Annotated in this window: 108 protein-coding genes, 2 rRNA genes and 1 pseudogene; 30 read left to right on the top strand and 81 right to left on the bottom strand. The window is 69.9% G+C overall.

Going from position 1 to position 114,355, the window contains the following annotated elements:
- Positions 1-59: 59 nt before the first annotated feature.
- On the bottom strand, positions 60-1,493 hold the full coding sequence (locus KLK06_RS16235; RefSeq protein ID WP_214636309.1) for a PLP-dependent aminotransferase family protein: 1,434 nt from the start codon (positions 1,491-1,493) through the stop codon (positions 60-62).
- Positions 1,494-1,557: 64 nt separating this feature from the next.
- On the opposite strand from KLK06_RS16235, the gene KLK06_RS16230 reads away from it, so the two are divergent.
- Positions 1,558-2,160 carry a YitT family protein gene (locus KLK06_RS16230; protein WP_214636308.1) on the top strand — a complete coding sequence of 201 codons (603 nt, stop codon included), beginning with the start codon at positions 1,558-1,560 and terminating at the stop codon, positions 2,158-2,160.
- Positions 2,161-2,238: 78 nt separating this feature from the next.
- Positions 2,239-4,002 carry a glycoside hydrolase family 15 protein gene (locus KLK06_RS16225; protein WP_214636307.1) on the top strand — a complete coding sequence of 588 codons (1,764 nt, stop codon included), beginning with the start codon at positions 2,239-2,241 and terminating at the stop codon, positions 4,000-4,002.
- An 18-nt stretch (positions 4,003-4,020) separates the two neighbouring features.
- Here KLK06_RS16225 and KLK06_RS16220 read toward each other — a convergent pair whose 3' ends face one another.
- Positions 4,021-4,890: a hypothetical protein gene (locus tag KLK06_RS16220; protein WP_214636306.1), complete on the bottom strand. Its 870-nt coding sequence runs from the start codon at positions 4,888-4,890 to the stop codon at positions 4,021-4,023.
- Positions 4,891-4,933: 43 nt separating this feature from the next.
- Positions 4,934-5,827, bottom strand: a complete 894-nt coding sequence (locus KLK06_RS16215; protein WP_214636305.1) for an LD-carboxypeptidase — start codon at positions 5,825-5,827, stop codon at positions 4,934-4,936.
- A 76-nt stretch (positions 5,828-5,903) separates the two neighbouring features.
- On the opposite strand from KLK06_RS16215, the gene KLK06_RS16210 reads away from it, so the two are divergent.
- Positions 5,904-6,788, top strand: a complete 885-nt coding sequence (locus tag KLK06_RS16210) for a sulfotransferase (protein WP_214636304.1) — start codon at positions 5,904-5,906, stop codon at positions 6,786-6,788.
- Here KLK06_RS16210 and KLK06_RS16205 read toward each other — a convergent pair.
- The 14 genes from KLK06_RS16205 to KLK06_RS16140 form a co-directional block, all read right to left on the bottom strand.
- A complete protein-coding gene (locus tag KLK06_RS16205) occupies positions 6,760-8,646 on the bottom strand; it encodes an ABC transporter ATP-binding protein (protein ID WP_214636303.1) in 1,887 nt (628 codons plus the stop codon). The genes KLK06_RS16210 and KLK06_RS16205 overlap by 29 nt on opposite strands.
- 97 nt (positions 8,647-8,743) lie before the next feature.
- On the bottom strand, positions 8,744-9,565 hold the full coding sequence (locus KLK06_RS16200) for an enoyl-CoA hydratase/isomerase family protein (protein ID WP_214636302.1): 822 nt from the start codon (positions 9,563-9,565) through the stop codon (positions 8,744-8,746).
- 120 nt (positions 9,566-9,685) lie between these two features.
- Positions 9,686-9,901: a helix-turn-helix domain-containing protein gene (locus KLK06_RS16195; protein ID WP_020547488.1), complete on the bottom strand. Its 216-nt coding sequence runs from the start codon at positions 9,899-9,901 to the stop codon at positions 9,686-9,688.
- A gap of 113 nt (positions 9,902-10,014) precedes the next feature.
- Entirely contained in the window at positions 10,015-11,613 is a 1,599-nt protein-coding gene (locus KLK06_RS16190; protein ID WP_214636301.1) for an ABC-F family ATP-binding cassette domain-containing protein, read from the bottom strand.
- A 115-nt stretch (positions 11,614-11,728) separates the two neighbouring features.
- Entirely contained in the window at positions 11,729-14,317 is a 2,589-nt protein-coding gene (locus tag KLK06_RS16185) for a Tat pathway signal sequence domain protein (RefSeq protein WP_214636300.1), read from the bottom strand.
- Entirely contained in the window at positions 14,314-14,934 is a 621-nt protein-coding gene (locus KLK06_RS16180) for a rhamnogalacturonan acetylesterase (protein ID WP_214636299.1), read from the bottom strand. The genes KLK06_RS16185 and KLK06_RS16180 overlap by 4 nt, the downstream gene beginning before the upstream one ends.
- The gene (locus KLK06_RS16175; RefSeq protein WP_214636298.1) at positions 14,931-15,815 is read right to left on the bottom strand and encodes a carbohydrate ABC transporter permease; all 885 of its coding nucleotides are present in this window, start codon (positions 15,813-15,815) and stop codon (positions 14,931-14,933) included. Before KLK06_RS16175 ends, KLK06_RS16180 begins: the two co-directional genes overlap by 4 nt.
- A gap of 11 nt (positions 15,816-15,826) precedes the next feature.
- Complete coding sequence (locus KLK06_RS16170) at positions 15,827-16,798, bottom strand: ABC transporter permease subunit (RefSeq protein WP_308168280.1); 972 nt, start codon at positions 16,796-16,798, stop codon at positions 15,827-15,829.
- Between the two features lie 55 nt (positions 16,799-16,853).
- Complete coding sequence (locus tag KLK06_RS16165; protein ID WP_250905536.1) at positions 16,854-18,404, bottom strand: extracellular solute-binding protein; 1,551 nt, start codon at positions 18,402-18,404, stop codon at positions 16,854-16,856.
- The gene (locus KLK06_RS16160) at positions 18,401-19,030 is read right to left on the bottom strand and encodes a YesL family protein (RefSeq protein ID WP_250905535.1); all 630 of its coding nucleotides are present in this window, start codon (positions 19,028-19,030) and stop codon (positions 18,401-18,403) included. Before KLK06_RS16160 ends, KLK06_RS16165 begins: the two co-directional genes overlap by 4 nt.
- 123 nt (positions 19,031-19,153) lie before the next feature.
- The gene (locus tag KLK06_RS16155) at positions 19,154-19,810 is read right to left on the bottom strand and encodes a DUF1961 family protein (protein WP_214636297.1); all 657 of its coding nucleotides are present in this window, start codon (positions 19,808-19,810) and stop codon (positions 19,154-19,156) included.
- A complete protein-coding gene (locus KLK06_RS16150) occupies positions 19,807-20,880 on the bottom strand; it encodes a LacI family DNA-binding transcriptional regulator (RefSeq protein ID WP_214636296.1) in 1,074 nt (357 codons plus the stop codon). Before KLK06_RS16150 ends, KLK06_RS16155 begins: the two co-directional genes overlap by 4 nt.
- Before the next feature lie 133 nt (positions 20,881-21,013).
- Positions 21,014-21,298 (bottom strand): ATP-binding cassette domain-containing protein, encoded by a 285-nt coding sequence (locus KLK06_RS16145; protein ID WP_214636815.1) that lies wholly within the window; start codon positions 21,296-21,298, stop codon positions 21,014-21,016.
- 25 nt (positions 21,299-21,323) lie between these two features.
- The gene (locus tag KLK06_RS16140) at positions 21,324-21,995 is read right to left on the bottom strand and encodes an acVLRF1 family peptidyl-tRNA hydrolase (protein ID WP_214636295.1); all 672 of its coding nucleotides are present in this window, start codon (positions 21,993-21,995) and stop codon (positions 21,324-21,326) included.
- Positions 21,996-22,121: 126 nt separating this feature from the next.
- Here KLK06_RS16140 and KLK06_RS16135 point away from each other — a divergent pair, with 126 nt between their 5' ends.
- Positions 22,122-22,355: a hypothetical protein gene (locus KLK06_RS16135; RefSeq protein WP_214636294.1), complete on the top strand. Its 234-nt coding sequence runs from the start codon at positions 22,122-22,124 to the stop codon at positions 22,353-22,355.
- Here KLK06_RS16135 and KLK06_RS16130 read toward each other — a convergent pair.
- The 7 genes from KLK06_RS16130 to KLK06_RS16100 all read right to left on the bottom strand — a co-directional run bounded on the left by KLK06_RS16130 (position 22,352) and on the right by KLK06_RS16100 (position 27,592).
- On the bottom strand, positions 22,352-22,957 hold the full coding sequence (locus tag KLK06_RS16130; protein ID WP_214636293.1) for a response regulator transcription factor: 606 nt from the start codon (positions 22,955-22,957) through the stop codon (positions 22,352-22,354). The genes KLK06_RS16135 and KLK06_RS16130 overlap by 4 nt on opposite strands.
- Positions 22,954-24,087, bottom strand: a complete 1,134-nt coding sequence (locus tag KLK06_RS16125; RefSeq protein ID WP_214636292.1) for a sensor histidine kinase — start codon at positions 24,085-24,087, stop codon at positions 22,954-22,956. The genes KLK06_RS16130 and KLK06_RS16125 overlap by 4 nt, the downstream gene beginning before the upstream one ends.
- On the bottom strand, positions 24,084-24,818 hold the full coding sequence (locus KLK06_RS16120; protein WP_214636291.1) for an ABC transporter permease: 735 nt from the start codon (positions 24,816-24,818) through the stop codon (positions 24,084-24,086). The genes KLK06_RS16125 and KLK06_RS16120 overlap by 4 nt, the downstream gene beginning before the upstream one ends.
- Positions 24,818-25,702 (bottom strand): ABC transporter ATP-binding protein, encoded by an 885-nt coding sequence (locus tag KLK06_RS16115; RefSeq protein WP_214636290.1) that lies wholly within the window; start codon positions 25,700-25,702, stop codon positions 24,818-24,820. The genes KLK06_RS16120 and KLK06_RS16115 overlap by 1 nt, the downstream gene beginning before the upstream one ends.
- Positions 25,703-25,771: 69 nt before the next feature.
- Complete coding sequence (locus KLK06_RS16110) at positions 25,772-26,377, bottom strand: carbonic anhydrase (RefSeq protein ID WP_214636289.1); 606 nt, start codon at positions 26,375-26,377, stop codon at positions 25,772-25,774.
- 43 nt (positions 26,378-26,420) lie between these two features.
- Positions 26,421-27,266 carry an ATP phosphoribosyltransferase gene (gene hisG, locus KLK06_RS16105; protein WP_214636288.1) on the bottom strand — a complete coding sequence of 282 codons (846 nt, stop codon included), beginning with the start codon at positions 27,264-27,266 and terminating at the stop codon, positions 26,421-26,423.
- A 62-nt stretch (positions 27,267-27,328) separates the two neighbouring features.
- Positions 27,329-27,592 (bottom strand): phosphoribosyl-ATP diphosphatase, encoded by a 264-nt coding sequence (locus tag KLK06_RS16100; protein WP_214636287.1) that lies wholly within the window; start codon positions 27,590-27,592, stop codon positions 27,329-27,331.
- A 325-nt stretch (positions 27,593-27,917) separates the two neighbouring features.
- On the opposite strand from KLK06_RS16100, the gene KLK06_RS62330 reads away from it, so the two are divergent.
- Both KLK06_RS62330 and KLK06_RS16090 read left to right on the top strand, forming a co-directional pair.
- Positions 27,918-28,943, top strand: coding sequence for a cytochrome P450 (locus KLK06_RS62330; RefSeq protein WP_214636286.1), 1,026 nt, complete (start codon positions 27,918-27,920; stop codon positions 28,941-28,943).
- A gap of 84 nt (positions 28,944-29,027) precedes the next feature.
- The gene (locus KLK06_RS16090; protein WP_214636285.1) at positions 29,028-30,218 is read left to right on the top strand and encodes an MFS transporter; all 1,191 of its coding nucleotides are present in this window, start codon (positions 29,028-29,030) and stop codon (positions 30,216-30,218) included.
- Positions 30,219-30,316: 98 nt separating this feature from the next.
- On the opposite strand, the gene KLK06_RS16085 is transcribed toward KLK06_RS16090, so the two are convergent.
- From KLK06_RS16085 to KLK06_RS16035, 11 genes are all read right to left on the bottom strand, one after another.
- Positions 30,317-32,131, bottom strand: a complete 1,815-nt coding sequence (locus KLK06_RS16085) for a DEAD/DEAH box helicase (protein ID WP_214636284.1) — start codon at positions 32,129-32,131, stop codon at positions 30,317-30,319.
- Positions 32,132-32,446: 315 nt separating this feature from the next.
- Positions 32,447-32,806 carry a metal-sulfur cluster assembly factor gene (locus KLK06_RS16080; RefSeq protein ID WP_214636283.1) on the bottom strand — a complete coding sequence of 120 codons (360 nt, stop codon included), beginning with the start codon at positions 32,804-32,806 and terminating at the stop codon, positions 32,447-32,449.
- Positions 32,803-33,243 carry a Fe-S cluster assembly sulfur transfer protein SufU gene (gene sufU / locus KLK06_RS16075; RefSeq protein ID WP_214636282.1) on the bottom strand — a complete coding sequence of 147 codons (441 nt, stop codon included), beginning with the start codon at positions 33,241-33,243 and terminating at the stop codon, positions 32,803-32,805. The genes KLK06_RS16080 and sufU overlap by 4 nt, the downstream gene beginning before the upstream one ends.
- Before the next feature lie 2 nt (positions 33,244-33,245).
- Positions 33,246-34,508: a cysteine desulfurase gene (locus KLK06_RS16070; RefSeq protein ID WP_284735017.1), complete on the bottom strand. Its 1,263-nt coding sequence runs from the start codon at positions 34,506-34,508 to the stop codon at positions 33,246-33,248.
- Positions 34,505-35,251: a Fe-S cluster assembly ATPase SufC gene (sufC, locus tag KLK06_RS16065; RefSeq protein ID WP_214636281.1), complete on the bottom strand. Its 747-nt coding sequence runs from the start codon at positions 35,249-35,251 to the stop codon at positions 34,505-34,507. The genes KLK06_RS16070 and sufC overlap by 4 nt, the downstream gene beginning before the upstream one ends.
- Positions 35,252-35,256: 5 nt before the next feature.
- Positions 35,257-35,574, bottom strand: coding sequence for a non-heme iron oxygenase ferredoxin subunit (locus KLK06_RS16060; RefSeq protein ID WP_214636280.1), 318 nt, complete (start codon positions 35,572-35,574; stop codon positions 35,257-35,259).
- Positions 35,571-36,695: a Fe-S cluster assembly protein SufD gene (gene sufD / locus KLK06_RS16055; RefSeq protein WP_214636279.1), complete on the bottom strand. Its 1,125-nt coding sequence runs from the start codon at positions 36,693-36,695 to the stop codon at positions 35,571-35,573. Before sufD ends, KLK06_RS16060 begins: the two co-directional genes overlap by 4 nt.
- Positions 36,695-38,107, bottom strand: a complete 1,413-nt coding sequence (gene sufB / locus KLK06_RS16050; protein ID WP_214636278.1) for a Fe-S cluster assembly protein SufB — start codon at positions 38,105-38,107, stop codon at positions 36,695-36,697. The genes sufD and sufB overlap by 1 nt, the downstream gene beginning before the upstream one ends.
- A complete protein-coding gene (locus tag KLK06_RS16045) occupies positions 38,104-38,817 on the bottom strand; it encodes a metalloregulator ArsR/SmtB family transcription factor (RefSeq protein WP_214636277.1) in 714 nt (237 codons plus the stop codon). Before KLK06_RS16045 ends, sufB begins: the two co-directional genes overlap by 4 nt.
- 91 nt (positions 38,818-38,908) lie before the next feature.
- The gene (locus tag KLK06_RS16040; protein WP_214636276.1) at positions 38,909-40,132 is read right to left on the bottom strand and encodes a multidrug effflux MFS transporter; all 1,224 of its coding nucleotides are present in this window, start codon (positions 40,130-40,132) and stop codon (positions 38,909-38,911) included.
- A 92-nt stretch (positions 40,133-40,224) separates the two neighbouring features.
- Positions 40,225-41,001 carry a VOC family protein gene (locus KLK06_RS16035; protein WP_214636275.1) on the bottom strand — a complete coding sequence of 259 codons (777 nt, stop codon included), beginning with the start codon at positions 40,999-41,001 and terminating at the stop codon, positions 40,225-40,227.
- 180 nt (positions 41,002-41,181) lie between these two features.
- On the opposite strand from KLK06_RS16035, the gene KLK06_RS16030 reads away from it, so the two are divergent.
- The 3 genes from KLK06_RS16030 (at position 41,182) to KLK06_RS16020 (ending at position 44,066) form a co-directional block, all read left to right on the top strand.
- A complete protein-coding gene (locus tag KLK06_RS16030; protein ID WP_214636274.1) occupies positions 41,182-42,090 on the top strand; it encodes an ABC transporter ATP-binding protein in 909 nt (302 codons plus the stop codon).
- Positions 42,087-42,854 carry an ABC transporter permease gene (locus KLK06_RS16025; RefSeq protein WP_214636273.1) on the top strand — a complete coding sequence of 256 codons (768 nt, stop codon included), beginning with the start codon at positions 42,087-42,089 and terminating at the stop codon, positions 42,852-42,854. The genes KLK06_RS16030 and KLK06_RS16025 overlap by 4 nt, the downstream gene beginning before the upstream one ends.
- A 300-nt stretch (positions 42,855-43,154) precedes the next feature.
- Positions 43,155-44,066, top strand: a complete 912-nt coding sequence (locus KLK06_RS16020; RefSeq protein ID WP_214636272.1) for a DMT family transporter — start codon at positions 43,155-43,157, stop codon at positions 44,064-44,066.
- 19 nt (positions 44,067-44,085) lie between these two features.
- Here the strand turns inward: KLK06_RS16020 and KLK06_RS16015 are convergent, their stop codons facing one another.
- The 7 genes from KLK06_RS16015 to KLK06_RS15985 all read right to left on the bottom strand — a co-directional run bounded on the left by KLK06_RS16015 (position 44,086) and on the right by KLK06_RS15985 (position 50,520).
- On the bottom strand, positions 44,086-44,757 hold the full coding sequence (locus KLK06_RS16015) for a GntR family transcriptional regulator (RefSeq protein WP_214636271.1): 672 nt from the start codon (positions 44,755-44,757) through the stop codon (positions 44,086-44,088).
- A gap of 60 nt (positions 44,758-44,817) precedes the next feature.
- Positions 44,818-45,756, bottom strand: a complete 939-nt coding sequence (locus tag KLK06_RS16010; protein ID WP_214636270.1) for an ornithine cyclodeaminase family protein — start codon at positions 45,754-45,756, stop codon at positions 44,818-44,820.
- Between the two features lie 76 nt (positions 45,757-45,832).
- Positions 45,833-46,843, bottom strand: coding sequence for a proline racemase family protein (locus KLK06_RS16005; protein ID WP_214636269.1), 1,011 nt, complete (start codon positions 46,841-46,843; stop codon positions 45,833-45,835).
- Positions 46,840-47,733 carry a dihydrodipicolinate synthase family protein gene (locus KLK06_RS16000; RefSeq protein ID WP_214636268.1) on the bottom strand — a complete coding sequence of 298 codons (894 nt, stop codon included), beginning with the start codon at positions 47,731-47,733 and terminating at the stop codon, positions 46,840-46,842. The genes KLK06_RS16005 and KLK06_RS16000 overlap by 4 nt, the downstream gene beginning before the upstream one ends.
- A gap of 17 nt (positions 47,734-47,750) precedes the next feature.
- The gene (locus KLK06_RS15995) at positions 47,751-49,097 is read right to left on the bottom strand and encodes an NAD(P)/FAD-dependent oxidoreductase (RefSeq protein ID WP_214636267.1); all 1,347 of its coding nucleotides are present in this window, start codon (positions 49,095-49,097) and stop codon (positions 47,751-47,753) included.
- Positions 49,094-49,336 (bottom strand): (2Fe-2S)-binding protein, encoded by a 243-nt coding sequence (locus KLK06_RS15990; protein ID WP_214636266.1) that lies wholly within the window; start codon positions 49,334-49,336, stop codon positions 49,094-49,096. The genes KLK06_RS15995 and KLK06_RS15990 overlap by 4 nt, the downstream gene beginning before the upstream one ends.
- A complete protein-coding gene (locus tag KLK06_RS15985; protein WP_214636265.1) occupies positions 49,333-50,520 on the bottom strand; it encodes an FAD-binding oxidoreductase in 1,188 nt (395 codons plus the stop codon). The genes KLK06_RS15990 and KLK06_RS15985 overlap by 4 nt, the downstream gene beginning before the upstream one ends.
- A gap of 97 nt (positions 50,521-50,617) precedes the next feature.
- On the opposite strand from KLK06_RS15985, the gene KLK06_RS15980 reads away from it, so the two are divergent.
- Both KLK06_RS15980 and KLK06_RS15975 read left to right on the top strand, forming a co-directional pair.
- Positions 50,618-51,619 carry a COX15/CtaA family protein gene (locus KLK06_RS15980; RefSeq protein WP_308168278.1) on the top strand — a complete coding sequence of 334 codons (1,002 nt, stop codon included), beginning with the start codon at positions 50,618-50,620 and terminating at the stop codon, positions 51,617-51,619.
- A 53-nt stretch (positions 51,620-51,672) separates the two neighbouring features.
- Positions 51,673-52,377 (top strand): ElyC/SanA/YdcF family protein, encoded by a 705-nt coding sequence (locus tag KLK06_RS15975; protein ID WP_308168277.1) that lies wholly within the window; start codon positions 51,673-51,675, stop codon positions 52,375-52,377.
- On the opposite strand, the gene KLK06_RS15970 is transcribed toward KLK06_RS15975, so the two are convergent.
- Together KLK06_RS15970 and KLK06_RS15965 are read right to left on the bottom strand one after the other, a co-directional pair.
- Positions 52,353-53,546 (bottom strand): PrsW family intramembrane metalloprotease, encoded by a 1,194-nt coding sequence (locus KLK06_RS15970; protein WP_214636264.1) that lies wholly within the window; start codon positions 53,544-53,546, stop codon positions 52,353-52,355. The two genes, KLK06_RS15975 and KLK06_RS15970, sit on opposite strands and share 25 nt — an antisense overlap.
- Before the next feature lie 54 nt (positions 53,547-53,600).
- On the bottom strand, positions 53,601-54,545 hold the full coding sequence (locus tag KLK06_RS15965; protein ID WP_214636262.1) for a heme o synthase: 945 nt from the start codon (positions 54,543-54,545) through the stop codon (positions 53,601-53,603).
- Between the two features lie 332 nt (positions 54,546-54,877).
- Between KLK06_RS15965 and tkt the strand changes: the two genes are divergently transcribed.
- From tkt to pgl, 6 genes are all read left to right on the top strand, one after another.
- Positions 54,878-56,908: a transketolase gene (gene tkt, locus KLK06_RS15960; protein WP_250905534.1), complete on the top strand. Its 2,031-nt coding sequence runs from the start codon at positions 54,878-54,880 to the stop codon at positions 56,906-56,908.
- A gap of 6 nt (positions 56,909-56,914) precedes the next feature.
- The gene (tal, locus tag KLK06_RS15955) at positions 56,915-58,006 is read left to right on the top strand and encodes a transaldolase (RefSeq protein WP_214636260.1); all 1,092 of its coding nucleotides are present in this window, start codon (positions 56,915-56,917) and stop codon (positions 58,004-58,006) included.
- Positions 58,006-59,619, top strand: a complete 1,614-nt coding sequence (locus KLK06_RS15950) for a glucose-6-phosphate isomerase (protein ID WP_214636259.1) — start codon at positions 58,006-58,008, stop codon at positions 59,617-59,619. The genes tal and KLK06_RS15950 overlap by 1 nt, the downstream gene beginning before the upstream one ends.
- A gap of 1 nt (position 59,620) precedes the next feature.
- Positions 59,621-61,246, top strand: a complete 1,626-nt coding sequence (gene zwf / locus KLK06_RS15945; protein WP_250905533.1) for a glucose-6-phosphate dehydrogenase — start codon at positions 59,621-59,623, stop codon at positions 61,244-61,246.
- Entirely contained in the window at positions 61,246-62,160 is a 915-nt protein-coding gene (locus tag KLK06_RS15940; protein ID WP_214636258.1) for a glucose-6-phosphate dehydrogenase assembly protein OpcA, read from the top strand. Before zwf ends, KLK06_RS15940 begins: the two co-directional genes overlap by 1 nt.
- A gap of 82 nt (positions 62,161-62,242) precedes the next feature.
- Positions 62,243-63,016: a 6-phosphogluconolactonase gene (gene pgl / locus KLK06_RS15935; RefSeq protein ID WP_214636257.1), complete on the top strand. Its 774-nt coding sequence runs from the start codon at positions 62,243-62,245 to the stop codon at positions 63,014-63,016.
- A 6-nt stretch (positions 63,017-63,022) separates the two neighbouring features.
- Here the strand turns inward: pgl and add are convergent, their stop codons facing one another.
- The 4 genes from add to KLK06_RS15915 all read right to left on the bottom strand — a co-directional run bounded on the left by add (position 63,023) and on the right by KLK06_RS15915 (position 66,381).
- On the bottom strand, positions 63,023-64,042 hold the full coding sequence (add, locus tag KLK06_RS15930) for an adenosine deaminase (RefSeq protein WP_214636256.1): 1,020 nt from the start codon (positions 64,040-64,042) through the stop codon (positions 63,023-63,025).
- A gap of 83 nt (positions 64,043-64,125) precedes the next feature.
- Positions 64,126-64,698: a TetR/AcrR family transcriptional regulator gene (locus KLK06_RS15925; RefSeq protein WP_214636255.1), complete on the bottom strand. Its 573-nt coding sequence runs from the start codon at positions 64,696-64,698 to the stop codon at positions 64,126-64,128.
- Between the two features lie 11 nt (positions 64,699-64,709).
- Positions 64,710-65,579, bottom strand: a complete 870-nt coding sequence (locus KLK06_RS15920) for an oxidoreductase (RefSeq protein ID WP_214636254.1) — start codon at positions 65,577-65,579, stop codon at positions 64,710-64,712.
- 40 nt (positions 65,580-65,619) lie between these two features.
- Complete coding sequence (locus KLK06_RS15915) at positions 65,620-66,381, bottom strand: hypothetical protein (RefSeq protein WP_214636253.1); 762 nt, start codon at positions 66,379-66,381, stop codon at positions 65,620-65,622.
- 64 nt (positions 66,382-66,445) lie between these two features.
- Here KLK06_RS15915 and KLK06_RS59895 point away from each other — a divergent pair.
- A pseudogene (locus tag KLK06_RS59895) lies at positions 66,446-66,862 on the top strand (Clp protease N-terminal domain-containing protein); the annotation flags it as partial.
- Between the two features lie 216 nt (positions 66,863-67,078).
- Here the strand turns inward: KLK06_RS59895 and KLK06_RS15905 are convergent.
- Positions 67,079-68,101 carry a GNAT family N-acetyltransferase gene (locus KLK06_RS15905; protein ID WP_214636251.1) on the bottom strand — a complete coding sequence of 341 codons (1,023 nt, stop codon included), beginning with the start codon at positions 68,099-68,101 and terminating at the stop codon, positions 67,079-67,081.
- A 96-nt stretch (positions 68,102-68,197) separates the two neighbouring features.
- Here KLK06_RS15905 and KLK06_RS15900 point away from each other — a divergent pair, with 96 nt between their 5' ends.
- The 3 genes from KLK06_RS15900 to KLK06_RS15890 all read left to right on the top strand — a co-directional run bounded on the left by KLK06_RS15900 (position 68,198) and on the right by KLK06_RS15890 (position 71,857).
- A complete protein-coding gene (locus tag KLK06_RS15900) occupies positions 68,198-69,589 on the top strand; it encodes an FAD-binding oxidoreductase (protein WP_214636250.1) in 1,392 nt (463 codons plus the stop codon).
- A gap of 17 nt (positions 69,590-69,606) precedes the next feature.
- Positions 69,607-71,226, top strand: a complete 1,620-nt coding sequence (locus tag KLK06_RS15895) for an amidohydrolase (protein WP_214636249.1) — start codon at positions 69,607-69,609, stop codon at positions 71,224-71,226.
- Between the two features lie 76 nt (positions 71,227-71,302).
- Complete coding sequence (locus tag KLK06_RS15890; RefSeq protein ID WP_214636248.1) at positions 71,303-71,857, top strand: hypothetical protein; 555 nt, start codon at positions 71,303-71,305, stop codon at positions 71,855-71,857.
- Positions 71,858-71,955: 98 nt separating this feature from the next.
- On the opposite strand, the gene KLK06_RS15885 is transcribed toward KLK06_RS15890, so the two are convergent.
- The 5 genes from KLK06_RS15885 to gap all read right to left on the bottom strand — a co-directional run bounded on the left by KLK06_RS15885 (position 71,956) and on the right by gap (position 75,669).
- A complete protein-coding gene (locus KLK06_RS15885; RefSeq protein ID WP_214636247.1) occupies positions 71,956-72,300 on the bottom strand; it encodes an RNA polymerase-binding protein RbpA in 345 nt (114 codons plus the stop codon).
- A gap of 68 nt (positions 72,301-72,368) precedes the next feature.
- On the bottom strand, positions 72,369-72,599 hold the full coding sequence (gene secG, locus KLK06_RS15880; protein ID WP_214636246.1) for a preprotein translocase subunit SecG: 231 nt from the start codon (positions 72,597-72,599) through the stop codon (positions 72,369-72,371).
- Between the two features lie 99 nt (positions 72,600-72,698).
- Positions 72,699-73,481 carry a triose-phosphate isomerase gene (gene tpiA / locus KLK06_RS15875; RefSeq protein ID WP_214636810.1) on the bottom strand — a complete coding sequence of 261 codons (783 nt, stop codon included), beginning with the start codon at positions 73,479-73,481 and terminating at the stop codon, positions 72,699-72,701.
- Positions 73,478-74,665, bottom strand: a complete 1,188-nt coding sequence (gene pgk, locus KLK06_RS15870) for a phosphoglycerate kinase (protein WP_214636245.1) — start codon at positions 74,663-74,665, stop codon at positions 73,478-73,480. Before pgk ends, tpiA begins: the two co-directional genes overlap by 4 nt.
- A complete protein-coding gene (gap, locus tag KLK06_RS15865) occupies positions 74,665-75,669 on the bottom strand; it encodes a type I glyceraldehyde-3-phosphate dehydrogenase (protein ID WP_214636244.1) in 1,005 nt (334 codons plus the stop codon). The genes pgk and gap overlap by 1 nt, the downstream gene beginning before the upstream one ends.
- 186 nt (positions 75,670-75,855) lie before the next feature.
- Between gap and KLK06_RS15860 the strand changes: the two genes are divergently transcribed.
- Positions 75,856-76,467, top strand: coding sequence for a hypothetical protein (locus KLK06_RS15860; RefSeq protein ID WP_214636243.1), 612 nt, complete (start codon positions 75,856-75,858; stop codon positions 76,465-76,467).
- A 329-nt stretch (positions 76,468-76,796) separates the two neighbouring features.
- On the opposite strand, the gene whiA is transcribed toward KLK06_RS15860, so the two are convergent.
- The 8 genes from whiA to uvrA all read right to left on the bottom strand — a co-directional run bounded on the left by whiA (position 76,797) and on the right by uvrA (position 86,498).
- The gene (gene whiA, locus KLK06_RS15855) at positions 76,797-77,777 is read right to left on the bottom strand and encodes a DNA-binding protein WhiA (RefSeq protein ID WP_214636242.1); all 981 of its coding nucleotides are present in this window, start codon (positions 77,775-77,777) and stop codon (positions 76,797-76,799) included.
- A gap of 71 nt (positions 77,778-77,848) precedes the next feature.
- Positions 77,849-78,766, bottom strand: coding sequence for a uridine diphosphate-N-acetylglucosamine-binding protein YvcK (yvcK, locus tag KLK06_RS15850; protein ID WP_214636809.1), 918 nt, complete (start codon positions 78,764-78,766; stop codon positions 77,849-77,851).
- Positions 78,767-78,831: 65 nt separating this feature from the next.
- Positions 78,832-79,698 carry an RNase adapter RapZ gene (gene rapZ, locus KLK06_RS15845; protein WP_214636241.1) on the bottom strand — a complete coding sequence of 289 codons (867 nt, stop codon included), beginning with the start codon at positions 79,696-79,698 and terminating at the stop codon, positions 78,832-78,834.
- Positions 79,699-79,720: 22 nt separating this feature from the next.
- Entirely contained in the window at positions 79,721-81,631 is a 1,911-nt protein-coding gene (gene uvrC, locus KLK06_RS15840; RefSeq protein WP_250905580.1) for an excinuclease ABC subunit UvrC, read from the bottom strand.
- Positions 81,632-81,727: 96 nt separating this feature from the next.
- The gene (locus KLK06_RS15835) at positions 81,728-82,168 is read right to left on the bottom strand and encodes a Rieske (2Fe-2S) protein (protein ID WP_214636239.1); all 441 of its coding nucleotides are present in this window, start codon (positions 82,166-82,168) and stop codon (positions 81,728-81,730) included.
- A 45-nt stretch (positions 82,169-82,213) separates the two neighbouring features.
- Positions 82,214-82,666, bottom strand: coding sequence for a Rieske (2Fe-2S) protein (locus tag KLK06_RS15830; protein ID WP_214636238.1), 453 nt, complete (start codon positions 82,664-82,666; stop codon positions 82,214-82,216).
- Positions 82,667-82,770: 104 nt separating this feature from the next.
- A complete protein-coding gene (locus KLK06_RS15825) occupies positions 82,771-83,199 on the bottom strand; it encodes a Rieske (2Fe-2S) protein (protein ID WP_250905532.1) in 429 nt (142 codons plus the stop codon).
- Positions 83,200-83,657: 458 nt separating this feature from the next.
- Positions 83,658-86,498: an excinuclease ABC subunit UvrA gene (gene uvrA, locus KLK06_RS15820; protein ID WP_214636237.1), complete on the bottom strand. Its 2,841-nt coding sequence runs from the start codon at positions 86,496-86,498 to the stop codon at positions 83,658-83,660.
- A 218-nt stretch (positions 86,499-86,716) separates the two neighbouring features.
- Between uvrA and KLK06_RS15815 the strand changes: the two genes are divergently transcribed.
- Together KLK06_RS15815 and KLK06_RS15810 are read left to right on the top strand one after the other, a co-directional pair.
- Positions 86,717-87,484, top strand: coding sequence for a maleylpyruvate isomerase family mycothiol-dependent enzyme (locus KLK06_RS15815; RefSeq protein WP_214636236.1), 768 nt, complete (start codon positions 86,717-86,719; stop codon positions 87,482-87,484).
- Entirely contained in the window at positions 87,481-88,137 is a 657-nt protein-coding gene (locus KLK06_RS15810) for an MBL fold metallo-hydrolase (protein WP_214636235.1), read from the top strand. Before KLK06_RS15815 ends, KLK06_RS15810 begins: the two co-directional genes overlap by 4 nt.
- Before the next feature lie 18 nt (positions 88,138-88,155).
- Here the strand turns inward: KLK06_RS15810 and KLK06_RS15805 are convergent, their stop codons facing one another.
- The 13 genes from KLK06_RS15805 to KLK06_RS15745 form a co-directional block, all read right to left on the bottom strand.
- Positions 88,156-88,428 carry a hypothetical protein gene (locus tag KLK06_RS15805; protein WP_214636234.1) on the bottom strand — a complete coding sequence of 91 codons (273 nt, stop codon included), beginning with the start codon at positions 88,426-88,428 and terminating at the stop codon, positions 88,156-88,158.
- A 37-nt stretch (positions 88,429-88,465) separates the two neighbouring features.
- Positions 88,466-89,287: a CDP-diacylglycerol--serine O-phosphatidyltransferase gene (gene pssA / locus KLK06_RS15800; protein ID WP_214636233.1), complete on the bottom strand. Its 822-nt coding sequence runs from the start codon at positions 89,285-89,287 to the stop codon at positions 88,466-88,468.
- Positions 89,274-89,915, bottom strand: a complete 642-nt coding sequence (locus tag KLK06_RS15795) for a phosphatidylserine decarboxylase (RefSeq protein WP_214636232.1) — start codon at positions 89,913-89,915, stop codon at positions 89,274-89,276. The genes pssA and KLK06_RS15795 overlap by 14 nt, the downstream gene beginning before the upstream one ends.
- Positions 89,916-90,019: 104 nt before the next feature.
- Complete coding sequence (locus KLK06_RS15790; RefSeq protein ID WP_214636231.1) at positions 90,020-91,000, bottom strand: TerC family protein; 981 nt, start codon at positions 90,998-91,000, stop codon at positions 90,020-90,022.
- Positions 91,001-91,194: 194 nt separating this feature from the next.
- Positions 91,195-92,406 (bottom strand): glycosyltransferase, encoded by a 1,212-nt coding sequence (locus tag KLK06_RS15785; protein ID WP_214636230.1) that lies wholly within the window; start codon positions 92,404-92,406, stop codon positions 91,195-91,197.
- A 9-nt stretch (positions 92,407-92,415) separates the two neighbouring features.
- Complete coding sequence (murJ, locus tag KLK06_RS15780; RefSeq protein WP_214636229.1) at positions 92,416-94,038, bottom strand: murein biosynthesis integral membrane protein MurJ; 1,623 nt, start codon at positions 94,036-94,038, stop codon at positions 92,416-92,418.
- Between the two features lie 80 nt (positions 94,039-94,118).
- The gene (locus KLK06_RS15775; protein WP_214636228.1) at positions 94,119-94,982 is read right to left on the bottom strand and encodes a hypothetical protein; all 864 of its coding nucleotides are present in this window, start codon (positions 94,980-94,982) and stop codon (positions 94,119-94,121) included.
- A 1-nt stretch (position 94,983) separates the two neighbouring features.
- On the bottom strand, positions 94,984-95,958 hold the full coding sequence (locus tag KLK06_RS15770) for a copper transporter (RefSeq protein WP_214636227.1): 975 nt from the start codon (positions 95,956-95,958) through the stop codon (positions 94,984-94,986).
- Positions 95,955-97,151: a putative cytokinetic ring protein SteA gene (steA, locus tag KLK06_RS15765; protein WP_214636226.1), complete on the bottom strand. Its 1,197-nt coding sequence runs from the start codon at positions 97,149-97,151 to the stop codon at positions 95,955-95,957. Before steA ends, KLK06_RS15770 begins: the two co-directional genes overlap by 4 nt.
- A gap of 73 nt (positions 97,152-97,224) precedes the next feature.
- A complete protein-coding gene (gene recN / locus KLK06_RS15760) occupies positions 97,225-98,934 on the bottom strand; it encodes a DNA repair protein RecN (RefSeq protein WP_214636225.1) in 1,710 nt (569 codons plus the stop codon).
- Positions 98,935-98,998: 64 nt separating this feature from the next.
- Positions 98,999-99,898, bottom strand: a complete 900-nt coding sequence (locus tag KLK06_RS15755; RefSeq protein ID WP_214636224.1) for an NAD kinase — start codon at positions 99,896-99,898, stop codon at positions 98,999-99,001.
- Positions 99,895-100,707 (bottom strand): TlyA family RNA methyltransferase, encoded by an 813-nt coding sequence (locus tag KLK06_RS15750; RefSeq protein ID WP_214636223.1) that lies wholly within the window; start codon positions 100,705-100,707, stop codon positions 99,895-99,897. Before KLK06_RS15750 ends, KLK06_RS15755 begins: the two co-directional genes overlap by 4 nt.
- Entirely contained in the window at positions 100,704-100,874 is a 171-nt protein-coding gene (locus KLK06_RS15745) for a hypothetical protein (protein ID WP_214636222.1), read from the bottom strand. The genes KLK06_RS15750 and KLK06_RS15745 overlap by 4 nt, the downstream gene beginning before the upstream one ends.
- 124 nt (positions 100,875-100,998) lie before the next feature.
- Between KLK06_RS15745 and KLK06_RS15740 the strand changes: the two genes are divergently transcribed.
- A complete protein-coding gene (locus tag KLK06_RS15740) occupies positions 100,999-101,346 on the top strand; it encodes an SCP2 sterol-binding domain-containing protein (protein ID WP_214636221.1) in 348 nt (115 codons plus the stop codon).
- Between the two features lie 256 nt (positions 101,347-101,602).
- Here KLK06_RS15740 and KLK06_RS15735 read toward each other — a convergent pair whose 3' ends face one another.
- A complete protein-coding gene (locus KLK06_RS15735) occupies positions 101,603-102,574 on the bottom strand; it encodes an HAD-IIA family hydrolase (RefSeq protein ID WP_308168276.1) in 972 nt (323 codons plus the stop codon).
- A 636-nt stretch (positions 102,575-103,210) separates the two neighbouring features.
- On the opposite strand from KLK06_RS15735, the gene KLK06_RS15730 reads away from it, so the two are divergent.
- Positions 103,211-103,801, top strand: coding sequence for a plasmid pRiA4b ORF-3 family protein (locus tag KLK06_RS15730; protein WP_214636219.1), 591 nt, complete (start codon positions 103,211-103,213; stop codon positions 103,799-103,801).
- 687 nt (positions 103,802-104,488) lie between these two features.
- On the opposite strand, the gene KLK06_RS15725 is transcribed toward KLK06_RS15730, so the two are convergent.
- A complete protein-coding gene (locus KLK06_RS15725; RefSeq protein WP_214636218.1) occupies positions 104,489-104,911 on the bottom strand; it encodes a M48 family metallopeptidase in 423 nt (140 codons plus the stop codon).
- A gap of 121 nt (positions 104,912-105,032) precedes the next feature.
- On the opposite strand from KLK06_RS15725, the gene KLK06_RS59890 reads away from it, so the two are divergent.
- Entirely contained in the window at positions 105,033-107,132 is a 2,100-nt protein-coding gene (locus tag KLK06_RS59890; protein WP_250905528.1) for a DUF1015 family protein, read from the top strand.
- 452 nt (positions 107,133-107,584) lie between these two features.
- On the opposite strand, the gene KLK06_RS15705 is transcribed toward KLK06_RS59890, so the two are convergent.
- The gene (locus tag KLK06_RS15705) at positions 107,585-108,130 is read right to left on the bottom strand and encodes a single-stranded DNA-binding protein (protein ID WP_214636217.1); all 546 of its coding nucleotides are present in this window, start codon (positions 108,128-108,130) and stop codon (positions 107,585-107,587) included.
- A gap of 108 nt (positions 108,131-108,238) precedes the next feature.
- On the opposite strand from KLK06_RS15705, the gene KLK06_RS15700 reads away from it, so the two are divergent.
- Entirely contained in the window at positions 108,239-109,165 is a 927-nt protein-coding gene (locus KLK06_RS15700; RefSeq protein ID WP_214636216.1) for an MBL fold metallo-hydrolase, read from the top strand.
- A 103-nt stretch (positions 109,166-109,268) separates the two neighbouring features.
- On the opposite strand, the gene KLK06_RS15695 is transcribed toward KLK06_RS15700, so the two are convergent.
- Positions 109,269-110,534, bottom strand: a complete 1,266-nt coding sequence (locus KLK06_RS15695) for a hypothetical protein (protein WP_214636215.1) — start codon at positions 110,532-110,534, stop codon at positions 109,269-109,271.
- Here KLK06_RS15695 and KLK06_RS15690 point away from each other — a divergent pair.
- The gene (locus KLK06_RS15690; RefSeq protein ID WP_214636214.1) at positions 110,484-112,619 is read left to right on the top strand and encodes a hypothetical protein; all 2,136 of its coding nucleotides are present in this window, start codon (positions 110,484-110,486) and stop codon (positions 112,617-112,619) included. The two genes, KLK06_RS15695 and KLK06_RS15690, sit on opposite strands and share 51 nt — an antisense overlap.
- Positions 112,620-112,789: 170 nt before the next feature.
- Complete coding sequence (locus KLK06_RS15685) at positions 112,790-113,527, top strand: cyclopropane-fatty-acyl-phospholipid synthase family protein (protein WP_214636213.1); 738 nt, start codon at positions 112,790-112,792, stop codon at positions 113,525-113,527.
- Between the two features lie 450 nt (positions 113,528-113,977).
- On the opposite strand, the gene rrf is transcribed toward KLK06_RS15685, so the two are convergent.
- Together rrf and KLK06_RS15675 are read right to left on the bottom strand one after the other, a co-directional pair.
- A 5S ribosomal RNA gene (gene rrf, locus KLK06_RS15680) occupies positions 113,978-114,094 on the bottom strand.
- 141 nt (positions 114,095-114,235) lie between these two features.
- A 23S ribosomal RNA gene (locus KLK06_RS15675) occupies positions 114,236-114,355 on the bottom strand; the annotation flags it as partial.

The following is a 114,355-nucleotide window of genomic DNA, read 5'->3' as shown; positions in this document are numbered from 1 at the left end:
GACCATCGGCGTCAGCGAGCCGGGCCGGTCAGACCATCGGCATGAGCGAGCCGGGCCGGTCAGACCATCGGCATGAGCGAGTCGGGCAGCCGCGGCCTGGCGCCGACGGGCCCGTGCTCGTGGGCCGCCGCGATGCGGGTGACGGCGTCGGTGAGCACCTGGGGCGGCTGCGTGTACGGCAGGCGCAGATAGCCCTCCAGCGTGCCCTCCAGCCCGAACCAGGGCCCTGGCGCGAGCCGTACCCCATGATGGGCCGCGGCGTCGGCCAGGGCGACGGACGAGCCGCCGTCGAGCCGCACCCACAGCGTGCCGCCGCCCTTCGGCACGGTGAAGCTCCACCCGGGCAGCCGTTCGCGGAGCCCGGCGACGAGCGTGTCGCGAGAGGCCCGCAGCGTACGGCGGCGCTCGGCCCTGGTCTGCTCCATCCTGTCGAACAGCCGCGCCACCACGAGCTGCTCCAGGACCGGGCTGGCGATGTCCACAGCCCCGCGGTGCACGGCCAGGCGGCGGGCCAGCGCGGCCGTGGTGCGCACCCAGCCGATGCGCAGCCCGCCCCACCACAGCTTGGAGGCCGAGCCGATGCTGATCATCCTGCTGTCGGTGTCGAAGGCGGCCATGGGCGCCGTCCGTGGCACCTCGTCCAGGGCCAGCTCCGACCAGGTCTCGTCGATGACCAGCATGGTGTCCGTACGCCTGGCGGCCCCGGCGATCGCGGCCCTGGTGGCGTCGTCCATGAGCGCGCCGGTCGGGTTCTGGAAGTCGGGCATCAGGTAGGCCAGCCGGGCCGCGGACTGGCGCATGGCGCAGGAGACCAGGTCGGCCTGCCAGCCCTCGTGCGAGATGCCGACGGGCACCATCCGGGCGCCGCGCTGGCGGGCCACGTCCATGGCGTGCGGGTAGGTGGGCGACTCGACGAGCACCGGGTCGCCCGCGCCGACGAGCAGGCCGAGCACGAGCTGGATCGCGTGCTGGGAACCGGTGGCGACGAGGATCTGCTCCGGCCTGGTGGCCAGCCCGCGGCCGGTGTAGTGGGCGGCGATCCGCTCCCTGAGCGCGAGCAGGCCCATCGGGTCGTAGCCGTGGCCCATGCCGTACCTGGGCAGGTCCGCCACGGCCTCGGTCATGGCCTCGGCCAGCGCCGACGGCGCGGGCGGGGCGGCGCAGTGCAGCGGGATGAGGCCGTCGCCGTCGACGGACAGCCACGGGTTCTCCGCCGACATGGCCGGGTCCGGCAGCACGGTCCAGCTTCCCGAGCCCTGCCTGCTCTCCAGGTAACCCCGCTCGCGCAGCAGGTCGTAGGCGGCGGTTACCGTGGTGCGGCTGACCGCCAGCGTCTGGGCCAGGTCTCGCTCGGCGGGCAGGCGCACCCGTACCGGCAGGCGGCCGTCCATGATGAGCGCGCGCACGGCGTCGGCGAGCGCGCGGTAGTACGGCCTGGCGCCCGCCGGGATGTCCACCAGCCTGGCCACCTGCGTCGCCGACAAAAACCTCATAAAGGCCACTTTCCGGGATTGGCCCTGGTTTGGCAAGCAGTGGCCCTGCCACTCTGAGACCACTATGAGCGAAGCATCCGTCCCACGCCCGAACACCCTGCCCATCCGCCTCCTGCGCCTCTACGGTGGCCTGGCGTTGTACGGGACGGGCATCGGCTTCCAGATCGACTCCGGGCTTGGCAACGCCCCATGGAACGCCCTCCACCAGGGCCTGGCCATGCGGACGGGCCTGTCGATCGGGACGGTCATCATCATGGTCGGCGCGCTGGTGATGCTGCTGTGGATCCCGCTGAAGGAGAAGCCCGGACTCGGCACGATCAGCAACGTCGTCTTCGTGGGCCTGTTCGCCGACGCCGCCGTCTACCTGCTGCCCACCGCCACGTACTGGGCGGCGAGCTGGCTGTACCTGGTGCTCAGCGTGGTGTCGATCGCGCTGGCCACCGTCCTGTACATCGGCGCGGGGCTGGGCGCGGGACCGCGTGACGGCATCATGACCGGCCTGACCCAGCTCGGCCTGTCGCTCCGGCTCAGCCGCCTGCTCATCGAGATCACGGTGCTGGCCCTCGGCTGGCTGCTCGGCGGCACGGTCGGCATCGCGACCCTGGTCTACGCCCTGGCCATCGGCCCGGTGACCCAGCTGTTCGCCCGCCGGTTCCCCCTGACGTGATCTCGCGGCCGCGCCCGCTCACGACGCGACGTGCGCGCAGCGGCCGCGAGATCGCCTTCCCGCCGGTAGCGTCGGTACATGCGGATCGAGGATTACGCGCTCATCGGCGACATGCAGTCAGCGGCCCTGGTCGGCAGAGACGGTTCCATCGACTGGCTCTGCCTGCCCAGGTTCGACTCCCCCTCCTGTTTCACGGCGCTGCTCGGCAGCGAGCGCAACGGCCACTGGTGGCTCGGCCCCACCGGCAGGCGGGCCGCCACGCGGCGGCGCTACCGGCCCGACACGCTGATCCTGGAGAGCGAGTGGGACACCCCGACGGGCACGGTCCGCGTGATCGACTTCATGCCACCGCGTGACCGCAACCCCGACGTGGTCCGCATCGTCGAGGGCGTCTCCGGCACGGTCGAGATGTCCACGCAGCTCAGGGTCCGCTTCGACTACGGCAGGATCGTGCCGTGGGTGCGCCGCACCAACGGCCACCTGCAGGCGATCGGCGGCCCGGACTCGATCTGGCTGCACTCCCCCGTCCCGCTCAAGGGCGGCGACTACGCGCACCGCGCCACCTTCACCGTCAAGGAGGGCGAACGGCTGCCGTTCGTGTTCACCTGGCACCCGTCGCACCAGCCGATGCCGCCGCGGATCCACGCCGAGACCCAGCTCGCCGAGACCGAGGCGATGTGGGCCGAATGGGTGGCCAAATGCACCTATGAAGGCCCGTACCGCGAGGCCGTCGTCCGCTCGCTGATCACGCTCAAGGGCCTCATCTACGACCCCACCGGCGGCATCGTGGCCGCCCCCACCACCTCCATCCCCGAGGACCTGGGCGGCGTGCGCAACTGGGACTACCGCTACTGCTGGCTGCGCGACGCGACGATGACGCTCGACGCGCTGATCAACTCCGGCTATCTGGACGAGGCCGCCGCCTGGCGGTCGTGGCTGCTGCGCGCGATCGCCGGCCGCCCGCAGGACCTGCAGATCATGTACGGCGTCGCGGGCGAGCGCCGGCTGCCGGAGATGCAGCTCGACTGGCTCGACGGCTACGAGGACTCCCGGCCGGTCAGGATCGGCAACCAGGCCGTCAAGCAGCTCCAGCTCGACGTCTACGGCGAGGTGATGAGCTGTCTGTTCGTCTCCAGGACCTCCGGCCTGGCCGCCGACGACCGCGCGTGGGCGATCCAGCGCCAGTTGCTGGACTACGTGGCCGAGCACTGGGACGAGCCCGACGAGGGGCTGTGGGAGGTACGCGGCCCGCGCCGGCACTTCACCCACTCCAAGATGATGTGCTGGGTGGCGCTCGACCGGGCCGTCCAGTACGTGGAGCGCTTCGGCAGGACCGGTCCCGTCGACCGGTGGCGGGAGCTGCGCGACGCCGTCCACGCCGAGATCTGCGAGAAGGGCTTCGACGCCAGGCGCAACACCTTCACCCAGTCCTACGGCTCGCCGGACGTCGACGCCGCGCTGCTGCTCATGCCCCTCGTGGGGTTCCTGCCGGTCGACGACCCGCGCGTGGCCGGCACGGTGGCGGCCATCGAGAAGGAGCTGCTGTCCGACGGTTTCGTGCTGCGCTACCCGGTGGCCGAGGACAACGACGTCGACGGGCTGCCCGGCGGCGAGGGCGCGTTCCTGGCGTGCAGCTTCTGGCTGGTCGAGGTGATGGCCATGCAGGGGCGCAAGGAGGAGGCCAAGCAGTTGTTCGAGCGGTTGCTGGCGCTGCGCAACGACGTGGGCCTGCTGGCCGAGGAGTACGACCCGCGATACGCCCGGATGGTGGGAAATTTCCCCCAGGCGTTCAGCCACGTCCCCCTCGTACACGCCGCCCGCGCGCTCTCCCAGCCCGGCTGAGCCCTACCGGCCCGGCCGTCAGACGGCGAGCCGGGCCAGCACCTTGGCGAACTCCGGCGGCGGCGCCACCACCAGGCGGGCCAGGCCGTCCTGCAGGACGATGTCCGCCCTGATGAGCGTCAGCCGTCCCTCGTGCCACCAGTAGACCTGCGGGCTGAGCCCGTCGGTGCGTACGGCGTGCACGCGCAGGCGCTCCAGCGCCCGCACCACGCCGATCCCGTCGACCGGGTGCACGATCAGTGTGTACGGGTCCGGAAGCACCACGAGCACCCCGTCGGCGGGTATCGGCAGGTAGTCGCCGAGCCAGCGCAGGTGGGTGGCCGCGGCCGGGGTGCGGCCGGTCAGGCGCCACACCGGCGTGCCCGACAGCTCGATGGCCTCGAGTTCCAGCCGCTCGTCCTGCCCGACGTTCGTGATGGCCAGCTCTAGCGCCCGGCCCGACGGGACGGGCCAGCAGCCGGCCTCCTCGGGGCGTACCGGCCTGGAGCCCACCGTGAGCAGCTCGACCAGGTCGCCGTTGAGATGGCGGCCCACCACCCTGGTCAGGTCGGCGACCTCGTCGACCGCCTCGACGCGGGTCCGCAGCAGCGGCTTGACCTGGTCGAGGTCGCAGACGTCGAGCAGTTCGTCGGCCGCCGCGACCGCGTTCGCTAGGTGCTCGGAGACCAGCATGGGCCAGTCGTCCCTGGGCCGGCGGCCCACCTCGCGGCGCAACCCGGTGAGCCTGACCAGGATCTCCCTGTCGCCCCTCAGCGTCAGCGACGCGCCGTCGGCGGCGAAGACGCCGGTGTACCCTAGGGACTCGGCGACGAGCCCGAGCAGCGAGTCGAGATCGATGTCCTCGATCGACCGCCGAGAGGGCTCCCGGTCACGCTTGAACAAGTTCACGCGCCGCGTCCCCTCTGTCCGTTTCATCCCAATGCGTGTATTCCTACCTTGCCTGCTCCTCGTTGCGGAACAGACCAGCCAGCGAGCACGATTCGGTATCGATAGCCCCAAGAGCCCCAAGCCACACACTCATCTGTGGTGTGCCGTGACCCACCGGCAACCCCGCCAGGACAGGCACTCCGAGCGGCAGCAGCCGGTCTTTAAGGACGGGGTAGGGATCTCCGCAGTCCACCCAAGAACCGAGGGCGATCCCCCGCACGCCGTTGAAGGCGCCCGCCTGAACTAACTGGGTGAGCATCCGATCGATCCGGTACGGCTCCTCACCGATGTCCTCCAGCAGCACGATCTTGCCGGCGAACGACGGGTGGTAGCGCGTGCCGCACATGGAGGCGAGCAGCGACAGATTACCGCCCACCAGCACACCCTCGGCCCGGCCGGGAGCCAGCACGCGGTCGCCGACGACCGGCGGCGCCTGGCGGGCCAGGGCGGCCCGCAGGTGCTCCCAGGTACGCGGCTCGGGCCGCTTCTCGTCGGCGATCACGTCGCAGGCCGGCATCGGACCGTGCAGCGTGGGCACGCCCAGCTCCAGCGCGAACGCGTGGTGCAGCGCGGTGATGTCGCTGGACCCGATGAGCGTCTTGGGTCCCGCCGCGCGCATGGCGGCCCAGTCGAGCAGGCCGAGCAGCCTGGCCGCGCCGTAGCCGCCCCTGGCGCAGAACACCGTGGAGACGGCCGGATCGCACCAGGCGGCCTGCAGGTCCGCGGCGCGCGAGGCGTCGGCTCCGGCGAGGTAGGGCAGCTCCTGGCGGCCGAGCACGTGCTCGCCGACCACGACCTTCAGCCCGAGCCCCTCCAGGCGCTCGACCCCCCGTCTGAGCAGGATGGCGTTCGGCGGGCCCGACGGCGAGACGATGGCGACGGTGTCACCCTGCCGCATCGATCAACTCCTTGACGAGGACCGACGCCGACGTTGGCTTTTTCACCCGCCAAACGGTGTCACACTTACCTCTCGTATGCGACTTCCGCCCCACATCCTCGTGGTCAACGGCATCAAGGTCCGCAGGCCGGTCTTCCTGCTCGGTGCTCCGCACTCCGGCGCGGACCTGCTCGCCCGCGCCCTGAAACGCTCCCCCGGCTTCCACGTGACGATGGGCCGGGCGTCCGTCGCGCACGTGGTCTACGCCTTCGCCCGCAAGCCGTCGATCGGCCAGACGTCGGGGGCCGTACGCGTGCTGCGTGACGCGCTCGCCGAGTCGTGGCAGGTGCTGCCCCGATCGTGCGGCCAGTGCTCCGAGCCGTGCAGGGAGGCCGGCGGCGTCACGGGCATGGGCCCGTGCGTGGCGACGAGCGAGGTGACCAGGTTCGGCGACGGCAGTCCCGACCTGATCTACAGCGCTCCCGTGCTGCTCCAGGCCTTCCCCGACGCCCGGTTCGTGCAGCTCATCCGCGACGGCCGCGACGTGGTCGCCGACATGCTCGACGATCCGGCCTGCCTGGCCTGGTTCAAGCCGGTGATGCTGTCGGAGGAGACCGAGTTCCCCAATCCCTTCCTCGGCGTCAACCGCGACGAGCACCGCGACCGGTGGAAGGGCATGCCGGCCGCGGGCAAGAGCGCCCTGCGCTGGCGCAGCGCCGTACGGCTCAGCGCCACGCTGCGCAAGGAACTGCCTACTGGCCAGCTGCTCACGCTGCGCTACGAGGACCTCGTGCAGAAGCCGGCGGAGCCGGTGGCGGCGCTGACGGAGTTCTTGGAGACGCGCGTCTCCAAGATCGGCTTGTACGGCCCGCGGGTCTCCGAGGTCGGCTCCTGGCGCACCCGCCTGCGGCCCGGCGACCTCACGCTGGTGGAGAAGGTCGCCAGGCAGGAGCTCACGCGGCTGGGCTATTTGAAGAGCTGAACTGGGTGCGGTAGAGCTCGGCGTAGAGCCCGCCGCGCGCCAGCAGCTCCTCGTGGCCGCCCCGCTCGGCGATGCGGCCGTCCTGCACGACGAGGATCTCGTCGGCCTCCCTGATCGTCGACAGGCGGTGCGCGATCACCAGCGAGGTGCGGCCGGCCAGCGCGGTCTTCAGCGCCTGCTGCACGGCCGCCTCCGACTCCGAGTCGAGATGGGCGGTGGCCTCGTCGAGCACCACCACGCGCGGCGCCTTCAGCAGCAGCCTGGCCAGCGCCAGCCGCTGCTTCTCGCCGCCGGACAGCCGGTAGCCGCGGTCGCCCACGACGGTGTCCAGCCCGTCGGGCAGCCCCTCGATGAGGTCGCCTATCTGCGCGGCCCTGAGAGCGTCCCAGATCTCCTCGTCACTCGCCTCTGGCCTGGCGTAACGGAGGTTGGCCCCGATCGTGTCATGGAAGAGATGAGCGTCCTGCATGACCACGCCCACGGTGTCGCGCAGCGAGGCGAGCGTGGCGTCGCGCACGTCGAGCCCGTTGATCCGGACCGCGCCCTCGTTGACGTCGTAGAGCCGGGAGACCAGCGAGGTGATCGTGGTCTTGCCCGCCCCCGAGGGGCCGACCAGGGCGATGAGCCGGCCGGGGCCGGCCGTGAACGACACGCCGCGCAGCACCGGCTGGGACGGGCCCGTGTCCTGCCTGGCCACCGACTCCAGCGAGGCCAGCGACACCTCCTCGGCCGCCGGGTAGCGGAAGTGGACGCCGTCGAACTCGATCGTCACCGGCCCGTCCGGCAGCGGCTTCGCGCCGGGCTTCTGCGACACCATGGGCTTGAGGTCGAGGATCTCGAAGACCCGGTCGAAGCTGACGAGCGCGGTCATCACGTCCACCTGCACGTTGGACAGCGAGGTGAGGGGGCCGTACAACCGCATCAGCAGCGCGGCCAGGGCCACCAGCGTGCCCAGCTCGAAGGCGCCGCCGACGGCCAGCACGCCGCCGATGCCGTAGACCAGCGCGGTGGCCAGCGCCGCGACCAGGCCGAGCGCCACCCGGAACACCGTGCCGTACATCCCGACCGTCACGCCCACGTCGCGCACCCGGGCGGCGCGGGAGCTGTAGACGGCGGCGTCGTCCTCGGGCCGGCCGTACAGCTTGGCCACCATCGCGCCCGCCACGTTGAAGCGCTCGGTGGTGACCGAGCTCATCTCGGCGTCGAGCTGCATCTGCTCGCGGGTCAGCGTGGACATGCGCCGCCCGACCCACTTGGCGGGCACGATGAAGATCGGCAGCAGCACCAGCGCGACCAGCGTCACCTGCCATGACAGCACCAGCATCGCGCCCAGCACCAGGATCAGGCTGATCACGTTGCTGACGACCGACGACAGCGTGCTGGTCACGGCGCGCTGGGCGCCGATCACGTCGCTGTTGAGCCGGCTGACCAGCGCGCCGGTCTGCGCGCGCATGAAGAACGCGACCGGCATGCGCTGCACGTGGTCGAACACCTGCGTGCGCAGGTCGTAGATCAGCCCTTCGCCGATGCGCGCGGAGAACCAGCGCTGCACGAGCGTCAGACCCGCGTCGACCAGCGCGAGCGCGGCGATCGCCACGGCCAGGCCGACCACGACGCCGCTCCGCCTGGGCAGGATGCCGTCATCGATGATCGCCTTCATCAGCAGCGGGTTGGCGATCACGATGACCGCGCCCGCTATCACCAGCAGCAGGAACGCGGTGATCTGCCCGGTATACGGCCGTGCGTAGCGCGCGATGCGCCGGACCGTGCCGGGTGTGAGCCGCTGCTCGGTCACGGAGCCGTCGCGCCGCAGCGACGCCCACACCTGGGGGCCGAAGCCCCCTCCCATCATCGCCATTCGGGGGTCCTCCTCCCCCGGCTCAGCGTTCGGGAAGGCCGTGCGATTCCCGGGTCAGCTCAGCGCGTAAAACCCCACCACCCAGGGCGGAAGCGGCTCAGCCGAACAGCGCTTTGAGGCGCTGTGCCTGCTCGGCCCCTTCCGCGGCGCTCTGCTCCTCCAGGGTGCGCGCCTGCGCCCCCTGGAGGAGTCGCTTGGTCGCCGCCGCCGCGTCCCGGTTGGTCGACAGCAGCTCCGCGATCTTGTCTTGTACGGCCCCCGCCAGGTCGCCCGGTGCGACCACACGTTCGGCGAGGCCGATGCGCATGGCCTCGTCGGCCTCGACGGTCCTGGCGGTCAGGCAGATGTCGATCGCCTTGGCCAGGCCCACCAGCTCGACCAGTGGCTTGGTGCCGGTCAGATCGGGCACCAGCCCCATTGCGGGCTCTTTCATGCAGAACTTAACGTCGTCGGCCACGATGCGCAGGTCGCAGGCGAGCGCGAGCTGGAATCCCGCGCCGATCGCGTGTCCCTGTACGGCCGCGATGGAGACGATCTCTGGTCGGCGAAGCCAAAGGAATCCCTGTTGGAATGTCCTAATGCGCTGCTCGAACGCTGTGGTGTCGAGTCGTGCCGCCGCGCTGAACGAGCCCTGTCCGGGCACTCCCTCAGGCGTGAACATCTGCAGGTCGATGCCTGCCGAGAAGGACGGTCCCTCACCTTTCACGACGACGATGCGCACCTGCTCAGGCAGGTTGCCCCCGATGTCAGCCAGTGCCGCCCAGGTCGCGAACGTCTGTGCGTTGCGCTTACTGGGCCGATCCAGCGCGATCGTCGCGATCTCACCGTCCACCTCGAACCGGAGTCCGATCTCCGCCAGCCGTTCGGCAGAGACTTCCTCCGTGTACCCCCCGCGCTGTGGCGCCTTCGCTTCCGCCATCGCCCGCTCCCTCCTTCGCCTTAGCCGTCGCGCCCGAGCCTATAGAATATGATTCTGGCTCGGGCGCGACGGCGGCTGACTTGGGACGAGCGGCTGCGGTCGCACGTACCGAGGCGGCCGTCAGCGCTTGGACTTGCCTCGGGTCGCTCCCCCGCGCCCGCGCAGAGTCACACCGGACTCGCTCAGGATGCGGTGGATGAACCCGTATGACCGACCGGTCGAAGCGGCCAGGGCGCGGATGCTCTCGCCCGCGGCGTAGCGCTTCTTAAGATCGCCGGCCAGTTTTTCACGATCGGCCCCGGTGACCCGGGTGCCCTTCTTCAGTGTCTCGGCCACGAGTACCTCCTGTAGTGCCGGACTTCCGCAGCGTTACTCCGCCATGATCAGTCATTTCAGCGGGATCGGCTACCTACTCCACGGGAAAAGATCCGTACCCACCCAAATTAAGATCAGGCAAGTGCCACAAGATCGGAAAATTCTTCGCTCCATGCGTCTTCAGTTCCGTCTGGTAGCAAGATCACCCTATCCGGTGACAGGGCGTCAACGGCACCCTCGTCATGGGTAACCAGGACGATTGCTCCTGAATACGACCTCAGAGCGTTCAGAACTTGCTCGCGGCTGACTGGATCTAGGTTGTTCGTGGGCTCATCGAGCAGAAGTACGTTCGCACTCGAGAGGACCAGCATGGCCAGTGCCAGCCGGGTCTTCTCGCCGCCGGACAGCACACCCGCCGGCTTGTCGGCGTCGTCGCCGGAGAACAGGAAGGAGCCGAGCACCTTGCGCAACTCGGTGTCGGTGAACTCGCCACCGGCCGAGCGCATGTTCTCCAGGAGGGTCCTGTCGGCCTCGAGAGTCTCGTGCTCCTGGGCGTAATAGCCGACCTTGAGGCCGTGGCCGGGCCTGATCTCGCCGCTGTCGGGTTGTTCGACCCCGCCCAGGATCCTCAGCAACGTGGTCTTGCCCGCGCCGTTGAGTCCGAGGATCACGACTCGGTGACCTCGGTCGATGGCCACGTCGATGTCGGTGAAGACCTCCAGCGAGCCGTACGTCTTGGACAGGCCCGCACCCGTCAGGGGCGTGCGCCCGCAGGGCAGCGGGTCGGGGAAGCGCAGCTTGGCGACCTTGTCGCTCTGGCGCTCCTCCTCCGTGCCGGCCAGCAGCCGGTGCGCGCGGCGCATCATGTCCTGGGCGGCCTTGGCCTTGGTGGCCTTGGCCCGCATCTTGTCGGCCTGCGAGAGCAGCGCGCCCGCCTGCTTCTCGGCGTTGGCCCGCTCGCGCTTCCTGCGCTTCTCGTCGGTCTCGCGCTGAGCCAGATAGGCTTTCCAGCCGACGTTGTAGTGGTCGATCACACTGCGGTTGGCGTCCAGGTGCAGCACCTTGTTGACCGTCGCTTCAAGAAGGCCCACGTCGTGACTGATGATCACCAAGCCGCCCTGATGCGATCGCAAAAAATCACGAAGCCACCCGATTGAGTCCGCATCTAGGTGGTTTGTCGGCTCGTCGAGAAGGAGAGTTTCCGCTCCGCTGAAAAGAATGCGTGCCAATTCCACACGCCTTCGCTGGCCGCCTGAAAGCGTTTTCAGTGGCTGTCCGAGCACCCGGTCGGGCAGGCCGAGACTGGAGGCGATGGAGGCGGCCTCGGACTCGGCCGCGTAGCCGCCGAGCACGTGCATCTGGTCTTCGAGCCTGCCGTACTGCCGGACGGCCTTGTCGCGGGTGCGCACGTCGGCGGAGGACATGCCGACCTCGGCCTCGCGCAGCTTGCGCAGCACCTCGTCGAGCCCTCTCGCCGACAGGATGCGGTCGCGGGCGAGCACCTGCAGGTCGCCGGTGCGCGGGTCCTGCGGCAGGTAGCCGACGCTGCCGCTGGTGGTGACGGTGCCGGCGGCGGGCATCCCCTCGCCGGCCAGCACCTTGGTCAGCGTGGTCTTGCCCGCGCCGTTGCGGCCGACGAGGCCGATCTTGTCGCCGGGATTGACCCGGAAGGAGGCGTTCTCTATGAGCAGGCGCGCACCCGCGCGCAGCTCGATGTCACTGGCGATGATCATGATTGACGGAACACTCCCGAGCTAGGGGTAAGAAGAGTTGGGCGTGGCGACGCCGGTCAATCGGGAGTGTGCATACAGATCAGTGTAGGGCCCCCGCCGGGAGCCCCACCTCTGCTTAATCCGTCGGCAGGTGGTCGCCGATCAGCGCCAGGTTCTGGATCGCGGCCAGGCCGTACTGGGCGGCGTCGTTGGTGGAGACGAACGGCGCCTCCAGCACGTGCGCCAGGACGTGCGGCTCCTCGACGCGGGTTAGACGCCAGTCCGGCTCGCGCTGCAAGGGGTTGCGGTTGAGCTGGTCGCCCTCGTCGAGGAAGAACTTGCGCCAGGCCAGAGCGGCCAGCCCGGCGTCGCCCGAGCGGACGGCGGCGTACGCGGTGAGGCGGCTGTGCGCCTGCACCAGCGAGATGCCGCTCAGCGGGTGGCCCACCTCGGCGGCCTGCTGCTCGGCGGGGGCGAGGTAGAGCCGGCAGTAGTCCAGCCAGGCCCGCTCGAACCCGGGCACGTCCAGGCCGAGCGAGATGAGCTCGGAACACATCTCGGGCAGCCCGAAGACCGACGACAGGTGGGAGACGGAGATCTGGTCGCGGGAGGTGTCGAACCGGCCCGTGGCCAGGTCCAGGCGGGCCTCGCCGGTCAGAAACCCCCGTGGCAGCGCGCCGATGCTGGCCATCGTGCCCAGCAGCCGGTCCTTGGCGTGCTCGTCGCCGTGGCGCTCCCACCGGGTGAGCCAGGCCGCCACGAGCGAACCCCAGTCGGTGCCGAGCCCGACCGCCAGGGCGGACGGGTCGGGGGTGTAGACGTCCTCGCGCACCTTGCGCGTGGGGTCGATCGCGAGGAACGTCTCCTCGGGCCTGGCCAGCTCGTCGAGCAGGTCGCCGGTGCGCTCGTCGGCGGTCAGGTAGTAGAAGAAGCGCCGGTAGGCGGCGTTGGAGATGCGCAGCTGCTTGGCGCTGCATCCCCAGTGCTGCACGTTGTGCCTGGTGCCCAGGCCCTTCCAGCGGCCGAGATGATAGACGTCGACCTCGCCGGTGTGACGGGTCATGGCCTCGGCGAAGCGGAAGACGTCGGCCCGTCCCGTGCGCAGATACTGGTACCAGAGCCACAGGTCGGGCGAGAGCTCGGAGTTGTCCCACGCGTAGCCGCCGACGTCGTAGCGCCAGGTGTGCCGGTCGGCGTCGTAGGTGTGCATCACGTCGCCGTAGTCCCAGAACCCGTACCACCTGCGCTGCTCCCGCTCGCGCCGGTAGAAGTCGAACAGCAGGTCCAGCCGATCCTCGATCGCGGCATGGGCGGGCGTGGCGCGGTCGGGCAGCGCCCAGTCGCCGAACACGCCCGCCTCGCGGACGCGTTCCGGGGCGGCGGTCAGCAGCGCCGGCTCGTTCATCGCGGCCGCGTGCCCGGCCAGGGCCGCCGACGACGGCGTCGCGTCGTGGACGCGCAGCGTGAGTTCGTGGGTACGGGCGATGCCGTGGGCGTCGCCGAAGCCCGGCTCGTAGTCCTCGTAGGTGATCTCCAGGCCCTCCAGCTGCTCGGCGAAGGTGTCCTGGCCCATGCCGTCGTGGTAGAAGCGCAGGTCCATGGCGGGCGCGGAGGGCGACCAGAGCCAGACGGTCGCGGTGGCCAGGCCGGTGGCGGCGCCCCTGATGTCGAGCCGGGTCGGGTGCAGCCGCCAGAAGTCGCGCAGGCCGAAGCCGAGGCCGCCGCTCGCGCCGCCGAGGTAGCCGTACCCGGCCGAGCGGGTGCCCGACGGGACGGTCACCCAGGCGTGGCCGTCGGCGGTGCGTTTGCGCAGGGTGAAGCCGTCGGCCGAGGTCTGGTCGAGGGTGTGGTCGTTCCACGCGGGGATGAGGTGCAGGCGGTTCGCCACCTCGGGGTTGCCGATCGGGCCGCACGGCCGGCCTTCGACCTGGGCCCGCCGTACGGCCTCGCCCGGGTCGCGGCGCAGCCCGGTCAGGCCGCGTACGGCCTCGGTGAGGAAGCCGTCCTGTCCGGCCAGCCGCACGTGGCGGTCGTGGAGCTCGTCGCGCATGACCACGTCGGCGCGCAGGCCGAGCCCGGCCAGGAAGTCCCGCTCCGGGTCGCCGTCCCAGACGAACGTGTGCATGACGCGCACGTCCTCGGCGCCCGCGTAGAAGTACAGGCGGACGGTGAACGGCAGCCGGCCGCCGTGATCGCCCGTCAGCCGGATCACGGCCCGGACGGGGCCGTCCTGCTCGACGGTGACCTCGCGGACGATCCCCGTGGCCTGCTCGCGGGTGACGGTGCCGGCGTCGTCCGGGGTGGGGCCGTCCTGGTGGAGGCTGATCAGGCGGACGTCCCTGGCGATCTCGCGGGAGCCGTGGGAGACGGAGCGCGCCAGCGTGTCCCCCGTCTCCTCGATCGTCCAGGTGACGGGGCCCGTGCTCACCCGCAGCGCACCGTCCTCGTGGACGACGGTGACGGGCCGCTCCGGCACGGCGGCCGGTCGCTCCTTCGTGAGCTCGTACGACGCGGCGGGTTCGCGCTGCGGCCCGATCGCGTGCGCCGACCACTTGACCGACCCGTCCGGCCAGGTGGCCGTCACCCAGCTCTGCACCGGCACCCCACGGCCCTCGGGATCGGTGAGCGCGAACGGCGCCGTCCGCTCGACGGCGCCCCTCGGCCACGGCACTCCCCAGGTCACGCCCTGCTCCTTGGGGTGGTCCAGCCAGTTCAGCGTCGTCAAAAGATCTCCTTGAGTCGCTCGGCGACCATCACCGCCACCTCGTCGGCGCCGCGGAAGCAGAAGTGGGTGTCGTCGGCCACGCCGTCGGGATAGAGCGGGTGCTCGCCGGGCGCGAAATGGGTGAACAGGGCCTTGGAGCCCTCGGGTCCGAGCCGCTCGTACAGCTCGGTGGTCGCGACGGTCAGGTCGATCAGCGGCAGGCCCTCGGCCGCCGCCAGCTCGCGCACCTGGCCGGGACAGCCGCCATGGGTCGGCACCAGCCGGTCGCCGTCGAACCTGCGCCGCTGCACCGGCGTGCACAACACCGGCAGCGCGCCCGCCCGCCGCGCCTCCTCGGCGAAGAGGCGGAGATTCTCCCGGTACGGCAGGCCGGGTTCCTTCTGGTCGTTGTGCCCGAACTGGATCACCACGACGTCGCCGGGGGTGACCTCCAGCAGCAGCGCCGCCCACAGCCCCTCGGCCCGGTGGCTCGCGGTGGTGGCGCCGCCCTTGGCGAAGTTGCGCACCGGGCCGCCGGTGTGGGCCGCGAGCTGCGCGCCCCACCCCGACATGGGCGCCTCGGCCGCCGGGCAGGAGGCGACGGTCGAGTCACCCGCCAGCAGGACCGTACGGGTCACTCCTTGACCGACCCGAGCAGCACACCCTTGGAGAAGTGCTTCTGCAGGAACGGGTAGAACAGCAGGATCGGCAGCGTCGCGATGACGACCACCGCGAACTTCAGTCCCTGGGTGGGGAAGAACACCGACTCCAGCATGGCCATCGCGTTCTGGGCGTCGGGGCTGGTCAGCTGCCTGACGAGCACCTGGAGCGTCCACTTCTTGGAGTCGTCGATGTACAGCAGCGGCGACATGTAGTCGTTCCAGATGCCCACCGCGTAGAACAGCGAGAACGTCGCGATGATCGGCTTCGAGAGCGGCAGCACGATCTTGAAGAAGACGCCCATCTCGTTGCAGCCGTCGATGCGCGCCGCCTCCTCCAGCGCCTGCGGCAGCTCCTGGAAGAAGCTCTTCACGATGATCAGATAGAAGGGGTTGATCGCCAGCGGCAGGATCAGCGCCCAGTAGCTGTCGAGCATCCCCAGGTCCCGCACCACCAGATAGGTGGGGATCATGCCGCCGGTGAAGACGAGCGTGAAGATGACCAGGTTGAGGACCAGCGTCCGTCCCGGCAGGTACCGCTTGGCCAGCGGGTAGGCCATCGTGAACGTCAGCAGCACCTGCACCACCGTGCCCACCGCCGTCACGCAGATCGTGGTGAGCAGCGCCCGGACGAACGTGCCCGAGTCGAAGATGTACTCGTAGGTGGTGGTGACGAACTTCTCCGGCCACAGGAAGAACGGCCGTGAGGCGATCTCCGCCTCCGAGGCGAACGACCCGGCCAGCACGTACATCAGCGGCAGGATCGTGATCAGCGCCAGGAACGACAGCAGGGCGATGTTGAGCACGTCGAACACGCGGCTGCCGAGCGTGTGCTGGTGTGTGGTCGACTGGTTGGGCATACAAGCGCTCCTTAGAACAGTCCACGCTGGCCGAGGCGCTTGGCCAGCCAGTTGGAGCCGAAGATCAGGAGGACGCCCACCAGTCCCTTGAACAGGCCGACGGCCGTGGAGTAGCTGAAGGCGCCCTGGGTGATGCCCATGTAGTAGACGAAGGTGTCGAACACGTCCGCCGACGAGCGGTTCAGCGCGCCGGTCATCAGCCAGATCTGCTCGAAACCGGTATCGAGCAGGTGACCCGAGGTCAGGACGGCCATCACCACGATCGTGGGCCGGATCGCGGGCAGCGTGATGTGCCAGAACTGCCGGAAGCGCCCGGCGCCGTCCATGCGGGCCGCCTCGTACAGGTCGGTGTTCACGCCCGCCAGCGCGGCCAGGTAGATGATCGTGCCCCAGCCGGTCTGCTTCCACAGCAGCTGGAAGACGATGATCGGCCGGAACCAGTCAGGCTGGGCCACGTAGTCGATCTTCTTGCCGCCGAGCAACTCGTGGAAGAAAGTGGCGATCACCCCGAAGTCCACGGAGAACAGCAGGTACGTCAGCGAGGCGACGATCGTCCAGGACAGGAAGTGCGGAATGTAGACCAGCGACTGGATCGACCGCTTGAGCACGCTGTGCCGCAGCTCGTTCAGCATGAGCGCGACGATGATCGGCGCGGGGAAGACGAAGACCGCCGTCAGCAGCGCCAGGATGAGCGTGTTGAACATCAGGCGGCCGAAGTCCGGCCCGTTGAACAGTTCCTCGAAGTGCTTGAAGCCGACCCACGGGCTGCCGGAGTAGCCGAGGAACGGCAGGAAGTCCTGGAAGGCGATGGTCACGCCGTACATCGGCAGGTACTTGAAGACGATGAAGTACGCGAGACCGGGCAGCAGCATCAGGTACAGCCAGCGGTAACGCAGCAGGGCGGTGCGGAACGTCAGCCTCTCGCGGCGGCGCCCGGGTTTGGTGGCCGCCCTCGTGGGAGGCGGCGCCAGGTCGGTGGCCACAGCCACCTCCTTTCACAGAAGGGGCCCGGGAATGTCCCGGGCCCCTCGGGCGAGGTCAGTTGCCGAGCTTGGAGACCAGGTCGTTGGTCTCGGCGGCGATCTGGGTGCCGCCGTTGTCGTACCAGCGCTTGATCTCGGCCTTCAGCCCCGCCTCGTCGATCGCGCCGGAGATGAACTTGATCCGGGCGTCGGTGATGATCGGGTCGAGGGTCTGGCCCTTGGCGATGGCGGTGGGCGGCATGACCGGGAGCGCCGGGTTGTGCACGGCGGTCTTCAGGTCCTCTTCGGCCAGCTTGTTGCGCAGCGTGACCTGGTCCTGGTGCGGCTTGTCCGCGTACAGGTCCGGGTAGGCGCCGAGGCCGACGCTGGCGGTGGTGCCGAGCTGGATGAACGCCTTTTCCACGTCCTGCTGGACGACCTTGATCTTGGGGTCGTCCTGGTTGATGCGGGCGGCCGAGCCGTCCTGGACCTTGAAGTTGCGGCCCTCGATCCCGTTGCTCAGCAGGATCCCGCCCTCCTTGGAGGCCATCTTGTCCAGGACCGTCAGCACCTCGTCGAGCTGCTGCTCGGTCTGCACGCTCTGCCTCGGGATGGCGATGACGCCGTTGTAGCCGGTGAAGGGGTAGGAGAATTTCTTGCCGTCGGAACGCTTGAGGTTGCCGACCGTGACGACCTTGTCGAAGTCGTTGGGGTCCTTCTCCTTGAGCAGGTCGAGGAGGTTGGTGCCACGGACGTTGACGTCGATGATCATGCCGCCCTTGCCCTGGACGAACGGGTCGTTCCACTTGGCCGAGTCGAGGGTGGCGTAGTCGGGGTTGACCAGGCCCTCGTCGACCATCTTCTTGACGAACTTGTTCGCCTCGATGAACTCGGGGGTGTCGAAGCCGGGGACGAGCTTGCCATCCCGCTCACCCCAGACGTTCGGGGCACCGAACCAGGTCTCGATCACGTCGTACGGGCTGGCGCTGCCGTACTGCGGGGACGGCCACTTGGGGATGATCAGGCCGTAGGTGTCCTTCTTACCGTTGCCGTCGGGGTCCTTCTCCGTGAACGCCTTGGCGATGTCGTAGAGGTCGTCGACGGTCTCAGGCGTCTTCAGCCCGAGCTTCTCCATCCACTGCTTGTTGATCACGACGGCCGAGCGGAGCAGGGGACGGATCCGGTAGAGGCCGTAGATCTTGCCGTTGGTGGAGGAGTTCCGGACCGTCCGCGCGTCCCGGTTCTTCAGGTTCGGGTACTTGTCCAGCTTGTCGGTCAGGTCCCAGAACGCCCCGGCCTGGGCGGCGCGGACGAACGACGAGGTCTTGTCACCCTGGATGACCATGATCTGCGGCATCTTGTCCGAGGCCAGCGTGACGTTGGTCTTGTCGTTGTAGTCGGCGTTGGGCACCCAGGTGATCTGGAGCTTCTTGCCGACGAGCTTCTCGACCGCCTGCTGCATCTCGCCCTTGGGGTCGGGGGCCGTACCGAACAGCGGGACCATCATGGTCACCGTGCTGCTGTCGGTCTCGCTTCCCCCGCCGCCGCTGGAGCAGGCGGACGCGAGAAGAGCAGCCGTTAGCGTCAACACACCGGCGACCAGCCGGCGTCGACGAGATGCGCTCATGAGTTCCCTTTCGAATGCAGGCGCGCCTCGTTCTCCTCGAAGAAACGCAGGCAGAGCCACGTGTTGAGATAGATCCACGCACCGACGCTGATCACCGCTGCGAGGACGGGCGCCGCCGAGGTCACGAAGACGATGGCCGCGAGCGCGAACAGCAGCAGCACTGATGAGGCGGGCCGAGTGAGCGCTAACATCGACGCCTTGGGTACGTAAGCCCAGAGCGGCAAGTCGTAGTGCGCGTAAAGCGGCCCAAGATAGGACCCCACTCCGGCCAGCGCCACCAGCGCCAGGAGGGTCGCGATCCGCAACGCTCCCGAGCCGGGCCCGAGAGCGGAGAAGTACAGGTAGTTGCCCACGAGGACGGTGGCGAGCACCGCCACCGGCAGGATCAGCAGCGAGGCACGGACGAACTCCCGCCGGTAGACGGTCCAGAATTCGGTCCAGGCCTGAATCGATTCACCCCGGGCATGCCGCCGAGCCAGCGTGTAAGCGGCTACGGTGGCGGGCCCGAGGCCCAGGATCACGCCACCCGCGAGGGTGAACAGGATCCACAGGAGGTTCAGACGGGCTGCCCAGATCAGCTCTGAGCAGGCGGCTTGAATCCTGATCGACGTGGCGGGATGGTTCATCCGGCACCACCTTCTCGTGGCGTGTGCGCGGACACGGGGGTGGAGTATTGCGCCGCCGTTCCTAGCCCGTTTCGTACGAGTGAACGGCGGTTGGTGCGAAATTAGTGTTGAATCGACTCAAAGTCAATGACGAGAAACCCGCAGATTCGCATACTCCCCGATCATCGGGGCCATCTGCCGGAACCCGATCTTGCCGCCCACCAGCGCAGGGCCACCCGTGCTCCCGTCGTCCGTCCAGCGGAACGAGACGACATCGTTAATCGAGAACGTGATCACGCCGCCCTCGACGTCCAGGCGCATGGCGTACGGACCGTCGGCGTCGAGCACCGCGGGCAGCGGGTCGGCACCCTGCGCGACCAGGTGAAACCCATGGCTCTTGCGCAGGTTGCAGGTGTGCAGGGCGCGCTCCGACGACCACATCCGGCGGAAGTAGGACACGTGGTAGGCGTCGATGTCGCCGTGGTGGTACTGCTCGTACGGCCCGCCGCGCGGCGCGAGGCCGGGGTTGAACAGATCCTCGCCACCCCGGCCGCGGGCATGGAAGAACATGATGCACAGCCCCGGCTCCCTGACCGGCCAGAAGTCCCATTCGATCCGCACGTCGGCGGGTAGCTCCTCGGGGCACCAGAGCACCACGTTCGCCGCCTGCCCGTCGGCCGACGGCCGGAGACTCTCCAGCCGCATCCGCCCCATGGGGAACGTCGTCGCCCCGTCCCCTTCCAGCCGGAACCCGGCCAGGTCGCCGGGGCCGGCGAGCGGATTGCGGTAGATCTCCGTCAATGAGGGCTCCTGTGCAGGTCGCTGGACTGCCGGACCACCAGGTCCGGCTGGAAGATGACCTGCCGGTGCCGGTGCAGCTCCGGCTCGGCGACCTCCTCCAGCAGCAGGTCGATGGCCGTCCGCCCGAGCAGCTCACGCGGCTGGCGGACCGACGACAGGGGCACGGTCGCCGCCGCGGCGAAGTCGATGTCGTCGTAGCCGACGATCGCCATGTCGTCCGGCACGCGCAGCCCTCGCGCGGCCATGGCCTGCAGGAATCCCAGGGCGAGCAGGTCGTTGGCGCAGAAGGCGGCCGTCGGCCGCTCCCCCGAAGGCAGCGCCGCCACCCGCTCTCCCGCGCTCCGCCCGTTGGCGACGCTCAGCGCGGGCATGAACCAGGCGACCAGCTCGACGCCACCACCCGGCCCCATGCCGCCGCCCGGGTCGACTCCCCCGCCCGGCTCGGTGTCGCCCGCCTCGGTGACGGCGCTGGTGAAGCCCGCGTGCCGGTCGGCCACCTGCTTGATCGACTGCGGTCCGCCCACGAACAGGATCTTGCGGTGTCCCCGCTCGATCAGGTGCGATCCGGCGATATGACCGCCGAGCCGGTCGTCGACCGCCACCGAGCACTGCAGCCCGGTGGCGGCGCTGTCGACCAGCACCACGGGCGTGCCCCTGGCGGCGAGCTCGGCCAGGCGCGGGTTGCCCGCGTCGACCGGCGTGATCAGGATGCCCATCACCCGCTGCTGTTCGAGCTGGTAGAGGTGGCGCAGCTCACGGGCCGGGTCGGCGGCGCTGTTGCACAGCACCACCATGGTGTCGTGCTCGTCGGCCAGGCTGTCGGCGCCCTGCGCGACGTCGGCGAAGAACGGGTTGGCCACGTCCAGCACGATCAGGCCGACCGTGCGGCTGCGGCCGACCCGCAGGTGGCGAGCCACCTCGTTGCGGACGAAGCCCAGCTCGCGGATCGCGTCGAAGACGCGTTCACGCGTGGCGGGGGAGACGATCTCGGGGCGGTTGAGCACGTTGCTCACGGTGCCCACGGAGACGCGTGCCCGCTGCGCGACCTCCTTGATGTTCGTGGTCGCCATTGATCCTCACGTGGCCGCTCCGGGGTTGAACGGGCCTCATCATAGCCGTACACGTGATCTTTTTGAATCGACTCAAGCCGATGAGATACCAATTCGCTTGCCGTCGCGCATCAGATCGCTGATCACGAGGCCGTCATCGCTCCCCACGGCGTACGATGCCGCTCTCGTACGCGAGAACCACGAGCTGTACGCGATCACGCAGGTGAAGCTTGGCAAGGATCCGCCCGATATGCGACTTGACCGTCGCCCCGGAGATCGTCAACGACCCGGCGATCTCGGCGTAGGGGCGGCCGTTGACGGTGGCCGTCCCGGCGCTCGGGCGGTCGAGGCCCACGATCGCGCGCATCGTGGTGGACTTGCCGGCGCCGTTGGGCCCCAGAAAGCCGGTGACCTGACCCGGCCGTACGGAGAAGGACAGGCGCTCAGCGTGTCAGCCTCAGGTCTTACGAGCCCCCGTCGGTGGCGGGTGGGTCCACCACGCGGATGCGCACTGCGCGGAACAGCGCGGGCGTGTCCTTGAGTACGGTGAGCTTCGGGTCGGGGACGACGAGGAACGGTTCGGTCTCCAGCGCCAGCAGGCCGGCCAGGCGCCGGTCGGCGCGCAGCGCGTCCACGGCCCTGCGGTCGCCGCCGAGCACGACCGCGTCCAGCTCGCCCTGGCACGGCGACAGGACGCGCAGCACGGTCTCGGCCGCCGCTTCGAAGGCCTGGCCCGCCTGGTTCTGCCTGCGTCTGGCGAAGCGCTGCTGCGACCACCCGCCCGCCGCGGTACGTCCCTGGACCAGCCGCGACCCGACCTTGGACGTCACCAGCCGCGACCCGTGGAACAGGCCCGCCGCGTAACCGCCCATCCGCACCAGGATGACCCCCACGTGCCGCTCTGCCCGCGCGTGGGCGACGAGCCTGCTCACGTACGGCGGCCCGACCTGCAGAGGCGGAAAGGGCACGTACAGCTCCGCCAGCGCCCCGTCGGCGGCCACCAGGCGCACGACCCGCTCGTCACCGGCGGCCTCGAACGGGCCATGCCGGTCGGCGAAGCCGTCGATCCACGGGTGCACGCGCTCGGGCACCACGGACACCCACCGCCCGCCACCCTTCGCCGGTCGCGCACTCATGCCGGAAGGCTATCCGTACGGAGACCGTGCCCACGCTTCCCTGGGGTCGGGAATTCCGTGGGAAATATCAGTGAATTTCGCTTCAAGCCACTTCTGCCCGACCTGGCGCACCACCATCATCGCTTCGTGTCCTCCCTGCTCACCAGCCCCGTCGAGGACCTCGACACGGGCGCCGTCATCGCACGCCCGGCGGTCATCGACCCGGCGGGCTACCTCCGGGCCGATCCGCTGCCCATGGTGCTGGAGCTGCCCATGCGGATCGTGCTGGCGGGCGCGGGAGCGCTGGCTCCGCTGCACGAGGCGATGCGGCGGTCGGGCAGGCACCCGCGCGACGCGGTGCCGGCCGAGCTGCGCTATTAAAGCCAGCCCTGGGTCTTGGCGCGCTGGACGGCCTCGATGCGGTTGCGGGCGTGTGTCTTCTGGATGGCCGACGACAGGTAGTTGCGTACGGTGCCCTCCGACAGGTGCAGGTGCCGGGCGATGTCGCCGATGGTCGAGCCGTCGGCCGCGACGGCAAGCACGTCGCGTTCGCGGGCCGACAGCGGGTTGGGTCCCGCGCTGAGCGCCGCCGCCGCCAGCCCCGGGTCGATGACCCGCTCCCCCGCGTGTACGCGCCTGATCGCCGCCGCCAGCTCGCGGGCCGGGCTGTCCTTGACCAGGAAGGCCACCGCACCCGCCTCCATGGCGGTCCGCAGGTAGCCGGGGCGGCCGAACGTGGTAAGGATCATCACCCGGCAGCCGGGCACCTGCGCGGTGATCCTGGCGCCCGCGCTGAGGCCGTCCATGACGGGCATCTCGATGTCGAGCAGGGCGATGTCCGGGCGTTCCTGGAGCGCGACGGCCACCGCCGCCTCGCCGTCGGCCGCCTCACCGACGACCTCGATGTCGGGCTCCAGGCCGAGCAGCGACGCCAGCGCGCCGCGTACCATGCCCTGGTCCTCGGCCAGGATCACCCGGATCACGCCGCCGCTCCCGCGGGGACCAGCACCCGCAGCCGGAAGCCCGCCCTGGCTCCCGGACCCAGCTCCACGGTCCCGCCCGCGCCGCGCACCCGCTCGGTCAGGCCCTGTAAGCCGCTGCCGAGCCGGAACGGCTCCTTGCCCTGCCCGTCGTCCATGATCTCCAGGATGGCGTGTTCGCCGTCGTACGTCACCTCGATCTCGCAGCGACGCGCCCGCGCGTGCCGTACGACATTGGTGGTGCCCTCGCGCACCGCCCACCCGAACAGGCCGTCGAGCAGACCGGGCAGCGGCGTGCCCGAGATCCGCACCAGCGGCTCCACGCCCGCCGCCCGCAGCACGGATCTGGCGTTGTCGAGCTCTTCCGGCAGGCTGCGCTGGCGGTAGCCGGTCACGGCCTCGCGCACCTCCGTCAGCGCCTGCCTGGCCACCGACTCGATGTCCTGGATCTCCTTGAGCGCCCGCGGGGAGTCCTCGGCCAGCCGCCCGGCCAGCTCGCTCTTGAGCACGATCAGCGAGAGGCTGTGGCCGAGCAGGTCGTGCAGGTCGCGGGCGATGCGCAGCCGCTCGTCCGCCGCGGCGAGCCGGGCCACCTCGCCCTGCGCGTCGCGTAGCTGCTGGGCCAGGACCCTGGTGTTGCGTACGCCGATGAACAGCACGCCCAGCGTGACCACCTGGAGGCCCAGTATGGCGATGGTGGTGCCGTCATCGTCGTGCAGCAACCCGCAGCCGACGACGACCGCCAGCATGGCGAGGATGCCCAACCCCGCCCGCCGGGGCGGCAGGATCATGGAGAAGAGCACCGTGGCGTAGACGGGCAGGCTCAGCCAGCCGGAGCCGAAGACCAGCGCCGAGCCCACGGCCAGCGTGATGGTGAGGGCGAGCAGCGGGTACGTCGACGGCGACGGCTCCCTGAAGTTGCGCGGGCTCAGGACGGTCGCCAGGTACGAGACCACGAACGCGATCAGCGACAAGGCCGCCCAGACGGCCTTGGTACCGGTGACCTCACCGGACACGATCTCCGCCACCGGGAAGACCAGGTAGATCAGCCCGAAGGAGATCCCGAACAGCCGCCGGTAGCGGGACGAGTCCTCTCTCGTCCCGCCGAAGGTCATCCGGTGGGTCCAGCTCATGCCCGAACAGTAGCCCGCCGGTAGGCGTACGCGGCCGCGCCCCCGAGCACGACCGCCCACGCCACCACGATGAGCACGTCGGACATCGGCAGGCCGTTGCCCGCGATGACGTTCCAGCCGAGATTGGCGTAGTGGTAGGAAGGCATGAAGTGGGCGAGGGTCCGCATCGTGCCGCCGATGGCGTCGATGGGGAACCAGAGTCCGCCGAGCAACGACAGGGCGAACATACAGATCATCGCGGCGGGCTGGGCGGCGTCGGCGCTCAGCAGCGAGCCGATGAACAGCCCGAGCGCGATGAACGGGATCGTGCCGATCCACAGCGACAGCAGCAGCGGCAGCCACTGGCCGGCCGGCATCGACACACCCTGCTGCAGCACGGCGGCCGCGCTGACCAGCAGCAGCGACGGCAGCACGAGGAGCATCGCGGCGCCGAGCTTGGTGACGATGATCGCCCAGCTCGGCAGCGGGGTGATCTGCAACTGGCGCAGCCAGCCGGACTGGCGCTCCTGCGCCCAGGGCACGGCCGAGCTCATCATGGACGAGGCGAGCGCGCCGTAGGCGGCCATCGACACCAGCAGGTAGGTGCTCATCCGGACGCCGCCGGCGTCCTTCTGGTCGCCGTAGATGTTGGCGTTGATCAGGTAGAACACGACGGGGAACAGCACCACGAAGATGATGTAGCGCCGGTTGCGCAGCATCCGCAGCGCCTCGGTCTTGGCGTAGTAGAGCATCAGGACTCCCTGGTGAGGGCGAGGAAGGCGTCCTCTAGGTCGGCGCCGGAGAGCTGCAGGTCGCGCACGTCGAGCGTGGTGCCCCGGTAGAGCCCGGCGAGGGTCGCGTCGGTGTCGGAGGTACGCAGCGTGGCCGTTCCGGCGGCGACCTCGACCGCGGTGACGCCGGGCAGCAGGTCGAGCCCGGCCGCGGGCTGCTCACCGAGGGTGAAGCGGACGGCATGACCGCCGACGTCCGCCTTGATCTGCGCGGCGGTGCCGTCGGCCACCACCTTGCCCCTGGCGATGACGATCACCCGGTCGGAGTGCTCGTCGGCTTCCTCCAGGTAGTGCGTGGCGAACAGCACGGTCCTGCCGCCCGCCGCGTAGCCGCGCATGCTCTCCCAGAACCGCAGCCGCGACTCCACGTCCATGGCCGCGGTCGGCTCGTCCAGCAGCAGCGCCTTGGGCGCGCCCGCGATCGCCAGGGCGAACCTGACGCGCTGGGACTGGCCGCCGGACAGCTTGTTCGCGCGCCGCTTCACCAGGTCGGTGAGGTCGGCCAGCTTGAGGATCTCGTCCAGGTCCAGCGGCTCGGGGTACAGCTTGCGGACCAGGTCGATGAGCTCCTTGACCGACAGCTCGGGGATGAGCTGGCCGCTCTGCAGCATGGCGCCCATCTGGCCGGCCGCCACGGCCTGTCGGGGCGTACGGCCGAACACGCTGACCGTCCCCCTGGACGGTCGCAGCAGGCCGAGCAGCATGTTGATGGAGGTCGACTTGCCGGCGCCGTTGGGGCCGAGCAGGGCCACGGTCTTGCCGGGCTCTATGGAGAGGGACACATCGTCGACGGCAAGGACGTCCCCGTAGTCCTTGCTGACGTGGTCGAACACGATGGCGTTCATGAGGTCAACGGTAGGATCGTGGATCTTGCCTGGTTAGTGCGTTACCTCCGGGGTTGGCGGTGACATTTGTCAGGCGACGCGCCGCACCAGTCCCGTGTCGAGGCTGTAGTAGGCGCCGACCACGGTGGTGGCCTTGCCGGATAACAGGGCGTCGGCTCTCAGGCTCGCCACCGTCCGTACGGTATGCGCACGGACCATCGCGTCCACCTCGCCCCCGGAGCCGGTGTAGACGGGTTCGACGGCGGCGACGATGCTGGGCAGCTCGCCGGGCAGCGTCTCCCGCTCCCGCAGTGCCCTGGCCGCCGCGGAGATGGCGCCGCAGCGCTGGTGTCCCAGGACGACGACGAGCCTGGCGTGCAAGGCCTGCGGGCCGAACTGGACCGCCGCGGTGACGAGCCGGTCGACGGTGTGCGCCGCCGTACGCACGACGAGCAGATCGCCCAGTCCGGCGTCGAAGACGACCTCGGGCGGCACCCGCGAGTCGATGCACGACAGCACCACCGCGTACGGCGACTGGCCCGCCGCCACCTGCCTCCTGCGGTCGGGGTCCTGGCGCGGACGGCGGGACGCGCCCGCCGCCCAGCGCCGGTTGCCGCGCTGCAACGAAGCCCACACCTGCGCCGCCGCGGCATCACAGAAGGGGAGATAACGGGGGGCAAGCGATTCGTCACGCACAGCTAGGTGATTCCCGGACGGGACATCACCTAGCGGACAGATCTCACAGGCGGCAGGCGTAGATGTCGGTGGCCAGGATGGCCCTTGCCCCGATCTCCCAGAGCTGGTCCATCACCTGCTGGTGCCCGCGCCGCCGGACCATCACGCGGACGGCGACCCAGCCCTCGCGGTGCAGCGGCGAGACCGTGGGCCCCTCCATGCCGGGCGTGAGCGCGATGGCCTCCTCGATCCGCTCGGCGCGGATGTCGTAGTCCATCATCACGAAGTCGCGGGCGTGCACGACGCCCTGCAGGCGGCGGACGAGCTGCTCGATGCCGGCGTCCTCCCCGTTGCCCTGCTGCTTGATCAGCACGGCCTCGGAGCGCATGATCGGCTCGCCGAACACCTCCAGGCCGACGTTGCGCAGCGTGGTGCCGGTCTCCACGACGTCGGCGACCGCGTCGGCGACGCCCAGCCTGATGGCGGTCTCGACCGCGCCGTCGAGCTTGATGACGCGGGCGTCGACGCCGGACTCGGACAGGTATTTGCCGAGCACCCCGGCATAGGAGGTGGCGATGCGCAGGCCGTCGAGGTCCTTGACCGACGTCATGGCACCGGCCTTGGCGGCCAGCCGGAAGGTGGAGCCGCCGAAGCCGAGCGGCATGATCTCCTCGACGGGGGCGCCGGAGTCGACGCGCATGTCGCGGCCGGTGATCCCGGCGTCGAGCATGCCCTCGCCGACGTAGACCGCGATGTCGCGGGGGCGCAGGAAGAACAGCTCGCAACCGTTGTCCTCGTCGACGACGACGAGCTCCTTGCTGTCCCTGCGGGACCGGTAACCGGCCTCTTTGAGCATGGTCTGGGCGGCTTCACTGAGCGCGCCCTTGTTCGGTACGGCCAGACGCAACATGGCTGTGTGTCCTTGATGTCTCGCGGGCTGGTAGGTGTACGGGCTGACGGGCGCGGGGCGCCCTAAAGATGCTTGTACACCTCGTCCAGCCCGATGCCCTTGGCGAGCATGAGCACCTGCACGTGGTAGAGCAGCTGGGAGATCTCCTCGGCGGCTCGGTCACTCGACTCGTGCTCGGCGGCCATCCAGCTTTCGGCGGCCTCCTCGACGACCTTCTTGCCGATGGCATGGACGCCGGCGTCGAGCGCGGCCACGGTGCCCGAGCCCGCGGGCCGGGTGCGTGCCTTCTCTGACAGCTCGGCGAACAGCTCTTCGAAGGTCTTCATGATCTCTCTCGTCGGTCGGCAGGCGTGCGTGACAAGCCTAGTCTGCGCGCACGGGTCACCGGCCCGTTGTCCGCCACGCGAGACGACCGGGCGGCTATAGCGCACTGTTGACTCCCACATCTTACTCATCTATTGTCACACGGGCTAAATCCATTAATTGGAGCAATTTTTAGCGGTATATGGAGACTTGGTGTCGACGGAAAGTCCCTTTCCACATTCGCTCCGTGTCCTACTAAAACCGGAAACACTACGTAATCCAGCTCCCGTCTATGCCGCCTGGCGCGAAACGGACCCGTTCTTCTGGTACGGCGAACTCGGCACCTGGGTGCTCACCCGATATGCCGATTGCGCCGCCGTACTCAAGGGCCTGGATCGCTTCACCTCCGACTGGCGGCGGCTCGGCGAGCGGATGCCCGCCGAGCTGGTCATGTTGCAGACCGTCGATCCGCCCGACCACCCGCCCGTGCGGCGGCTGCTCACCGCCGCCTACCGGGCCCAGGACCACGCGGCGCTGGCCGAGCGCACCTCGCAGCGGGTACGGCGGCGCCTGGCCGGGCTGGCGGGCGCCGAGTTCGACTTCGTCCACCAATTGGCCATCCCGCTGACCGTGGAGACGATCTGCGAGGTGCTGGGAGTCGATCCCCCGGATCTCGACTGGCTCAACTCCGTTTCCCCGCCCGTCATCGACACCATGGACGGCGGTCTGCGCCCCGAGGTGATACCGGCGGGCATGGCCGCGCGGGCCGAACTCGATGAGTTAATGGAACGCTGGATGGTCGACCATCATCCGGGTGGCATGTTCGCGTTTATCAGCGGGCGTACCCGTGAAGCCGATCGCCGGCTGGTGCTGAATTCACTCCGATCGACCTTCCACGCCGGCTTCGAATCCTCTGCCCGGTTGCTGACGCTCTCACTCCTCGCCCTGACTGACAATCCTGGCAGCATCCACGAATTCTCCAAAAATCCCGATTTAGCTGTTGAAGAGCTGATCCGCTACACCAGTCAGGTCCAGGTGCTCGCCCGCGGCTGTCTGGCCGACACCGAAGTCGGCGGCAGAAAGGTCCGCGAGGGAGAGGGCGTGACGCTGATCATCGGGGCCGCCAACCGCGACCCGGCCGTCTTTGCCGACCCCGACGTCCTGCGGCTGGGCCGCTCCCCCAATCCCCACCTCGGGTTCGGCCGCGGCCTGCACGCCTGTCTGGGCGCCGGTGTCGCCACGATGCAGACCAGGGCGCTGTTCACGGAGCTCGCCCGCGGCTACCCGGCCGTCCGGCCGCGCGCCGAGCCGGTGATGTGGGACAGCGGCACCCTGCGAGGGGTTCGGACTCTGCCCGTAGACCTGGGGAGGTGATCCCACATGCGGTACGCCTACTGACCGAATGGTCGCCGTGGCCCGGGCCGGCCACGGCGACCGACATCACCTGGGGGGAACTCGATGAACCAGCCGGCGGCCGCCCGAGCCCGCTACCGTGACGCGCTAGCCGTGCCCGAGTTCCGGGCGATCTTCCTGTCGCACGTCATCTGCATGCTGGGCACGATCGTGACCCAGTTCGCCCTGACCGTGCTGGTCTACCGCCAGACCCGCTCGCCCTTCCTGGCCGCGCTGGTGTTCACCGTCGCGTTCGTCCCCTACCTGTTCGGTGGCGTGCTGCTGTCGGCGCTGGCCGATCGAGTGGCCATCCGGCGCCTGCTGGTGGGCTGCAACCTGACGACGGCCGCGCTGGCCGCGGCGATGGCGCTGCCCGGCTCGCCCGTCGGCGTGGTGCTGGTGCTGGCGTTCGGGATGGGCCTGGTGGCCCCGGTCTTCGCGGGCGCGCGGGCGGCGTTGCTGCCGCGCATCCTCGACGGCGACGTCTACATCGCGGGCCGCAGCCTGTTCCGGCTGGTGGCGCAGGGTGCGCAGGTGGGCGGGTTCGCTCTCGGCGGGCTGCTGCTCATCGTGCTGACACCACGCGCCGCGCTCCTTCTGAACACCGGCGCCTTCCTGGCGTCGGCGGCGCTGCTGGCCGCGGGGGTCAAGGCCCGTCCCGCCATCACCTCGGCCACCTCGCTCTCGCTCGTCCGTGACTCGCTGACGGGGCTGGGGAAGATCTTCCGGCTGGTACGGCTGCGCCGCGTGCTCGTGTTCGGCTGGGCCGTCCCCGCCATCGGGGTGACGCCCGAGGCGCTGGCGGCGCCGTACGCCCAACTGGCCGGATTCGGCACCGTGGGGCTGGGGCTGCTCATGTCGGCGCTGCCGGTCGGCACGGTGCTGGGTGAGGTGCTGTGCCTGTGGATCCCCTCGCCCGCCCGCCGCCTGCGGCTCGTTGTGCCGCTGGCGCTGCTGATGTTCCTGCCGCAGCTCGCCTTCGGCCTGCGTCCCGGGCTGCCGCTCGCGGTCGGGCTGCTCGTGCTGTCGGGTATGGGGCTGGCCCACCACCTGGGGCTGGACCAGCTCCTCATGGACGCGGCCCCGGAGCCGGTGGTGGGCAGGGCGCTGAGCATCCAGACGGCGGGCCTGATGTTCTGGCAGGGCATCGGCTTCGCCGTGGCGGGCTCGGCCGCCCAGTTGGTCGCGCCGCCGGTGGTCATCATGGCCGGAGCGGTGGTGGGGCTCGTCATAGTGCCGCTGCTCCGGCCCCGATGAGACGCGAAAATGGCGCTGCCCGCCGTACCCCCGCGAAAGGGGTACGGCGGGCAGCGCCGTGTGTCGATCAGCGGTGGGTCACTGGTGACCCGCCGGTGTCAGCGGTCGAAGCGGCGGCTGGTGCCGCTGCGGAAACCGCCGTTGCCGCGGTCGTCGGAGCGGGCGGGGCGGTCGCGGTCGGCCGTGAACGGACGGCCACGGTCGCCACTGGGGGCGCGGGTGCCGCGGTCGTCCGAGCGGAAGCCACCCTGACGGTCGTTCGAACGGTAGCCGCCGCCCTGACCACGGTCGTCGGAGCGGGGGCCGCTCTGACGGTCGTCGGAGCGGAAGCCGCCACGCGGGGCGTCCGTGCGGGGGGCACGGTCGTCCGAGCGGAAGCCGCCGCCACGCGGGCCACGGTCACCGCCGCGGAAGCCGCCGGCCTGGCCGCGGTCGTTGTTACGGTCGTCGCCGGTCGTGCGGGGCTCCGGCGTGCCGCCCTCGTGCCGGCGCGGGTAGCGGTCGTCACCGTCGTGACGACGGGGACGCCGGTCGTCGCCCGCGACGAAGGGGCGCTGGCCGTCCTCGTGGCGGCGCGGACGGCGCTCGCCGTCGAACTCACGGCGCGGACGGCGGCCGCGACGGTCGGAGCCACTGTGGCCGCCTTCACGGCGGGGGCGCAGCGGCTTGCGGACGTCGGGCTCCCAGACGGGGACGGGCTCGCCGCTCGGGATGCGAGCGCCGGTCACCTCGGACAGGCGCGGGTTGCCCGGCTCGGCCTTGAGGCGGAACGGGTGGATCCCGGCCCTGCGGGTGAGCTGGTCGGTCGAGCGGCGCTCGCTCGGCAGCACCAGCGTGACGACGGTGCCCTTCTCGCCGGCGCGGGCGGTGCGGCCACCGCGGTGCAGGTAGCTCTTGTGGTCCTGCGGCGGGTCGACGTGCAGCACGAGGCTGATGTTGTCGACGTGGATGCCGCGCGCCGCGACGTCGGTGCAGACCAGCACGTTGACGGAGCCCTCGCGGAACTCGGCCAGGATGCGGGTGCGCTGGTTCTGGCGCTTGCCGCCGTGCAGGCCGCCCGACTTGATGCCGACGCGGGCCAGCTGCTTGCACAGCCGGTCGACGCCGTGCTGGGTGCGGACGAAGATGATCGTACGGCCCTCGCGGTTGGCGATCTCCGCGGTGACGTCGAACTTGTCGTCACGGGTCACCTGGATCACGTGGTGCTCCATGAGCTCGACCGGGGAGGTCGCGGGCGCCACGGAGTGCGTGATCGGGTCCTTGAGGAAGCGCCGCACCAGCTTGTCGACGTCGCCGTCGAGCGTGGCGGAGAACAGCAGCCGCTGCCCGTCGGCCGGGGTCTGCGCGAGCAGCTCGGTGACGACGGGGAAGAAGCCGAGGTCGCACATGTGGTCGGCCTCGTCGAGGACGCTGACCTCGATGTCGCCCAGCGAGCACTCACCCTGCCGGATGAGGTCGCCCAGGCGGCCGGGGGTGGCGATGAGAACGTCGACGCCACGGCGCAGCGCCTCGATCTGCTTGCCCATCGACATGCCGCCGACGATGACCTTCATGCGCAGGCCGAGGCCCCGGCCGAGCGGCTCAAGGGCGTCGTGCACCTGGAGCGCGAGCTCACGGGTGGGGACGAGGATCATCGCGCGGGGGCGACCCGGGGTGGGCCGGACGCCGGAGATGCGGGCCATGAGGGGCAGGCCGAAGGCGAGGGTCTTGCCGGAGCCGGTCTGGCCGCGGCCGAGCACGTTGGCGCCGGTGAGGACGTCGGGGATCGTCGCGCTCTGGATGGGGAACGGGCTGGCTATGCCCTGCTTGGCCAGTCCGGTGATGAGCGGCTTCGGCAGGCCGAGCAGCTCGAATTCGGACGGACCCGGCTCGGGGGTGTTCTCGTTGAGCTCGGGCAGGACAGCGTCAAGCATGGTCACGAACTTCGTGCCTTTCAGTCAGAGTGGCGCGTCACTTCTGCGAAAAGGACGAGCCGGGACGTACGGCGGAGCCGTACTTTCATTGCGAGGCGCGGATGGTCGGCATCCGCTGGGTGGGGACTGGCCCGGAGGACGGGCCGTCTACGCGCACCCATTTGCCGGCCGCAGGCGGCGTGAAACGCACGTTGGTGCGTTAGGTGCACGTGTTGCCAACACGGGGAAGACACCATGTATTCCCCGAGTAGTCCGAGATTCAGACTTCGGCAGGCTGAAGCGGCTGACACCAAGATGCCAGCCCTACAGCAATGATCAGACGTTGAAGCCTAGCATACGAAGCTGCTCGCGCCCTTCGTCAGTGATCTTGTCCGGTCCCCACGGCGGGAGCCAGACCCAATTGATCTTAACATCCGAAACCATGCCCTCGAGCGCGGAATGCGCCTGATCCTCGATGACATCGGTCAGCGGGCAGGCCGCGCTGGTCAGCGTCATGTCGATGGTGGCCACCGGCCTGCCGCCCTCGGCGGGGTCGAGGTTGAGCCCGTAGATCAGGCCCAGGTCGACGACATTGATGCCGAGCTCGGGGTCGACGACGTCCTTGAGCGCCTCCATGACCTCATCGACGGTGGCCTCACCATCGAACCCGGTCGGCGTCTCCACCGGCTTGCTCATCGCGCAGCACTCCTCACAACAGCGTCCTTGTAGGCCATCCACGACAACAGCGCGCACTTGACCCGCGCGGGGAACTTGGCCACGCCCGCGAACGCCACCGCGTCACCGAGCACGTCCTCGTCGGCCTCCACCTTTCCCCTGCCCTGCATGAGGCGGGTGAACTCGTCGACCACGGACAGCGTGTCCTCGACCGTCGAGCCGGTGGTCAGCTCGTGCAACACCGAAGCGGCGGCCTGGCTGATCGAACAGCCCTGCCCGTCGTAGGAGACGTCCTCGATCTTGCCGCCGTCGCCCAACTTGACCCGGAGCGTGATCTCGTCGCCGCACGTGGGGTTCACGTGGTGAACCTCGGCGTCGTACGGGTCACGCAGCCCCCGCCCTTGCGGGTGCTTGTAGTGTTCCAGGATCAGTTCCTGGTACATCGACTCGCCGATCATGGCTATGCGAACACCTTCTGAACATGATGGAGGCCGCGGACCAGGGCGTCGATCTCGCCCGTGGTGTTGTACAGGTAGAACGACGCCCGGGTGGTCGCCGGTATTCCGAACCTCAGGTGGAGCGGCCGGGCGCAGTGGTGCCCGACGCGTACCGCGATGCCGAACTCGTCGTCGAGCAGCTGTCCGACGTCGTGCGGGTGGATGCCACCGAGCGTGAACGACAGGATGGCGCCCCGCTGGTCGAGGGACTCGGGCCCGATCAGGCGCAGCGTGGGGACCTCGCGCAGCGCGTCGAGCGCGTAGGCCGTCAGGCCGCGCTCGTGCGCCTCGATGGCCTCCATGCCGACGCCGGTCAGGTAGTCGACGGCCGCGCCGAGACCGATGGCCTCGACGATCGGCGGCGTGCCCGCCTCGAACTTGTGCGGCACCGGCGCGTACGTCGAGTGGTCCATCCAGACCGCCTCGATCATCTCGCCGCCGCCCATGAACGGGGGCATGGCGTCGAGCAGCTCGGCCCGGCCCCAGAGCACACCGATGCCCGAGGGACCGACCATCTTGTGGCCGGTGAAGGCGACGAAGTCGGCGCCCAGCTCGGCCATGTTCACGGCGTGGTGCGGGACCGACTGGGAGGCGTCGAGCATCACCAGCGCGCCCACTTCACGGGCCCGGCGCAGCACATCGGCCACCGGGTTGATGGTGCCGAGCACGTTGGACTGATGCGCGATCGACACGATCTTCGTGCGCTCAGTGATCAGTCCTGAAATATCCGAAATATCAAGGCGACCGTCGTCCGTGACACCGAACCACTTGAGCGTCGCCCCGGTGCGCTGCACCAGGAACTGCCACGGCACGATGTTGGAGTGGTGCTCCATCTCGGAGATGACGACCTCGTCGCCGGGGCCGAGGGTGAAGCGAGGGTCGGTGTTGGCCGGGTTGCCGAAGGAGTAGGCGACCAGGTTGAGCGCCTCGGAGGCGTTCTTGGTGAAGATCACCTCGTCGCGCGACGGAGCGCCGATGAAGTCGGCCACCTTGTCACGCGCGCTCTCGTAGGCCTCGGTCGACTCCGCGCCGAGCACGTGCATGGCGCGCCCGACGTTGCTGTAGTGCATCGCCAGGTGCTCGCGCATGGTCTCGACGACCGCGGTGGGCTTCTGGGAGGAGTTGCCCGAGTCGAGATAGACGAGCGGACGCCCGCCGGGCAGCTCGCGGGAGAGAACCGGGAAGTCCTTCCTGATCCTCTCCACGTCCAAGCTGGTGGAAGTCATACAGATGCCTTCGTGTACTGCTCGTAGCCCTCGGCCTCGAGCTTGTCGGCCAGCTCCGGCCCGCCCTCCTCCACGATCTTGCCACCGGCGAAGACGTGCACGAAGTCGGGCTTCACGTACCGCAGGATGCGGGTGTAGTGCGTGATCAGCAGGACACCCGTGTCACCCGAGGCGCGGAAGCGGTTGATGCCCTCGGACACCACGCGCAGCGCGTCGACGTCGAGCCCGGAGTCGGTCTCGTCGAGCACCGCGATCTTCGGCCGGAGCAGCTCCAACTGGAGGATCTCGTGGCGCTTCTTCTCGCCGCCGGAGAAACCCTCGTTGAGGTTGCGCTGGGCGAACGCGGCGTCGATGGCCAGCGCGTCCATGCCGCTCTTGAGGTCCTTGGCGAACTGGCGCAGCTTGGGCGCCTCGCCGCGGACCGAGGTCACCGCGGTGCGCAGGAAGTTGGACACCGACACGCCGGGGACCTCGACCGGGTACTGCATGGCGAGGAACAGGCCGGCGCGGGCCCGCTCGTCGACGGTCAGCGCCAGCAGATCGACGCCGTCGAGCAGCACCTCGCCGCTCGTGATGGTGTATTTCGGGTGCCCGGCGATGGCGTAGGCGAGGGTGGACTTGCCGGAGCCGTTGGGCCCCATGATGGCGTGGGTCTTCCCCGACTGCACGGTGAGGTTGACGCCGCGCAGGATTTCCTTGTCCTCGACGGCGACCTTCAGGTCACGGATCTCAAGGGTGGACATGTGTTTTATGACTCCTTCGAGAGCGAGACGAGGACGTCGTCGCCGTCGATCTGGACTGTGTAGACGTTCACGGGTCTGGTGGCGGGCGGCCCGGTGGGTTTGCCGGAGCGGACGTCGAAGCACGAGCCGTGCAACCAGCATTCGAGTGTGCCGTCGTAGACCTCCCCCTCGCTGAGCTTGACCTCGGCGTGGGAGCAGACGTCGTGCAGGGCGAACACCTCGCCGCCCTTGCGGACCAGCGCGACAGGGGTCTCCCCCACCTCCACGCCGATCACTCCGCCGTCGGGGATGTCCTCGACCTTGCACACTTTCTCAAGACTCATCGCGCGAGCTCCGCCTCCACCGCGTTCAGCACGCGATCGCGGATCTCCGCCACCTGGATCTTCTCGATGAGCTGGCCGAGGAAGCCCTTGACGACCAGGCGCCGAGCCTCGTCGAAGGGGATGCCGCGGGCCTGCAGGTAGAAGATGTGCTCGTCGTCGAGGCGCCCGGAGGCGCTGGCGTGGCCGGCTCCGGCCACCTCGCCGGTGAGGATCTCCAGGTTGGGCACCGAGTCGGCGCGGGCGCCGTCGGTGAGGATCAGGTTGCGGTTGAGCTCATAGGTGTCGGTGCCCTCGGCCTCGACCCTGATGATCACATCGCCGATCCATACGGCGTGCGCGTCCTGGCCCTGCAGGGCGCCGCGATAGTCGACGTTGCTCTTGCAGTGGGGCTGCGAGTGGTCGACCAGGAGGCGGTGCTCCAGGTGCTGGCCCGCGTCGGCGAAGTAGACGCCGGACAGGTCGGCGTCGCCGCCCGGGCCGGTGTAGGACACGCTCGGCGACAGGCGCACCAGGTCGCCGCCCATGGTCACCGCGAAGCCCTTGAACGTGGCGTCCTTGGCGAGCTGGGCGTGGTGGTGGGAGACGTGCACGGCGTCGGCGTCCCAGTCCTGCAGGCTGACGACCTTGAGCGTGGCGCCGTCGCCGACGACGAACTCGATGTTGTCGGCGTAGACCGCGCTGCCCTGGTGTTCGAGGACGACCACGGCCTCGGCCATCGGCTCCACCACGACCACGATGTGGCCGTAGGTGACCCCGTCGCTGCCGCCGCCGCGCACCTCGATGCGGATGTGCTCGGCGGGCACCGTCTCCTTGGGCACGGTCACGACCAGCGCCTTCTCGAAGGCGTTGTAGGCCTGCGCGCTGACGCGGTCGGCCGGCACGTACGCCTTGCCGATGCGCGCGTCATCGCGCCCGACCCATTCGGCGGTGACGCCCGCCGGCGTGTAGGTCTGGGTGAGCACCCGGCCGGTGATCGCCGCCTTGCCGCTGTGCAGGCCCTTCAGGCGGGACAGCGGCGTGAAACGCCATGCCTCTTCGCGCCCTGTCGGAACATCGAAGTCGTCCAGGTCGTAGGACGCCTTCTCGTGCAGGGTCGACAAGGGCTTTTCGGTCAGGCCCATCAGCCGACGGCTCCTTCCATCTGCAGCTCGATGAGGCGGTTGAGCTCGAGGGCGTACTCCATGGGGAGCTCGCGCGCGATCGGCTCGACGAAGCCGCGCACGATCATCGCCATCGCCTCGTCCTCGCCGAGACCACGGCTCATGAGGTAGAACAGCTGGTCCTCGCTCACCTTGGAGACCGTGGCCTCGTGACCCATCGAGACGTCGTCCTCGCGGACGTCGACGTAGGGGTAGGTGTCGGAGCGGCTGATCTGGTCGACCAGGAGCGCGTCGCACTTGACCGTGCTGGCGCTGCCGTAGGCGCCCTCCTCGATCTGGACGAGACCGCGGTAGGAGGTGCGGCCGCCACCGCGCGCCACCGACTTGGAGATGACGGTGGAGCTCGTGTGCGGAGCCAGGTGCACCATCTTGGAGCCGGCGTCCTGGTGCTGGCCCTCGCCCGCGAAGGCGACGCTCAGCGTCTCACCCTTGGCGTGCTCGCCCATCAGGTAGACGGCCGGGTACTTCATGGTGACCTTGGAACCGATGTTGCCGTCGATCCACTCCATGGTCGCGCCCTCGTAGGCGACGGCGCGCTTGGTGACCAGGTTGTAGACGTTGTTGGACCAGTTCTGGATGGTCGTGTAACGGCAGCGGGCGTTCTTCTTCACGACGATCTCGACGACCGCGGAGTGCAGCGAGTCGGAGGAGTAGATCGGCGCGGTGCAGCCCTCGACGTAGTGGACGTAGCTACCCTCGTCGACGATGATCAGCGTCCGCTCGAACTGGCCCATGTTCTCGGTGTTGATCCGGAAGTAGGCCTGCAGCGGGATCTCGACCTCGATGTTCGGCGGCACGTAGATGAACGAGCCACCGGACCACACGGAGCTGTTGAGCGCGGCGAACTTGTTGTCGCCGACCGGGATGACCGAGCCGAAGTATTCTCTGAAGAGCTCCTCGTGCTCCCTCAGGCCCGTGTCGGTGTCGACGAAGATGACGCCCTTCTCCTCGAGGTCCTCACGGATCTTGTGATAGACGACCTCGGACTCGTACTGGGCGGCGACACCGGCGATGAGGCGCTGCTTCTCCGCCTCGGGGATGCCGAGCTTGTCATAGGTGTTCTTGATGTCGTCGGGCAGCTCGTCCCAGGAAGCGGCCTGCTTCTCGGTCGAGCGCACGAAGTATTTGATGTTGTCGAAGTCGATGCCCGTGAGGTCGGAACCCCAGGTGGGCAGGGGCTTCTTGCCGAACAGGCGGAGGCCCTTCAGGCGAAGGTCGAGCATCCACTCCGGCTCGTTCTTGAGCGCGGAGATGTTGCGGACGACCTCCTCGGACAGGCCGCGCTTGGCCACCGCTCCTGCGGCATCCGAGTCGGACCAGCCGAACTTGTAATTCCCGAGGCCTTCCAGCTCCGGGCGGTCGGTGACAGTCACCTTCCGGTCTCCTTGCTTTTGTCGCTATGGGTGGCCTTGCTCGCTGCAAGGCCCAGCGCGTGCGGGCTCACATGGGTGGTGCAGACCCCGTCGCCGTGCGCGATCGTGGCCAGGCGCTGCACCGGGGTGCCGAGCAGTTGCGCGAACGCCTCCGTCTCGGCCTCACACAGCTGCGGGAACTCCGCCGCCACGTGCGCCACCGGGCAGTGATGCTGGCAGAGCTGGTCGCCGCCCGACTTGGCCTTGGTGGCCGAGGCGGCGTACCCCTCCGCCGACAGCGCCTGTGCCAGCACTTGTACGCGCTGGTCGACCGGCACCGTCAGCATGACCGGCTCCAGCCGCCGCACCAGGCTGGACACCTGCGAGCGGGCGAAGTCGGCCACTGCTTTCTCGCCCACGCGCTCGGCCAGGAAACGCAGCGCGCTGCCGGCCAAATCGTCATAGGCGTGCTCGAAAGCACTGCGCCCCGCGTCGGTGATGGCGAACAGCTTGGCCGGCCGCCCTCGTCCGCGCTGTCCGCGCGGCCGTACAGTACGAGGCTCGATCATTCCGTCGGTCAGCAGCGCGTCAAGATGACGGCGGACGGCGGCGGGCGTGAGCCCGAGCCGCTCGCCCAGCGCGGCCGCCGCGACGGGACCGTGCTCAAGGATCAGCCGAGCGACACGGGCGCGGGTGCCGCGCTCGTTTCCTGGCTCAATCGACGTGGGCACGTTTTTCACAACATCAGTGTGCCGTAATTCCTTCCCACTTCACAAATGGATCCAGGAATACGGGGAATGGAATTTCTCACGCAGGGTAGGCTTACCTAACTCGGCCGATGACCAGGAACGCCACCGCGGAGCAGGCGATGAGCGCCAGCATCACCGAGGCCATCGGCACTGCCGTGCCCGCGCCCACCAAGCCGACCAGCGGCGCGGCCAAGGCGCCCAGCGCGAACTGGAGCACACCGAGCAGGGCGGAGGCACTGCCCGCGATCTGCTGCGGCTGACTGGCCAGGGCCAGCGCACCGGTGCCCGGAAGCACCAGACCCTGGCCGCACATGATAACGAACAGCGCGGCGACGATGCCCGCCAGGCCCAGTCCGAGGACGGCGGCGGCCAGCAGCAGCGCCCCGCCGGCCAGGGCCACGCACAGACCGGTGACCACCAGGCGGGCCGGCGCCACCCGCCCCGAGAGCCGCCCGCCGACCTGGGCCATGAGGGTCAGGCCGAGCGCGTTGAGGCCGAAGATGAGCGAATACTGCTGCGGTGTGGCGTGGTACACCTCCTGCAGCACGAAGGGCGAGCCGGAGATGTAGCCGAACATGGCGGCGAAGGCCAGCCCGGCGGTCAGCGCGCCGCCCATGAACGAGCGGTCGCGCAGCAGCCGCCAGAAGACGCGCACGGTGTGCTTGAGGCCGCCGCTCTCCCGCTGGTGCGCGGGCAGCGTCTCGCGGACCCCGCCGAGCATGGCCACGAGCAGCACGATCCCGGCGATGCTCAGCGCGACGAAGACGCCGCGCCAGGAGGTGAAGGCGAGCAGTTGCGCGCCCGCGATCGGGGCCAGGATCGGCGCGAGGCCGCTGACGAGCATGAGCGTGGCGAAGATGCGCGCGATGGCGGCGCCGTCGTAGAGGTCGCGGACGACGGCCCGGACGATGACCAGGACCGCGCCGCCCAGCATGCCCTGCAGCAGGCGGAACACGATGAGCACCGGCACCGAGGGGGCGAAGGCGCACAGCAGCGAGGCGAGCGCGTACCCGGCCACGCCCACGATCAGCGGCAGCCGCCGGCCGCGCACATCGCTCACCGGTCCGGCGACCACCTGGCCGACGGAGACGCCGATGAGGCAGGCGGTCAGCGTCAGTTGTACCTGCGCGGGGGTGCTCAGCAGTTCGCCGGTGATGGCGGGCAGCGCGGGCAGGTACATGTCGATCGAGAGCGGGCCGATGGCCGACAGCGCTCCCAGGATGATCAGCAGAAGTCCGCGGCGGTTTTCCTTGACTACAGGTGACGTGATGACTGGCGTGGCTTCTGCCACGGACATGCGTGAACCCCTCTCCCTCGCAGGCGTGTGACCCACGAGGGCCGAGGGGTCTAACCAACATCCGGTCGGCCGGATTCCCAATTATGGGATGTTTAACTGATTTCGCGGAGTTGGATCACGGACAGTGCCGCTCCCTGCGGGTCGGTGAGCATCGCGAACCGTCCCGGAGGCGCGTCCATGGCGCCGACGAGGATCGTGGCCCCCGCGCGCTCGGCCGCGCCGACGGTGGCGTCGAGGTCGGCGACGGCGAAGTAGGTCATCCAGTGGGACGGCGTCTCCGGGGGGTACTGCGGCGCCATCTCGATCATGCCGGCGATGCTCGCGTCCCCGCCGTGCCATTCGGTGTACTTCACGCCCTCCATCTCCTGGAGGTGCGGGCTCCAGCCGAAGACGGCCGAGTAGAAGCGCTCCGCGGTGGCGACGTCGCGGGTGACGAGCTCGTTCCAGCAGAAGGAGACCGGCTCGTTGACCAGCTCGGCGCCGTTGTGCCGGCCGGCCTCCCAGATCGAGATGAACGACCCGTCGGGCGACTGGAAGACGGCCATGGTGCCTTCCTCGAACACCTGCATGGGCTCCATGACGACACTCCCGCCCGCGTTCTTGACCCGGTCGGCGGTGGCGGCGGCGTCTTCGGTGGCGACGTAGGTGTTCCAGGTCGCGGGCATGCCCTCGCCGAAGGCGGGGCCCACTCCGGCGACCTTCTTGCCGTTGTAGGTGAACTGGCCGTAGCCCCCGGCCGCCGGATCGTCGATCATCTCCGCCCGCCAGCCGAAGACCTCGTCGTAGAAGCGGACGGACGCCTCGACGTCGGTGCTCGACAGATCCACCCAGCATGGAACGCCGGGCGCATAGCCACTGCGTTGTGACATGGCAACCTCCTGTGATGTGGACGTCACTCTCAGACTTTCACTCCTGGTGGGGACTTTCCGAGAAATGGCCGGGTCAATAGCTGTCCATATCCGGCCACCATCCGGCCACGATCGGGCTTGGCGGGGGACCGGGCAGGGTTGCCAGGCGAACCGTCGCCGGCAGTCCCTAAACTCGTGGCCATGGAATCCCCAGCCGTCGAGCTCATCGACCTGGTCAAGCGTTACGGCGGCAGCACCGCCGTCGACGGCCTGTCGCTGCGCGCCGAGCGTGGCGCGGTCACCGCCGTGCTCGGGCCCAACGGCGCCGGCAAGACGTCCACGGTCGAGATCTGCGAGGGGTTCCGCACGGCCGACTCCGGCACGGTGCGGGTGCTGGGCCTGCCGCCCGACCGGCCTGCGCTGCGGCCCCGGGTGGGCGTCATGCTCCAGGCCGGCGGCGTGCCGCCCGCGATGCGCTGCGGGGAGTTCCTCCGCCTGATCTCGCGCTTCTACGCCCGTCCGCTCGACGCCTCCGCGCTACTGGTACGGCTCGGCCTGGCCGAGCATGCCCGTACCCCTTACCGCCGCCTGTCGGGGGGCCAGCAGCAGCGGCTCTCCCTGGCCGCGGCGGTCATCGGCCGGCCGGAGCTGGTGTTCCTCGACGAGCCGACGGCCGGGCTCGACCCGCAGGCCAGGCACGCCTGCTGGGACCTGGTGGGCGAGCTGCGGGCCGCGGGGGTCTCGGTGGTGCTCACCACACACCACATGGACGAGGCCGAACGCCTGGCCGACCAGGTGGTGATCATCGATCGGGGCCGGGTGGTGGCCGAGGGCAGCCCGGAGTCGCTGACCGGGGCCGAGCGGCAGCTTCGCTTCAGGGCCCGGCCGGGGCTCTCGCTGGACGAGCTGCTCAACGCGTTGCCCGGTGGCAGCGCCGCCAAGGAGTCGCCCGCGGGCCACTACATCATCGAGGGCCAGGTGGGCCCGGAGCTGCTGGCGACCGTGACGACCTGGTGCGCCGCCGAGGGCGTCATGGCCGCCGACCTGAGCATCGAGCGCCGTACGCTCGAAGACGTCTTCCTGGAGCTGACCGGCAGGGAGCTGCGATGACCACGCTCGACTTCACCCCCGCCCCGGTGGCGGCGCCGTTCGCGCGCATGGTGCTGGCGCAGGCTGCGGCCGAGACGCGCCAGACGCTGCGCAACGGCGAGCAACTGCTGCTGACGTTGATCATCCCGGTGCTGCTGCTCGTCGGGTTCTCCCTGGCCCCGCTGATCGACATCGGCGGGGGCCGGCGGATCGACTTCCTCGCGCCGGGCGTGCTCGCGCTGGCGATCATGTCGACGGCGTTCACCGGGCAGGCGATCGCGACGGGCTTCGAGCGCCGCTACGGCGTGCTGAAGCGGCTCGGCGCGACCCCGCTGTCCAGGGCCGGGCTGTTGCTGGCCAAGACGGTGGCGGTGCTCGCGGTGGAGGGCGTCCAGGTCGTGGTGATCGTGGCGGTCGCGCTGGCGCTCGGCTGGCGGCCCCAGGGCTCGCCGGTGGCCGCGGTGCTGCTCGTGCTGCTGGGCACGGCGGCGTTCAGCGGGCTGGGGCTGCTCATGGCGGGCCTGCTGCGGGCCGAGGCGACGCTGGCCGCGGCCAACCTGGTCTACCTGGTGCTGCTCGGCGCGGGTGGGGTGATCTTCCCCCTGGACAAGTTCCCGGCCGGGGTGCGGCCGGCCCTGGAGCTGCTGCCGATCTCGGCGCTGACCCGCGGGCTGCGTTCCGTGCTCGCCGAGGGCGCGGCCCTGCCGCTGGGGGCGCTGGCGGTGCTGGCCGCCTGGGCGGTGCTGTCCCTGGGCCTGGCCTCGCGCACGTTCCGCTGGGAGTGAGCAGCACCGGCGCCCAGCAGCAGCGCGGCGACGCCGACGGTCGGCAGGCTGACGTACGCCGCCACCAGCGCGTACCCGGCGCAGAGGTGCGCTCCCCCGACGGCGATGAGCACGGGCGGCGGCCACGTCCGCGACAGGCGTTTGACCGGCCTGGTGAACAGCCACAGGCCTACCCCGTAGGTTCACGGCGAAGCGAATTGTCGGCTTCAATGATCAACGCGTATTACTACCACCTCGGTGAGGGAATGTCGGCCTGGCTCGGTACCGTTCTACCCGCCAGCCGACCTACCGAGGAGTGCCGTGACCGCGTTCGCCCTGGATGATCCTTTCGACCGCGGATCGGGGCTTCCCAAACCCGGCAGTGTGCTGCGTGCCGCCGCCGACTCCATCCCGCCTTCCGGGCTGGTGCTGCTGGCGATCTTCTCGGTGCAGCTCGGGGCGGGCTTCGCCAAGGAGCTGTTCGCGTCGCTGCCGCCGAGCGCGGTGGTGTTCCTGCGCATCGGGGCGGGCGCGCTGATCATGGGCGCGGTGGCCAGGCCCAAGTTGAAGGGGATGTCGTGGCGTGACCTGGGGGTCGGGCTCGGCTTCGGCGTGACGCTGGCGGTCATGAACCTCACCTTCTACGAGGCGATCGCGCGGCTGCCGCTGGGCATCGCGGTGGCGATCGAGTTCCTCGGGCCGCTGGGCGTGGCGGTCGCGGCGTCCAGGCGCCGGCTCGACCTGCTGTGGATCGGCCTGGCGGGGGCGGGTGTGGCGCTGCTCGCGCCGTGGGGCCAGTCGGCGTCGATGAGCTGGGTCGGCATCGGGCTCGCGATGGCGGCCGGCGCGTGCTGGGCCGCCTACATCCTGCTGTCGGCCTCGGTCGGGCGGCGCTTCCCCGGCACGACCGGGCTGTCGTTCGCGATGATCGTGTCGGCCATCGTGATCGCGCCGGTGGGCGTCGCGTCGGGCGGCGGCGACCTGCTCCAGCCGCAGTTGCTGCTGGTCGGGCTGGGTGTGGGGCTGCTGTCGTCGGTGATCCCGTACTCGCTGGAGCTGCAGGCGCTGCGCCGGATGCCGAAGCACGTGTTCGGCATCCTGATGAGCCTGGAGCCGGCGATGGCCGCCCTGGTCGGTGTGGTGGTGCTGGGCGAGCTGCTGCACGCGCAGCAGTGGGCGGCGATCATCTGCATCGTGGCCGCCAGCCTGGGGACCACGCGCGCCACGAAATGACATGACCCCCCGGGCGTGATCAGCGCGGGTCGGCCCAGATGCCGCGGACGTGCTGGATGTGCTCGGACATGATGGTGCGGGCCGCCTTGGTGTCGCCGGTCTTGAGCGCGTCGAGCAGCGCGACGTGCTCGCGGGCCGAGTCCGACAGCGTGCCGCGCTCCGACAGTTGCGAGAGGCCGTAGAGCCGGGCCCGGTTGCGCAGGTCCTTGACCACCTCGACCAGGTGGGCGTTGCCCGACAGGGTCAGCAGCTCCACGTGGAAGCGCAGGTCGGCGTCCACATAGCCGAGCAGGTCGCCCCGCTCGGCCGCGGCGACGATCTCCTCGGCGACGGGCCTGAGCCGTTCGAACTCCTCGGCGCGCGAGGCGTCGGCCAGGCGGGTCACGGTGGGCACCTCGATGAGCTGCCGGATCTCGGTCAGCTCGTCGAGATCGCGGTCGGACAGCTCGGTGACCCGGAAGCCCTTGTTGCGCACCGCCTCGACCAGCCCCTCCTTGGCCAGGTCGAGCATGGCCTCACGGACGGGCGTCGCGGAGACGCCGAACTGCGCGGCCAGCACCGGCGCGGAGTAGACCACCCCCGGGCGCATCTCACCGGTGATCAGCGCGGCACGGAGCGCGTGCGCGACCTGCTCGCGCAGGCTCTGCCGCTCGCCCACCATCGGCAGGTCGAGCCGGTTCTCGGCAGCCATCCGGCCATCCCCTCACTCTCAGTACACGCCCGCTGGATCACGCCCGTCGGGGACGCCCCGCTAGGCCCACGCCTCGTACGCGGCGGCGGCGACCACCAGGTCCTCCCACGCCATCCCGGTGCTCTTGAACACGCGGGGACCGGCACCCGTGGGCACCCGGCCGGCGACGAGGTCGGCGAGGTTCCCGGCGAGGTGACCGGTGGTGATCGTACCTTGGCGCACCGGGATGACCACATCCCCCGCCTCGGCCAGCGCCGCCGACCTGGCCTCGACCACGACGGTGGCGCGGGCCATGAGGTCGCCGTCCAGCTCACGGGCGTCGGGCTCGTGCGCTCCGACCGCGACGACCGTGGCGCCGTCGCGGACCAGCTCGCCGGGGAACAGCGGCTCCCTGGCCGTGGTGCAGCAGGCGATCAGGTCCGCCTCGGCCACGGGACGCAGGTCGGGGGCCTGGCCGTGCTCGGCCAGAGCCGGCAGGCCGTGCTCGCGGCAGCGGGCGGCGAGCTCTTCGGCGCGGTCGCGGTCGAGGCCGACGACCGTGACCCGCTCGACGGGCCGGACCGCGCTCAGCGCGAGGATGTGCCCCCACGCCTGCGGGCCGGTGCCGAACACCACCAGGGTGCGGGCGTCCGGCTCGGCCAGGTGCGTGACGGCCAGCGCCGAGACCGCCGGGGTGCGCAGCGAGGTGAGCGCGATGCCGTCCATGGCGGCCAGCGGGGTCAGGGTCTCGCCGTCGAGCAGCAGGTACGTGCCCTGGATGCGGGGCAGCCCGCGCGCGGCGTTGCCGGGCGCGACGGTGACGGCCTTCACGCCCGCGTAGCGTCCGGCGGCGGCGGGCATCAGCAGGAGCTGCCCGGCGGGCAGGTCGACGACCGGCCGCAGCGGCGTCTCCTCCGGATCGAGCCCGGCTCGCAGGGCTTCTTCCAGGATCCGTACGGCCCGCGCCACGGGCACCAGCCGCTCGATGGTGGCGGCGTCGAGGTAGGGCAGCGGGTTCACCGGAGCCCCGCGATGCCGGTGTGGCGGACGATCCTGAGCGGCTCGCCCGCGATGTGGTAGTCGGCCGTGCTGACGCTCATAGCTCGAACCCCTCGGGGAACGGATCGCGCGGGTCGAGGAAGTACTGGGCGGTACCGGTGACCCAGGCGCGGCCGGTGATGGCGGGCACGACCGCGGGCCGCCCGCCGACGGTGGTCTCCGCCAGCAGCCGGCCGACGAACCGGGTGCCGATGAACGACTCGTTGACGAAGTCCCAGCCGGCCGAGCCCACCGGCAGCTCGCCGCGGGCGTGCAACTGGGCCATGCGGGCGCTGGTGCCGGTGCCGCAGGGCGAGCGGTCGAACCAGCCCGGATAGATGGCCATCGCGTGCCGCGAGTGGTGCGCGTTGGAGCCCGGCGCGGCGAAGTAGACGTGGTGGCAGCCGCGGATGCGGTCGTCCTCGGGGTGCACGGGCTCGTCGGCGGCGTCGATGGCCGCCATCGTGGCCAGCCCGGCGGCGAGGATCTCGTTCTTGGCCTTGCGGTCGAAGGGCAGGCCGTAGTCGTCGAGGTCGACGATCGCGTAGAAGTTGCCGCCGTACGCCAGGTCGTACCGGATGTCGCCGAAGCCCGGCACGGTGACGACGGCGTCGAGCCTGTCGCAGTAGGCGGGCACGTTGCGCAGCGTCACCGACATGGCCATGCCGTCCTCGACGGCCACGTCCACCTCGACGAGCCCGGCGGGCACCTCCAGGCGCACGGTGGTGACCGGCTCGACGACCTCCACCATGCCGGTCTCCACCAGCACCGTCGCCACGCCGATGGTGCCGTGGCCGCACATCGGCAGCAGCCCGGACACCTCGATGAACAGCACGCCCCAGTCGGCGTCGGGCCTGGTCGGCGGCTGCAGGATGGCGCCGCTCATGGCGGCGTGGCCGCGCGGCTCGTTCATCAGCAGCCGGCGGATGTGGTCGAGGTGGTCGCGGAAGTAGACGCGCCGCTCGGCCATGCTCGCGCCGGGGATCACGCCCACACCACCGGTGATCACGCGGGTGGGCATGCCCTCGGTGTGCGAGTCGACGGCGTGGAAGACCCGCTTCGTCCTCATCGCAGGCCCTCCGCGAGCGCCTTCTCCGTCGCACCGTGTACGGCCGCCGCCTGCTCCTCCGTCAGCGGCACGCGCGGCAGGCGGCAGGGCCCGCCATGACGGCCCGCCAGGTCCATCGACAGCTTGATGGCCTGCACGAACTCCGTCTTGGAGTCCCAGCGCAGCAGCGGGTGGAGCTTGCGGTACAGGGGCAGCGCGGTGTCGAGGTCACCGGCCAGCGCGGCCCGGTAGAGGGCGACGCTGGAGGCGGGCAGCGCGTTGGGGTACCCGGCGACCCAGCCGACGGCTCCGGCCACCGCCAGTTCCAGCAGCACGTCGTCGGACCCGATCAGCAGGTCGAGCCCGGGGGCCAGCTCGGCGAGCTCATAGGCCCGGCGCGGATCGCCGCTGAACTCCTTCACGGCCACGATCAGACCCTCGCCGTACAGGGTCGCGAGCAGCGCGGGTGTCAGGTCCACCTTGGTGTCGTACGGGTTGTTGTAAGCGACGATCGGCACCCCGGCCTTGGCCACCTCGCGGTAGTGCGCGATCACGGACCGCTCGTCGGCCCGGTAGGTGTTGGGCGGCAGCAGCAGCACCGATCCGCAGCCCGCCGCACCCGCCTGCTCGGCCCAGCGCCGCGACTCCGCCGCGCCGTACGCGGCGGCGCCCGCCATCACGTTGGGCCCGCCGACGGCCTCGACGGCCGTCTCCACGACCTTGGTCCGCTCCTCGGGAGTGAGCGTCTGGTACTCGCCCAGCGATCCGTTGGGGACCACGCCGTCGCAGCCGTTCTCGACCAGCCAGCGGCAGTGGTCGGCATAGCCGTCGAAGTCGACGGACAGATCCGCGTGCAGCGGGAGCGCCGTGGCCACCATGACACCGTGCCAGGACTTAGCGCGATTTGTCATTAAAGTTTCCTCCAAAATCAGTGGGTGTCGAGGTCGGCGAGAGCGCCGAGAGAGATGGGTTGCGCGATGGGGCGGCGAGGGGGCCGGGGCCGCTCCCCGGCCAGGCAGGCGACCGCGTAGCCGCACACGCGGCCCTGGCACCAGCCCATGCCGGGCCTGGCCAGCAGCTTGACGGAGCGCGCGTCGGTGGCGCCGAGCGCCAGCGCCGCGCGTACGCGGGCGACCGGCACCTCCTCGCACCGGCACACCAGCGTGTCGTCGCGCAGCCAGCTCTGCCAGCCCGGCTTGACCGGATAGGCGTGGTGCAGCGCCTCCCCGAACGCGCGCATCCGCCGGCGCCGCCTGGCCAGCACGCCGGGGACCGGCGCTCCGGCGACGGCCAGGCCGGCGATGCGGCCCTCCAGCTCGGCCAGGTGCCTGCCGCCCACGCCGGTCGGCTCGCCCGCCGCCCAGACGCCGTCCACCGTGGTGCGCTGGCGGCCGTCCACCGCGAGCACGGGCATGCCGTCCGCGTCCGGCCGGGTCTGGCAGCCCAGCTCGACGCCGAGCTCGATCTGGGGGACGAAGCCGTAGCCGACGGCCAGCGTGTCGCAGGCCACTTCCCTGGTGGCGAGCACGTTCCAGTCGCCGTCGAGCCGCGCCACGGTGACCGCCTCCAGTTCGCGCTCGCCGTGCGCGGCGATCACCGCCTGGTGCGTCCGGTACGGCACGCGGTGCCTGGCCATGGCCAGGCCGTAGCCCGCCGCCTCCCCCGCCTTGCCCAGGGCCAGCACCGGATGCCGGGCCAGGGCCAGCCCGCCGTTGGCCTCGAACACGCCCAGCACCTCGGCCCCCGCCCCGGCCAGGCCGGCGGCCACGGGCAGCAGGAACGGCCCGGTGCCGCCGACGACCACCCGGCCGCCCGCGACCACGCCGTTGCCCTTGAGCAGCGCCTGGGCGCCGCCCGCCGTCAGGACGCCGGGCAGGTCCCAGCCGGGGAACGGCAGCGGCCGGTCGTGCGCGCCGGTGGCGATCAGGAGGTCGCGGCAGCGGATCGCCACCGGGCGGCCGTCCGGGGTCTGGCAGTGCACGGTCAGCCGGTCGCCGTCCCGCGTCACGGTCCACACCTGGTGTCCGAGCAGCACCTCGGCCCGCTCGCCCAGCGCGCGACCCTGGCGCAGGAACCGGTCCAGACCCGGGGTGGCGGTGTGCGCCGCTCCGGCCTGGTGGCGGAAGTACTGGCCGCCGAGGCGGGCTCCCGAGTCGACGAGAACCACGTTCAGGCCGCGCAGCGCCGCCGTCAGCGCCCCCGCCACCCCGGCGGGCCCGCCACCGACCACGACAAGATCGCAGGCCGCGCTCACGCGGTCGTCGGGCGCGCTCATGAGGTCGTCACCTCGTCTCCGGGCCGGGCCTCCAGCAGGCAGGCGCGTTCTGGGGGGCGGCCGTTCACCGTGATCAGGCAGTCGAAGCAGACGCCGATGCCGCAGAACAGCCCGCGCGGCCGGCCGCCGAAGCGGGTGGTGCGCCACGCGCGGACCCCGGCCGCGTGCAGGGCCGCGCCGATCGTCTGCCCCGGCTCGACCGGCACGGCCCGGCCGTCGATCGTGATCTGGAAGGTCACGCGGACTCCTCGGTCGCACGGGAGGACTCAGGCGAGGGCTCTACCGGAGTCCCGGATGAGAAGCGGTCCGGGCGGAAGGGACGCGGGTCCAGTTCGGGGCGGGCGCCGGTCAGGAGCTGCGACAGCACGAGCCCGGTCGCGGGCGCGAGACCGATCCCGGCCCCTTCGTGCCCGCACGCGTGATACAGCCCGGGCGCGCGCGGATCCGGCCCGATCACCGGCAGGTGGTCGGGACAGTACGGCCGGAAACCGCAGTACGACCTGATCACCCGCACCTCCCGGAGCACCGGGAACAGGGCGACGGCCTGAGCCGCCAGCCGGGCCAGCACCCGGGGCGAGGTCGTCCGGTCGAACCCGACCCGCTCCCTGCTAGCCCCGATGAGCACGGTCCCCGCCGGGGTGCCCTCGACCACGGCCGAGGTCTCCAGATCGGCCGAGTCGCTGGCCACGTTGGTGACGTAGGCGGCGGTGTAGACCTTGTGCCGGATCAGCGGCTCGCGCAGCGGCTCGGTGACCAGGATGAAGCCGCGCCTGGGCAGGACCGGCAGGTCCACGCCCGCGAGCCGGGCGATCTCGCCGCCCCAGGTGCCGGCCGCGTTGATCACCGCGCCGCCGAGGATGTCGCCCCGGTCGGTGCGTACGCCCGTCACCCGCTCGCCGGACCGCGTGAATCCGGTCACGGTGACACCGGTGCGCAGGTGCAGCGTCCCGTGGCCGTAGCTCTCCGCACCATGCCTGAGCAGGTGCGCGGCCGCCAGCATGGGCTGCACCTGGGCATCCTGCGGGTAGTACACGCCGCCCGCGAGCCCCTCGGCCAGGTGCGGCTCGTAACCGCGCAGGTCGGCGCCGGGCACCACGGCATACTCGACACCCTGCTCCGCCGCCAGCTCGACGAGCTGCTTCTGGACCTCGTCCGTCTCGGCGACGACCAGTCCGCCCTTGGGTTCGTACTCGAACCCGCCCATCGCGGCCAGCTCACCCCAGAGGCGGTTGGACAGCAGCGCCAGGTCCAGCTCCGGGCCCGGCTCCTTGTCCGAGACCAGCACGTTGCCCTCGCCCGCGCCCGTCGTGCCGCCCGCCACCGGGCCGCGATCCACCACGGTCACGTCCAGTCCGGCCCGGGCGGCGTAATAAGCGCACGCGGCGCCCACCACTCCGGCGCCGATGACAATCACATCGGACATTTCACCTCCCCGCCTGTAATATGTCACATACCCATGCTGGTTGAGAAGCACGTTCCCGGTGGGAGGACCGGACGACCAGGCCCTTACCATCGTTGACGTGAAGCTCGACGACGTGAAACTACCCACGGACCACCCCAACGCTCTGGTCCGGCGCCTGTTCTCCTTCTGGGCGCCGACCGCCGAGTCGATGCGCGGCTGGGCACTGGCCGCCGTGGTGGTCAACGCGGGCATCACGGTGACGGGCGCGGCCGTGCGGGTCACCGACTCGGGGCTCGGCTGCCCGACCTGGCCCAGATGCACGCCCGACAGCTTCGTGCCGATCGCGCATCCGGAGATCTCGCCCGTCACCATGGCCGTCGAGTTCGGCAACCGGCTGCTGACGTTCCTGGTGCTGGCGGTGGGGTTCGCCTGCGTGGTGTCGGCGATGCGGCTGGCCCCGCGGCGCCGTGCGCTGCTCCGGCTGGCCCTGCTGCAGCCCGCGGGCATCGTCTTCCAGGCGCTGTGGGGCGGGCTGGTGGTCAGGACCCTGCTCAACCCGTTCACGGTCAGCGTGCACTTCCTGGTCTCCATCGCGCTGATCGCCGGCTGCTGGGCGCTCTACGCGCGCGCAAGTGAAGGCGACGGGCCGGTCCGCCGGGTGACGCACCGCGACATCCGGCGCCTCGGCCACGTGCTGGTCGCGGCGGTGGCCGTGCTGCTGCTGGCCGGGGTGCTGGTGACCGGCACGGGGCCGCATTCCGGCGACGCGCTGGCCTCGCGCTTCGACCTCGACATCGAGAGCGTGGTGCGGCTGCACGCCGACATCGCCTACCTCGTGGTCGGGCTGTCGTTCGCGCTGATGTTCGCGCTGCACGTGACCGACGCGCCCAGAGCGGCCCGCCGGGCCGCTCTGGCGCTGATCGTGGTGGAGCTGGCCCAGGGCGTGATCGGCTACACGCAGTACTTCCTGGCGGTGCCCGCCTTCCTGGTCGGCGTGCACGTGCTCGGCTCGACCCTGGTCTGGATCGCCACGCTCAGAGTGGTCACCTCGCTGCGCACCCGCGACGCGCTGACGGCCCCGGCCGCCTCCTCCCCCACGGAAACACCGGCCAGAGTCTGAGCCGCTGTGCCAAGGTATGAGGGACTACGTCCCCCTACCTGTGAGGTCCTCGAGTGGCTTTCGCCCGCCCCGCTCGGAAGACCCTGCGCCGCCTGTACCAAGGACTGGTGCTGCTCAGCGTGATCGCCCTGGCGCCGATGACGTGGGCGTGGCTCGACAGCTCGGAGCGCCGCGTGGTGGCCGACACCGGCGGTTGGCTGGCCCGGGTGCCCGCCTCGCAAGTGGCGCTCGTGCTGGGCGCGGGCCTGTTCAGCGGCCACCCCTCCCCCTTCCTGGCCCGGCGGCTCGACATCGCGGCCGAGCTCTATCGAGCGGGCAAGGTCAAGGCGCTGCTGCTGTCTGGCGACAACAGCCGCAAGGAGTACGACGAGCCGACGGCCATGCGCGACTACCTGCGGGCCAGGGGCGTGCCCGACGCGGTGATGGTGCTCGACTACGCCGGGTTCGACACCTGGGACTCATGCGTGCGGGCCCGCCAGGTCTTCGGCGCCGAGCGGCTGACCGTGGTCACGCAGGTGTTCCACCTGCCGAGGGCGGTCGCACTCTGCCGTACGGCGGGCCTGACGACCTTCGGCGTGGGCGACGACTCCGCCAAGCAGTGGGCCGTGACCACCTACGCCTCGGCCACCCGTGAGCTGTTCGCCACCGGCAAGGCGTTCGCCGACGCGCTGGTGCTGCACTCGGCCCCGGTCTATCCCGGTCCGCGCGAGACCTCGCTGCGCGCGATCCTGGCTCAGCCGGGGGCGCCGGGCGCGTAGCCCGGTGGCGGGGCGCCCCGCGCCGCGGCTCTGAAGTGGGCGGGCGTCATCGGGAAGCCGGACCTGGCGGCGCTCATGCATTCGAGCAGGGCGCGCTGCTCCTCGTGGAAGGTCTGCTCGTCGACCATCCGCTTGGCGGCCCGCTCGTGCAGCAGGCCCAGCTCGGTCGCCGCGAGCTGGTAGTCGCGCATCGCGCGCAGTCCCCGCTTGCCGCCGTAGACCTTGGCCCACTGCCTGGCCTGCCGGCGCCGCGACAGGGCGGACAGCATGTAGATGTCGGCCCGGTTGACCAGCTTGGTCGGCTCGTACGGCGGCAGGTAGCGCTGGATCAGGGCGACGATGCGCCGCCGGTCCCTGAGCACCAGCGCGATGAGCACCACCAGCACGATCAGCAGCACCAGGTAGGCGATGACCAGGCCGGGGAAGCCGCCGTAGGAGGTGAGACCGTTCCAGAGACCGTGCAGGAGCATCGCGCCGACCCAGCCGGCCATGATGATGAAGACCCGGTCGGACCCGTTGCGCTGGGCGGCGTAGGCGACCGCGATGCCGATCATCGAGGTGAACAGCGGGTGCGCGAACGGCGACAGCACCCCGCGCAGCACCACGGTGACGGCCAGCCCCATGCCGCCCTGGTCGGAGCTGAGCGCGGCGACGTAGTAGCTGACGTTCTCGCTCATCGCGAAGCCGAGCCCGACCATGCTGGCGTAGATGACGCCGTCGGTCGGCCCGTCGAACTCGGCCCGGCGGAACCTGAGCAGCCCGAGCAGCACCAGCCCCTTCATCGACTCCTCGACCACCGGCGCGCCGAACGTGGCGGCGACGTTGCGCGCGTTGGCCGCGCTCAGGTTGGCGGTGTCGATGATGTAGTGCAGGTTGAGCGAGTTGATCAGGCCCGCGACAAGCACCGCCACCCCTGCTCCCCAGGCGAAGGCGAAGATGAGGTTGCTGCGCGGCTCCGGCTCCATGCGGTCGAGCGCGAGCACGGCGGCCAGCAGCAGCGGCACCGGCGCCAGCGCGAGGACGAGCGAGATGAAGAACTCCACGGGCGCGCCGTTGAGCACGTCGAAAGCGAAGGAGACGAGCGCGCACAGGCCGGTCACGATCAGCCCGATGATCAACGCGAACGACGGGCGGTCCTTCAACACCCAGCGTGGATCACGGGACGCCATACGGTGACTGTAACCGATCAAAAAGACACTGTCCCGCCCAGGTCGCGTGGCCCGTCAGCTCAGCAGCGGGTCGATGGCCACGGCGAGGAACAGCAGCGCCAGATAGGCGTTGGACCAGTGGAAGAAGCGCATCGGCCGCAGGTCGACACCGGTCTTGCCGGAGTTGAGGCGGGCCAGCAGGCGGTACACCTCCCACAGGCACATGACGCCCAGGACGCCGGCCGCGATCGGGTAGAACAGCGTGGTGCCCGCCACCGGCCACAAGGCCAGCGAGCAGAGCACGGTGGCCCAGGTGTAGGCGATCGACTCCCGGATCACCCGGCGCTCGGTGGCCACCACGGGCAGCATCGGCACCTCGGCCGCCGCGTAGTCCTCCTTGTAGCGCATGGCCAGCGTCCAGGTGTGCGGCGGCGTCCAGAAGAACACCACCCCGAACAGCACCAGCGGCGCCCAGTCGAGCCGCCCGGTGATGCCCGCCCAGCCGATCAGCACCGGCATGCAGCCCGCGATGCCGCCCCAGACGATGTTCTGGGCGGTGCGCCGCTTGAGGATCATCGAGTAGACGATGACGTAGAACAGGATGGCGCCGGTGGACAGCACGGCGGCCAGCCAGTTGGTGGTCAGCCAGAGGCCGAGCGTGGACAGCACGCCGAGCACGATGCCGAAGATGAGCGCGCCGGTCGGCGAGACCTGGTGCCTGGCCAGCGGGCGCCGCCTGGTGCGGCGCATCTTCTGGTCGATGTCGCGGTCCACGTAGCAGTTGAGCGCGTTGGCGCTGCCGGCGGACAGGGTGCCGAACACCATGACCGCCACCGACGTCCACAGCGGCGGCAGCCTGCCGGCCGCGAGGAACATCACAGGGAGCGTCGTGATCAGCAGAAGCTCGATGATCCGCGGCTTGGTGAGAGCGATGTAGGCCTTGACGAGCATGCCGATCGTCCTTGGCGGCTCGGCCGCGGGAGCGGGGGCCGTCGTCTGCCTGTTCGTCAGCACCGTCAAGGCGCTTCCAGCACGTGCGGAGTCAACGCGTAACCTCTGATTGGAGCGGAATCTCTTGGACGGACGCCAGGGCGTCCCTGTGACAACGAGAACAACCAAACTGTAGTAGCAGGGTCGTCCGGTCCGGCCAATGGGGGGACACGCACGGGGTGGAAGGGGAATCGATCGCCGACTCCACTCAGTTAGGGTCCGGTGTGGGCGGGATATGCCAACCGGTACCACCACAAGACAACTAGATTCCGGAGACCGAGCACTTGAGCACCGAACTCGTGCCAGCCCTCGAATGGACCGACCTAGACAAGCAAGCGGTCGACGTCGTTCGAGCCCTGGCCATGGACGCAGTCGAAAAGGCGGGTTCGGGTCACCCGGGCACCGCCATGAGCCTGGCTCCCGCCGCGTACCTGCTGTTCCAGCACGCGATGCGCCACGACCCCACGGATCCCACGTGGCTCGGGCGTGACCGTTTCGTCCTGTCGTGCGGGCACTCCAGCCTGACCCTGTACATCCAGCTGTTCCTGTCCGGATACGGACTCGGCCTGGACGACCTCAAGCGGTTGCGCCAGTGGGACAGCCTGACCCCCGGGCACCCCGAGCACGGGCACACGGCCGGTGTGGAGACCACCACGGGCCCGCTCGGCCAGGGCCTGGGCAACGCCGTCGGCATGGCCATGGCGGCCCGTCGCGAGCGCGGTCTGTTCGACCCCGACGCCGAGGTGGGCACCTCGCCGTTCGACCACCACATCTGGTGCATGGTCAGCGACGGCGACATCGAAGAGGGCATCAGCCACGAGGTCAGCGCGATCGCCGGCCACCAGAAACTGGGCAACCTGATCGTCATCTACGACGACAACCACATCTCCATCGAGGACGACACGCTGATCGCGAAGTCCGAGGACGTGGTCAAGCGCTACGAGGCCTACGGCTGGCACACGCTCAGCGTCGACTGGACCGAGACCGGCGACTACGTCGAGGACGTCCAGGCGCTGCACGCGGCGCTGGAGTCGGCGCGCGCCGAGACCGACCGGCCGTCGTTCATCCGCCTGCGCACGATCATCGGCTGGCCCGCCCCGAACAAGCAGAACACCGGCAAGATCCACGGCTCCGCCCTCGGCGCCGACGAGGTCGCCGCCACCAAGCGGGTCCTCGGCATGGACCCCGACAAGAGCTTCGACGTGCCCGCCGAGGTGCTGGAGCACGCGCGCGAGGTGGCACACAGGGGCCACGAGGCGCACGCCGCCTGGCAGAAGGGCTACGAAGCCTGGCGCGCGGCCAACCCCGAGCGCGCCGCCGAGCTGGACCGGATCTCCCGCCACGAGCTGCCCGCCGGCTGGACCGAGGCGTTGCCCACGTTCGACAAGGGCGGCTCGGTCGCCACCCGCAAGGCGTCCGGCGAGGTGCTCACCGCGCTCGCGCCGGTGCTGCCCGAGCTGTGGGGCGGCTCGGCCGACCTGGCCGAGTCCAACCTCACCACGATGAAGGGCGAGCCGTCCTTCATCCCCGAGGAGTACCAGACCAAGGACTTCCCCGGTAACCGCTACGGCCGCACGCTGCACTTCGGCATCCGCGAGCACGGCATGGGCGCCATTCTCAACGGCATCGCCCTGCACGGCGGCACCCGGCCGTACGGCGGCACGTTCCTGGTCTTCTCCGACTACATGCGCCCCTCGGTGCGCCTGGCGGCGCTGATGAAGCTGCCGGTCACCTACGTGTGGACGCACGACTCCATCGGACTGGGCGAGGACGGACCGACCCACCAGCCGGTCGAGCACCTGTGGGCGCTGCGCGCGATCCCTGGCCTCGACGTGGTGCGCCCCGGCGACGCCAACGAGACGGCCTACGCCTGGCAGACCGTGCTCCAGCACTTCGACCGGCCCGCCGCGCTCGCCCTGACCCGGCAGAACCTGCCGGTCTTCGAGGGCACCAGCGCCCAGGGCGTGGCCAAGGGCGGCTACATCCTGCACGAGGCGTCCGACGGGCAGCCCCAGGTGATCCTCATCGGCACGGGCAGCGAGCTGGAGCTGGCCGTGAACGGCCGCGAACTGCTCGAAGCCCAGGGCATCCCGACACGGGTCGTGTCGATGCCGTGTGTCGAGTGGTTCAACGGGCAGGACATTGCGTATCGGCAGACTGTTCTGCCGTCAGCGATCAAGGCCCGGGTCGCGGTCGAGGCGGGCATCGCCCTTGGCTGGCGAGAGTTCGTCGGCGAAAAGGGGGAAGTCGTCAGCCTTGAACACTTCGGCGCGTCCGCACCGTATAAGACGCTGTACGAGCAATTCGGGCTGACGGCGGAGCGCGTGGCCGCGGCGGCCAAGGCGAGCCTCGCCAAACTGGGTCACGACAAGGGCGAGACGACGGGAAACTGAACGAAAATGAGTGAGATCCTCAACAAGCTCTCCGGCCAGGGCGTGTCCATCTGGCTGGACGACATCAGCCGGGAGCGGCTGCGCACGGGCAACCTGGAGCAGCTGATCCGCGAGAAGAACGTGGTGGGCGTCACCTCCAACCCGACCATCTTCGCCGGCGCGCTCAGCAAGGGCGACGCCTACGACGCCCAGCTGCACGACCTGGCCGTACGCGGCGTCGAGATCGGCGAGGCCGTACGCGCCATCACCGCCTACGACATCCGCTGGGCCGCCGACGTGCTGCGCCCGGTCTACGACGCCACCGGCGGCGTCGACGGGCGCGTCTCGCTGGAGGTCGACCCTCGGCTGGCCCGCGAGAGCGAGAAGACCGTGGCCGAGGCGCGGGCGCTGTGGTGGCTGGTCGACCGGCCCAACCTGTTCATCAAGATCCCCGCGACGCTCGAGGGACTGCCCGCGATCACGCAGGCGATCTCCGAGGGCATCAGCGTCAACGTCACGCTGATCTTCTCGCTGGAGCGCTACCGCGCGGTCATGGACGCCTGGCTGGCCGGTCTGGAGGCCGCTCAGGCCAAGGGCCTCAACCTGGCCACGATCGAGTCGGTGGCGTCGTTCTTCGTCAGCCGGGTCGACACCGAGATCGACAAGCGGCTCGACCAGCTCGGCAAGCCGGAGCTCAAGGGCAAGGCCGGCATCGCCAACGCGCGCCTGGCCTACGCCGCCTTCGAGGAAGTGATGAACTCCGAGCGCTGGCAGCGGCTGCGCACCGCCGGTGCCCGCCCGCAGCGCCCGCTGTGGGCCTCGACCGGCGTCAAGAACCCCGACTACTCGCCCACGATGTACGTCGACCAGCTCGTCGCCCCCGGCACGGTCAACACGATGCCGGAGAAGACGCTCGACGCGACCGCCGCCGTCGCCACCATCACCGGCGACACCGTGCGCCCCTTCTACGAGGACGCGTGGAACACCATGGCCGCGCTCAAGGAGGCGGGCGTCGACTACGACGACGTGGTCAAGGTGCTGGAGGACGAGGGCGTGGAGAAGTTCGAGACCTCCTGGAACGAACTCCTCGAGAGCGTCAGCAAGAACCTGGTCCCCTGATGACCGTCTCGTACCGCGAGGAGGGGGTGGCCGACGCCGCCTCCTCCGCCGCGGGGCGGCTCGTCGCCGACGGCGTGCCCGCGCGGCTCGCCGCCGGCGATCCCACGCTGTGGGGCACGGACGCGGAGGCGGTGGCGGCCGTCCGGCTGGGCTGGCTGACCCTGCCCCGCACTTCGCGCGAGCTGCTGCCCGAGCTCGGCAAGCTGGCCGAGCGGGCGCGTGCCGAGGGCCTGACCAACGTGGTGCTGGCCGGCATGGGCGGTTCGTCGCTGGCGCCCGAGGTGATCTGCGCGACCGCCGACGTCCCGCTGACCGTCCTGGACACCACCGACCCAGGCCAGGTACGGCGGGCGCTGGAGGAGCCGCTCGACACCACGATCCTGGTCGTGGCCAGCAAGAGCGGCTCGACGGTCGAGACCGACAGCCATCTGCGCGTCTACGAGGAGCTCTTCCGCGAGGCGGGCATCGACCCGGCCGGCCGGATCGTGGTCGTCACCGACCCGGGCTCGCCGCTGGAGCAGGCGGCCGTGGACGCCGGCTACCCCCTGGTGCTGGCCGCGCCCGACGTGGGCGGCCGCTACTCGGCGCTGTCGGCGTTCGGCCTGGTGCCGAGCGCGCTGGCCGGAGCCGACGTGAAACGGCTGCTCGACGACGCCGAGGAGGTCCTGCCCCTGCTCTCGCTCGACGTCGGCAACCCCGGGCTCGACCTGGGCGCGGCGCTCGGCGGAGCGGCGCTCGCCGGACGCGACAAGCTGATTCTCGACGACCGGCTGTCCTCGATCAGCGGACTGCCCGAGTGGATCGAGCAGCTCGTCGCCGAGTCCACGGGCAAGAACGGCGTGGGCATCCTGCCGGTCGTCGGCGCCGAGCCGAACGGCGCCCGTGACGAGCTGATCGTCGGGATCGACTCCGACGACGGCGACGTGCGCGTCGACGGGCCGCTCGGCGCGCAGTTCCTCATCTGGGAGTACGCCACGGCCGTGGCCGGGCTGCTGCTGGAGATCGACCCGTTCGACCAGCCGGACGTGGCCGAGTCCAAGGCCAGCACGGCCGCGCTGCTCGACATGGAGGAGTTGCCGCTGGGCGAGCCGGTGCTGGTCGACGGGCCCGTGGAGGTCTACGGCTCGACCAAGGCCAAGGATCTGCCCGGCGTGCTGGCCGAGCTGCTCCACGCGGTGCCCGATGACGGCTACCTGTCCGTGATGGCCTACCTGGACCGGCTGTCGGCCTTCGATGTGTTCGTCCCTGAAGGCGCGGACTTCGAGCAGATGACCGACGCGTGGATGGCGGCCGACCCGGCCACGCTCCGGGCGCTGCTGGCCCTGCGCACCGACCGGCCGGTCACCTTCGGGTGGGGGCCGCGGTTCCTGCACTCCACCGGCCAGTATCACAAGGGCGGCCCGCAGAACGGGGTGTTCCTGCAGATCACCGGTGCCGTGGCCGACGACGTGCCGGTGCCCGGCAGGCCGTACACGCTGGGTGAGCTGCAGCTCGCGCAGGCGCTCGGCGACCTCGGGGCACTGCTGCAGCGCGGGCGGCCGATCGTACGCCTGCATTTGACCGATCGCGCGGCTGGAGTCGCGCACCTGCTCGCAGCCGCACAGGAGGCTTGAGATGACAGACCCCGAAGCACCTCCGGAGGAGGCCGCCACCCTTGACGGCACAGTGGCGGCGACCATAGCCACCTCAGCCGCGGGCACCGCCACCACCATCGAGGTGGCGGCCGCCAATCCGCTGCGCGATCCGCGCGACAAGCGGCTGCCGCGGGTGGCGGGACCTTGTGTCATGGTGCTGTTCGGCGTGACGGGAGACCTGGCCAAGCGCAAGCTGCTGCCGGCCATCTACGACCTGGGCAACCGGGGGCTGCTGCCGCCCGGTTTCTCGCTGGTCGGGTTCGCCAGGCGTGACTGGAAGGACCAGGACTTCGCCCAGGTGACCCATGACGCCGTCAAGGCGCACGCCAGGACGCCCTTCCGCGAGGAGGTCTGGAAGCAGCTGCGCGAGGGCATCCACTTCGTGCCCGGCGAGTTCTCCGACGACGGCGCGTTCGACGCGCTGGCGATGGCGCTGAAGGAGATCGACGAGACCCGGGGCACCGGCGGCAATTATGCGTTCTATCTGTCCGTGCCGCCGAAGTTCTTCCCCGTGGTGGTGGAGCAGCTCAAGCGGACCGGGCTGTCCGACGCGCCCGACGGGTCGTGGCGGCGCGTGGTGATCGAGAAGCCGTTCGGGCACGACCTGAAGTCGGCGCACGAGCTGAACGAGATCACCACCTCGGCCTTCCCGGAGAGCTCGATCTTCAGGATCGACCACTACCTGGGCAAGGAGACCGTCCAGAACATCATGGCCCTGAGGTTCGCCAACAACCTCTACGAGCCCATCTGGAACCGTAGCTACGTCGACCACGTGCAGATCACCATGGCCGAGGACATCGGCATCGGCGGCCGGGCCGGCTATTACGACGGCATCGGCGCGGCCCGCGACGTGATCCAGAACCACCTGCTCCAACTGCTCGCCCTGGTGGCGATGGAGGACCCGACGTCCTTCGACGCCTCCGCGCTGCGCCGGGAGAAGGAGAAGGTGCTCAAGGCCGTACAACTGCCGTCCGACCTGGGGCTCAACACCGCGCGCGGCCAGTACGACGCGGGCTGGCAGGGCGGCGAGAAGGTCGTCGGCTATCTGCAGGAGGACGGCATCTCCGCCGACTCCACCACTGAGACGTACGCGGCCATCAAGCTGGAGATCGCCAACCGGCGCTGGGCGGGCGTGCCGTTCTACCTGCGCGCCGGCAAGCGCCTCGGCCGCCGGGTCACCGAGGTGGCCGTGGTGTTCCAGCGGGCGCCGCACCTGCCGTTCAGCAAGGACGACACCGAGATCCTCGGGCAGAACGCGCTGGTCATCAGGGTGCAGCCGGACGAGGGCATCACCGTGCGGTTCGGCTCCAAGGTGCCGGGCACGGCCATGGAGGTGCGCGACGTCTCGATGGACTTCGCCTATGGGGAGTCGTTCCTGGAGTCGTCTCCCGAGGCGTACGAGCGGCTGCTGCTCGACGTGATGATCGGCGATCCGCCGCTCTTCCCGCACCAGCGGGAGGTCGAGCTGTCGTGGAAGATCCTCGACCCGATCGAGGACTTCTGGGCCACGCAGGGTCAGCCCGAGGGCTACCCGTCCGGCGCATGGGGACCGGAGTCCGCCGACGCGATGATGGCGCGCGACGGCCGCGTGTGGAGGAGACTCTGATGACCACCTTTATGCTCACCGACACGACGGCGGGGAAGATCTCCGCGCAGTTCACGCACCTGCGCCACCAGATGGGCGCGCCCGCCATAGGGATGGTGCTGACGCTGGTCGTGGTCTGCGAGGAGCGCGACCAGTACGACTCGCTGCGCGCGGCCAGCGAGGCGGCCCGCGAGCACCCCTCGCGCATCATCGTGGTGATCAACCGCGAGTCCGACGAGACCAACCGGCTCGACGCGGAGCTGCGCATCGGCGAGTCCACGCCGGGCGAGGTGGTCGTGCTGAGGCTGTACGGCGAGCTGACCGAGCACGCCGACTCGGTGGTCAGCCCGCTGCTGCTGCCCGACACGCCGGTCGTGGCCTGGTGGCCGGGCCTGGCGCCCGAGGTGATGTCCAAGGACCCGATCGGGATGCTCGCCCAGCGGCGCATCTCCGACGCCAGATCCGCGCACGACGGCGGGATCAAGTCGCTGGTGACCAGGGCCAAGGGCTACGCCCCCGGCGACACGGACCTGTCCTGGGCCCGGCTGACGCCGTGGCGCAGCCTGCTGGCGGCGGCCTTCGACCAGCCCGCGGGCCAGTTGCGCAAGGGTTCCGTCGAGGCGTCCGAGGGCAACCCGAGCGCGCCGCTGCTGGCCGCGTGGCTGTCGGAACGCCTCGGCGCGCCGGTCAAGGTGACCGAGTCCAACGGGCCCGGCCTCACCGCCGTACGGCTCACGATGACCGACGGCGAGCTGGCGGTGTCCAGGAGCGACGCCAGGCTGGCGACGCTGTCGCGGCCCGGCCAGCCGGACCGGATCGTGGCCCTGTCCCGGCGGCAGACCTCCGAGCTGCTGGCGGAGGAGCTGCGGCGGCTCGACTCCGACGAGATCTATGGGGTGGCGATCAAGCGGCTGGCCCGCACGCACAAGTCCTGACGCCTCTCCCACCGGCCGGCGTGGGCCCTGTCATGGGGGGTCGCGCACGGCCGGTGGCCGCCGATCGTGAAAGAGTGAGCTCGTGAGCGTTCCCAATGTGGTCGTCCATCGTGACGGCGACGTCCTCGCCAAGGCCGTGGCGGCGCGGATCATCACCCGGCTGGTCGACGTGCAGTCGGCCAAGAGCTCGGCGTCGCTGGTCCTGACCGGTGGCACGGTCGGCCACGCGACGCTGGCCGCGATCGCCGCCACGCCGGCGCGCGACGCGGTCGACTGGCAGCGCCTGGACATCTGGTGGGGCGACGAGCGCTTCCTGCCGACCGGCGACCCCGAGCGCAACGAGACGGGCGCCCGCAAGGCGCTCCTCGACCACGTCGAGCTCGACCCCGAGCGGGTGCACGTCATGCGCGGGCCCGATTCGGGGATGTCGGCGGAGGAGTCGGCCGAGTCCTACGCGGCCGAGCTGCGCAAGGCGGCCCGGCCGGAGGATCACGGGCCGGTGCCCAACTTCGACGTGATGCTGCTCGGCATCGGGCCCGACGCGCACGTGGCGTCGCTGTTCCCCGGGATGCCGGCGCTGTACGACACGCGGCCGGTGGTGGCCGTCCACGGCGCTCCCAAGCCGCCGCCCACGCGCGTCTCGCTGACGCTGCCGACGATCCAGGCCTCGCGCGAGGTGTGGGTGGTGGCGGCGGGCGAGGAGAAGTCGGGCGCGGTACGACTGGCGCTGTCCGACTCCGGGCCCGTCCAGGTGCCGGCCGCCGGGGCCAGGGGCCGGGGGCGGACGCTGTTCCTGCTCGACCGGACCGCCGCCGCCAAGCTCCCGCCGGGCCTGGGCCGCATCGCCTCCCCCTGAGCCGCTTCAGGCGGCCAGCGCGTCGATCTCGGCCAGCAGGGCCTGCTTGCGCTCCGGCGCCAGGAAGGACGCCTGCACGCCGTTGCGGGCGAGCCGCGCCAGCTCCGCCTCGCCGAGGCCGAACACGCGCGCGGCGACGCGATACTCGCCGGCCAGGGTGGTGGCGAACATGGGCGGGTCGTCGCTGTTCAGCGTGACGAACAGCCCCTCCTCCAGCAGCCTGGGCAGCGGGTGGTCCTCGATGCGGGCCACCTGCCCGGTGCAGACGTTCGACGTCGGGCAGACGTCCAGCGGAAGCTGCCTCTCGCGCAGGTAGGCCACCAGGCGCGGGTCCTGGAGGCAGGAGATGCCGTGGCCGATGCGCTCGGCGCCCAGCCCCTCGATGACCTCCCAGACACTCTCGGGACCGGTCATCTCGCCGCCGTGCGGCACGCTGTGCAGCCCCGCCGCGCGTGCCGCCGCGAACGCGTCCCGGAAGACGTCACGGTACTGCGGTCGGCTCTGCTCGATCCCGGCCAGGCCGAAACCTACCAATGCGGCGGGAGGTTCCTCCAAAGCGTGCATGACCGTGATCTTGGCCGCCTCCTCGCCGAACTCGCCGGGGATGTCGAAGATGTAGGCCATCTCCACCCCGTGGTCGGTCACGGACCGGCGGGCGGCCAGGTCGAGCGCCTCGGTGACCTCGCGCACGGGCATCCCGACGATGCTGTGGGCGTACGGGGTGACCTGTAACTCGGCGTAGCGGGCGCCTTGGGACTCCAGGTCGCGGGCCAGGCCGAGCACGAGGGTGGCGACGTCCTCCGGCTCGCGGACCAGCGCGTTGACGGCTCGGTACACCTGCGCGAAGTGGGGGAAGTCGCGGAAGGCGTAGAACGCGCGCAGTCCCTCCTCCGTCGTGGGGACCGGGCCGCCCGGGTGGCGGCGGGCGAGCTCCAGGACGGTGGCCACGGAGGCGGAGCCGACCAGGTGCACATGCAGCTCCACCTTGGGCAGGGCGTCGATGAAGGCGTCGGTGGGGGTCGTCATGGCGACGACCCTAAGGCCGCCATTTCGCCCCAAAACAGGGTTTGGGGCGAAATTTCACATAAAGATGTGAGGTTTTGTGGGGCTTATCTCGCCCAGGCGTGGACCAGCGGCAGCAGGACCATGTCCACCGAGTCCGCGACGAAGGACTCGTCGAACGGCGGCCCGAGGAAGATCATGCGGTGCCAGACCAGCGCCTCCGCCACCCCGAACAGCCGGCCCGGATCCACCGGCCCCGGCAGGTCGCCGCGCTTCCTGGCCCGCGCCAGCAGCGCCTCCACCCCGCCCAGGTCCTTGGCCGGCATGTGCTCGCGCAACGTCCTGGCCAACTCCTGGTGGGAGACCAGCGTCGAGGACAGCCCCATGATGAGGCCGTGCTTGCGTTCGACGGCCCCGCACAGGCCGCCGAACACCGAGGCGAGATCGCCGCGCAGCGAGCCGGTGTCGTCGACGGGCGGCGTGTCCATGTCGAACCGGCAGCAGATGACGTCGACCACCAGCTCCGGCTTGCCCGCCCACCGGCGATAGATGGTGGCCTTGCTGGCCTTGGCCCGCTTGGCGATCTGATCGACCGACATGCGGTCGTAGCCCATCTCCGACAGCAGCTCCAGCGTCGCATCGAGGATGGCCCGCTCCCGCTCGGGGTCGAGTGGCGCCACGTGCACGTCCTTCAGCTGTAGGTGATCTCCTCGAATCGTACGCCGGTCAGCCGTGTGGACACCTCCCACAGATCGGCGGCGAGCCGCTCGGAGCGGGCCGCCTCCGACGGCGTGAGCAGCTGGGTCTTGGGGCCGACGTACTCCCCGCCGTGGATCTCCGGCGAGGTGGCCGCGTACAGGGAGGACACCGCACCGGCCGCCGCGCTCTTCAGGAACACCCCCATGAGGGGCTGTAGCGGCCCCAGCGTGAAGAAGTTGGTGGCCGTGACACCAGGATGGGTGGCGACACTGACCAGGTCCACCTGGGACCGCTGAGCGCGTCGCTGGAGCTCCAGGGCGAAGAGCAGGTTGGCCAGCTTGGAGCGGCCGTAGGAGCTCATCTTCTTGTAACCGTGCTCCAGGCCCAGGTCGTCGAGGTCCAGCTTGCCGGCCTTGTGCGCGTCGCTGGAGACGGTGACCACCCGCGCGCCGGGCCGCGACAGCAGCAGGGGCAGCAGCAGGCCGGTGAGCGCGAAGTGGCCCAGGTGGTTGGTGCCGAACTGCAGCTCGAAGCCGTCACGGGTCAGCTGCCGCGGGATCATGCCGATGCCCGCGTTGTTGACCAGCAGGTCCACCCGGTCGACGCCGGCCGCGAAGCTCCTGACCGAGGCGAGGTCGGCCAGGTCCAGCGTGCCGTGCTCGACCTCGGCGCCGGGGACGGCCCGGCGGATCTCCTCGACGGCCGCGCCGCCCTTGGTGGCCGAGCGGGTGGCCACGATGACGCGGGCGCCGTGCTTGGCGAGCTCGAGTGCGGTGGGCAGGCCGATGCCGCTGTTGGCGCCGGTCACGATGGCCGTCTTGCCGCTCAGGTCGGGCATGTCGGCGGGGGTCCAGGTCCTCATCACCACTCCAGGTGTACGAAACCGTTTCGTACACCATAACCTAACGCTCCGCCCGCTGCCGCGCGTGCCGCTCTTCCCGTTGGGCGACCTCCATCCGCTGGGTGCTCTCGGCGAGCCTCTTGCGGGCCTTGGCCAGCTTCCGCTCCAGCCGGGCGACCCGCTCGGCGCGCTCGTCGCGCTCCTGTACGACCTGTTCCAGGGCGGCGACCCACTCCCGGTGGGCGTTCTGCGCCTGCTGCCGTTCGGCGGCCTTCCTGGCCTCGGCCTCTTCTCGTTGTTTCGCCTCGGCCGCCGAGTCCGCCGGCTTTTTGGCAGGTCTGCCGCGCGGCACCGGGGCCGGAGCGAAGCCGCTGTAGCTGAGCGGCTTGGCCAGCCGGCCGCGCCGTACCTCCTCGGCCGCGCCCGCGTCCACGACGGCGGCGTCGAGCGTCTGCTCGGCCTCGGTCGCCGCGGCGGCCGACAGGCCGGTGTCCCGCCTGATCAGCCGGGACAGGAGCCCCGCCAGCTCGCCGCGCCGCCGGGTCAGCTCCGCCAGCGCCTCGGCGTCGTGCGCCTCCCACGCCTCGCGCAACCGCTCCCCGAGCGCCAGCAGCTCGCCGAGGTCGTCCGGATGCTCGCGGACCAGCCGGTTCACGGCCGACGCGGACACCGTGGGCTTACGCAGTCCGGCGATGTCGCGGGCCAGCCGTACGTCGCCCGCGTCCTTGGCGGCGCGGGCCTCGCCCTCGCGCGCGGCGGTGAACTCGGACGGCGGGAGCGCATACAGGCGACCGGCCACCTCGTCAAGATCCACACTGGTCAAATACCCCACATCCGCTGGTTTGTAGCGCATAGTGGAGGCACGCCACTCGAACGGAGGGCCACCGGTGTTCGAGCGCTTCACCGACCGTGCCCGAAGGGTCGTCGTCCTCGCCCAGGAAGAGGCGCGGATGCTGAGCCACAACTACATCGGCACGGAACACATCCTGCTCGGCCTCATTCACGAGGGCGAGGGCGTGGCGGCACTGACGCTCGACAGCCTCGGCGTCGACCTGGGGAACGTGCGCGCGTACGTCGAGCGCGAAGTGGGCCAGGGCGACACGGCGCCGAGCGGGCACATCCCGTTCACCCCGCGCGCCAAGAAGGTCCTGGAGCTCTCGCTGCGCGAGGCCCTGCAGCTACGCCACAACTACATCGGCACCGAGCACATCCTGCTCGGGGTGATCAGGGAGGGCGAGGGGGTCGCCGTCCGCGCGATCGTGGACGGCGGCGTGGAGCTGGGCGACCTGCGGCACCGCGTGCTCACCCGGGTCGGCCAGGGGTCGAAGGAGCGGCCGAGCGAGATGTTCTTCGCCGCCGGCACGATGCTCGGCGAGCGGCTCACCCAGATCCAGGAGAGCCTCGACCGCATCGAGCGCCACCTGGGCATCCAGCAGCCTGACCAGGCGGCGTCCGACCCGGAACCGTCAGAACAGGAATCCGGGCCGGACGAAGGTGACCACAAACCAGGCGAGAGCGCGTCAGGCTGACGCCAGCGCGCCGACCGGCAGCCTGGCCTCCATCACGCCCGGGTCCTCGGTGTAGCCGATCGTGGCGCCCAGCGACAGCAGGAGCCGCCGCATCCGTACGTTGTCGGACAGCATCGTGGCCCTGACCTCGGCGTAGCCGAGATCACGCGCCTCGCGCACCAGCGAGCGGGCCAATGCCGTGCCCAGACCGCGCCCCTGCCAGCGGTCCTCGACCAGGAAGGCCATCTCGGCGATGCCGGGATCGGGAGTGAACATCAAGGAGGCCATGGCCACCACCTGGCCGTCGTGCCCGGCGACGATCGAGTGGCCGCGGCTGCGGTCGCAGAGCTGGTCGAACATCCGCGCCGGCAGCGCGGGCATCGAGGTGAAGTAGCGGAACCTGCGGGCCTCGGGCGAGCACCTGTCGTGCAGGTCGCGTATGGCCTCCCGGTAGATCGAGGTGAGCGGCCGGACCGTGACCTCCTCACCGTCGCTCAGCCTGATCACGGGCTCGCCGGCGCTCTGCTCGACCGGCGGCTGCGCGAGCCGGACGAAGGAGGCCGCCCTGGCCGCCTCGGTCAGCGTGAAGGGCAGCTCGGCGCGGCGCAGCCGGACGGCCCGCTTGGGCGCTACGGGCACCACGAGCAGGGTCGGGTCGGGAAGGTCACTCACGGCTTCACCATAGATCCACCGGGCATCGTCGGCGCGCAGCAGCTCGGCCAGGAACTCCGGCAGCCGCCACGGCATGGACCGCAGCCGGGAGGCGAGCAGCAGCGCGCGGGTGGGCTCGTCGGTCAGCTCGTGCGCCGTCGCGGGGACCACCTGGACGCGGCGTCCACCCGCCCCTTCCAGGGCCTCGCGCACGGCCTCCGGGCTGGCCGGGATGTCGGCGACGAACTCGTCGACGGTGCCGTCCGCGTCCGACTGGACGCTCAGGCCGAGGATGTTGCCGCCCCTGTCGGCCAGGGCCGCGGCCAGGGAGGCCAGCCGTCCCGGACGCTCGTCCACCGTCGTGCGAATGCGCAAGAATCCCATACGAAGAGGATGCCGGGGCGGTGTTACCTGGCCGCTACCGCCGTGTTTCGAATGCGAATTTCGTAGCGAGATGCGGCGTATAGGAGGATAACGGCCATGAACGCGCAAGTCTCCCTGTCGTCCGGATTCGTGAACGGCGACGTCTCCTTCTGGTACCGCTCTTCCGGCGCGCCTTCCCCTGGTCCACGCCTCGACGGCGACCTCCAAGCGGACGTGGTGATCGTCGGTGCGGGCTACACAGGATTGTGGACCGCCTACTACCTCAAGCAGGCCCGGCCGTCGCTGAACGTGGTGGTGCTGGAGAAGGACTTCGCCGGGTTCGGGGCCTCGGGGCGCAACGGCGGCTGGCTGACCGGCGACCTGGCCGGGTCGCACCAGCGCTATGCCAGCACGCACGGGGTGGATGCGGCGCGGCGGCTGCAGCGCGAGATGTACGCCTCGATCGACGAGGTGATCGGGGTCTGCGAGAAGGAGGCCATCGACGCCGACGTCGTCAAGGGCGGCGTGGTCAACGTGGCCCGCACTCCCGCCCAGGCGGCCCGGCTGCGGGCCTCGGTGTCGGCCGCCCGCGCCTGGGGCATCGAGGAGGCGGACCTGCGGCTGGTCGATCCCGCGGAGCGGCTGCGGGTGGCTGGCGCCGTGGCCGCCTCCTGGAGCCCGCACTGCGCGCGGATCCAGCCCGCCAAGCTCGTACAGGGGCTGGCGGGGGCCGTCCGGGATCTCGGGGTGACCGTCTACGAGCGGACGCCCGTCACGGAGATCGCCCCGGGGCGGGCCGTGACGCCGTTCGGGACGGTCCGGGCACGTCACGTGCTCCGCGCGACCGAGGGGTTCACCGCGCAGTTGAAGGGGCTGCGGCGGCAGTGGCTGCCGATGAACAGCTCGCTGATCGTCACCGAGCCGCTGCCCGCCTCCTTCTGGGAGACGGTCGGCTGGCAGGGGTCCGAGCTGCTCGGGGACATGGCCCACTACTACATGTACGCGCAGCGGACCGCCGATGACCGCATCGCCTTCGGCGGGCGCGGCCGGCCGTACCTGTACGGCTCGCGGGTGGACGCCAGGGGGCACACGCACGAGCGGACGGTCCAGGCGCTCTGGGAGCTGCTGATCGACTTCTTCCCCGCCGCGGCGTCCTCCTCGGTGGCGCACGCGTGGTCGGGGGTGCTGGGGGTGCCGCGCGACTGGTGCTCGACCGTGCACGTCGACCCGGCCACCGGCCTCGGCTGGGCGGGCGGCTACACCGGCCACGGGGTGACGACGGCGAACCTGGCCGGCCGTACGCTGCGCGACCTCGTGCTGGGCGAGCGGACGGCGCTGACGGAGCTGCCGTGGGTGGGGCGCCGGGTGCGGGCCTGGGAGCCGGAGCCGCTGCGCTGGCTGGGGGTGCACGCGATGTACCGCTTGTACCGGATGGCCGACCACCGGGAGCGGTCGATGCCGCGCACGTCCGTGCTGGCCCGCGTGGCCGACCTCATCACCGGCCACTGACCACCAGGGAGCACATCTTGAACACGCTTTTCCGAGGGGGCCGCGTCTTCACCGCGAAGACCGATTTCGCCGAGGCTGGTTTCGCCGAGGCCGTGCTGGTCCGCGACGGCGTGATCGCCGCTGTGGGAGACGAGCGGGAGCTGGTACGGCTTGCGCCGGGCCACGAGACCGTGGACCTGGCGGGCGGCCTGCTGGTGCCCGGGTTCACCGATGCCCATGTGCATCCGGTGCAGGCGGGCCTGGAGCGCGCCAAGTGCGATCTATCCGAAATTTACGGACTCGATGCCTATTTGGCGAAGATCGCCGACTATGCGGCGAAAAATCCTGAAAAAGAGTGGATCGATGGCGGTGGGTGGGACATGTCGGCCTTCCCTGGTGGGTTGCCGCACCGCGACCAGCTCGCCTTCGCCGACCGGCCCGTCTACCTCATCCAGCGTGACCACCATGCCGCCTGGGTCAATGCCCGCGCCCTGGAGTTGGCCGGCGTCACCGCCGGCACCCCCGACCCCGCCGACGGCCGGATCGAGCGCGACGCCGACGGCACGCCCAGCGGCGTCCTGCACGAAGGCGCGATGGACCTCGTCGGCCTCCTCACTCCCCGCCCCGCCGCCCAGGACCTGGACCGGGCGCTCGCGGAGGCGGAGCGGTACCTGTTCTCGCTCGGCATCACCGGCTGGCAGGACGCCATCGTCGGCTCGTACGCGGGCTCGGTGGACCAGTTGCCCACGTACGTGTCGGCGGCCGGCTCCGGCAGGCTGCGGGCCCGCGTGGTGGGCGCGCTGTGGTGGGACAGGACCCGTGGTCTCGACCAGCTCGACGACCTGGCCGCGCGGCGCGCCTCGGCGGAGGGGCTGGACCGGTTCCGCGCAACCTCGGTGAAGATCATGCAGGACGGCATCACGGAGAACTTCACGGCCGCGACGCTGGAGCCGTACTGCCTCTGCGGCGGCACGGGCCTGTCCTACGTCGACCCGGGCAAGCTCAGGACGTACGTGGCCGAGCTGGACCGGCTCGGCTTCCAGGTGCACGTCCACGCGATCGGCGAGCGGGCCGTCCGCGAGGCGCTCGACAGCCTTGAGGGCACCTCCCCCGCCAACCGGCACCACATCGCCCACCTGCAGATCATCGAGCCGTCGGACGTGCCGCGCTTCGCCGCGCTCGGCGTGACGGCCAACCTGCAGCCGCTCTGGGCGACCCACCACGCGCAGATGGACGAGCTGACGCTGCCGTTCCTGGGCGAGCCCCGCTCCTCGTGGCAGTACCCCTTCGCCGACCTGCTCGCCCACGGCACGAGGTTCTGCGCGGGCAGCGACTGGCCGGTGTCGAGCGCCGATCCGCTGCAGGGCATGCACGTGGCCGTCAACCGCACGGAGCCCGGCGGCTCGGTGCATGCCGGCTATCCGACGGCGCAGACCCCGTTCCTGCCCGGCCAGCGCCTCGACCTGGCGACCGCGCTGACGGCGTATACGGCGGGCTCGGCCTGGATCAACCGCTCACCCGCCGGCGTGATCGAGCCGGGCCGCCCGGCGGACCTGGTCGTCCTGGACCGCGACCCGTTCGAGCTGCCGGAGCGCGACATCTGGACGACTCGGGCGCGCATGACGTTCGTGGACGGCGTCGCCGTACACGAGGGGTAGCCCTGCGGAACGCGCACTTTTCCCAGGTACGGTCGCCTCCGACTCGAACGGAGGCTGACATGGTGATGCGGCGAACGTGGGCCGTCGCGGCGCTGGCCTGCGCGACGACGGTGACGCGCTGGTCTCGACGTCGCTCATGCGCACGATGGCCGCCGGGGGGCTCACCCGGATGCCGTTCCTGCACTGCATGCTCTTCGCCGTCCCGCTGACGGTCGTGTACTGGCGCGACCTGGGGCCGGGACGACGGATCGCGGCCGTGGCCTGGCTGGCGTCGATCCTCGCGGTCTGCGGGTGGTTGCTGCCCGTACCGCTTCACTGGACCGACCTGGCGGGGCTGGTGTGGCCGCTGGCGTTCACCATCGGCGCCTCGGGAGTGCGCGACCTGCTGGACCTGGACACCACAGGGGTGGACCACGACCTAGCCGCCGAGCACGCCGCCGCGGTACGGGAGGGCTACCTCAGCGGCCGAGCCGACGTACTCCGGCTGGTGGAACAGGTCGCGGCGGAAGCCGCCCACCGCCTGACCACGGACCGGGAGTCGCTCGACCCCCGCTTCCTCCCAGAGCTCGAACGCCGCCTGGACCAGGTCCGCGAACACGTCTCAGCCCTACGGCGCCAACCAGGCCCCTGACCGCCCCTGGAGTTACGCCACAACGTCAGAAGGGCCCCGGCGCAGTGCCGGGGCCCTTCTGACGTATGTACCTCTGAGATGACAAGGCCCTGCTGGTCCTACCAGGGAGACTTGTTGTTGCGGAGACGCTCCAGTGCTTCCTCGAGGATCGCCTTGCCGTCCTTGTCGCTCCTGCGCTCCTTCACATAAGCGAGGTGCGTCTTGTACGGCTCGTTCCGGGGCGGGGCAGGCGGGGCCTGCTCGTCCTGGCCGGCCGGGAGACCGCAGCGTGGGCAGTCCCACATTTCGGGCACCGCCGCGTCGCTGGCGAAGCTGGGACGCGTCTCATGCATGTTGGCGCACCAGAACGAGACCCGCACTCTCGGAGCTGCCTCGCCGCGCTCGGCCTCCCCCATCGGGCCGGCGCCGACACGGCTGCCACGGATCGCGTTGCCACTACCCACGGATGAACTCCTCGCTCGATCGCCCCGTGACACACGGGGGGAGAATCACTGTCACGCGTCAACCTGACTCAGGGCCTGAGAAGCAGGCCCAGAGCGATGATGCAGACGAACCAGACGGTGCCCGTGATGACGGTCAACCGGTCGAGGTTACGCTCCACCACCGAGGAACCACCGAAGTTCGACGAGAAACCGCCGCCGAACATGTCAGACAAGCCGCCACCCTTGCCCTTGTGGAGCAGGACGAGCAGGATCATGAGACAGCTCGCCAAGATGAGGGCGATGGAGATTCCGATTTCCACGGTATGCCTAGTCCTTCAATGCTCTGTCACGCGTGACGATTCAAACTTGCCTCTAGAGGGTACGGCTTGTTGTCAAGTCGCACCCCCGGAACGACTCAGTTAGCCGGACATATCGGAGAAACGGCAGATCTTTACGAACTCCCCGGCATCGATGCTGGCACCGCCCACGAGCGCGCCGTCGATATCGGGTTGAGCCATGATCCCTGCGATGTTGCCTGACTTTACTGACCCTCCGTAGAGGATACGTACTGCTGAGGCCACTTCGGCGTTGTACAGCTCAGCGAGTCTGCCTCGCAGTGCCGCACAGACCTCTTGGGCGTCCTCGGGAGTGGCCACCTCGCCGGTGCCGATCGCCCACACCGGCTCGTAGGCCACTACCATCGATTGTGCCTGCTCAGCGGAGATTTTGCGCAGTCCACCGTCAAGCTGGTTCAGGCAGTGTGACACGTGTTCGCCCGCCTGGCGCACGGGCAGGCCCTCGCCCACGCACAGAATCGGCGTGAGCGAGTGGCGGAGTGCCGCCTGCGCCTTGGCGTTGACCAGGTCGTCGTCCTCGTGGTGATACTGACGCCGCTCCGAGTGGCCGGCCAGGACGAACGTGCAGCTCAGCTTGGCCAGCATCGCGCCCGAGATCTCGCCGGTGTAGGCGCCCGCTTCGTGCTGGGACAGGTCCTGCGCGCCGTAGACGATGCGCAGCTTGTCGCCGTCGACGAGCGTCTGGACGCTGCGAAGGTCGGTGAAAGGCGGCAGGACGGCCACCTCCACCCGGTCGAAGTCCTTGTCGGTGAACGCGAAGGCGAGCTTCTGGACCAGAGAGATGGCCTCGAGGTGATTGAGGTTCATCTTCCAGTTGCCGGCGAAGAGCGGCTTTCTCACGGTCAGTCCTCCAAGGCGGCGAGTCCGGGGAGGGTCTTGCCTTCGAGATATTCGAGGCTCGCTCCGCCACCGGTGGAAATGTGCGAGAAGCCGTCTTCGGGCAGGCCGAACTTGCGCACGGCCGCCGCCGAGTCGCCGCCGCCGACCACTGTCAGGGCGTCGGCCCTGATCAGCGTCTCGGCCACGGCCCGGGTGCCGCCGGAGAAGGCGTCGAACTCGAAGACGCCCATGGGGCCGTTCCAGAAGACAGTTTTGGCGTCGGCCAGCTTGGCCGCGAACAGCTCACGGGTCTTGGGACCGATGTCGAGCCCCTCGCGGTCGGCCGGGATGGCGGTGGCCTCGACCACGTCGTACGGCGCGTCCTCGGCGAAGCCGGTCGCGGCCAGCACGTCGACGGGCAGCACGAGGTCGACGCCACGCTCGGCGGCCTCGTTGAGGAAGCCGCGCACCTGGTCGAGCTGGTCCTCCTGGAGCAGCGACTTGCCGACCTCGTAGCCCTGAGCCTTGAGGAAGGTGTAGGCCATGCCGCCGCCGATCAGCAGCCGGTCGACCTTGGCCAGCAGGTTGGCGATGACGCCGAGCTTGTCGGAGACCTTGGCGCCGCCCAGCACCACCACGTAAGGGCGCTCGGTGTCCTCGGTGAGCTTCTTGAGCACCTCGACCTCGGCCACGATGAGCCCGCCCGCCGCATGCGGCAGCAGCCGGGGCACGTCGTAGACGCTGGCGTGCTTGCGGTGCACCGCACCGAAGCCGTCGCCCACGTAGAGCTCGGCGAGTCCGGCCAGCTTCTCGGCGAACGCGCCCCGCTCGGCGTCGTCCTTGGACTCCTCGCCCGGCTCGAACCGCAGGTTTTCCAGCAGGGCGACCTGGCCCTCCCGCAGCGCGTCGACGACGCCGTGCGCGCTGTCGCCGACCACGTCGGTGGCGAAGGCCACGTCCTCGCCGAGCAGCTCGGCGAGGCGTTCGGCGACCGGCTTCAGCGAGAGGCCGGGTGTCGGGCGGCCCTTGGGGCGGCCCAGGTGAGCGCAGACGACGACCTTCGCGCCCGCGCCGGTCAGCGCCTTGATCGTCGGCACCGACGCGCGGATGCGGCCGTCGTCGGTGATCGTCTCACCGTCGAGTGGGACGTTGAGGTCGGCGCGTACGAGCACGCGCCGACCCTTCACGTCGAGATCGTCGAGCGTACGCATCAGAGGTCCGCGCCCACCAGCTGGATGAGGTCGACGAGGCGGTTGGAGAAGCCCCACTCGTTGTCGTACCAGCCGACGACCTTCACCTGGTTGCCGATGACCTTGGTCAGGCCGGCGTCGAAGATGCAGGAGTGCGGGTCGGTGACGATGTCGCTGGAGACGATCTCGTCCTCGGTGTAGCTGAGCACGCCCTTGAGCGGCCCCTCGGCGGCGGCCTTGAACGCGGCGTTGACCTCTTCGACGGTCACGTCACGGCCGACCTCGACGGTCAGGTCGGTGGCCGAGCCCGTGGGGATCGGCACGCGCATCGCGAACCCGTCGAGCTTGCCCTTGAGCTCGGGCAGCACCAGGCCGATGGCCTTGGCCGCACCGGTCGAGGTGGGCACCACGTTGACGGCGGCGGCGCGGGCGCGGCGCAGGTCCTTGTGCGGGCCGTCCTGCAGGTTCTGGTCCTGCGTGTAGGCGTGGATGGTGGTCATCAGGCCCTTCTCGATGGTGAAGGCGTCGTTGAGGACCTTCGCCAGCGGAGCCAGGCAGTTGGTGGTGCAGGAGGCGTTGGAGATGATCGTGTGCTTGGTGGCGTCATAGGTGTTGTCGTTGACACCCATCACGATCGTGACGTCCTCGTTCTTCGCCGGGGCGGAGATGATGACCTTCTTGGCGCCGTTGTCGGCGTGCACCTTGGCCTTGGCGGCGTCGGTGAACAGGCCGGTCGACTCCAGCACCACGTCGACGCCGAGGTCGGCCCACGGCAGCTTGGCCGGGTCGCGCTCCTCGAAGACCTTGATCGCCTTGCCGTCGACGATGATCTCGTCGCCGGCGACCTTCACCTCGTAAGGCAGGCGGCCGAGGATGCTGTCGTACTTCAGAAGGTGGGCGAGCGTCGCATTGTCGGTCAGGTCGTTGACCGCAACGATCTCGATGTCCTTGCCACTGGCGGCCACCGCACGCCAGAAGTTGCGGCCGATGCGGCCGAAGCCGTTGACGCCTACGCGGATGCTCACGGGAACCGATCTCCTCGTACGTGATGGCGAGCTGAAAACCTCAATGACAAACCCTATCGGACCCAAATTGGTTTAGACCACTGGACTCCCCTTAGCGCGAATCCGCGATCCGGCCGCGCAATTTGTGAGCTTCGAGTAAAGTGCCCGACTCGTCGGAGTAAATTCGGGCATTCTCTGGGGGCTGAGATGTCACAACCTAGGTCCGGGCTGCTGTCTGGCCTGGTCGTGGGCTTCATAGCCACGCTCATCTGCACCATCGCACAGGCGGCGGCACTCCACTACGGAGCCCGCTTCATTCCGGCTGCCTTCCTGGCCGCCGGCGACGGTCTCTGGGCGATGACCGCGATCGCCTTCGCCATGGCTCTCCTCCTGTCCCTCCTGGTATGCCTGGTCAGATCGAGCAGCCGGGTCCTGCCGTGGTGGTCAGCCCTCTGCGCGATCGCGGCGGTGGCCCTGGGCTGGACCACCGCCCGCGCGACGAGCACCGGCGGCGAGCCGGACCTGAGCCTCGACCGGCTCAGAACCACCTTCCCGAGCGAGCTGGCGAACCTCTGGTCCTCGCTGAAGGACTCCTGGGAGCCCTGGCTGCCCCTGGCCGCGGCGGCCCTGACGGCCTATCTGCTCGTACGCATACGCGTGGGCCGCGTCCGAGCCCGCCAAACCTCCGTCACCCCGCCCGAGGACCCGACCCCCGCCGAACCGGAGTACCGAGCCCCCTTCGAGCCCCTCCAAAGCCCCACCAGCCCCCCACGCCCCACCGGCGACCTCTTCACCCCAAGGGACACGGGCCGCGCCTGAAACGACGCACCAGCCGATCCACGGACTCGAGGCACAAGCCCGACCAACGGACTCGGCGCACAAGCCCGATCCACGGAATCGGCCAGCGAACCCGCACGTCACGGTGAGAAGCCCCCTCACCGGAGGAGCGTTCCCCTGGACAGGGCCCAGCTCACGACGGCGGTTGGCGCCCACCGTGCCGTGCCGTAAAGCATGAAGAGCCTTGACGGCAGGACGCGCACGGGGAGAACCCGCACAGGACGAACGCACGGCAGCCACCGACCCGCGCAGAAGACGGCTTTACCGGGCCCGTAGACACCACCAAGCCAGACAGAGCCGCATAAAGACCTCTACTGGGAGAGCATGTCCACGGTGAGGTTGGCCTCGGTGTTGGGGATGCCCAGGTCGGTCGCGCGTTTGTCGGCCATCGCCAGCAACCGCCGGATACGTCCGGCGATCGCGTCCTTGGTCAGCGGCGGATCCGCGATCTGCCCCAGCTCCTCCAGAGACGCCTGCTTGTGCTCCACCCGCAGCCGCCCCGCGATCACCAGATGGTCGGGCGCCTCGTCACCCAGGATCTCCAGCGCCCGCTGCACCCGTGCCCCCGCCGCCACCGCCGCCCGCGCCGAGCGGCGCAGGTTGGCGTCGTCGAAGTTGGCCAGCCGGTTGGCCGTGGCCCGCACCTCGCGGCGCATCCGCCGCTCCTCCCAGGCCAGCACGCTGTCGTGCGCCCCGAGTCGCGTGAGCAGCGCGCTGATGGCGTCGCCGTCACGCACCACCACCCGGTCGACGCCGCGCACCTCCCGCGCCTTGGCGTGGATCTTGAGCCGGCGCGCCGAGCCCACCAGCGCCAGCGCCGCCTCGGGCCCCGGGCAGGTGACCTCCAGCGACATGGAGCGCCCCGGCTCGGTCAGCGAGCCGTGCGCCAGGAACGCCCCGCGCCACGCGGCCTCGGCGTCGCAGGCGGCCCCCGCCACCACCTGGCGAGGCAGGCCGCGGACCGGGCGCCCGTGGTTGTCGATCAGGCCCGTCTGCCGGGCCAGCGCCTCACCGTCGCGGTAGACGCGCACGACATAGCGCGACCCCTTGCGCAGCCCGGCGGGTGCCAGCACGAGCACCTCGGCCTTGTGACCGAACACCTCCCCGATGTCCTTGATCAGCCGCCGCGCGGTGGCGTTGGTGTCGAGCTCCGCCTCGATCACGATGCGCCCGCCCACCAGGTGCAGCCCACTGGCGAACCGCAACAGCGTGGACACCTCCGCCTTCCGGCAGCAAGGCTTCAGCACTGGCAGGCGGCTCAGCTCGTCCTTCACCACACCCGTCATCGCCATAAGCGTTAGTCCTCCCCCATTCAGACCGACTCTCAGCAGTCTCTCGCACCTTTGCGCCGCGCCGACCAGGATCAACGCTTCTGGAGGAAAATCTCGTCCAGGACGGAGGCAAGACGTCGTGCGTCATGTCGGGGAGAGCCGTCGGCGGCGGCGACGTCGGCCATGACGAGCCGCCCGCCGAGCGCGGCGGCGGCCTTCTCCAGGGCGTCGAGGTCGTCGACCACGCCGGTGTCGGCGAGCACGACGTCGACCCGCAGGTCGCGCGCGTGCTGCCGGAGCACCTCCAGGTGCTGCTGGGGTGAGAAGTCGTCGGTCTCGCCGGGCTGCGGCGCCAGGTTGAGCGTGACCAGCCGCTTGGCCTTCGACTCGTGCAGCGCCCTGGCCAGCGCGGGCACCTTGAGATGCGGTAACACGCTGGTGAACCAGGACCCCGGCCCGAACACCAGCCAGTCGGCCTCCAGCACGGCCCGTACGGCCTCGGGCCGCGCGGGCGGGTCCTCCGGCACCAGCGAGATGGCCTGCACCCGGCCGGGGGTCAGCGCGCAGGCCACCTGCCCGCGTACGGTCGAGATGACGCCGTCGAGCTCCACCTCGGCCACGATGTCGAGCGGCACCGATGCCATCGGCAGCACCCGGCCGTGGGCGCCGAGCAGCCGGCCCACCCAGTCGAGGCCCGCCACGGGGTCGCCGAGCAGCTCCCACAGCGCCACGATGAGCAGGTTGCCCACGGCGTGGCCGTGCAGGTCGCCCTCGCTGCGGAAACGGTGCTGGACGACCTCGCTCCAGGTGCTCCCCCACTCGTCGTCGCCGCAGAGCGCGGCCAGCGCCATGCGCAGGTCGCCGGGAGGCAGTACGCCGAGCTCGCGCCTGAGCCGCCCGCTGGAGCCGCCGTCGTCGGCGACCGTCACCACCGCGGTCAGGTCACCCGCCACGCCGCGCAGCGCGGAGAGCGAGGCGTAGAGCCCGTGCCCGCCGCCCAGCGCCACCACCCGCGGCCGATCACCGGACGCCGGGCCTGCTACGACCGCGTCACCTGGGGCTTCGCCTTCATCGGTCACTCCCGCCCCACATCCCGGTGACTGACCTGTACTTCCATGCCGCGATCACGCAGCCGGCCGGCGACCTGCTCGGCCATGGCCACGCTGCGGTGCTTGCCGCCCGTGCAGCCCACCGCGAGCGTGGCGTAGCTCTTGCCCTCGCGCGCGTATCCGGCGGCGATCACCTGCAGAACCTCCTCGTACGCGTCGAGGAACTCCTTGGCGCCGGGCTGGCCGAGCACGTAGTCGCGCACCGGCGCGTCAAGCCCGTTCATCGGCCGCAGCTCCGGCACCCAGTGCGGATTGGGCAGGAACCGGCAGTCGACCACGAGGTCGGCGTCGACCGGCAGGCCGTACTTGAAGCCGAAGGAGACCACGTTGAGCCGCAGCCCCGGCCGGTCCTCGCCGCCGAAGAAGTTGACGATCTTGTTGCGCAGCTCGTGCACGTTGAGCGAGGAGGTGTCGATCACCAGGTCGGCGTTGGCCCGCACCTCGCGCAGGATGCCGCGCTCACGGGCGATGCCGTCGACTAGGCGGCCCTCGCCCTGGAGCGGGTGGGGTCTGCGTACGTTCTCGAACCTGCGCACCAGCCCCTCGTCGCTGGCTTCCAGGAACACCACGCGCACGCGTACGCCGCGGCCTTCGAGCTCTTCGATGGCGGCGTTGAGGTCGGTGGTGAAGGCCAGGCTGCGCACGTCGACGACGGCGGCCACCTTGTCGGCGGCCAGCTTGACCTTGCCCGCCTCCTCGGCCATGGCGAACAGCAGCCCCGGCGGCAGATTGTCGATGACGAACCAGCCCAGGTCTTCCAACGCCTTGGCCGCGGTGCTGCGCCCCGCCCCTGACATGCCGGTGACGATGACGAACGCCGGCTCGGTGTTCATTGCCTCACTCCGTTCGGCGGGCTCACTGGCTCTCCCCCTTCAGCGTCGACGCGATCACCTCGGCGATGGCCGGGCCGATGCCGGGAACCTGGCAGATCTCGGCGGCGGTGGCCTCGCGTAGCTTCTTCACGGAGCCGAAGTGTTTGAGCAGCGCCTGCCTGCGTGCCGGCCCGAGGCCGGGCACGGTGTCGAGCGCGCTCTCTTTTACGCTCTTGGACCTCTTAGCACGATGGTAGGTGATGGCGAACCGGTGTGCTTCGTCCCGCACGCGTTGCAGCAGGTAGAGGCCCTCACTGGAGCGCGGCATGATCACCGGCTGATCGTCGCCGGGCAGCCACACCTCTTCGAGTCGTTTGGCCAGACCGCACACGGCGACGTCGTCGATGCCGAGCTCGTCGAGTGCCCGCTGGGCGGCGGCCGCCTGGGGCCCCGCGCCGTCGACCACGACCAGGTTGGGCGGGTAGGCGAACTTGCGCGGCTTTCCGGTCTCCGGATCGATGGGCCCGTTGGGTCCGTCGGCGTCGTCGTCGGCCGCCAGCTCGCCGGTGGCCGAGCGCTCCTCCAGATAGCGCCGGAACCGCCGCTGGATGACCTCGTAGATGGAGGCGACGTCGCCTTCCTTGGTCCTGACGGCGAAACGGCGGTATTCGCTCTTGCGCGGCAGGCCGTCCTCGAACACCACCATCGACGCCACGACGTTCTCGCCCTGCAGGTGGGAGACGTCGTAGCACTCGACGCGCAGCGGCACCTGGTCGAGGTCGAGCGCGTCGGCGATCTCCTGCAGCGCCTTGCTGCGGGTGGTCAGGTCGCCGGCCCGGCGGATCTTGTGCTGGGCGAGCGACTCCTTCGCGTTGCGCTCGACGGTCTCCATCAGCGACTTCTTGTCGCCGCGCTGCGGCACCCGCACCTCGACCCGGGCGCGGCGCTGCTCCGACAGCAGCTCGGTGAGCGCCTCGGCGTCGGGCGGCAGCACGGGCACGAGGACCTCGCGGGGCATCGACTCGGCGCCCGCGTCGCCGTACATCTGCAGCAGGAACTGCTCGACGAGGTCGCCGGGCGAGGCCTCCTCGACCTTGTCGACCACCCAGCCGCGCTGGCCGCGGATGCGCCCGCCACGTACGTAGAAGACCTGGACGGCGGCTTCGAGTGGGTCTTCGGCCAGCGCGATCACATCCGCGTCGGTGCCCTCGCCGAGGACGACGGCCTGCTTCTCGAGAGCGCGCTGCAGGGCCTGGATGTCGTCGCGGAGCCTGGCCGCCCGCTCGTATTCCTGCTCCGCGGCGGCTTCGCGCATGTCGCGCTCCAGCCGCTTGATGAAGCGGCCGGTGTTGCCCGCCATGAAGTCGCAGAAGTCTTCGGCCAGGTCGCGGTGCTCGTCCGGGGTGACCCGGCCGACGCACGGCGCCGAGCACTTGTCGATGTAGCCGAGCAGGCACGGCCTGCCGATCTGCCCGGCCCGCTTGAACACGCCCCCGCTGCACGTGCGGACGGGGAAGACGCGCAGCAGCAGGTCGACGGTCTCGCGGATGGCCCAGGCGTGCGAGTAGGGGCCGAAGTAGCGGGTGCCCTTGCGCTTGGCGCCCCGCATCACCTGCACGCGCGGGAAGTCATCGCCCATGGTGACGGCGAGGTAGGGGTAGGACTTGTCGTCGCGGTATTTGACGTTGAACCGCGGGTCGAACTCCTTGATCCAGGAGTATTCGAGCTGCAGCGCCTCGACCTCGGTGCCGACCACCGTCCAGTCCACGTCGGCGGCGGTGGTGAGCATGGACTGCGTGCGCGGGTGCAGCGCGGAGAAGTCGGCGAAGTAGGAGTTGAGCCGCTGTCGCAGGCTCTTGGCCTTGCCGACGTAGATCACTCGGCCATGCGTGTCCCTGAACCGGTAGACGCCCGGAGAGTCGGGAATGGAGCCCGACCGGGGCCGGAAACTCAGGGGGCTGCGCGTTGATCTCGCCACGTTCAAAGACTAACGGGCCGCACCGACAAGGCAGCCCGCCGTACCAGCCATCCTGGTACGGCGGGCGTGCGCCTAGGCGAGCGTGATCTGATCTCCGTCCACCTTGATCTGCTGCTCCGGAAGCGGCTTCTTGGCCGGCCCGGCGGTGACGGAGCCATCCTCGATCTTGAACTTGCTGCCATGGCACGGGCAGTCGATCGTGCCGTTCGCGACGCTGCCGACCGAACACCCCTGGTGGGTGCAGATCGCGCTGAACGCCTTGAACTCGCCCGACTTGGGCTGCACTACCACCACCTTCTGCTCCTTGAAGACCGTCCCCCCACCGACGGGGATCTCGGAGGTCTTCGCCAGTGCGCCACCCGCGGCCGCCGGAGCGCTGGACTCCGTCGTAGCCGCCGAGGCCTGCGTGCTGGACGTGGCGTCATTGCTACCGCACGCGGTCAGCGCCAGTGCCAGGCCACCCACACCCACACCGGCGATCACCGCCCTGCGACTCTGAAGGTCTTCTCCCATGTCGCTCACCCAACCGCACGCAGGTGAGAAATTCATGAGGACTCGCTACGCGAGCGTGATCTTCCCCCCGCTGACCTTGATCTTCTTCTCCTCCAGCGGCTCGGAAGCCGGCCCACCTGCGACGGAGCCGTCCGAGATCTTGAACTTGCTCCCGTGGCACGGGCAATTGATGGTGCCGTCAGCGACCTCGTCGACCGTGCACCCCTGATGGGTGCAGACCGCCGTGAACGCCTTGAACTCCCCCTCCGTCGGCTGGGTGACGACCACCTTCTGGCTCTCGAAGACCTTCCCGCCCCCGCTGGGGATGTCGCCGGTGTCGGCGAGCGCCTTGGCGGCGGTCTTCTTCTTCTTCGGAGCCGCGGACGACGGTTCGTCGGCCGCCGGTGCCTCGCTCGCTTGAGTCGCGGGTGAGCCGTAGCTCGCGCAAGCGGTCATCACCACTGCGAGCCCGGCGCCTCCGGCTCCAAGCACCACCGCCCGGCGCGTCGTTTCGGTCATGCTGCGTCCTCCCAGGTCTAGTTCTCTCTTTAGGTACGGCCAGCGCCCTCGCGCCGGTTCAGCGTGCCGTACGCCAATCCCGGAAACCACGCAGAATTACCAGTTCAGACGACCACGACGCCGTCGCCCTCGACCTTGACCCGATAGACCGCCAGCGGCGCGGTCGCGGGCCCCTGGAGCGTCTTGCCACTGTCGGCGGCGAACTCGCTGCCATGACACCCGCACGTCATGACGTTCTTTTCGGGCGCGCCAACGACGCACCCTTTGTGCGGGCAGACCGCGCTGAACGCCTTGAAGACGCCCTTCTCCGGCTGGGTGACCACGATCTTGTACTCCTGTACGACGATGCCGCCGCCGACGGGCACGTCCGCGGTCTTGGCGAGCACCTTCCCCTTGATCCCGGCCACCGGCTCCGCCTTGGCACCGCCACCGCATCCCGCGACCGCGAGCCCGCACGCCGCCAACCCGGCCGCTCCCAGCGCCGCGCGACGCCCGATTTCAGGCATGGCGATGCCCGGCTCCGTAATCCCCATGGTGCCGACCCTTCCCCGTGGCCACTGACCTCCTGCAGGCCAGGCCGCTATCGTCGGGTCAACTTTATTGCCGACCCCCCTCGGTCCCCCGCCCGGGTCATCCCCACAGGCCCGAGCGGCGACGCACTCCGCCCACCCTCGCCCGCGCCCCACAACGTCCCCTCAGGGACCCACGCCACCCGACGTGAACCGTCTCCCCGGATCATCCCGCGGCCCCGAACGGCCGCGCTCCCGGACACCCAGTGACCAGCCACACCACACGACGCCCCTCAAGGACCCGCGGCCACCCGATGCCGCCGCCAGGACCCGCCGGCCCGCACGACTGTTCAACGCCACAGCACCCGGCCCCCCCGCCCCCGGAGACGGACAGGTCCGAGAGGTGGCGTCCGTGCGATGCCCGGGGTCCGGAAAGTGCGCGGTTCTGTACGGCGGACACCCGCCGCACAGAACCCCGTCCCTCAGAGCGAAAGGATCTTACGCAGGAAGCGCCCCGTGTGACTCTCATCCACCAGCGCCACCTCCTCCGGTGTGCCCGTGGCAACCAGCATGCCGCCCCGCGACCCACCCTCAGGCCCCATGTCGATCACCCAGTCGGCCGTCTTGATGACGTCCAGGTTGTGCTCGATGACGATCACCGTGTTGCCGCCGTCGACCAGGCGCCCGAGCACGCCGAGCAGCCGCCGGATGTCCTCGAAGTGCAACCCGGTCGTCGGCTCGTCGAGCACGTAGATCGTCCGCCCCGTCTGCCGCCGCTGCAGCTCGGAGGCGAGCTTGACGCGCTGCGCCTCGCCACCGGACAGCGTGGTCGCCGGCTGGCCGAGCCGCACGTAGCCGAGGCCGACGTCGTTGAGCGTCTGCAGGTGCCGCTTGATCGCCGGGATGGCCTCGAAGAAGCCGAGCGCCTCCTCGATCGGCATGTCGAGCACCTCGGAGATCGTCTTGCCCTTGTAGTGGACCTCCAGCGTCTCCCGGTTGTAGCGGGCGCCGTGGCACACCTCGCACGGGACGTACACGTCGGGCAGGAAGTTCATCTCGATCTTGATGGTGCCGTCGCCCGCGCACGCCTCGCAGCGACCGCCCTTGACGTTGAAGCTGAAGCGTCCCGGCTGGTAGCCGCGGACCTTCGCCTCGGCGGTGGCCGCGAACAGCTTGCGTACGTGGTCGAACACGCCGGTGTAGGTGGCCGGGTTGGAGCGCGGGGTGCGCCCGATCGGCGACTGGTCGACGTGGACGACCTTGTCGACCTGGTCCATGCCGTTGATCCGGGAGTGACGCCCCGGCACCGTGCGGGCGCCGTTGAGCTCCTTGGCCAGCGCGTTGTAGAGGATGTCGTTGACCAGGGTCGACTTGCCGGACCCCGACACACCGGTGACCGCGGTGAACACGCCGAGCGGGAACTCGATGTCGACGCCCTTGAGGTTGTGCTCGCGCGCGCCCTTCACGGTGATCTGCCGCTTCTTGTCGCGCTTGCGGCGCTTGGCGGGGATCGGGATGCTCCGGCGCCCGGACAGGTATTGGCCGGTCATCGACTCTTCGCTGGCCAGCAGCTCCTGGACGGTGCCGGACACGACAACCTGGCCGCCGTGCTCGCCCGCGCCCGGGCCGATGTCGACCACCCAGTCGGCGGCGGCGATCGTGTCCTCGTCGTGCTCGACGACGATCAGCGTGTTGCCCATGTCGCGCAGCCTGATCAGCGTGTCGAGCAGCCGCATGTTGTCGCGCTGGTGCAGGCCGATCGACGGCTCGTCGAGGACGTACAGGACGCCGACCAGGCCGGAGCCGATCTGCGTGGCCAGCCGGATGCGCTGTGCCTCGCCGCCCGCCAGGGTGGCGGCGGCGCGGTCCATGGTCAGGTAGTCGAGGCCGACGTCGAGCAGGAAGCCCATGCGGGCGTTGATCTCCTTGACCACCCGCTCGGCGATCTGCATGTCACGGTCGGACAGCTTGAGCTCGGCGAGGAACTCCGCGCACTCGCCGATCGACATGGACGACACGTCGGCGATCGACCTGTCCGCGACCGTGACGGCCAGCGTGACCGGCTTGAGCCGGGCGCCCTTGCAGGCCGGGCAGGGGATCTCCCGCATGTAGCCCTCGAACCGCTCGCGGGTCGAGTCGCTCTCCGCTTCGACGTGCCTGCGCTGGACCCACGGGATGACGCCCTCGTAGGTCGTGTAGTAGGAGCGCTGCCTGCCGTAGCGGTTGCTGTAGCGGACGTGCACCTGCTCGTCGTGGCCGAACAGCAGGGACTTCTGTGCGGCCTTGGGCAGCTTCTCCCAGGGCGTGTCGAGGGTGAAGCCCATGGTGTGACCGAGCGCCTCGACCAGCCTGACGAAGTATTCGCTGGTGTGGCCGCCGGACCACGGGTGGAGCGCGCCGTCCCGCAGCGTGCGCTCCGGATCGGGTACGACCAGGTCGGGGTCGACCTCCATCTTGGTGCCGAGCCCCGTGCACTCGGGGCAGGCGCCGAAGGGCGAGTTGAAGGAGAACGAGCGGGGCTCCAGCTCCTCGAACGACAGGTCGTCGTAGGGGCAGTAGAGGTGCTCGGAGTAGAAGCGCTCCCGGTTGGGGTCGTCTTCGGGCAGGTCCACGAACTCCAGCGTGATCGTGCCGCCGGACAGCTGCAGCGCGGTCTCGACCGAGTCGGTGAGCCGCCGGCGCGACGACTCCTTCACCGACAGCCGGTCGACGATGACCTCGATGTCGTGCTTCTCCTGCTTTTTCAGCGTGGGGGGCTCTTCCAGCCGTACGACGATGCCGTCGACCCGGGCGCGGGCGAAGCCCTTGGTCTGCAGTTCGCGGAAGAGCTCGGCGTATTCGCCCTTGCGGCCCCTGACGACCGGGGCCAGCACCTGGAAGCGGGTGCCCTCCTCGAAGTCCATCACGCGGTCGACGATCTGCTCCGGCATCTGCCTGGCGATCGGCCGCGCGCACACCGGGCAGTGGGGCTTGCCGATGCGCGCCCACAGCAGCCTCAGGTAGTCGTAGACCTCGGTGATCGTGCCGACGGTCGAGCGGGGGTTCTTGCTGGTGGCCTTCTGGTCGATCGACACCGCGGGAGACAGGCCCTCGATGAAGTCGACGTCGGGCTTGTCCATCTGGCCGAGGAACTGGCGGGCGTAGGCCGACAACGACTCGACGTAGCGCCGCTGACCCTCAGCGAAGATCGTGTCGAAGGCCAGGCTCGACTTGCCCGAGCCGGACAGGCCGGTGAAAACGATCAGAGAGTCTCGCGGTAGGTCCAGCGAGACGTCTTTGAGGTTGTGTTCTCGTGCACCACGCACGATCAGGCGGTCTGCCACGGCGATCCCGGATGTCGAAAGGCGGATAGGTCCACGGGGGATGGTAGACGGGGGCTCCGACAATTTCGGCGGCCCGCAGTCCGAACCCCGAAAATCCGTCGCTACCAGGTTACGGCCTACTCCCACCCCTACAGGAGGCCTTTAGCGCTCAACCGCATGACCTGCGATTTTATGCCCCGAGGACCTTCCCGCACCCCCCAAATGATGAAATATCCGGCATGACCGTTCTGCTGGCGCTCCAGGCCGAGCTGGCCGCGGCGACCGACCGTTTCCTGGCCACGGCGGCGTCCCTTACCGACGACGACGTCGCCGCGCCCTCGCGCCTTCCAGGCTGGTCCAGAGGCCACGTGCTCTCCCACATGGCGGGGAACGCCGACAGCCACATCAACCTGCTGACCTGGGCCAGGACCGGCATCGAGACACCGCAGTACCCGACCACCGAGGCCAGGGCGACGGGGATCGAGGCGGGCGCGGGCCGTACCGCCGCCGAGCACGTGGCCGAGCTGGCGGCCGGCACCGCCCGGCTGGCCGCCGCGATCCGCGACCTGCCGGCGGCGGCCTGGCAGGCGACCGTCGCGGCCATGCGCCCGCCGCCGCACCCCGCCTGGTACATCCTCGTACGGCGGCTGCGCGAGGTCGAAGTGCATCACGTGGACCTCGGCGCGGGGTACGGCCCGGCGGACTGGCCGGAGCCGTTCGTCCAGCGGGAACTCCACGACTGCCTGCGGACCTGGCCGCACGCCCAGAGCACGGTCAGCGAGATCAGCCTGCGCGGCGGGCGGACGTGGCGCGGCCTGGGCTCCGGCCCCGCGGTCGAGGGCGGCGCGGCCGACGTCCTGGCATGGCTCATCGGGAGATCCGATGGCGAGGGGGTTAGGGTGGTGACGGTGGGGCGGCTGTCCATGCCGGTTCCCGTGGCGCCACCTTGGATGACGATGCCCGCCCCCGCTGATCTGCCCGCGACGCCCCCGAAGGACTATCCATGACCTATACAGGTGACGTCCAGGTCGGCGGTCCCGCCGACGTACGCGAGCTCCCGAAGCTGTCGATCTGGAAGCTGGCAGTCGGGCGGTTCGACAACAACGCCTACCTGCTGCGCTGCACCGAGACCGGCGACGCGGTGCTGATCGACGCCGCGGCGGAGGCCGACCGGCTGCTCGCGCTCATCTCCGACCAGCCGATCAGCGCGATCGTCACGACTCACCAGCACGGCGACCACTGGCAGGCGCTGGAGCAGGTGGTCAAGGTGACGGGCGCCCAGGTGATCGCGCATCCGCTCGACGCGCCCGCGCTGCCGGTCCCGGTGGACCGCACGGTCGAGCACGGTGACACGATCGCGGTCGGCGTGGTCGACCTCGAAGTGATCCACCTGCGCGGTCACACGCCGGGCTCGATCGCCCTGCTGTACGACGGCGGCGAAGGGGAGACACACCTGTTCACCGGCGACTCGCTCTTCCCTGGCGGGGTGGGCAACACCCAGAAGGACCCGGAGCGCTTCGCCCAGCTCTACGACGACGTCGTCGAGCAGATCTTCAACCGGCTGCCCGACGGCACGTGGGTCTATCCGGGCCACGGCAAGGACACCACGCTCGGCGCCGAGCGCCCCTCGCTCCCGGAATGGCAGTCCAGAGGCTGGTAACAGCCGAGCTGCCCGCGGTCAGCGGTTCGCCAGGACCCTGGCGATCCGCTGGGCCGCCAGAGCGGGGTCGTCGGCCAAGCCCACGACCTCGCCCCACGACCAGCGATAGAACCACCCTTCCGGCAGCGGCACGCAGTCGACGGTCTCGGCCAGCATCGCGGTGTCGGGGTCGCTGACCCGCAGCGTGGGCGGGTAGGCACGCAGCGTGGTGGTCAGCCCGTGCAGCTCCAGCTCCCTGGCCAGCTTCGCGAGGAAGTACGTTCGCGTGTGCTCGCGTGGCGTGGCCGACATGGCTCCATCACCATCCGATGACGGCGGACGTATCCGCTCAGCTGCCGATGCGCTCGGCTTCCTTGCGCTGCTCACGCTTGTAGAACAGCACCCGCAGGGGGATCGCCGCCACGAGCGCGATCTGCATTGTGGCGCCGATCTTGATGGGCAGGTCGCCACCCTCGGGCCAGGCCACCCAGAAGGTCAGGAAGGCCACATTGATCATGATCCATCCGAGCACCACCGCGGCGAGCTGCCCCTTGGGCTTGGGGTACTCGATCCGGCTCACCATCAGCCAGGCCACGCCGAGCACCGCGAGCAACGAGTAGACGCTCGGCTGGAACAGCATGACGATCGAGATGACGGTCATGGCGCCCATGGGAATGGGCAGGCCCATGAAGTCGCCGCTCTTGGTCTTGACGCAGGCGAACCGCGCCAGCCGTACGACACCGGCGACCAGCACCGCCGCGGCGGCGGCCACCACCGCGGCGAACGGCACCTTGTCCGTGAAACCACCCCAGATCACGACCATGAACGCGGGCGCGAAACCGAAGCTGATCACGTCGGCGAGGTTGTCGAGCTCGGCGCCCATGGCGGAGGCGCGGAAGCGCCGCGCGACCAGGCCGTCGAACAGGTCACAGGTGGCACCGATGAGCAGCAGCACCACGGCGGTCGCGAAGTAGCTGGGCGCGGGTGTGAAGTCGCCGCCGGCCTTGAGCGACTGGATGGCCGATGAGGCCAGGACGCACACCGCGAGGAACCCGCAGATGGCGTTGCCCAGCGAGAGCGAGTCAGCCGCGGACAGGCGGAACGCCTTGCCGACGGGTCCTCGAGGTTCTTCGTCTTCCGCCTGCCAGCTACCGGCATCAGCCGCGGTCAATTCTGGTCACCCCCGCAACCGTCTTCTCGCCCACGGAAACCGCGGGAGAGATCCCTTCGGGAAGGTAGATGTCGACCCGCGAACCGAACCTGATGAGCCCGATCCGCTCGGTCTGCGAGACCTTGGCCCCGGCGCTCAGGTATGGCACGATCCGGCGCGCCACGGCGCCCGCGATCTGCACCATCTCGACGTCGCCGAGCGCCGTCTCGAAATGCCACACCACGCGTTCGTTCTGGTCGCTGTCCTTGTTGAAAGCCGGCAGGAACCCACCCGCCACATGCTGCACGGAGGTGACATTTCCCGCAAGGGGGGCTCTGTTGACATGGACGTTCAGCGGGTTCATGAAGATCGCGACGCGGGTGCGTCCGTCGGCCCGCGGGTCGATGCTCTGTACGACGCCGTCGGCCGGTGACAGGATCCGCCCGTCACCTGGTGTGCGGTCGGGGTCGCGGAAGAACCAGAGCATGGCACCGGTGAGGGCGCCCAGCGGCACGGCCGCCAACGCCCATCGACGGTCCCGGCGCGTCAGCAGCGCGGAAGTGACCGCGGCGGCCACCGTTGGGAAGAGCCACGGGGACACCCCGCGCGCGAGCCGCACGCGGCCCGTCTTGGCAGAATCGTCTGACACGTACAACCTTCGATGGTGACTGGACTGGGCGCTTTGCCGTGATGTTACAGAGTCAGCAACTATTACACGGCGCAACTTCTCAAGCAAAGCGCCTCGAAAGCCATTTAGCTAGCCCTGCTGGTTTCCTCGCCCTTGCGCGCATCGACACGGGCCTTGATCAGGCTGGCCGCGGTAGTGATGACCATGGTGGCGCCGATGACCGAGAGCGACACCCAGATGGGGATTTCGGGCGCCCAGGAGACCTCGCTGGCGTGCAGTGCCTCCAATATCAGCTTAACCCCGATGAAGCCCAGTATGAACGCAAGTCCATAGCTGATGTAGACCAGCCGCTGAAGCAGGCCACCCAGCAGGAAGTAGAGCTGACGTAGTCCCATCAGCGCGAACGCGTTGGCCGCGAAGACGATGAACGGGTCCTTGGTGAGCCCGAAGATGGCTGGAATCGAGTCGAGCGCGAACAACAGGTCGGTGCTGCCGATGGCGATCATCACGATCAGCATCGGGGTGACCATCCGCCGCCCGTCGATCTTGACGGTGACCTTCGACCCGACGTACCCCTCGGTGGTGGGGAACGCCTTGCGCACCCACCTGAGCAGGATGTTCTCGCTGAACTCATCTTCCTCGCCCTTGAGGTGCTGCCGGATCAAATTGATCGCGGTGTAGACGAGGAAAGCACCGAAAACGTAGAACAACCAGCTGAACCGCTCCAGCGCGGCCGCGCCGAGCGCGATGAAGATGCCGCGCATGACCAGCGCCAGCAGGATCCCGACGAGCAGCACCTTGTGCTGGTACGCCCTGGGCACCGCGAACCTGCTCATGATGATGAAGAAGATGAACAGGTTGTCGACGCTCAAGCTGTATTCGGTGATGTAGCCGGCGAAGAACTCCCCCGCTTTGGCACCACCGATCGTGGCCCACAGCACACCGCCGAACACCACCGCGAGCAGGACATAGAACGTGACCCAGTATCCGGCCTGCCGCATCGAGAACTCGCGGGCTTCACCCCGGTCGACGATCCAGAGGTCGATGGCGAGGACGACCAGTAGGCCACCGATGACGGCGATCCAGGCCCAGACGGGTACGATCACGTTCTATTACCTCCGGCATGCAAAATACGACTGCCGGAGGTCTCTCCCGCCCGCCAAGATCGCGGACCGGCAGCCCCGGGGGCCCCGTGGAGCGGGGCTGCACCGTGATGACGAGGCTGCCACGAAGGGATACTCCCCTCCCTAACGCACGCAGTATATGAGAACGCGTAAGTCTCGCCTAATCCTTCATGCGATCATGGCCGTGCGTAAACATTGAGCACGCTTTCGACCGCGTCCTCGGCATCGGGCAACTCGGCCCCCCGCCGCGCCGCCGCCGCGGCCAGCCGCGCCGCCTCGGCACCATCTCCGACCACATCATGTACGGCGGCCCGCAACGCCGCCGCATCCCCGTACGGCACCAGAATCCCCGCCCCGGCGACCAGATCGGGAATCCCGCCCACGGCTGTCGCGATGACCGGCCGCCCGACCATGAGCGCCTCGCTCACGCTCAGCGGCTGGCCCTCCCACCTGCTCGCCCACACCACGACGGTCGCGGCGGCGAGCAGGTCGGGCACGTCATCCCGGTTGCCCAGCAGCACCACGGGTAGCGTCTCGGCCTCGATCCTGCGCCGCAGCTCCCCGAGCAACGGCCCCTCCCCCGCCACCGCGAACAGCGGCGTCTCACCCGGCCAGGGCCCGCGAGCGGCGTCGAGGAGGGTCTCGTAACCCTTCTGCTGAGCCAGCCTGCCGACGGCCAGCACGATCGGCCGCCCCCCGGCCCCCAGCTCGGCCCTGACCTCCTGCGGCGACCGCCGGGCCGCCCGTGGCACGGGCGCGGGCACCACGGCCGGCCGCACGTCCCGCGCCCCCAGCGCCCTCATCCGCTCCCCCAGGTCGGGCGAGACGACCAGCACCTGGTCCGCCCTCCTGGCCACGACCCGTTCGAGCCCGCCATAGACGGCCCCGATCAGCCCTCCGGCGGTGAGCGCGTTGTGCAGCGTCACCACCAGCGGCACCCGCCTCTTCACCCCGAACGGCACCAGCGCCCCCACCCGTGACCGCTCATCCCCTGGCGCCCGCCCCGTCGCACCGGACCGCTCATCCCCTGGCGCCCGTCCCGCTGCGCCGGACCGCTCGTCCATCCGCGTTCGCCCCGTCACCCGGCCCCACAGCCCCAGCCCGGCCAGGGCCCCGGCCCGGAGCCCATGGGCGTGCACCACGTCGGCGTCCTTGGTCATCCGCCTGATCGCGAGCACGGCCCGCAGGTCATTGACCGGATGCGGCCGATCCGACATCGGCACCTCCACGAACCTGGCCCCGGCCCCGCCGAAGGAGAACCGCTCCTCGACACTCCCGGGCCCCAGGACCACCACGCGATGGCCACGCCGCACGAGCCCCTCGACCAGCATCCGGACATGCCGTCCCGTACCACCGGACGTGGTGCCCAGCACGAAAGCCACCCGCACAGCCACTCCTCACTTCCCAGAACCACGTCTGAACGAACCGGCCACCGCCCGAGCCGTCGGCCGATCCACCAACGCCACGACCACGCCACCCGCGACGACCGCCACGAGCGCCGCCAGCACGGTCGCCCCGACATTGGGCCAGATGCCCCGCGCCCCCAGCACCCCCACGACCGCCGCCCCGGCCAGGTAACCCGCACCACCCCCGGCAACCGACGCCAGCACGGCCCGGCCCAGCCCGGCCACCGCGACCCGGCCCCGCGCCCGCACCACAGAGACGAGCAGCAGCGCACCCCCCACCGTCATCCCGACGGTCATGCCCAGCGCCATCCCCCCGATCTTCCATTCACTGGGAAACACCAGCACGAACACGGTCTGCGCCACCATGACGACACCCCACCCGGCCACGGTGCCCGTCGCCGCGGCCCGCCCGCGCCCGGCCGCGTACAGGACGCGGCTCAGATGCGCGATGAGCCCGTAACCGATCAGCCCAGGCGCGAACAACGCGATCGCGTGCGCGAACACCTGCGCGGGCACCTCGCTCTTGAAGCCGAGGAACACCACCGCCCCCGGCTCGGCGACCGCGGCGAGCACCCCGGCGGCCAGCCCCGACACCAGCACCACCGCCCGCGTGGTCCGCGCCGCGAGCGTCGCGAACCCCTCCGCGTCGCCGTCCCCCGCCTGCGCGGACAGCCGCGGAAAAGCGCTGGTGGCAATGGGCACGGCCAGCACCGCGTACGGCACCAGGTAGATCGCCCAGGCGTAGTTGTAGACCGCGATGGCCCCGTTGCCGATCTGCTTGTTGGACAGCACGAGCACCACGACCATGGCGGCCTGCTGGGCGAGCAGCGCGGCGACTCCGGCCAGCGCGAGCCTGCGCACCTGTACGGCCACGCCGTCGGGGAAGCGCAGCGTGGGCCGCCACCGCAACCCGAGCCCGGCGGCCGGGCCGATCACGGTCAGCACCAGGGCCAGCACCCCGAGACTGGTCCCCACGGACAGCGCGAGCTCGGCGGGCCCCGGCACCCGGGCGGGATCGATGATCCCCTCGCTGAGCGGCACGAACAGCAGGTAGCCGACGATGACCACGACACTGGACACCAGCGGGGCGACCGCGGGCCCGGCGAAGCGGTGGTGAGCCTGGAGCACGCCGTACAGGACGACCGCGACGCCGTACAACGGGATCTGGGGGGCGAAGACGACCAGCATGCGGGTGGCGACCGCGGTCACCGCGCCCACGTCGCAGCCGGGCACGTCGTCGCCGAAGAACAGCCCGACGATCGGCCCGGCGAGCACCGCGGTCAGCACACCGAGCGGCACCAGCACCACGACCACCCAGCTCAGCAGCGCCGAACTGATCCACCCGACCCGCTCCCGCGCCGCCCCGCCGCCCGACTCGCGCCCGGCTCCCGCGAGCACCGGGACCACCATCCCGGCGAGCGCGCCGCCGACGACGACCTCGAAGACGATGTTGGGGATCTGGTTGGCCGTGCCGTAGGCGGTCGCCAGGCAGTTGGTGCCCACGGTCTGGGCGAACGCGTACTGCTTGGCGAACCCCGCGACCCGCGCCAGCACGGTGATCGCCCCGATGAGCAGCGCACCACCGGCGACGCCACGGAGGAGCCGCTCCCTCACCACGCCCGCCCCGCCCCGCACCCGATCACGGGAACATCCTGGCAGGCCGCACCGACATTCGCGCAGCGCGTCCCATCAACTCACACGGGGTCGACGGGACGGCGACCGAGCATGTCGAGCCGGTTGAGCACCGGATTGCCGGCGATGACCTTGGTAAAGCTGACCTTCTCCGACGCGGCCGTCAGCGCCGCCACCGTACCGAGCAGCACGAACCGCCCCCGCCGCCCCAGTTTCGTCACCGCGGCCAGCCCGAGCAGCGCGCCCAGCGCGTTGGCGCCGGCGTCCCCGAGCATCGCCCGCTCTCCGAGGTCGTCGGGAAGCAGCGCGGCGGCCGCGCCCAGCGGCACGGCGGTCAGCGCGGCGGTCAGCGGCGCGTCGCGGAAGAGCGACGCCGCCAGCAGCGGCCCGCCCGTGAGCAGGCCCACCTTGATCGCCCGGCCGGGCCGCAGGTCGAAGAGGTTGGCCAGGTTGGCCGTGCCCGCGATGGTCGCCCCGTTGACCAGCGTGTCGACCGGCCCCCGCGAGACGAGCGCCGCCGCGCCCAGCCCGGTGGCCCCGATGCCGAGGATCTTGACCGCCCCGCTGGTCACCTCGCCGCGGCCGAGCGCGGTCAGGTGCCCCTTGAAGCCCTTGGACTTGGTCGTGCCGTAGAGGTCGTCGTAGGCGCCGAGCGCTCCGCTGCCGACCCCGGCCAGCAGCGCCGCCAGGCGTACCCGGGGAGGAAGTCCCGGCGCCAGCGCGGCCGCCACGCCGGAGCCGGCCACGAACGCGGGGCCCTCCAGCAGCGTGATCGGCTCGCCGCGGTGGTTGGTGCGGGTCCAGCGGCCCGGCTCCTTCTCCTCGCCGGCGCGCGGCGCCAGGCGGGTGAAGGCGGTGTAGGCGGCACGGGCGGCGACGGCGCCGATCGCGGCGCCGACGAGGGCGTAGCGGAGGCCACGAGCCATGTCAGCTCCCTGACTGGGTGGGGGACGGGGTCGCGGTCGGTACCGCGGGCTGGAAGGACGCGGCTCCCGTGCCGATGCCGTAGTGGCCGGCGCGGCCGCTCAGCTGCTCGCGGAGCGCGTCGACGATCACGATCCGGCCCGCGGGCATGTCGGGCGTGTCGACGGTCGAGACGCGCTTGGCGATCTCGCCTTCGTCGCGCAGCGCGTTGATCACGCCTCCGGAGGCGGCGGCGGTGGCGGCGGAGCCCGTCAGCACCGAGCCCTTGCCGCCGGCGTCGAGGCCGCTCACGAGCGAGACGAGGGCGTCGGCCTGGGCGTCGGCGTTCTCGCCCTCAAAGGGTTTCTCCGGGGCGAACATCACGGCGAGCGTGGCCCGCTTGCTCGGGTCGCCCTCGACGCTGAGGAACCCGCCCTCCTCGAAGCCGCCGAGGACGGCCCCGGTGGCCGGGTTCGCGGTGCTGGCCTGGGCCGGGTCGGTGGTCATGACGGCGGCGGCGAGCACGGCGCCGGCCTTCTGGTAGGCGGTGGCCGCCGCGGGGAAGGTCATGTCGTCCGGTTTGAGGCTGTTGGCCAGGCCGTCGACCACGCCGCTCTGCTTGGCGTCGACGAACTTCTCGGTCAGGGCGACCCGTCCCGTGATCAGGGCGCCCGCCTGGGCGAGGACCTGCTGCTCGGCTTCGCGGTAGGTGGTGCTGGAGCCCGGTGACTCGATCAGCACGACGTGCTGGCCGGTCAGCTCGCCCGCGACGCGTTGCGGGGTGAGCGCGGTGACGAAGGAGTCGTTGCCCGCCTCCCTGCCGCGCAGCGAGTCGATCTCGGCTCTGAGGCTGGTGTTGTCCTTGGTCATCTGGTCGCTCGTCCGCCTGGCCAGCTCGATGGCGGGCGACTGGAGCAGCGTGGTGCCCATGACGATGCCCACCGCCAGCGCGAGGAAGATCGCGACGATGGAGACGAGGTGATAGCGAAAATCGATCACGAGAAGAGTCCGACCAGCCAGAAGATGAAGGCGTTCCAGAAGTCCTGCACACCGTTCAGCCAGGTCTGGCCGATCGGTGACAGGAAGAGCGCGACGCCCATCGTGATCAACGCGGTGATCACGAGCAGCAGCAGCTGCGGCGTCGAGATGCGGCTGCGGTAGAGCCTGCTCACGCCCTTGGCGTCGATGAGCTTGCTCCCGACCCGCAGCCGGGTGAGGAAGGTGCTGGCCATCCCGGAGCGTCCCTTGTCGAGGAACTCCTCCAGCGTGCCGTGGGTGCCGACCGCCACGATCAGCTCGGCGCCCTTGTCGTCGGCCAGCAGCATCGCGATGTCCTCACTGGTGCCGGTGGACGGGAAGATCACCGCTTCGCGGCCGAGCTGGTGGACCCGTTCGAGGCCGGGCGCCCGGCCGTCGCGGTAGGCGTGCACGACGAGCTCGGCACCGCAGCTCAGCGCCTTGGTGGAGACCGAGTCGAAGTCGCCGACGATCACGTCGGGCAGGTAACCGGCCTCCAGCAGCGCATCGGCGCCGCCGTCGACCCCGACGAGCACGGGGCGGTATTCCCTGATGTACGGGCGCAGGGTGGCGATGTCGTCTTTGTAGTGGTAGCCGCGCACCACGATGAGGACATGCCTGCCCTCCATGGGGGTGCGGATGTCCGGCACGCCGACTCCGTCGATGAGAAGCTTGCCCTCGCCCCGAACGTACTCCATCGTGTTGACGGCGAAAGCCTCGATCTGCACCGCGAGTCCGGCACGGGCCTCGGCCATGGCGGCGTCGACCGCCTCGGGGGTCTGCTCCTCGCCCTTGCCGACCACATCGCCGTCGAGGTAGACGACCCCTTCGTGGAGCCGTACGACGTCACCGTCCTTGACCCGCTCGAACAGGTCCTGGGTGGCGTTGTCGACGAACGGCACCCCGGACTCGATGATGATCTGCGGACCGAGGTTGGGGTAGCGGCCACTGATGCCGGCGGCGACATTGACCACCGCCGACACCCCGCACGCGACAAGAGCCTCCCCGCTGACCCGGTCCACGTCCACGTGATCGATGATCGCTATTTCACCGGGCTGGAGGCGCTTGGTCAGCCTCTTCGTCCGCCGATCGACTCTCGCCACTGCCGTGACACCGGGAAGGTCTGCGACCTTCCTAGCGCGGAGGCCCGGCATCCTGCTCCCCGGTACCTTCATCAAGACCATCCTGCCAGAGTGAAGCAGCGCAGGGGCCACGCACTGCGCGGCGTGTCCGCTATGTCACTCAGGATCACCGATCGGCGGCCGCCAGCCCGAGTAGCTCTTCGGCATGGGCTCTGCCCAGCTCAGAGTCCTCCAACCCGGCCAGCATGCGCGACAGTTCGCGGACGCGGCCTTCATGGTTGAGGGCGAGGACACCGCTGCGCACGACGCTGCCGTCGCTGGCCTTCTCGACCACCAGATGCTGGTCGGCGAACGCGGCCACCTGCGGCAGGTGGGTGACGACGATGACCTGGGCGGTACGTGCCAGCCTGGCGAGGCGGCGCCCGATCTCGACCGCGGCCTTGCCGCCCACACCCGCGTCGACCTCGTCGAACACGAACGTCGGCACCGGGTCGGCGCCCGCGAACACCACCTCGATCGCGAGCATGACGCGGCTCAGCTCGCCGCCGGAGGCGCCCTTGTTCAGCGGGAGCGGCGGCGCGGCGGGGTGGGCGGCCATCCGCAGCTCCACCTCGTCGACGCCTTCGGGGCCGAAGTCGGCGACCTGGGTGAGCTGGACGATGACCCTGGCGTGCGGCATGGCCAGCGCGGTCAGCTCGTCGGTGACGGCCTGACCGAACCGCTCGGCGGCGCCCTCACGCACCCGGGTCAGCTCCGCGGCCAGCTCGGTGAGCCGGGCGGTCAGCTCGTCGTGCTCGCGGGTCAGCTCGTCGATCCGTTCGTCATCGCCTTCCAGCTCGACCAGCCGGGCGGACGCCTCCTGGGCCCACCGCAGGACACCTGCGCTGTCTTCGGCATATTTCCGGATCAGCCCGGACAGCAGCGCCCGGCGGTCCTGCACGGCCGCGAGCCGCGCCGGGTCGGCCTCGATCGACTCGGCGTACGCGGCCAGGTCGGTGGCAACGTCGGAGATGAGGTAACCCGCCTCGGCCAACCGGTCGGCCACCCCGGCGAGCTGCGTGTCGTAGTCGCGCACCGCCTCGACGGCCGTGCGGGCCTCGCCCAGCAGGGAGATCACGTCGTGCGTGCCGCTCGAGGACTCCATCGGGTCGCCGAGCAGCGCCGTGTGCGCGGTCGTCGCGGCACCGCGCAGCGCGTCGGCGTGCGAGAGCCGCTCCTCCTCGCCGCGCAGCTCGATGTCCTCACCGGCCTTCGGCTCGACCTTCTCGATCTCCTCCAGGCCGAACCGCAGCCGGTCGGCCTCCTGAGTGCGCTCGCGCGCCCGGGTGGTGAGCTCGTCGAGCAGCGCCCCCACCTGCTTGTGCCGTTTGTACGCCTGGGTGTAGGCGCGCAGCGGCTTGACCAGATCGTCACCGGCGTAGCGGTCGAGCGAGGCCCGCTGCCTGGCCGGCTGCAGGAGGCGCTGCTGGTCCATCTGCCCGTGGACGGCGACCAGGTCGTCGGCCAGGTAGGTCAGCGTGCCGACGGGCACCGTGCGGCCGCCGAGCCAGGCCCGCGACCGGCCCTCGGCCGAGACGGTGCGCGAGATGATGAGCTCGCCGTCCTCGATCTCGCCGCCGATGTCCTCGACCTGCTGGGAGACGCGGCCGCCGGGCTCGATGACCAGCGTGCCCTCGATGGTGGCCTTGTCGGCGCCCGGCCGGATACGGGAAGGGTCGGCCCGGCCGCCGAACAGCAATCCAAGCCCGGTGACGACCATCGTCTTGCCGGCACCGGTCTCGCCGGTGACCACGTTGAAGCCTGGCGAAAGCTCCAAAACAGCCTCATCGATGACGCCAAGCCCCTGGATGCGGACCTCCTCGACCCTTGGTCGCACTGCCCACTCCCGTCGCTCCGAACGCTTGTGCGATCTAACTGTACGCGCTGCACCTGTAATTGAGTCAGGGACGCACCCGTCCGCGCCAGCCCTGAACGGGTAGCTCAAACTTGGCGACCAACCTGTCGGTGAAGGGGGCGCCGGTGCTCTCCACGCCGTGCAGCCGGGCCAGCCGTACCGGCTCGGAGCCGCGGCGTACCTCCACCCGGCTTCCGGACGGCAGGTCGAAGCGGCGCCGGCCGTCGCACCAGAGCACCCCGCCCGGTGTCTCGGGCAGGATCTCGACGGCCAGCGTCGAGCGCGGCGAGACCACGAGCGGCCTGGCGAACAGCGCGTGCGCGCTGATCGGCACCATGAGCAGCGCCTCGACCTCCGGCCACACGACGGGACCGCCCGCAGAGAAGGCGTAGGCGGTCGAGCCGGTCGGGGTCGCGCAGATCACACCGTCGCAGCCCCAGCGGGACAGCGGCCGCCCGTCGATCTCGGCGACCACCTCCAGCATGCGCTCGCCCTTCTCCACGCTGGCCTCGTTGAGCGCCCACGTGTCGGCGAGCACCTGGCCGTTCTGCCTGGCCAGCACGTCGATCGTCATGCGTTCCTCGACGTCGTAGCGGCCCTCGACCACGCTGTCGACCGCCGACTTCAGATCGGCGACCTCGGCTTCGGCCAGGAAGCCGACGTGCCCGAGGTTGACGCCGAGCAGCGGCGTGCCGGTGGGCCTGGCGAGATCGGCCGAACGCAGCAGCGAGCCGTCGCCGCCGAGCACGATCAACATCTCGGCGTCCTTGGCGGCCAGGGGATCACAGGGCACCACGTCGATGCCGTGACAGCCGATGTCACCGGCCTCCACATCGAGCACCCTGACCTGGATCCCGGCGGCGACGAGGCGGTCGATGACCAGACGGGCGCTGTCGACCGCGGCCTCCCGCCCGGTGTGCGCGGTGACCAGCACCGTTCGGTTCATTGCGGCCCTTCCGCGACGGCCCGCTCTATCTCGGCGTCGAGGTCGGCGACCGGCGGCTCGCCCTCCCCCTTGCCCAGCCAGAGCAGATACTCCACATTTCCTGACGGACCGGGCAGCGGGCTCGCGGTCACGCCGCGTACCGCCAGACCCAGCTCACGCGCCTTGGCCGCGGCCGCGCGCACCGCGCCCGCCCGCAACACCGGATCGCGCACCACTCCACCGGCACCCACCAAATCCTTGCCCACCTCGAACTGCGGCTTGACCAGCAGCACGAAGTCCGCCTGAGGCGCGGCCACCGAGGCCAGCGCGGGCAGCACGAGCCGCAGCGAGATGAACGACAGATCGCCGACGATCAGCGAAGGTGGCTCGCCGACCATCTCCGGGGTCAGATCACGTACGTTGACGCGCTCCATCACCGTCACCCGGTCGTCGGTCCGCAACGACCAGGCGAGCTGTCCGTAACCCACGTCGACGGCGAGCACGCGTTCGGCGCCGTGGCGCAGCAGCACATCGGTGAACCCGCCCGTGGACGCGCCCGCGTCGAGGCACCGGCGCCCCCGGATCTCCAGCGCGCCGAACGCCTCGATCGCGCCGAGCAGCTTGTGCGCGCCGCGCGAGACATAGTCGGGGCCGTCCGCGGACTCAGCCACCACGATGGCCGAGGCGGTGTCGACCTGGGTCGCCGCCTTGCCCGCCCGCCGCCCGCCGACCGTGACCCGGCCGGCCTCGATGAGCTGGCCCGCCTGCTCCCGCGACCTCGCCAGGCCGCGCCGTACCAGCTCGCTGTCCAGCCGGATACGTCGGCTCACTGGTCGCCCATCTGGCCGTCCACGCTCCCCAGCGCGGCCTCGAGCCCGGAGAACGCCTGGTCGAACACCGTGACGTGCTCTCCCACCGGCCGCCCGGCCAGGTCGCCGAGACCGGCGAGGACCGCGTCGACCCGCTCGTCGCCGGTCTCCTCCGGAAGCTCACTCATGACACGACCGTAACGCCTCACGCGAGCACCCGGCACCTTGGCAGGCATGTCACACGTTGAAGGTTCACACGGGGTGCCACTGATGTGGAACGCTACCGTCCGGAATGGAAGAAAGGATCCCACCATGGCAAGCGTCGAGGAGTGCCGGACGGCACTGGCCAAGCTCGTCGCCCATTTCGACGAGATCGGCGAGGAGGACCGGGCCAAGCACGTGGTCGAACGTACGGTGAGCTGCCGGGTCTCCGACCTCGACGTGATCTTCTACGGCCGCCTGCATCCTGAGGGGCTGGACCCGTTCGCGGAAGACCCGCCCTCGAACGGCAAGTCGGCCGACGTCAAGCTGACGATCGTCAGCGACGACCTGATCGCGCTGGTCGACGGGGAACTCGACCTGGCACGCGCACTGCTCGGCGGCCGGGTACGCATCGACGCCAGCTTCGGCGACCTGTTGCGCCTACGCCGCCTACTCTGACCCTCCCCTCGCCCCACCATCGAGACCGACCAACCGAGCCAGACGCGCGGCGACCGTCGACCCTCGCACGGAGCATTCCGCGCGAGCCACCTTCCGCCGACGCGTCCGCTCGCGCGCCTTAGCCCCGCGACACGTCCCATCAACCGAACCGACCTCCCTGACACGGCCAGCCAGCCGATCGCCGCCTCCGCCGCGACCACCCATCTGGCCCCGCGACATGTCCGGTCAGCCGGTCCGAGCTGCCTGGCGCGGCCGGTCAGCCGATCTGGTCCAGTACCGGTTTGACGGCGTCCTCCTCGGCCTGGCCCTCGCCCGCGTGCGTCCAGGCGGCGTCGCAGGCCGCCCTCAGCCCGTCGATGCGGCTGCCCTCACCCTCGAGGGTGAGCACCCCGTCGACCCACCGTGCCCGCCAACCTCCGCAGGCGCCTTGCCGTACCTCCGGATAGGGCTGCAGCAGCGCGGACAGATCCTCGGCCACGTACGTCGGCCGCTGCCGTGGGGAGGCCGTGAGCACGTCGAGCGGCGTGGCCACCCCGGTGAGCACCAGCAACCCGTCGACGCCCGCGTTGACCGCGCCCTCAATGTCGGTGTCGAGCCGGTCACCCACCACGAGCGGCCGCTTCGCCCCGGTACGGAGCACCGACTCCCGATGCAACGGCGGATCGGGCTTGCCCGCGAACACCGGCTCCACCCCGGTCGCGGTGGCGATCACCCGGACCATCGCCCCGTTTCCCGGCAGCTCACCCCGCCGCGTCGGCAACGTACTGTCCCTATTGGCAGCGACGAACAACGCGCCATGCCGCACCGCCAGCGCGCCTTCCGCCAGCAGGCCGTACGAGAGACCGGGCGCGATCCCCTGCACAACGGCGACCGGCGCGTCATCCGCGGTGGTCACGGGCCTGAGCCCTTGATCCCGTATGGCCAGCCGCAGCCCGGAACCCCCGACCACGAGCACGTTGGAGCCCGGCGGCACCCGTTCGGCGACCAGCCGGGCGGCGGCCTGCGCCGAGGTCACGACATCTTCGCCCTTGGCGGGGACTCCAAGCTCGCGCAGATGCGCGGCGGTCGCGGCGGGGGTTCGTGAGGCGTTGTTGGTGACGTACGCCAGCCGCACATCCCTGCCCCGCGCCTCCTCCAGCGACTCGACCGCATGGGGCACCGCGTGGTGGCCCAGATAGACGACCCCGTCGAGGTCGAGCAGCAGGGTGTCATAGCCGTCGATCAGCACTGCGCCTCTTCCCGTTTGACTTCTCACGCCGCGTGCGACTTTAGCGTCGGCCTCGTACCCATCTGGCGAAAGGCTGACCATATCCACACATTCCCCCTCAACCTCGCGAAACGCACCGCCCCATTCGCCAACCCCAACCGTCGGCGCACGCATTGGAGCACGCGCCCGCGCACGCATCGGGGCACGTCGACCCCGACGCCCTCTATCCGGCCGATGAGGCACGCGTCGCGGCACGCTTCAGGGCACGCGTCGCAGCACGCGCCCGCGCACACATCGGGGCACGTCGACCCCGACACGCTCAATCCAGCCGACAAGACACGCGTCGCAGCACGCCTCGGGGCACGCGTCGGAGGCCGAGGAAGGCTGGGGCGGCACGGACAATATGCGCCAGTCGATGGAGCGCAACCACTCACCGACAGCCACTTTCGTCACTCAGCTCACATCACTACCGGCCAACAACAATGCGCGCTCCGGTTGCGATCACAACAACAACAGCCAAATCACGAGCGCCAGCACTTGTGCCCTATGCGACTCAACGCGCTAAATACGCCAAATACGCCAAATCAGAGCCGCCCACAAGCCGACAAGTTAAGCTCACCGCCCACACCGAACCCAACGAAGCGGCAGAATAACGCTGTGACGAACACCCCCAGCGCGAAGCAGACAATTCACAAGATCAAGGTCACCTTGCGCGGTTCCCGACCACTGGTCTGGCGCCGTCTGGAGGTCGCCTCGGACAGTACTCTGCGGCACCTCCACGACGTCATCCAAGCGTCCTTCGGCTGGGAGAACTACCACATGTGGGTCTTCGACACCGCAACCGGCCGCTTCGGCGTCACCGACCGCGAGCTGGAGATCCGCAGCGCAGCCTCCAGGCGACTCGACCATGTCGCTCCCCATGCGAATGACCGGCTCCGCTACACCTACGACTTCGGCGACGACTGGGAACACGAAATCCTGGTCGAAGCCATCACCGATCCGGAACCCGGCACGGCCTACCCACGCTGCCTTACTGGACGCCGTGCAGGACCACCCGAGGACTCCGGCGGCGTCTGGGGCTACGAATACCTCCTCGAAATCCTCGCCGATCCCGCCCACGAGGAGCACCAGGAGCGCCTGGAATGGCTCGGCCTCGAATCAGCCGACCAGTTCAACCCCGCGAGCTTCGACGCCAACAAGATCAACGACGCACTCTCCGGCCTCGCGATCGTCCTCACCAAGGACTGACCACGCACCATCTCAAACGCACCCCCTCCGAGATGGATCTTTCGCAGCATCAATCGCAAAGTCCCACGAAACGCTCGAACCACTCTCAACCTGACCACTCACCCCCGTCTGGCGCCCGCCTCAGGGAACCGGGACGCCGCCCATGGCCCAAGACCAGCATCCAGAACACCGGGGTCATACCCGAGCACAAGCCCTTCCAGCAGGACATCGAGCTCGTCCCCCAAGCGCGGGGCTGCTCCCAGGAGCCCAAACCCGCATCCAATGCACCGGGCTCATGACCGCGAAGCATCAAGAACGCGTCCAGGACAGCCCGGTTGAGCCCCTGAACGCCGGACCCTCGCTCGAATCCCCTGCGACTGTTCCCGGAGAACCAAGCTCGCGTCCAGAGCACCGAGCCATGCCCGCGAAGCGCCAAAACGCGCCCAGGACAGCCAAGCCGTATCGAAGCGCCACCCCGCGCCTGAGACACCCCGGTCTGCCTCCGGACCGCCAACCAGGCCGCCGGCGGCGCGGCCCGGCTGATCTGCGAGCGGGGTCTTGCGCACCCGGGCCATGCCTGAGCCGCGGAGAACATGTCCGAGCCCACTCAACGACTCGTCCCCACGGACCCGCCCTCGAACGCCGGAGTTTCGCTCGGACCCCTGCTGCACCGGCGTTCCACGCCAAGCCGCCGGAGCTACCTATCCACTACATCTCACGACGGGCCCGCAGAGTGGCGCGTACGTTCTTCAGCGCGGACACGTAGTGCCGCTCCTCCGGCCGCATGGCCACAGCGATCGCGAGAGGCTCCTGAGCACCCTCAACATCACCCGTCCGCCACAGCGATAACCCAAGCCCGAAATACGCGTAATCCTCCGTCGGATTGGCGTCGACGATCTGTCGGAAGCTCGCCGCAGCGTCCGCGTACTGCCGTGAATTGAACTGCGCTCGCGCAAGCGCCTCTCTGATGCTGCGCGAATCGGGCTCCGCGGCCGCGGCGCGCTCGAGCAGTGCGGCAGCCGCTGCCGGACTGCCCTCTTTCAAAAGCTTCACCCCGCGCTGATACCAGTCGTAAACGTCACCTCCCGGAGATCCGGGGGATTCATCGTGAACGTTTCTACCTTGGACCATGCGTGAGGCCTCCTTCATCGGCTGACAAGGCTCCGGTTGAATTCGCCGCGGAATCAGGCATCGCTAGGTGGTTCGGGGGCTACTTCCGGAAGACCCGGACACTTATGGGAGCATGCCCGGTATGGGGAATCCTGAACTGCCGGTGCCCGATGGACTGCTCCTACGCCCCTTCCGCGGCGTCCGCTTCATGGTCGACGATCCCGCCAAGGTGACCTCCCCGCCCTACGACCTGATTGCCGACGGCGACGTTCGCGCTCTGCTGGATTCTCATCCCAACAACGTCGTCCGCCTCATCCTTCCCTGCTCAGCGGCCCTCAAGTCCCCCGAAGAACACCCACCGCACCCCAGCACGACATCAAGCGTCGCTTCAGACGACGCCGGCCCCGTCGCAGGAACAGACGACAAACCATCCGTTGCCACCCCGGGCAGCCTGACCGAGAGCACCCATCAGAGCGCGCCCGATTACGCCGTCGGCATCCGCCAGCCCCAAGACTCCATCGCCACGCACGACGGCTCCGGAATCGCAGCCGCCGCTCACGACAACGACCCGTCGCGGATCCCGATCGGTCACCACCCCGGCAGAACGCCTGACAACCCAGCCGCCAGCCAGCACAGCGCCCCACCGGAAGAAGCCACCGAACAGCTCCCCGACGACGAAGCGCCCACGGGCGGCCCAGGACCGGCCGGCCCGCTCGATGGCCCCAGCGATGAGCGGCATGGTGCGGCGGTCGGGGACACAGCGGTCCAGCCATATGGCGACACGCCGGAACCTTCAGTGGACGAGCGCTATTACGTGGCCCGCGACACCCTCCTCGCCTGGCTGGACGCGAAGGTGCTGGTCCCTGACGAGCAACCGGCCCTGTACGTGTACGAGCAGCACGGACCCGGCGTCCTACAGCGCGGCCTCATCGGAGACGTCGCCCTCTCGGACCCGGCTCGGCGCATCATCCTCCCCCACGAAGACATCTTCCCCGGCCCCGTCACCGACCGGCTCGCCCTCATGAGCACCACCCAGGCCAACCTCGAACCCATTTTCCTCCTCTACGACGGCGGCCGAGGAACGACCACCCGGCTGGTGGATCACGTAGCCGCGACACGCGAACCTCTGGTGACGGCCCGTACGGCAGACGGTCTGTACCACCGCCTCTGGGCGATCACGGATCCGGCGGAGATCGACGCCGTCAACGCCGACCTCCGAACCCGCCAAGCCCTCATAGCCGATGGCCACCACAGGTACGCGACATACCGGGTCCTGCAACGCCAGGAGCACGCGGCCCGCGCCAGCCAAACCCCCGGCTCATGGCCCCCGCTCACCACACCCTCACCCGCCACCCCACAACCTCCCGCCCCCTCACCACTGGGCACTCAGCCACATCTGGACGCGGAACCAGAGCCGAACCCCGCGCCAACCCACGGCACTCAGCCCAACGCCACACCAACCCAGAACCCGCCAACCCAGGACCCAGTGCCCACCACCACACCAACCCAGGGCCCACCGACCCAGGCCCCAAGGCCCACCAGCACACCAACCCAGAACACGGCCTCCGACGCCGGACCTGACCAGGAGCCAGACCCCGCCACCGCCACATCAGCCCACGGGGTCCAGCCCGTAGGACAGCGTGTGCACGGCAGCGAGCAGGGACAATCCGCGTTCGGTCCATGGGACTTCGGGCTGGCGTTGCTCGTGGACTCGACCGCGTACCCACCTGATCTCAAGGCCATCCACCGCGTCATCCCCGGCCTGCCCCTGGCCGAGGCGGCGGCCAGGGCCAAGGGATCGTGGCGCGTCCACGACCATGCCGACCTCGGCCAGGGCCTGGCCGCGCTCGAAGCCGCAGGGGAGCCTGCCTTTCTGCTCGCCGGGGAAGGTGGCTACCACCTGCTCACCAACCCCGATCCGGTGCAGCTCGCCCGCGCCATGCCGCCGGACCGCTCCGATCGGTGGAACTCGCTGAACATCTCCATCCTCAGTGAGTTCGTCCTGCCCAAGGTGTGGGGCATGGAGGATGATCAGCAGGCCGTACGGATCGTGCATCATGACCCGAAGGCCGCCCTGCAGCTGGCTCTCGACACAGGTGGCACCGCGGTGATTCTGAAGCCGCTCGCCGTCGACGACGTGCTGGCCATCGCGGCGGGCGGCGAGCGTGTCCCTCGCAAATCAACCTCCTTTGGGCCCAAGCCCATAACGGGCCTCGTCCTTCGCACCTTCGCCACCGGTTGAGGCGAGGCATCGGTCCGGTGCTCCCAGCACCGGAAGGTGGCTCCAGAGAGCCTTCTGCGCCGACGAGTGCCTGGCCATGGGGTGCGCGAGTACAACGGATGGCATGGCTGCGAGACGCGCGGTCACCGTTCAACGCCTCCGCTCTGGTGAGCCATCACTGCTCTATGAGCGAGATCAGCCCCTGTTTCCGCACCCCACCACGGCTGACGTGCGCGCCGATCACTCACAGCGCCGGACCAACTAAGGGCTGTTGGGAAGGAAGGGGCGGGAGGGGTGGAAGGGCCGCCAGACCGGGAAAGCGGCAGTGCGGATGCCCGCAAATGCCTGTGGGCAGCGCGGTTGCCCGCAGGCATTTCCCTTTCGCCACCAACCCACCGCCCATTGGCGGACGCCTCCCACCCCCGCGCAGCGGCTACCTGTGATGAAGCGCAGCCACAGGGAGAGAGCGAGCGCTAGCCAGTTTGGGCCAGGTCGGGAGCTGGGCGTGGTGGTGGGACGGATGCCATGACGTCGGGCACATCCCGAGCCATCGCACTTCCGGAAGGCTCTGGGCTTTGCGGCGGCGCCGGGCCTCGCCGGCACTCCTGACCCTCCGGTGGTTCCGGATCGTTCTCGAGTCGCCGAGTCCGCGAGGGTGGGAAGGGTTTCCGAGGCTTTCGCGACGGCCTCGGCTGATCCGCTGTATCAGGCGGGGCTGCCTTGGCCATGCTGACCTCGACTTCATAGCGCCAGATCTTGGCGGCTGTCGGGCCGTAGACGTGGCAGCGGAAGGCGCCCTTGATCTCCATGGTGTCGCGAGGTCTGAGGCTGCGGACGAACGCGGCCGCCTCGGGATCGAAGGTCGCACATGGCACGCTGTCCGTCATCGTTTGATCGCTTCTGTGGTGCGGGCGGCGCACGATCAGGCGCCATTTCGTGAGAATGTCACCGCTCGGCAGGGGTTTGTCCTCTGGCGTCGCGGACAGCCTTCCCACCAGTACGACCTCGTTGCGATCCACTGTCGTCCTCCCATCGGCGTTCTGGTGAGATCACTCTTTACGATGAGGGGGACGCCGGATCGGCTCGAACGCCATTCTGGGGATAACGGCAGCGGATCGGGAGTGCCTGTGGACAACATCACCGCCCTGGGCGGCGACGTCTATGAGATCGATACGAGGATGGCGGGCTATTCGGGCATCACAGCGGGGTACCTGATCCTCGGTGATCGCCCATGCCTGGTCGAGACCGGCACCTCGACCTCCGCGCCCGTGGTCCGCGACGCACTGGCCGCGCTCGGCGTGGGCCCCGAGGACCTGGCCACGGTCGTGGTCACGCACATCCATCTGGACCACGCCGGCGGCGCGGGAGACATGGCGAAATTCTTCCCATCTGCCCAGATCGTGGTGCATGAGAAGGGAGCCAGACACCTGGCCGATCCGTCAAGATTGATGGCCAGCGCGAGGATGGTGTGGGGTGACCGCCTCGACACGCTATTCGGCGAACTGTCGCCAACCGAGGCCGACCGCATCATCGCACTCGGCGACACCGGGTCCATCGACCTGGGCAACGGAAGGACGTTGAACAGCCACTACTCCCCCGGCCACGCCAAGCATCACGTGGGCCTCATCGACTCCGCCACCGGCGACCTGTACGTGGGTGACGCCGTCGGCGTGTACCTGCCCCAGACCGGGGACCTCCGCCCGGCCACCCCGCCTCCGGACTTCGACCTGGAGACGGCGCTCAGCTCGATCGCGCTGTTCGAGGCACTTGGTCCGCAGCGGTTGCTGTTCAGCCACTATGGACCGGTCGGCGCCGTACAGGAGACGCTCGAACGGTCCGCGGAGGAACTTCGCGTCTGGGTCGATCTCACCCGCCAGGTACACGGGGAGGGTCTGGACCTCGACCACGCCGTCGCCATGGTCAGGGACCGCACCAGGGAGCGGTACCAAGCACTTAGGGCGGACGACGAGACGGCGGAGCAGTTCGAGCTGCTGAGTGGCGCCCCGTCGAACGTCGCGGGCATCTACCACTGGCTCGACCGCGTCTCGCCCTGACCTTCTGATACGACCTGCGGGTCGAAGAACCGGCATGCCGTACCAGCGACCGGCCGCATGACTCCGCCGTACACCTCTGCGAGATGTACGGCGGAGCGGGACGTCAGTCTTCGCGCTTGGAGTCGCGCTTGGGGGCGTCCTCGGCTGGTTCGTCGGACTGGTCCAGGATGTCGCCGAAGTCGGGCTCGATGAACGCCGGACTAATGCCCAGCGTCATCGGGACCTCGGGCAGACGGGCCTCTGACGCCGGGGCGTCCGACTTCGTCGTACCTGGGCCGTCAAGCACGTCGCCGGACTCGGGCTCAGCGTCATCCGGACCGTCCAGGATGTCGCCGAGCTTGGAGGTTTCGGGTGCGGCCTCCTCGGCGGCGTCCTGCTCAGAAGCGGATCCCACCGGCTCAGGGGCGGATTCCGCCTGGCCGGCGGACCCGTCCTGCTCATCGTCGACGTCCTGCAGGTCAGCGGACTCGTCCTGGTCATCGTCAACGTCCTGCAGGTCAGCGGACCTGTCCTGGTCGTCGACGTCCTGCTGGACAGCCGTGTCGTCCCTCTGGCCAGCCGTGTCGTCCTGCTGATCCGCAGGTTCGGCGTCGGCAGTCTGACCGTCAACGGGCTCGCGGTCATCCAGAAGGTCGCCTGCCTCGGCGAGGGCCTCGTCGACGTCCTGGTCCACTTCGTCGGCTTCGTCGGCCGTACCGGCGTCCTCGAATTCGTCCTCGTCGTCGACGTCCCCGTCGACGTCCTCGTCCACTTCGTCGGCCGTACCCGCGTCCTCGTCGTCGAAGTCCTCTTCGACGTCCTCGATGACGGCGCCCGTCAGCTCGGCGTACCGCTCGGCGGCATCCGTCTCGCCATCCTCGTCGAAGGCCATCGCTCTGGCGAACCAGTCGGTGGCGGCCTCCTGATGACCCGCGTCGGCCAGCGCGTCTGCGTACGCGAACGCGAGACGAGCCGACCAGGGCTTCGCCTGCGTGTCACGCAGTTCGGGCAGGCGTTGGAGGGTGATGACGGCGGCGTCGTTCTGGCCGAGATCGCGGCGGGCGCCGGACTCGACGATGGACAGCTCGATGCGTCCCGCCCTGTCGAGGCGTTCGGCTTCGGGTGAACGGACCAGGTCGAGGGCGCGTTCCGGACGACCGAGACCGCGTTCGCAGTCGGCCATGACCGCCAGGTACGCGTCGGAGCCGGTCATCCGCCTCGCCGCGCGCAGGTCGCTCAGAGCCTCGGAGAAGTGCCCCGCGCGGTAGGCGACAATGCCCGCCGCCTCACGCACGACACCGATGCGGGCCGCGAACCTGCGGGCCACCTTGGTGTGCTCGTGTGCCTGATCGGGGTCGTCCTCCTCGAGTGCGCGCTCGGCTGCGACCATGTGCCTGCCCACCAACTCGGCGAGGTCGCCGGGGAGAGAGCGCAGCTCGTCGCGTACTTCCTTGTCGAGCTCTTCGGCGGTGATGTCGGGCGCGACCTCGGGCAGTGGCTCGCGCTGCGGAGCGTCGTCCTCGGAACGGCCGAACCTGGCACGGGTGCCGCTGGAAGCCCGGTCGTCATGAGAGTCGCGGGAGAACGGACGGGAACGGTCGTCGCCGCGCGGGCCACGATCGTCACGGTAACCGCCTTCACGGCGGGGACCCCGGTCGTCACGGAAGCCACCCTCGCCGCGCGGACCCGCGTAACCACCCTCACGACGAGGGCCACGGTCATCACGGTCACGGAACGGACGACGATCGTCGCCACCCGACGGACGATCGCCACCCGCAGGACGCGCACCTCGGTCGTCACGGAACCCACCCGAGCGCTGGTCGTCACGGTCGCGGAAACCACCACGGTCCCCACCAGCACGCGGACCCCGATCGCCGCTGAACCCGCCCTCACGCCGCGGACCGCGGTCACCACCGAACCCGCCCTCGCGGCGCGGGCCGGCGTAGCCGCCCTCACGACGGGGGCCACGGTCATCGCGGTCGCGGAACGGACGACGATCGTCGCCACCCGACGGACGTTCACCACCCGCAGGACGCGAACCCCGATCATCACGGAAGCCGCCCTCGCGGCGCGGGCCGGCGTAGCCGCCCTCACGACGGGGGCCACGGTCATCGCGATCACGGAACGGACGACGATCGTCGCCACCCTCAGGACGCGAACCCCGGTTGTCGCGGAATCCGCCGTCGGCGCGCGGACCACGGTCGCTGAACGGACGACGTGGCGCGTCACCTTCGCGACGGGGCCCACGGTCGGCACCGCCCTCAGGACGCGCACCTCGGTCGCCGCGGAACCCGCCCGGGCGCTGGTCGTCACGACGATCCGCGCCACCGTCACGGTCGCGGAAACCACCACGGTCCCCACCAGCACGCGGACCCCGATCGCCGCTGAACCCGCCCTCACGCCGCGGACCCCGATCGCCACCGAACCCGCCCTCACGACGAGGACCGGCGTAACCGCCCTCACGCCGAGGGCCACGATCATCGCGGTCGCGGAACGGACGACGATCGTCGCCACCCTCAGGACGCGAACCCCGGTTGTCGCGGAATCCGCCATCGGCGCGCGGACCACGGTCGCCGAACGGACGACGTGGCGCGTCACCTTCGCGACGGGGCCCACGGTCATCGCGGAAGCCACCCTCACGGCGCGGCCCACGATCGCCACCCTGGTAACCACCCTCGCCACGCGGACCACGGTCACCACTGAACCCGCCCTCACGACGGGGACCGGCGTAACCACCCTCACGACGAGGGCCGGCGTAACCACCTTCACGGCGAGGGCCACGGTCATCGCCGGACCCGCTGTCAGAACGCGGGCCACGATCGTCACGGTCGCGGAACGGACGACGGTCATCGCCGCCGCGTCCGCCTCGATCATCGCGGAAGCCACCCTCACGGCGCGGCCCACGATCGCCACCCTGGTAACCACCCTCGCCACGCGGACCACGGTCACCACCGAACCCGCCCTCACGGCGCGGGCCGGCGTAACCACCCTCACGACGAGGGCCACGGTCATCGGACCCGCCCTCACGCCGGGGACCGCTATAGCCGCCTTCACGACGGGGGCCGCGGTCACCACTGAACCCGCCTTCGCGACGAGGCCCACGGTCATCACTGAGCGCGCCCTCACGGCGCGGCCCGCGATATCCTCCGCCATCGCGCCCGGTACCCCGGTCGCTGCGTCCCTGGTATCCGGAACGCTCGCCGCGCCCACGATCCTGCGGCGCACCACGGTCGCCGCTTTCGCGCCGTGCCCCGCGGTCGCCGGTATGCGGCCTGTCATCGGAACGGAACGGACGGTCGCCCCTGGAGTCGCGCTGGTCACGCCCGCGGGAGCCGTACCCGCCGCTCCTGTCGCCGTCCTGGGGGCGCTTGTCTCCGCCGTCCCCCCGTTCGCGCTGTCCGCCGTCCGATCCGTTATCACTGTTCACTTCTGGTCCATTTCGTTGGCTCACTCAGCAGACTCGTGCGTCACATGACGGTCCGCCGTGGCAGGGTCGCCGCCCCGTTTTCAGGCCTTACGCGACGAAGGCCACCCGCGGTGGGATGGCCCGGTACCACCAGCCTAGCAAGCCGAAGCACGTCACTGAGCCTGCCCCGGCCGCATATTCGGTCGCGCCGATTGAACGCTTCGGGAAAACTACTGGGCATGTCGCTCCGCTTCCATGAGATCGCCGAGTCGGGCCATCGCATTCTGAACGCCATCACCGACGAAAAACTCAACCTCATCGGCGAAATCTGCCGCATCAGGCCAGGCACCCGCCAACTGGATCTCGCCTGCGGAAAAGGCGAAATGCTCACCCGCTGGGCCGCCCGTTACGGCTCACACGGGGTAGGCGTGGACATCAGCAAGGTCTTCCTCGACGCCGCCAGAGAACGCGCCGACGAGCTCGGCGTAGCCGATCAGGTACGCTTCGTCGAGGCGGACGCGGCAACCTACGAGGACGAACCGCACTCGTACGACATCGTCTCGTGCATCGGCGCCACCTGGATCGGCGACGGCCTCCCCGGCACGCTCACCCTCATGCGCCGCCTGCTCCGCCCTGGCGGCCTCGCCCTGGTCGGCGATTGCTACTGGATCAGCCCACCACCACCCGAAGCGTACGCATCGCTTCAAGTACCGAGCGACCTGTTCACCTCATTGTCCGGTACGGCCAAACGCATCGAGGACGCCGGTTACGAGCTGGTAGAAATGGTGCTGGCGAACCAAGACACCTGGGACAGGTACGTCGCCGCACAATGGTGGACGCTGAGCGAATGGCTACGAGAAAATCCTGACGACCCCGAGGCAGCGGAGTTGCGGCAATTCCTGGACCAGGCACGCCGCTCTCATCTCGAGTACGGCAGGCAGTACCTGGGCTGGGGTGTCTTCGTTCTTCGCGGATAAGCGGTTTGATTCCTCGATTTGGCCTCGGACGCGCCGAAGCGCAATTGGCCAATCCTGAACCTGCCAAGCGGCTTGTACGACTCTAATCCGCGGACCTGCACATTTGTCGCGGTCCCGTACGGGCCGGCCTTGCCCGTTTGTAGAGCAGAGCCGGCCCCAGGGCCAATGCCATTGTGTGGCGTGCCGTGGCCGTCGCCCTGTCACGTCACCGCGTCCGAGCGACGATACGCACCCGCACGCGGTGACGTTCTCCCTGCATGACCGCCTCTTTGCTGGTGGAGGCGGTGAACGAGAGTACGCGCGTGGTCTACGGCGAGCTGGGCACACCACCCCAGCACGCCGTAGGGCCGCACACAGAGCGGCTGGCCGGAGCCCCTGGCGGCGGACTTGGCCCCATAACGCAGAAAGGGCCCCACGCGTAAGCGTGGAGCCCTTCCCGAACCAAAGATTGTCCGGCGGTGACCTACTCTCCCACACCCTCCCGAGTGCAGTACCATCGGCGCTGGGAAGCTTAACTTCCGGGTTCGGAATGTAACCGGGTGTTTCCTTCCCGCCATAACCGCCGTAACCCTATGAAACAAACAAACAACACGTGTTTGCAGTCTCAGAATTGCATAGTGGACGCGAGCAAGAAGACCCGTGATGCGGCGCTGCTCTGGACCCGGCGAAGAGTAACAGAGCGCAGCACACACCACAGCATAAAGCTTTGTGGTCAAGTCCTCGGCCTATTAGTACCGGTCAGCTCCACACGTTACCGTGCTTCCACCTCCGGCCTATCAACCCGGTCGTCTACCGGGAGCCTTACCCACTCTCGTGGTGGGAGACCTC

This window comes from Nonomuraea sp. NEAU-A123, assembly GCF_018603905.1.
Taxonomy (GTDB): domain Bacteria; phylum Actinomycetota; class Actinomycetes; order Streptosporangiales; family Streptosporangiaceae; genus Nonomuraea.
The sequence above is the reverse complement of the archived record's forward strand: the minus strand, read 5'-3'. Positions and strand labels throughout refer to the sequence as shown.

Bases quoted from the DNA above. Each gene is read 5' to 3' on its own strand.
- KLK06_RS16235 (WP_214636309.1), bottom strand. From the start codon at position 1,493: ATGAGGTTTTTGTCGGCGACGCAGGTGGCCAGGCTGGTGGACATCCCG.
- KLK06_RS16230 (WP_214636308.1), top strand. From the start codon at position 1,558: ATGAGCGAAGCATCCGTCCCACGCCCGAACACCCTGCCCATCCGCCTC.
- KLK06_RS16225 (WP_214636307.1), top strand. From the start codon at position 2,239: ATGCGGATCGAGGATTACGCGCTCATCGGCGACATGCAGTCAGCGGCC.
- KLK06_RS16215 (WP_214636305.1), bottom strand. From the start codon at position 5,827: ATGCGGCAGGGTGACACCGTCGCCATCGTCTCGCCGTCGGGCCCGCCG.
- KLK06_RS16210 (WP_214636304.1), top strand. From the start codon at position 5,904: ATGCGACTTCCGCCCCACATCCTCGTGGTCAACGGCATCAAGGTCCGC.
- KLK06_RS16205 (WP_214636303.1), bottom strand. From the start codon at position 8,646: ATGGCGATGATGGGAGGGGGCTTCGGCCCCCAGGTGTGGGCGTCGCTG.
- KLK06_RS16200 (WP_214636302.1), bottom strand. From the start codon at position 9,565: ATGGCGGAAGCGAAGGCGCCACAGCGCGGGGGGTACACGGAGGAAGTC.
- KLK06_RS16190 (WP_214636301.1), bottom strand. From the start codon at position 11,613: ATGATCATCGCCAGTGACATCGAGCTGCGCGCGGGTGCGCGCCTGCTC.
- KLK06_RS16175 (WP_214636298.1), bottom strand. From the start codon at position 15,815: ATGCCCAACCAGTCGACCACACACCAGCACACGCTCGGCAGCCGCGTG.
- KLK06_RS16165 (WP_250905536.1), bottom strand. From the start codon at position 18,404: ATGAGCGCATCTCGTCGACGCCGGCTGGTCGCCGGTGTGTTGACGCTA.
- KLK06_RS16160 (WP_250905535.1), bottom strand. From the start codon at position 19,030: ATGAACCATCCCGCCACGTCGATCAGGATTCAAGCCGCCTGCTCAGAG.
- KLK06_RS16150 (WP_214636296.1), bottom strand. From the start codon at position 20,880: ATGGCGACCACGAACATCAAGGAGGTCGCGCAGCGGGCACGCGTCTCC.
- KLK06_RS16140 (WP_214636295.1), bottom strand. From the start codon at position 21,995: ATGAGTGCGCGACCGGCGAAGGGTGGCGGGCGGTGGGTGTCCGTGGTG.
- KLK06_RS16125 (WP_214636292.1), bottom strand. From the start codon at position 24,087: ATGAGCTGGACCCACCGGATGACCTTCGGCGGGACGAGAGAGGACTCG.
- KLK06_RS16120 (WP_214636291.1), bottom strand. From the start codon at position 24,818: ATGCTCTACTACGCCAAGACCGAGGCGCTGCGGATGCTGCGCAACCGG.
- KLK06_RS16115 (WP_214636290.1), bottom strand. From the start codon at position 25,702: ATGAACGCCATCGTGTTCGACCACGTCAGCAAGGACTACGGGGACGTC.
- hisG (WP_214636288.1), bottom strand. From the start codon at position 27,266: ATGTTGCGTCTGGCCGTACCGAACAAGGGCGCGCTCAGTGAAGCCGCC.
- KLK06_RS16100 (WP_214636287.1), bottom strand. From the start codon at position 27,592: ATGAAGACCTTCGAAGAGCTGTTCGCCGAGCTGTCAGAGAAGGCACGC.
- KLK06_RS16090 (WP_214636285.1), top strand. From the start codon at position 29,028: ATGAACCAGCCGGCGGCCGCCCGAGCCCGCTACCGTGACGCGCTAGCC.
- KLK06_RS16085 (WP_214636284.1), bottom strand. From the start codon at position 32,131: ATGCTTGACGCTGTCCTGCCCGAGCTCAACGAGAACACCCCCGAGCCG.
- KLK06_RS16080 (WP_214636283.1), bottom strand. From the start codon at position 32,806: ATGAGCAAGCCGGTGGAGACGCCGACCGGGTTCGATGGTGAGGCCACC.
- sufU (WP_214636282.1), bottom strand. From the start codon at position 33,243: ATGATCGGCGAGTCGATGTACCAGGAACTGATCCTGGAACACTACAAG.
- KLK06_RS16070 (WP_284735017.1), bottom strand. From the start codon at position 34,508: ATGACTTCCACCAGCTTGGACGTGGAGAGGATCAGGAAGGACTTCCCG.
- sufC (WP_214636281.1), bottom strand. From the start codon at position 35,251: ATGTCCACCCTTGAGATCCGTGACCTGAAGGTCGCCGTCGAGGACAAG.
- KLK06_RS16060 (WP_214636280.1), bottom strand. From the start codon at position 35,574: ATGAGTCTTGAGAAAGTGTGCAAGGTCGAGGACATCCCCGACGGCGGA.
- sufD (WP_214636279.1), bottom strand. From the start codon at position 36,695: ATGGGCCTGACCGAAAAGCCCTTGTCGACCCTGCACGAGAAGGCGTCC.
- KLK06_RS16040 (WP_214636276.1), bottom strand. From the start codon at position 40,132: ATGTCCGTGGCAGAAGCCACGCCAGTCATCACGTCACCTGTAGTCAAG.
- KLK06_RS16035 (WP_214636275.1), bottom strand. From the start codon at position 41,001: ATGTCACAACGCAGTGGCTATGCGCCCGGCGTTCCATGCTGGGTGGAT.
- KLK06_RS16030 (WP_214636274.1), top strand. From the start codon at position 41,182: ATGGAATCCCCAGCCGTCGAGCTCATCGACCTGGTCAAGCGTTACGGC.
- KLK06_RS16025 (WP_214636273.1), top strand. From the start codon at position 42,087: ATGACCACGCTCGACTTCACCCCCGCCCCGGTGGCGGCGCCGTTCGCG.
- KLK06_RS16015 (WP_214636271.1), bottom strand. From the start codon at position 44,757: ATGGCTGCCGAGAACCGGCTCGACCTGCCGATGGTGGGCGAGCGGCAG.
- KLK06_RS16005 (WP_214636269.1), bottom strand. From the start codon at position 46,843: ATGAGGACGAAGCGGGTCTTCCACGCCGTCGACTCGCACACCGAGGGC.
- KLK06_RS16000 (WP_214636268.1), bottom strand. From the start codon at position 47,733: ATGACAAATCGCGCTAAGTCCTGGCACGGTGTCATGGTGGCCACGGCG.
- KLK06_RS15995 (WP_214636267.1), bottom strand. From the start codon at position 49,097: ATGAGCGCGCCCGACGACCGCGTGAGCGCGGCCTGCGATCTTGTCGTG.
- KLK06_RS15985 (WP_214636265.1), bottom strand. From the start codon at position 50,520: ATGTCCGATGTGATTGTCATCGGCGCCGGAGTGGTGGGCGCCGCGTGC.
- KLK06_RS15970 (WP_214636264.1), bottom strand. From the start codon at position 53,546: ATGGCGTCCCGTGATCCACGCTGGGTGTTGAAGGACCGCCCGTCGTTC.
- tkt (WP_250905534.1), top strand. From the start codon at position 54,878: ATGGACGCAGTCGAAAAGGCGGGTTCGGGTCACCCGGGCACCGCCATG.
- tal (WP_214636260.1), top strand. From the start codon at position 56,915: ATGAGTGAGATCCTCAACAAGCTCTCCGGCCAGGGCGTGTCCATCTGG.
- KLK06_RS15950 (WP_214636259.1), top strand. From the start codon at position 58,006: ATGACCGTCTCGTACCGCGAGGAGGGGGTGGCCGACGCCGCCTCCTCC.
- zwf (WP_250905533.1), top strand. From the start codon at position 59,621: ATGACAGACCCCGAAGCACCTCCGGAGGAGGCCGCCACCCTTGACGGC.
- KLK06_RS15940 (WP_214636258.1), top strand. From the start codon at position 61,246: ATGACCACCTTTATGCTCACCGACACGACGGCGGGGAAGATCTCCGCG.
- add (WP_214636256.1), bottom strand. From the start codon at position 64,042: ATGACGACCCCCACCGACGCCTTCATCGACGCCCTGCCCAAGGTGGAG.
- KLK06_RS15920 (WP_214636254.1), bottom strand. From the start codon at position 65,579: ATGAGGACCTGGACCCCCGCCGACATGCCCGACCTGAGCGGCAAGACG.
- KLK06_RS15905 (WP_214636251.1), bottom strand. From the start codon at position 68,101: ATGGGATTCTTGCGCATTCGCACGACGGTGGACGAGCGTCCGGGACGG.
- KLK06_RS15900 (WP_214636250.1), top strand. From the start codon at position 68,198: ATGAACGCGCAAGTCTCCCTGTCGTCCGGATTCGTGAACGGCGACGTC.
- pgk (WP_214636245.1), bottom strand. From the start codon at position 74,665: ATGCGTACGCTCGACGATCTCGACGTGAAGGGTCGGCGCGTGCTCGTA.
- KLK06_RS15860 (WP_214636243.1), top strand. From the start codon at position 75,856: ATGTCACAACCTAGGTCCGGGCTGCTGTCTGGCCTGGTCGTGGGCTTC.
- whiA (WP_214636242.1), bottom strand. From the start codon at position 77,777: ATGGCGATGACGGGTGTGGTGAAGGACGAGCTGAGCCGCCTGCCAGTG.
- rapZ (WP_214636241.1), bottom strand. From the start codon at position 79,698: ATGAACACCGAGCCGGCGTTCGTCATCGTCACCGGCATGTCAGGGGCG.
- KLK06_RS15835 (WP_214636239.1), bottom strand. From the start codon at position 82,168: ATGGGAGAAGACCTTCAGAGTCGCAGGGCGGTGATCGCCGGTGTGGGT.
- KLK06_RS15830 (WP_214636238.1), bottom strand. From the start codon at position 82,666: ATGACCGAAACGACGCGCCGGGCGGTGGTGCTTGGAGCCGGAGGCGCC.
- KLK06_RS15825 (WP_250905532.1), bottom strand. From the start codon at position 83,199: ATGGGGATTACGGAGCCGGGCATCGCCATGCCTGAAATCGGGCGTCGC.
- KLK06_RS15815 (WP_214636236.1), top strand. From the start codon at position 86,717: ATGACCGTTCTGCTGGCGCTCCAGGCCGAGCTGGCCGCGGCGACCGAC.
- KLK06_RS15810 (WP_214636235.1), top strand. From the start codon at position 87,481: ATGACCTATACAGGTGACGTCCAGGTCGGCGGTCCCGCCGACGTACGC.
- KLK06_RS15805 (WP_214636234.1), bottom strand. From the start codon at position 88,428: ATGTCGGCCACGCCACGCGAGCACACGCGAACGTACTTCCTCGCGAAG.
- KLK06_RS15775 (WP_214636228.1), bottom strand. From the start codon at position 94,982: ATGGCTCGTGGCCTCCGCTACGCCCTCGTCGGCGCCGCGATCGGCGCC.
- steA (WP_214636226.1), bottom strand. From the start codon at position 97,151: ATGAAGGTACCGGGGAGCAGGATGCCGGGCCTCCGCGCTAGGAAGGTC.
- KLK06_RS15755 (WP_214636224.1), bottom strand. From the start codon at position 99,898: ATGAACCGAACGGTGCTGGTCACCGCGCACACCGGGCGGGAGGCCGCG.
- KLK06_RS15745 (WP_214636222.1), bottom strand. From the start codon at position 100,874: ATGAGTGAGCTTCCGGAGGAGACCGGCGACGAGCGGGTCGACGCGGTC.
- KLK06_RS15740 (WP_214636221.1), top strand. From the start codon at position 100,999: ATGGCAAGCGTCGAGGAGTGCCGGACGGCACTGGCCAAGCTCGTCGCC.
- KLK06_RS15725 (WP_214636218.1), bottom strand. From the start codon at position 104,911: ATGGTCCAAGGTAGAAACGTTCACGATGAATCCCCCGGATCTCCGGGA.
- KLK06_RS59890 (WP_250905528.1), top strand. From the start codon at position 105,033: ATGGGGAATCCTGAACTGCCGGTGCCCGATGGACTGCTCCTACGCCCC.
- KLK06_RS15695 (WP_214636215.1), bottom strand. From the start codon at position 110,534: ATGGTCGCAGCCGAGCGCGCACTCGAGGAGGACGACCCCGATCAGGCA.
- KLK06_RS15685 (WP_214636213.1), top strand. From the start codon at position 112,790: ATGTCGCTCCGCTTCCATGAGATCGCCGAGTCGGGCCATCGCATTCTG.